This window comes from Mesorhizobium sp. M1182 (genome assembly GCF_040318335.1).
Classification (GTDB): Bacteria; Pseudomonadota; Alphaproteobacteria; order Rhizobiales; family Rhizobiaceae; genus Mesorhizobium.
In genome coordinates, this window is the sequence record NZ_JAMYMD010000006.1 from 114,832 (window position 1) to 228,892 (window position 114,061).

General features: G+C 63.3%; 101 protein-coding genes and 1 pseudogene (2 of these 102 running past the window's edge). 52 read left to right on the forward strand and 50 right to left on the reverse strand.

Features of this window, described 5'->3' with window-relative positions:
• The 8 genes from ntrB to NKH33_RS10310 form a co-directional block, all read left to right on the forward strand.
• Positions 1–435, forward strand: partial view of a nitrate ABC transporter permease gene (ntrB, locus tag NKH33_RS10275; RefSeq protein WP_352919265.1) — the 3' portion only. 462 nt of this gene lie to the left of the window's left edge; only the last 435 of its 897 coding nucleotides appear in the window; the start codon falls outside the window, past its left edge; its stop codon occupies positions 433–435.
• An 11-nt stretch (positions 436–446) separates the two neighbouring features.
• Entirely contained in the window at positions 447–1,244 is a 798-nt protein-coding gene (locus NKH33_RS10280; protein ID WP_352469908.1) for an ABC transporter ATP-binding protein, read from the forward strand.
• A gap of 391 nt (positions 1,245–1,635) precedes the next feature.
• Entirely contained in the window at positions 1,636–1,833 is a 198-nt protein-coding gene (locus NKH33_RS10285; protein WP_352919268.1) for a twin-arginine translocation signal domain-containing protein, read from the forward strand.
• A 58-nt stretch (positions 1,834–1,891) separates the two neighbouring features.
• Positions 1,892–3,193: an MFS transporter gene (locus NKH33_RS10290; RefSeq protein WP_352448438.1), complete on the forward strand. Its 1,302-nt coding sequence runs from the start codon at positions 1,892–1,894 to the stop codon at positions 3,191–3,193.
• Between the two features lie 19 nt (positions 3,194–3,212).
• Positions 3,213–5,663, forward strand: coding sequence for a nitrite reductase large subunit NirB (gene nirB / locus NKH33_RS10295; protein WP_023676296.1), 2,451 nt, complete (start codon positions 3,213–3,215; stop codon positions 5,661–5,663).
• 66 nt (positions 5,664–5,729) lie between these two features.
• Positions 5,730–6,059 carry a nitrite reductase small subunit NirD gene (nirD, locus tag NKH33_RS10300; RefSeq protein ID WP_023676297.1) on the forward strand — a complete coding sequence of 110 codons (330 nt, stop codon included), beginning with the start codon at positions 5,730–5,732 and terminating at the stop codon, positions 6,057–6,059.
• A 3-nt stretch (positions 6,060–6,062) separates the two neighbouring features.
• Positions 6,063–8,894: a nitrate reductase gene (locus NKH33_RS10305; RefSeq protein WP_352919271.1), complete on the forward strand. Its 2,832-nt coding sequence runs from the start codon at positions 6,063–6,065 to the stop codon at positions 8,892–8,894.
• Between the two features lie 104 nt (positions 8,895–8,998).
• Positions 8,999–9,484 carry a hypothetical protein gene (locus NKH33_RS10310; protein WP_352767260.1) on the forward strand — a complete coding sequence of 162 codons (486 nt, stop codon included), beginning with the start codon at positions 8,999–9,001 and terminating at the stop codon, positions 9,482–9,484.
• 27 nt (positions 9,485–9,511) lie between these two features.
• On the opposite strand, the gene NKH33_RS10315 is transcribed toward NKH33_RS10310, so the two are convergent.
• Positions 9,512–10,543 (reverse strand): hydroxyacid dehydrogenase, encoded by a 1,032-nt coding sequence (locus tag NKH33_RS10315; protein ID WP_352767258.1) that lies wholly within the window; start codon positions 10,541–10,543, stop codon positions 9,512–9,514.
• Positions 10,544–10,718: 175 nt separating this feature from the next.
• Here NKH33_RS10315 and NKH33_RS10320 point away from each other — a divergent pair, with 175 nt between their 5' ends.
• Both NKH33_RS10320 and NKH33_RS10325 read left to right on the forward strand, forming a co-directional pair.
• The gene (locus NKH33_RS10320; protein ID WP_352919385.1) at positions 10,719–12,155 is read left to right on the forward strand and encodes an aldehyde dehydrogenase family protein; all 1,437 of its coding nucleotides are present in this window, start codon (positions 10,719–10,721) and stop codon (positions 12,153–12,155) included.
• Between the two features lie 37 nt (positions 12,156–12,192).
• Positions 12,193–12,774, forward strand: a complete 582-nt coding sequence (locus tag NKH33_RS10325; protein WP_352540401.1) for a DUF1349 domain-containing protein — start codon at positions 12,193–12,195, stop codon at positions 12,772–12,774.
• A gap of 40 nt (positions 12,775–12,814) precedes the next feature.
• On the opposite strand, the gene NKH33_RS10330 is transcribed toward NKH33_RS10325, so the two are convergent.
• Positions 12,815–13,567, reverse strand: a complete 753-nt coding sequence (locus NKH33_RS10330) for an SDR family NAD(P)-dependent oxidoreductase (RefSeq protein WP_352919275.1) — start codon at positions 13,565–13,567, stop codon at positions 12,815–12,817.
• A gap of 341 nt (positions 13,568–13,908) precedes the next feature.
• Here NKH33_RS10330 and NKH33_RS10335 point away from each other — a divergent pair, with 341 nt between their 5' ends.
• Positions 13,909–15,180 carry an O-antigen ligase family protein gene (locus NKH33_RS10335; protein ID WP_352919277.1) on the forward strand — a complete coding sequence of 424 codons (1,272 nt, stop codon included), beginning with the start codon at positions 13,909–13,911 and terminating at the stop codon, positions 15,178–15,180.
• Between the two features lie 125 nt (positions 15,181–15,305).
• On the opposite strand, the gene NKH33_RS10340 is transcribed toward NKH33_RS10335, so the two are convergent.
• Both NKH33_RS10340 and NKH33_RS10345 read right to left on the reverse strand, forming a co-directional pair.
• The gene (locus NKH33_RS10340; protein WP_352540403.1) at positions 15,306–16,517 is read right to left on the reverse strand and encodes a polysaccharide biosynthesis/export family protein; all 1,212 of its coding nucleotides are present in this window, start codon (positions 16,515–16,517) and stop codon (positions 15,306–15,308) included.
• 207 nt (positions 16,518–16,724) lie between these two features.
• Entirely contained in the window at positions 16,725–17,402 is a 678-nt protein-coding gene (locus tag NKH33_RS10345; protein WP_023676307.1) for a sugar transferase, read from the reverse strand.
• 558 nt (positions 17,403–17,960) lie between these two features.
• On the opposite strand from NKH33_RS10345, the gene NKH33_RS10350 reads away from it, so the two are divergent.
• The 8 genes from NKH33_RS10350 (at position 17,961) to NKH33_RS10385 (ending at position 26,775) form a co-directional block, all read left to right on the forward strand.
• Positions 17,961–18,281 (forward strand): exopolysaccharide production repressor protein, encoded by a 321-nt coding sequence (locus NKH33_RS10350; RefSeq protein WP_352469919.1) that lies wholly within the window; start codon positions 17,961–17,963, stop codon positions 18,279–18,281.
• 455 nt (positions 18,282–18,736) lie between these two features.
• Complete coding sequence (locus NKH33_RS10355; protein WP_352469920.1) at positions 18,737–19,759, forward strand: glycosyltransferase family 2 protein; 1,023 nt, start codon at positions 18,737–18,739, stop codon at positions 19,757–19,759.
• 269 nt (positions 19,760–20,028) lie between these two features.
• A complete protein-coding gene (locus NKH33_RS10360; protein WP_352469921.1) occupies positions 20,029–20,430 on the forward strand; it encodes a hypothetical protein in 402 nt (133 codons plus the stop codon).
• 131 nt (positions 20,431–20,561) lie between these two features.
• The gene (exoK, locus tag NKH33_RS10365) at positions 20,562–21,428 is read left to right on the forward strand and encodes an endo-1,3-1,4-beta-glycanase ExoK (protein WP_352767249.1); all 867 of its coding nucleotides are present in this window, start codon (positions 20,562–20,564) and stop codon (positions 21,426–21,428) included.
• Positions 21,429–21,513: 85 nt separating this feature from the next.
• Complete coding sequence (locus NKH33_RS10370) at positions 21,514–22,845, forward strand: UDP-glucose dehydrogenase family protein (RefSeq protein WP_352469923.1); 1,332 nt, start codon at positions 21,514–21,516, stop codon at positions 22,843–22,845.
• Between the two features lie 31 nt (positions 22,846–22,876).
• The gene (locus NKH33_RS10375) at positions 22,877–23,956 is read left to right on the forward strand and encodes a glycosyltransferase (RefSeq protein WP_352872239.1); all 1,080 of its coding nucleotides are present in this window, start codon (positions 22,877–22,879) and stop codon (positions 23,954–23,956) included.
• Between the two features lie 72 nt (positions 23,957–24,028).
• On the forward strand, positions 24,029–25,315 hold the full coding sequence (locus NKH33_RS10380; RefSeq protein WP_352469925.1) for a glycosyltransferase: 1,287 nt from the start codon (positions 24,029–24,031) through the stop codon (positions 25,313–25,315).
• On the forward strand, positions 25,312–26,775 hold the full coding sequence (locus NKH33_RS10385) for a lipopolysaccharide biosynthesis protein (protein ID WP_352813834.1): 1,464 nt from the start codon (positions 25,312–25,314) through the stop codon (positions 26,773–26,775). Before NKH33_RS10380 ends, NKH33_RS10385 begins: the two co-directional genes overlap by 4 nt.
• Positions 26,776–26,997: 222 nt before the next feature.
• On the opposite strand, the pseudogene NKH33_RS10390 reads toward NKH33_RS10385, so the two are convergent.
• A pseudogene (locus NKH33_RS10390) lies at positions 26,998–28,050 on the reverse strand (polysaccharide pyruvyl transferase family protein); the annotation flags it as partial.
• Positions 28,051–28,352: 302 nt separating this feature from the next.
• On the opposite strand from NKH33_RS10390, the gene NKH33_RS10395 reads away from it, so the two are divergent.
• The 6 genes from NKH33_RS10395 (at position 28,353) to NKH33_RS10420 (ending at position 35,963) form a co-directional block, all read left to right on the forward strand.
• Positions 28,353–29,525 (forward strand): glycosyltransferase family protein, encoded by a 1,173-nt coding sequence (locus NKH33_RS10395; protein WP_352540408.1) that lies wholly within the window; start codon positions 28,353–28,355, stop codon positions 29,523–29,525.
• Between the two features lie 11 nt (positions 29,526–29,536).
• Positions 29,537–30,529 (forward strand): glycosyltransferase family 2 protein, encoded by a 993-nt coding sequence (locus tag NKH33_RS10400; protein WP_352540409.1) that lies wholly within the window; start codon positions 29,537–29,539, stop codon positions 30,527–30,529.
• A complete protein-coding gene (locus NKH33_RS10405; protein WP_352540410.1) occupies positions 30,529–31,479 on the forward strand; it encodes a glycosyltransferase family 2 protein in 951 nt (316 codons plus the stop codon). Before NKH33_RS10400 ends, NKH33_RS10405 begins: the two co-directional genes overlap by 1 nt.
• On the forward strand, positions 31,469–32,419 hold the full coding sequence (locus tag NKH33_RS10410) for a glycosyltransferase family 2 protein (protein WP_352681431.1): 951 nt from the start codon (positions 31,469–31,471) through the stop codon (positions 32,417–32,419). Before NKH33_RS10405 ends, NKH33_RS10410 begins: the two co-directional genes overlap by 11 nt.
• Before the next feature lie 75 nt (positions 32,420–32,494).
• A complete protein-coding gene (locus tag NKH33_RS10415) occupies positions 32,495–33,391 on the forward strand; it encodes a UTP--glucose-1-phosphate uridylyltransferase (protein ID WP_352681429.1) in 897 nt (298 codons plus the stop codon).
• Between the two features lie 151 nt (positions 33,392–33,542).
• A complete protein-coding gene (locus tag NKH33_RS10420) occupies positions 33,543–35,963 on the forward strand; it encodes a polysaccharide biosynthesis tyrosine autokinase (protein WP_352469932.1) in 2,421 nt (806 codons plus the stop codon).
• Between the two features lie 15 nt (positions 35,964–35,978).
• On the opposite strand, the gene NKH33_RS10425 is transcribed toward NKH33_RS10420, so the two are convergent.
• Both NKH33_RS10425 and NKH33_RS10430 read right to left on the reverse strand, forming a co-directional pair.
• Entirely contained in the window at positions 35,979–36,680 is a 702-nt protein-coding gene (locus NKH33_RS10425) for a metallophosphoesterase family protein (RefSeq protein WP_352469933.1), read from the reverse strand.
• A 193-nt stretch (positions 36,681–36,873) separates the two neighbouring features.
• Entirely contained in the window at positions 36,874–38,781 is a 1,908-nt protein-coding gene (locus tag NKH33_RS10430; protein ID WP_352919282.1) for a propionyl-CoA synthetase, read from the reverse strand.
• A gap of 170 nt (positions 38,782–38,951) precedes the next feature.
• Between NKH33_RS10430 and NKH33_RS10435 the strand changes: the two genes are divergently transcribed.
• Positions 38,952–39,743, forward strand: a complete 792-nt coding sequence (locus NKH33_RS10435; protein ID WP_352454688.1) for a DUF2259 domain-containing protein — start codon at positions 38,952–38,954, stop codon at positions 39,741–39,743.
• Between the two features lie 284 nt (positions 39,744–40,027).
• Here NKH33_RS10435 and dhaK read toward each other — a convergent pair whose 3' ends face one another.
• The 14 genes from dhaK to NKH33_RS10505 all read right to left on the reverse strand — a co-directional run bounded on the left by dhaK (position 40,028) and on the right by NKH33_RS10505 (position 52,751).
• On the reverse strand, positions 40,028–41,014 hold the full coding sequence (dhaK, locus tag NKH33_RS10440; protein WP_352448464.1) for a dihydroxyacetone kinase subunit DhaK: 987 nt from the start codon (positions 41,012–41,014) through the stop codon (positions 40,028–40,030).
• A 26-nt stretch (positions 41,015–41,040) separates the two neighbouring features.
• Complete coding sequence (locus NKH33_RS10445; RefSeq protein WP_023676327.1) at positions 41,041–41,463, reverse strand: hypothetical protein; 423 nt, start codon at positions 41,461–41,463, stop codon at positions 41,041–41,043.
• Between the two features lie 8 nt (positions 41,464–41,471).
• Positions 41,472–43,088 (reverse strand): phosphoenolpyruvate--protein phosphotransferase, encoded by a 1,617-nt coding sequence (gene ptsP / locus NKH33_RS10450; protein WP_352919286.1) that lies wholly within the window; start codon positions 43,086–43,088, stop codon positions 41,472–41,474.
• Positions 43,072–43,374: an HPr family phosphocarrier protein gene (locus tag NKH33_RS10455; RefSeq protein WP_023676329.1), complete on the reverse strand. Its 303-nt coding sequence runs from the start codon at positions 43,372–43,374 to the stop codon at positions 43,072–43,074. The genes ptsP and NKH33_RS10455 overlap by 17 nt, the downstream gene beginning before the upstream one ends.
• A gap of 22 nt (positions 43,375–43,396) precedes the next feature.
• Positions 43,397–43,786, reverse strand: a complete 390-nt coding sequence (gene dhaM / locus NKH33_RS10460; protein WP_352469937.1) for a dihydroxyacetone kinase phosphoryl donor subunit DhaM — start codon at positions 43,784–43,786, stop codon at positions 43,397–43,399.
• Complete coding sequence (gene dhaL / locus NKH33_RS10465; protein WP_352767236.1) at positions 43,783–44,385, reverse strand: dihydroxyacetone kinase subunit DhaL; 603 nt, start codon at positions 44,383–44,385, stop codon at positions 43,783–43,785. Before dhaL ends, dhaM begins: the two co-directional genes overlap by 4 nt.
• Before the next feature lie 81 nt (positions 44,386–44,466).
• Entirely contained in the window at positions 44,467–46,110 is a 1,644-nt protein-coding gene (locus NKH33_RS10470) for a dihydroxyacetone kinase subunit DhaK (RefSeq protein WP_352769100.1), read from the reverse strand.
• Positions 46,111–46,177: 67 nt separating this feature from the next.
• Positions 46,178–47,191 carry an ABC transporter ATP-binding protein gene (locus tag NKH33_RS10475; protein WP_352769103.1) on the reverse strand — a complete coding sequence of 338 codons (1,014 nt, stop codon included), beginning with the start codon at positions 47,189–47,191 and terminating at the stop codon, positions 46,178–46,180.
• Positions 47,184–48,296 (reverse strand): ABC transporter ATP-binding protein, encoded by a 1,113-nt coding sequence (locus NKH33_RS10480; protein WP_023676333.1) that lies wholly within the window; start codon positions 48,294–48,296, stop codon positions 47,184–47,186. The genes NKH33_RS10475 and NKH33_RS10480 overlap by 8 nt, the downstream gene beginning before the upstream one ends.
• A gap of 3 nt (positions 48,297–48,299) precedes the next feature.
• On the reverse strand, positions 48,300–48,500 hold the full coding sequence (locus NKH33_RS10485) for a hypothetical protein (protein ID WP_352872212.1): 201 nt from the start codon (positions 48,498–48,500) through the stop codon (positions 48,300–48,302).
• On the reverse strand, positions 48,497–49,447 hold the full coding sequence (locus tag NKH33_RS10490) for a carbohydrate ABC transporter permease (RefSeq protein WP_352919290.1): 951 nt from the start codon (positions 49,445–49,447) through the stop codon (positions 48,497–48,499). The genes NKH33_RS10485 and NKH33_RS10490 overlap by 4 nt, the downstream gene beginning before the upstream one ends.
• Positions 49,444–50,391, reverse strand: coding sequence for a carbohydrate ABC transporter permease (locus tag NKH33_RS10495; protein WP_031211681.1), 948 nt, complete (start codon positions 50,389–50,391; stop codon positions 49,444–49,446). Before NKH33_RS10495 ends, NKH33_RS10490 begins: the two co-directional genes overlap by 4 nt.
• 126 nt (positions 50,392–50,517) lie before the next feature.
• The gene (locus tag NKH33_RS10500) at positions 50,518–51,849 is read right to left on the reverse strand and encodes an ABC transporter substrate-binding protein (RefSeq protein ID WP_352448472.1); all 1,332 of its coding nucleotides are present in this window, start codon (positions 51,847–51,849) and stop codon (positions 50,518–50,520) included.
• A 212-nt stretch (positions 51,850–52,061) separates the two neighbouring features.
• Positions 52,062–52,751 (reverse strand): PIG-L deacetylase family protein, encoded by a 690-nt coding sequence (locus tag NKH33_RS10505; protein WP_352919293.1) that lies wholly within the window; start codon positions 52,749–52,751, stop codon positions 52,062–52,064.
• Positions 52,752–52,778: 27 nt separating this feature from the next.
• Here NKH33_RS10505 and NKH33_RS10510 point away from each other — a divergent pair, with 27 nt between their 5' ends.
• From NKH33_RS10510 to nhaA, 5 genes are all read left to right on the forward strand, one after another.
• On the forward strand, positions 52,779–53,669 hold the full coding sequence (locus NKH33_RS10510) for a DMT family transporter (protein WP_352448474.1): 891 nt from the start codon (positions 52,779–52,781) through the stop codon (positions 53,667–53,669).
• 75 nt (positions 53,670–53,744) lie between these two features.
• Positions 53,745–56,363: an ATP-dependent helicase HrpB gene (gene hrpB / locus NKH33_RS10515; protein WP_352919297.1), complete on the forward strand. Its 2,619-nt coding sequence runs from the start codon at positions 53,745–53,747 to the stop codon at positions 56,361–56,363.
• An 89-nt stretch (positions 56,364–56,452) separates the two neighbouring features.
• Positions 56,453–57,778, forward strand: coding sequence for an ActS/PrrB/RegB family redox-sensitive histidine kinase (locus NKH33_RS10520; RefSeq protein WP_352681411.1), 1,326 nt, complete (start codon positions 56,453–56,455; stop codon positions 57,776–57,778).
• Between the two features lie 63 nt (positions 57,779–57,841).
• The gene (locus NKH33_RS10525) at positions 57,842–58,405 is read left to right on the forward strand and encodes an ActR/PrrA/RegA family redox response regulator transcription factor (RefSeq protein WP_023676342.1); all 564 of its coding nucleotides are present in this window, start codon (positions 57,842–57,844) and stop codon (positions 58,403–58,405) included.
• 91 nt (positions 58,406–58,496) lie between these two features.
• Positions 58,497–59,690 (forward strand): Na+/H+ antiporter NhaA, encoded by a 1,194-nt coding sequence (gene nhaA, locus NKH33_RS10530; protein ID WP_352506957.1) that lies wholly within the window; start codon positions 58,497–58,499, stop codon positions 59,688–59,690.
• A gap of 17 nt (positions 59,691–59,707) precedes the next feature.
• On the opposite strand, the gene NKH33_RS10535 is transcribed toward nhaA, so the two are convergent.
• From NKH33_RS10535 to NKH33_RS10565, 7 genes are all read right to left on the reverse strand, one after another.
• Complete coding sequence (locus NKH33_RS10535; protein WP_352919301.1) at positions 59,708–61,135, reverse strand: gamma-aminobutyraldehyde dehydrogenase; 1,428 nt, start codon at positions 61,133–61,135, stop codon at positions 59,708–59,710.
• Between the two features lie 25 nt (positions 61,136–61,160).
• Positions 61,161–61,976, reverse strand: coding sequence for an ABC transporter permease (locus NKH33_RS10540; protein ID WP_352469946.1), 816 nt, complete (start codon positions 61,974–61,976; stop codon positions 61,161–61,163).
• A complete protein-coding gene (locus NKH33_RS10545; protein WP_352470182.1) occupies positions 61,966–62,916 on the reverse strand; it encodes an ABC transporter permease in 951 nt (316 codons plus the stop codon). The genes NKH33_RS10540 and NKH33_RS10545 overlap by 11 nt, the downstream gene beginning before the upstream one ends.
• Positions 62,917–62,930: 14 nt before the next feature.
• Positions 62,931–63,926 carry an ABC transporter ATP-binding protein gene (locus NKH33_RS10550; protein ID WP_352769116.1) on the reverse strand — a complete coding sequence of 332 codons (996 nt, stop codon included), beginning with the start codon at positions 63,924–63,926 and terminating at the stop codon, positions 62,931–62,933.
• A 190-nt stretch (positions 63,927–64,116) separates the two neighbouring features.
• A complete protein-coding gene (locus tag NKH33_RS10555; protein WP_352540421.1) occupies positions 64,117–65,271 on the reverse strand; it encodes an ABC transporter substrate-binding protein in 1,155 nt (384 codons plus the stop codon).
• A 304-nt stretch (positions 65,272–65,575) separates the two neighbouring features.
• Complete coding sequence (locus tag NKH33_RS10560; RefSeq protein ID WP_023676350.1) at positions 65,576–66,502, reverse strand: LysR family transcriptional regulator; 927 nt, start codon at positions 66,500–66,502, stop codon at positions 65,576–65,578.
• 78 nt (positions 66,503–66,580) lie between these two features.
• Positions 66,581–67,357 carry a DeoR/GlpR family DNA-binding transcription regulator gene (locus NKH33_RS10565; protein ID WP_352919306.1) on the reverse strand — a complete coding sequence of 259 codons (777 nt, stop codon included), beginning with the start codon at positions 67,355–67,357 and terminating at the stop codon, positions 66,581–66,583.
• Positions 67,358–67,792: 435 nt separating this feature from the next.
• Here NKH33_RS10565 and NKH33_RS10570 point away from each other — a divergent pair, with 435 nt between their 5' ends.
• Together NKH33_RS10570 and NKH33_RS10575 are read left to right on the forward strand one after the other, a co-directional pair.
• A complete protein-coding gene (locus NKH33_RS10570; RefSeq protein WP_023676353.1) occupies positions 67,793–68,677 on the forward strand; it encodes a phosphotransferase family protein in 885 nt (294 codons plus the stop codon).
• Positions 68,674–71,127 (forward strand): GcvT family protein, encoded by a 2,454-nt coding sequence (locus NKH33_RS10575; protein WP_352919309.1) that lies wholly within the window; start codon positions 68,674–68,676, stop codon positions 71,125–71,127. Before NKH33_RS10570 ends, NKH33_RS10575 begins: the two co-directional genes overlap by 4 nt.
• 18 nt (positions 71,128–71,145) lie before the next feature.
• On the opposite strand, the gene NKH33_RS10580 is transcribed toward NKH33_RS10575, so the two are convergent.
• On the reverse strand, positions 71,146–71,778 hold the full coding sequence (locus NKH33_RS10580; protein ID WP_352919312.1) for a class I SAM-dependent DNA methyltransferase: 633 nt from the start codon (positions 71,776–71,778) through the stop codon (positions 71,146–71,148).
• 103 nt (positions 71,779–71,881) lie between these two features.
• Between NKH33_RS10580 and NKH33_RS10585 the strand changes: the two genes are divergently transcribed.
• Positions 71,882–72,784: a phosphotransferase gene (locus NKH33_RS10585; RefSeq protein WP_352919315.1), complete on the forward strand. Its 903-nt coding sequence runs from the start codon at positions 71,882–71,884 to the stop codon at positions 72,782–72,784.
• Here the strand turns inward: NKH33_RS10585 and NKH33_RS10590 are convergent.
• From NKH33_RS10590 to ilvD, 3 genes are all read right to left on the reverse strand, one after another.
• Positions 72,781–73,701 carry a DMT family transporter gene (locus tag NKH33_RS10590; RefSeq protein ID WP_352681397.1) on the reverse strand — a complete coding sequence of 307 codons (921 nt, stop codon included), beginning with the start codon at positions 73,699–73,701 and terminating at the stop codon, positions 72,781–72,783. The two genes, NKH33_RS10585 and NKH33_RS10590, sit on opposite strands and share 4 nt — an antisense overlap.
• Before the next feature lie 218 nt (positions 73,702–73,919).
• Positions 73,920–75,194, reverse strand: coding sequence for an amidohydrolase family protein (locus tag NKH33_RS10595; RefSeq protein WP_352681394.1), 1,275 nt, complete (start codon positions 75,192–75,194; stop codon positions 73,920–73,922).
• Positions 75,195–75,425: 231 nt separating this feature from the next.
• Positions 75,426–77,270 carry a dihydroxy-acid dehydratase gene (gene ilvD, locus NKH33_RS10600; protein WP_352767211.1) on the reverse strand — a complete coding sequence of 615 codons (1,845 nt, stop codon included), beginning with the start codon at positions 77,268–77,270 and terminating at the stop codon, positions 75,426–75,428.
• A gap of 286 nt (positions 77,271–77,556) precedes the next feature.
• Here ilvD and NKH33_RS10605 point away from each other — a divergent pair, with 286 nt between their 5' ends.
• Entirely contained in the window at positions 77,557–78,030 is a 474-nt protein-coding gene (locus NKH33_RS10605) for a VOC family protein (RefSeq protein ID WP_352919320.1), read from the forward strand.
• Positions 78,031–78,196: 166 nt separating this feature from the next.
• Here the strand turns inward: NKH33_RS10605 and NKH33_RS10610 are convergent, their stop codons facing one another.
• The 4 genes from NKH33_RS10610 to NKH33_RS10625 all read right to left on the reverse strand — a co-directional run bounded on the left by NKH33_RS10610 (position 78,197) and on the right by NKH33_RS10625 (position 82,044).
• On the reverse strand, positions 78,197–79,795 hold the full coding sequence (locus NKH33_RS10610; RefSeq protein ID WP_502898805.1) for a peptide chain release factor 3: 1,599 nt from the start codon (positions 79,793–79,795) through the stop codon (positions 78,197–78,199).
• 110 nt (positions 79,796–79,905) lie between these two features.
• The gene (locus NKH33_RS10615; protein ID WP_352919323.1) at positions 79,906–80,268 is read right to left on the reverse strand and encodes a hypothetical protein; all 363 of its coding nucleotides are present in this window, start codon (positions 80,266–80,268) and stop codon (positions 79,906–79,908) included.
• A 260-nt stretch (positions 80,269–80,528) separates the two neighbouring features.
• Positions 80,529–81,446, reverse strand: coding sequence for a haloalkane dehalogenase (locus tag NKH33_RS10620; RefSeq protein ID WP_352919326.1), 918 nt, complete (start codon positions 81,444–81,446; stop codon positions 80,529–80,531).
• 4 nt (positions 81,447–81,450) lie between these two features.
• Positions 81,451–82,044 carry a TetR/AcrR family transcriptional regulator gene (locus tag NKH33_RS10625; protein WP_352919329.1) on the reverse strand — a complete coding sequence of 198 codons (594 nt, stop codon included), beginning with the start codon at positions 82,042–82,044 and terminating at the stop codon, positions 81,451–81,453.
• A gap of 116 nt (positions 82,045–82,160) precedes the next feature.
• On the opposite strand from NKH33_RS10625, the gene NKH33_RS10630 reads away from it, so the two are divergent.
• The gene (locus NKH33_RS10630; protein WP_352919332.1) at positions 82,161–83,237 is read left to right on the forward strand and encodes an NAD(P)/FAD-dependent oxidoreductase; all 1,077 of its coding nucleotides are present in this window, start codon (positions 82,161–82,163) and stop codon (positions 83,235–83,237) included.
• Here the strand turns inward: NKH33_RS10630 and NKH33_RS10635 are convergent.
• Together NKH33_RS10635 and NKH33_RS10640 are read right to left on the reverse strand one after the other, a co-directional pair.
• Positions 83,231–84,604 carry an amidase gene (locus NKH33_RS10635; RefSeq protein WP_352919334.1) on the reverse strand — a complete coding sequence of 458 codons (1,374 nt, stop codon included), beginning with the start codon at positions 84,602–84,604 and terminating at the stop codon, positions 83,231–83,233. The genes NKH33_RS10630 and NKH33_RS10635 overlap by 7 nt on opposite strands.
• Positions 84,605–84,774: 170 nt before the next feature.
• Positions 84,775–84,990 carry a DUF6356 family protein gene (locus NKH33_RS10640; protein WP_352469961.1) on the reverse strand — a complete coding sequence of 72 codons (216 nt, stop codon included), beginning with the start codon at positions 84,988–84,990 and terminating at the stop codon, positions 84,775–84,777.
• A 115-nt stretch (positions 84,991–85,105) separates the two neighbouring features.
• On the opposite strand from NKH33_RS10640, the gene NKH33_RS10645 reads away from it, so the two are divergent.
• The 3 genes from NKH33_RS10645 to NKH33_RS10655 all read left to right on the forward strand — a co-directional run bounded on the left by NKH33_RS10645 (position 85,106) and on the right by NKH33_RS10655 (position 86,802).
• A complete protein-coding gene (locus NKH33_RS10645; RefSeq protein WP_023676368.1) occupies positions 85,106–85,576 on the forward strand; it encodes an Lrp/AsnC family transcriptional regulator in 471 nt (156 codons plus the stop codon).
• An 84-nt stretch (positions 85,577–85,660) separates the two neighbouring features.
• Positions 85,661–86,146, forward strand: coding sequence for a dUTP diphosphatase (gene dut / locus NKH33_RS10650; RefSeq protein WP_023717930.1), 486 nt, complete (start codon positions 85,661–85,663; stop codon positions 86,144–86,146).
• The gene (locus tag NKH33_RS10655) at positions 86,146–86,802 is read left to right on the forward strand and encodes an HAD family hydrolase (protein ID WP_352479875.1); all 657 of its coding nucleotides are present in this window, start codon (positions 86,146–86,148) and stop codon (positions 86,800–86,802) included. Before dut ends, NKH33_RS10655 begins: the two co-directional genes overlap by 1 nt.
• 35 nt (positions 86,803–86,837) lie before the next feature.
• On the opposite strand, the gene NKH33_RS10660 is transcribed toward NKH33_RS10655, so the two are convergent.
• A complete protein-coding gene (locus tag NKH33_RS10660) occupies positions 86,838–87,422 on the reverse strand; it encodes a TetR/AcrR family transcriptional regulator (protein WP_352919337.1) in 585 nt (194 codons plus the stop codon).
• Between the two features lie 80 nt (positions 87,423–87,502).
• Between NKH33_RS10660 and NKH33_RS10665 the strand changes: the two genes are divergently transcribed.
• The 4 genes from NKH33_RS10665 (at position 87,503) to NKH33_RS10680 (ending at position 90,742) form a co-directional block, all read left to right on the forward strand.
• Entirely contained in the window at positions 87,503–87,913 is a 411-nt protein-coding gene (locus NKH33_RS10665) for an SRPBCC family protein (protein WP_352540438.1), read from the forward strand.
• A gap of 77 nt (positions 87,914–87,990) precedes the next feature.
• Positions 87,991–88,848 carry a hypothetical protein gene (locus tag NKH33_RS10670; RefSeq protein ID WP_352919339.1) on the forward strand — a complete coding sequence of 286 codons (858 nt, stop codon included), beginning with the start codon at positions 87,991–87,993 and terminating at the stop codon, positions 88,846–88,848.
• 77 nt (positions 88,849–88,925) lie between these two features.
• The gene (locus tag NKH33_RS10675; RefSeq protein ID WP_352919341.1) at positions 88,926–89,729 is read left to right on the forward strand and encodes an isocitrate lyase/PEP mutase family protein; all 804 of its coding nucleotides are present in this window, start codon (positions 88,926–88,928) and stop codon (positions 89,727–89,729) included.
• Positions 89,730–89,743: 14 nt separating this feature from the next.
• Positions 89,744–90,742: a proline racemase family protein gene (locus NKH33_RS10680; protein ID WP_352919344.1), complete on the forward strand. Its 999-nt coding sequence runs from the start codon at positions 89,744–89,746 to the stop codon at positions 90,740–90,742.
• Here the strand turns inward: NKH33_RS10680 and NKH33_RS10685 are convergent.
• Positions 90,739–91,434 carry a sulfate transporter family protein gene (locus NKH33_RS10685; protein ID WP_352919347.1) on the reverse strand — a complete coding sequence of 232 codons (696 nt, stop codon included), beginning with the start codon at positions 91,432–91,434 and terminating at the stop codon, positions 90,739–90,741. The genes NKH33_RS10680 and NKH33_RS10685 overlap by 4 nt on opposite strands.
• A gap of 214 nt (positions 91,435–91,648) precedes the next feature.
• Between NKH33_RS10685 and NKH33_RS10690 the strand changes: the two genes are divergently transcribed.
• On the forward strand, positions 91,649–92,641 hold the full coding sequence (locus NKH33_RS10690) for an adenosine kinase (protein ID WP_352469968.1): 993 nt from the start codon (positions 91,649–91,651) through the stop codon (positions 92,639–92,641).
• A 184-nt stretch (positions 92,642–92,825) separates the two neighbouring features.
• Here NKH33_RS10690 and NKH33_RS10695 read toward each other — a convergent pair whose 3' ends face one another.
• Positions 92,826–95,105, reverse strand: a complete 2,280-nt coding sequence (locus tag NKH33_RS10695) for an NADP-dependent malic enzyme (protein ID WP_352919351.1) — start codon at positions 95,103–95,105, stop codon at positions 92,826–92,828.
• Between the two features lie 204 nt (positions 95,106–95,309).
• On the opposite strand from NKH33_RS10695, the gene mutS reads away from it, so the two are divergent.
• Positions 95,310–98,000, forward strand: coding sequence for a DNA mismatch repair protein MutS (gene mutS, locus NKH33_RS10700; RefSeq protein WP_352919390.1), 2,691 nt, complete (start codon positions 95,310–95,312; stop codon positions 97,998–98,000).
• A 111-nt stretch (positions 98,001–98,111) separates the two neighbouring features.
• On the opposite strand, the gene NKH33_RS10705 is transcribed toward mutS, so the two are convergent.
• The 3 genes from NKH33_RS10705 to NKH33_RS10715 all read right to left on the reverse strand — a co-directional run bounded on the left by NKH33_RS10705 (position 98,112) and on the right by NKH33_RS10715 (position 102,000).
• Positions 98,112–98,957, reverse strand: a complete 846-nt coding sequence (locus NKH33_RS10705) for an aldo/keto reductase (protein WP_352919354.1) — start codon at positions 98,955–98,957, stop codon at positions 98,112–98,114.
• Positions 98,958–99,065: 108 nt separating this feature from the next.
• Entirely contained in the window at positions 99,066–99,452 is a 387-nt protein-coding gene (gene copM / locus NKH33_RS10710; protein WP_023676379.1) for a CopM family metallochaperone, read from the reverse strand.
• Between the two features lie 43 nt (positions 99,453–99,495).
• The gene (locus NKH33_RS10715) at positions 99,496–102,000 is read right to left on the reverse strand and encodes a heavy metal translocating P-type ATPase (protein ID WP_352613824.1); all 2,505 of its coding nucleotides are present in this window, start codon (positions 101,998–102,000) and stop codon (positions 99,496–99,498) included.
• Positions 102,001–102,226: 226 nt separating this feature from the next.
• Here NKH33_RS10715 and NKH33_RS10720 point away from each other — a divergent pair, with 226 nt between their 5' ends.
• Positions 102,227–105,025: a [protein-PII] uridylyltransferase gene (locus NKH33_RS10720; protein WP_352613825.1), complete on the forward strand. Its 2,799-nt coding sequence runs from the start codon at positions 102,227–102,229 to the stop codon at positions 105,023–105,025.
• 46 nt (positions 105,026–105,071) lie between these two features.
• Positions 105,072–106,670: a murein biosynthesis integral membrane protein MurJ gene (murJ, locus tag NKH33_RS10725; protein ID WP_352919357.1), complete on the forward strand. Its 1,599-nt coding sequence runs from the start codon at positions 105,072–105,074 to the stop codon at positions 106,668–106,670.
• Here the strand turns inward: murJ and NKH33_RS10730 are convergent.
• Positions 106,645–107,049: a type II toxin-antitoxin system VapC family toxin gene (locus tag NKH33_RS10730; RefSeq protein WP_352919360.1), complete on the reverse strand. Its 405-nt coding sequence runs from the start codon at positions 107,047–107,049 to the stop codon at positions 106,645–106,647. The genes murJ and NKH33_RS10730 overlap by 26 nt on opposite strands.
• Positions 107,049–107,294 carry a type II toxin-antitoxin system VapB family antitoxin gene (locus tag NKH33_RS10735; protein WP_023676383.1) on the reverse strand — a complete coding sequence of 82 codons (246 nt, stop codon included), beginning with the start codon at positions 107,292–107,294 and terminating at the stop codon, positions 107,049–107,051. Before NKH33_RS10735 ends, NKH33_RS10730 begins: the two co-directional genes overlap by 1 nt.
• Positions 107,295–107,658: 364 nt before the next feature.
• Between NKH33_RS10735 and trpS the strand changes: the two genes are divergently transcribed.
• The 3 genes from trpS (at position 107,659) to NKH33_RS10750 (ending at position 110,260) form a co-directional block, all read left to right on the forward strand.
• Positions 107,659–108,735: a tryptophan--tRNA ligase gene (gene trpS / locus NKH33_RS10740; protein ID WP_352919363.1), complete on the forward strand. Its 1,077-nt coding sequence runs from the start codon at positions 107,659–107,661 to the stop codon at positions 108,733–108,735.
• Positions 108,736–108,920: 185 nt separating this feature from the next.
• Entirely contained in the window at positions 108,921–109,412 is a 492-nt protein-coding gene (locus tag NKH33_RS10745; RefSeq protein ID WP_023717912.1) for a universal stress protein, read from the forward strand.
• 278 nt (positions 109,413–109,690) lie between these two features.
• Positions 109,691–110,260 carry a NifU family protein gene (locus NKH33_RS10750; RefSeq protein WP_023676386.1) on the forward strand — a complete coding sequence of 190 codons (570 nt, stop codon included), beginning with the start codon at positions 109,691–109,693 and terminating at the stop codon, positions 110,258–110,260.
• Between the two features lie 110 nt (positions 110,261–110,370).
• Here NKH33_RS10750 and NKH33_RS10755 read toward each other — a convergent pair whose 3' ends face one another.
• The 3 genes from NKH33_RS10755 to NKH33_RS10765 form a co-directional block, all read right to left on the reverse strand.
• Positions 110,371–110,988 (reverse strand): L,D-transpeptidase, encoded by a 618-nt coding sequence (locus tag NKH33_RS10755; RefSeq protein WP_352448678.1) that lies wholly within the window; start codon positions 110,986–110,988, stop codon positions 110,371–110,373.
• Positions 110,989–111,169: 181 nt separating this feature from the next.
• Complete coding sequence (locus NKH33_RS10760; protein WP_352919366.1) at positions 111,170–111,451, reverse strand: hypothetical protein; 282 nt, start codon at positions 111,449–111,451, stop codon at positions 111,170–111,172.
• Between the two features lie 241 nt (positions 111,452–111,692).
• Positions 111,693–112,019, reverse strand: coding sequence for a GYD domain-containing protein (locus NKH33_RS10765; RefSeq protein ID WP_023717906.1), 327 nt, complete (start codon positions 112,017–112,019; stop codon positions 111,693–111,695).
• Between the two features lie 153 nt (positions 112,020–112,172).
• Between NKH33_RS10765 and NKH33_RS10770 the strand changes: the two genes are divergently transcribed.
• Entirely contained in the window at positions 112,173–112,472 is a 300-nt protein-coding gene (locus NKH33_RS10770; protein ID WP_023717905.1) for a DUF1330 domain-containing protein, read from the forward strand.
• A gap of 715 nt (positions 112,473–113,187) precedes the next feature.
• Here the strand turns inward: NKH33_RS10770 and NKH33_RS10775 are convergent.
• Entirely contained in the window at positions 113,188–113,511 is a 324-nt protein-coding gene (locus NKH33_RS10775; RefSeq protein WP_352748939.1) for a hypothetical protein, read from the reverse strand.
• A gap of 214 nt (positions 113,512–113,725) precedes the next feature.
• On the opposite strand from NKH33_RS10775, the gene NKH33_RS10780 reads away from it, so the two are divergent.
• Positions 113,726–114,061 carry the 5' portion of an MmcB family DNA repair protein gene (locus tag NKH33_RS10780; protein WP_352748936.1) on the forward strand. 165 nt of this gene lie beyond the right edge of the window, so only the first 336 of its 501 coding nucleotides appear in the window; its start codon is at positions 113,726–113,728; its stop codon lies off the right edge, out of view.

Below are 114,061 nucleotides of genomic sequence, written 5' to 3' on the forward strand. Positions count from 1 at the left end.
CTGCCGCTGTCGCTGGCGGCGTTCCGCGATTCCAGCCCGTCGGCGATCTTCGTCATCTTCATCACCTCGATCTGGCCCATAATCATCAACACCGCGGTCGGTGTCCGCAACATCCCCGAGGACTACCGCAACGTCGCCCGTATCCTCCGGCTCAACCAGTTCGAGTTCTTTGTGAAGATCATGGTGCCGGCGGCCGCGCCCTATATCTTCACCGGCTTGCGGATCGGCATCGGCCTGTCCTGGCTCGCCATCGTCGCCGCCGAAATGCTGACCGGCGGCGTCGGCATCGGCTTCTTCATCTGGGACGCGTGGAACTCGTCGCGCCTGCCCGACATCATTGTCGCGCTCGCCTATATCGGCGTCACCGGCTTTTGCCTCGACCGCCTGGTCGCGGCGGTCGGCGTCTTCGTCACCCGCGGCACAACAGCAAAGTGAGGAGAGGGACGATGACGGCCTATCTGAAACTCGACCACATCGACAAATCCTTCGCCCGCGGCAGCCAGGTCAGCGACGTGCTGAAGGACATCCGGCTGACCATCGACAAGGGCGAATTCGTCTCGATCATCGGCCATTCCGGCTGCGGCAAGTCGACCTTGCTCAACCTGATCGCCGGCCTGACCAAGGTCTCGGCCGGCGCCGTCCTGCTCGAAGACAAGGAGGTCGACAGCCCCGGCCCGGAACGCGCCGTGGTGTTCCAGAACCACAGCCTGCTGCCATGGCTCACCGTCTACGAAAACATCAGCCTCGCGGTATCCAAGGTCTTCGGCGGCAAAAAGAGCCGGGCCGAGCGGCATGAATGGATCATGCGCAATCTCGATCTCGTGCAGATGGCGCATGCCAAGGACAAACGTCCGGCCGAGATTTCGGGCGGCATGAAGCAGCGCGTCGGCATCGCCCGGGCGCTGGCCATGGAGCCGAAGATCCTGCTGCTCGACGAGCCCTTCGGCGCGCTCGACGCGCTGACCCGCGCGCATCTTCAGGACGCGGTGATGGATATCCATTCGAGGCTCGGCTCGACGACGATCATGATAACTCACGATGTCGACGAGGCGGTGCTGCTGTCCGACCGCATCGTGATGATGACCAACGGGCCGGCGGCCACCATCGGCGAGGTTCTTCCCGTGCCGCTGGCCCGGCCGCGTCGGCGCATTGAGCTTTCCTCCGACCGCACCTTCCTGCGCTGCCGCGAGGCGGTGCTGAAATTCCTCTACGAACGCCACCGCTTCGTCGAAGCGGCGGAGTAAGGCCATAATTGGAAACTCGTCATCATCATTGGCAAATCTGCATCGGCAATGGGCAATCTACCGCATTGCACAAATATTATGCTGCTGTGCAAGGCATTTTGACTAATCTTTGATCCGCTGCCGAGCTTGGTCAAAAGTCGCGCGGCTGCGGTTCATGTTGATTTCATTCTATAATTAAGAGCGCTATCGAATTGGCACGCTTCCTGCTTTCCAAAATGTAGGGTCCGCAAGGGCCAAGTGACACGGCGTCCAATGGCGGGCGCCACAGGCAAAGCTGCCGCTCAGGTCCACACGCGCTCCCGAAATCCCGGACGCGAAGACCTGGCCGGCGGCTTTTTTGTTTTGACGCAATCGACGCGCTGGTCCCAAGCGGCGCCAACCGGAGACGACGATGACGAAACGGATCGGAACTGGCGCGTCCCTCGCGGACTTCACGCGCCGCGATTTTCTGGCCGCCAGCGCGCTGACGGCGGCGCTGTTCACCGCCGCGCTCCTCGTCTTTCCCGCCGGCGCCAAGACTGACGGCAAGGGTCTCGAAGTGACCGCGCAAAGGTCGGTTTCAACCAGTTCGCCGATGCTGCGCCGCTGACAGTCGCGAACGAACAGACAAGGGCGGTGCCTCCCACGCCGCAAACCGGAGCCAGAAAATGACCGCAAATCTCCCAGCCGCGCCCAGCCAGGACAGCGCTCCCCGGCAGGCGCTTGCCATGTCCACCATCGCCTTCACCGTCTGCTTCGCGGTGTGGACGATCTTTTCAATCATCGGCGTGCGCATAAAGCAAGAGCTGGGGCTGAACGAGACGGAGTTCGGCCTGCTCGTCGGCACGCCGATCCTCACCGGCTCGCTCGTGCGTATGGTGCTCGGTGTCTGGACCGACCGTTTTGGCGGACGGCTGGTATACACCGCGACCATGCTTGCGGCGGCGGTCGCGACCTTTCTGCTCGCTTTTGCGCACACCTACGGGCAGATGCTGGTCGCCGCATTAGGCGTTGGGCTCGCCGGCGGTTCCTTCGCCGTCGGTGTCGCCTATGTCTCGCGCTTCTTCCCGGCCGGCAAGCAGGGTACGGCGCTTGGCATTTTCGGTGTCGGCAATGTCGGCGCCGCGGTCACCAAGTTCCTGGCACCGTTCGTGCTTCTTTCCTGGGGCTGGCAGTCGGTCGCGCTGATCTGGGCGGCAGCACTAGTCGTCATGGCCGCCGTCTTCTGGTTCACGACTGGCGACGATCCGGTCATCCGCGAGCGCCGCGCCGGCAAGGCAGCGCCCAAGAGAAGCTTCTTGCAGGAATTCGCGCCGCTCAAGAACCTGCAGGTCTGGCGCTTCGCCTTCTATTATTTCTTCGCCTTCGGTGCATTCGTGGCGCTCTCGCTGTGGCTGCCCCGCTACCTGATCGGCGTCTACGGCTTCGGGCTTGCGACCGCCGGCATGATTGGCGCGGCCTATTCAATTCCGGCAAGTATTTTCCGCGCCTATGGCGGCGTGCTTTCCGACCGGATCGGCGCCCGCACCGTGCTCTACTGCACCTTCGCTGTCAGTGCCGTCGCGACTCTCGTTCTGTCTCTCCCCTCGGCAGACTACGTCGTGCGCGGTATCAGCGGGCCGATCGCCTTCCATTTCGAGATCGGCCCGCTTGCCTTCATAGCCGTTGCCTGTGTGCTCGGCTTCTTCATGAGCCTTGGCAAGGCCGCCGTCTACAAGCACATCCCGGCTTACTATCCGCAGAGTGTCGGCGCGGTCGGCGGCGTTGTCGGCATGATTGGCGGGCTCGGCGGCTTTATCCTGCCAATCGCCTTCGGCGTGCTCAACGACCTCACCGGCGTCTGGTCGAGCTGCTTCATGCTGCTCTTCGTCATTGTCGCCACCTGCTTTGCCTGGATGCATTTTTCCATCCGGCGGATGGAGCGCACGGCGTCTGACGAAGCTTCAGGCCTTTCCTACGCGGCTGAGTGAGAGCGGAGTGGATCAGGACATGACCGAGAAACTCGTCATCATCGGCAACGGCATGGCCCCCGGGCGCATGCTGGAGCATCTCCTGGAAAAGGCGCCTGGGCGCTACCAGGTCACCATCTTCAACGCCGAGCCGCGCGTGAACTACGACCGCATCATGCTGTCGCCGGTTCTGTCGGGCGAAAAGGCCTATGAGGAGATCATCATCCATGGCGACGGCTGGTACATCAAGCACGGCATCACCCTCTACAAGGGCCACAAGATCGTCGCCATCGACCGGCAGGCAAAGACCGTCACCTCCGATCATGGCGTGACCGAGCCCTACGACAAGCTCGTCATCGCCACCGGCTCGGTGCCGTTTATCATTCCGGTGCCAGGCCATGACCTGCCGGGCGTGCTCACCTATCGCGATCTCGACGACGTCCGGGCGATGATGCTTGCCGCCCAGTCGCGGGCCAAGGCTGTCGTCATCGGCGGCGGCCTGCTCGGTCTGGAAGCGGCTGCGGGTCTGAACGCGCAGGGCATGGACGTCACCGTGCTGCACGTCATGCCGACGCTGATGGAGCGTCAGCTCGATCCGGCCGCCGGATATCTCCTGCAGCGCGCCGTCGAGCAGCGCGGCATCAAGGTCATCACCAAAGCCAACACCCAGGCGATCACCGGCAACGGCAAGGTCGAGCGGGTGGAGCTTGCCGACGGCACAGTCATTCCCGCAACGCTCGTCGTCATGGCGGTGGGCATCAGGCCGAATGCGGCGCTGGCGAAGGAAGCCGGCATTGCGGTCAATCGCGGCATCGTCGTCGACGCCGGCATGCGCAGCAACGATCCCGATATCTACGCAATCGGCGAATGCGCCGAGGTCAACGGCCAGGTCTACGGGCTGGTCGCGCCGCTCTACGAGATGGCGCGCGTCGCCGCCAGCCATCTGGCCGGCAATGAGGCGGCGGCTTTCGTCCACATGGACACGCCGACTAAGCTCAAGGTCACCGGCATCGAGCTGTTCTCTCTCGGCGACTTCGCCGAGGGCGATGACCGTCAGGAGATCGTGCTGCGCGATGCCGCGGCCGGCGTCTACAAGCGCCTCGTACTCAAGGACGACCGCATCATCGGCACTGTGCTCTATGGCGAGACGGCGGACGGCGCCTGGTTCAACGACCTCAAGAAGAAGCAGACCGACATATCCGAGATGCGCGATACGCTCATCTTCGGCCAGTCCTACCAGGGAGGCGCCCCCCTGGACCCTATGGCGGCCGTTGCAGCCTTGCCGGATGATGCGGAAATCTGCGGTTGCAACGGCGTATGCAAGGGAAAGATCACCGGCGCGATCACGGCCAGGGGCTTGACCTCGCTCGACGATGTGCGCGCCCACACCAAGGCGTCGGCCTCCTGCGGCTCCTGCACCGGGCTGGTCGAAAAGCTGATGGTGCTGACCATCGGCGACAAATACAACCCCGCGGCGGTCCAGCCGATGTGCAGCTGCACCGCGCTTGGCCATGACGAGGTCCGCCGGCTGATCAAGGCCAAGGGCCTGAAGACCATTCCCGCCGTCATGCAGGAACTGGAGTGGAAGACCTCCTGCGGCTGCGCCAAATGCCGGCCGGCGCTCAACTATTATCTCGTCTGCGACTGGCCCGACGAATACGCCGACGATTACCAGTCGCGCTTCATCAACGAGCGCGTCCACGCCAACATCCAAAAGGACGGCACCTATTCGGTAGTGCCGCGCATGTGGGGCGGCGTCACCAACGCGGCCGAATTGCGCGCCATCGCCGACGTCGTCGACAAGTTCGAGATCCCGATGGTCAAGGTCACCGGCGGCCAGCGCATTGACATGCTCGGCATCCGCAAGGAAGACCTGCCGGCGGTATGGGCCGATCTCGGCCAGGCCGGCTTCGTCTCCGGCCACGCCTATGCCAAAGGACTGCGCACGGTGAAGACCTGTGTCGGCTCGGACTGGTGCCGCTTCGGCACGCAGGATTCGACCGGCTTGGGCATCCGTATCGAAAAATTCATGTGGGGCTCGTGGACCCCGGCCAAGGTCAAGATGGCGGTGTCGGGCTGTCCGCGAAACTGTGCCGAGGCGACCTGCAAGGATGTCGGCGTGATCTGCGTCGATAGCGGCTACGAGATCCATTTCGCCGGCGCCGCCGGTCTCGACATCAAGGGCACCGAAGTGCTCGGCCTGGTCAAGACCGAGGACGAGGCGCTGGAGCATATCGTGGCATTGACGCAGATGTATCGCGAGCAGGGTCGCTATCTTGAGCGTATCTACAAATGGGCCAAGCGCGTCGGCATAGCTGAGATCAAGCGTCAGATCATGGACGATGGCGAGAAGCGCAAAGCCTATTTCGACCGCTTCGTCTTTTCGCAGAAATTCGCCCAGGTCGACCCATGGTCGGAACGTGCTTCCGGCAAGGACAAGCATGAATTCCGGCCGATGGCTTCGGTCGGCTTTGCCCAGGCGGCGGAGTAGGCGCGTGTTCCCGAAAAGTGGAATGCGGTTTTCGGACAAGAACACGCGCAAAAGAGGAATGGCCACATGAATTGGGTATCGATCGGCACGCTCTCGGACATTCCGCGTCGCGGCGCGCGCTGCGTCGCCACGCCGGAAGGAAAGATCGCCGTCTTTCGCACGGCCGACGATCAGGTCTTTGCCATCGACGACCATTGCCCGCACAAAGGTGGGCCGCTCAGCCAGGGCATCGTCCATGGCACGGCGGTGACCTGTCCCTTGCACAATTGGGTGATCTCGCTGGAGACAGGCAAGGCGCTCGGCGCGGACGAGGGCGCGGTGCGCACCATTGCGGTGCGGATCGACGGCGAGCGGCTGTTCATTGCGCTGGAAGCGCTGGCCAGCCGCGCGGCGTGAACCATGCAGATTGATGAAGCGCGCGAGGTGAGGACCACCTGCCCCTATTGCGGGGTGGGTTGCGGCGTGCTGGCGAAGGTCGCCGCGGACGGTGAAATAACCGTTCGCGGCGACCCGGACCACCCGGCGAATTTCGGCCGGCTCTGCTCCAAAGGCTCGGCGCTGGCTGAGACCATCGATCTCGACGGCAGGTTGCTATACCCGGAGATCCACGGTCGCCGCACCGACTGGGACGAAGCGCTCGACCTTGTCGCTTCGACCTTCTCGCAAACCATTGCCGAACACGGCCCTGGTTCGGTCGCCTTTTATGTTTCCGGCCAGTTGCTGACCGAGGACTATTACGTCGCCAACAAGCTGATGAAAGGCTTTATCGGCTCGGCCAATATCGACACCAATTCGCGCCTGTGCATGGCCTCGTCGGTCGCCGGCCACCGCCGCGCCTTTGGCTCGGACACCGTTCCGGGAAATTACGAGGATCTGGAACTTGCCGACCTGATCGTGCTGGTCGGCTCCAATCTCGCCTGGTGCCATCCTGTACTCTACCAGCGCATTGCCGCCGCCCGGGAAAAGCGGCCCGAGATGAAGGTGGTGCTGATCGATCCTCGCCGCACCATGACCTCAGACATCGCCGACATGCATCTGGCGATCGCGCCCGATGGTGACGTCGCTTTGTTCACCGGCCTGCTCGCCTATCTCGGCCAGCACAACGCGCTGGACCGCACCTATATCACGGCGCACACGACCGGCTTCGGGCAAGCGCTTTTCGCCGCCTCGGCGCTCGATCTTGCCGGCATCGCGGCTGCCACGGGTCTCAGTGAGGACGAACTGGCCCGCTTCTACAGCCTGTTCGCCGCGACGGCGAAGACGGTGACCGTCTACAGCCAAGGCGTGAACCAGTCGTCTTCGGGCACCGACAAGGTCAACGCCATCATCAACTGCCATCTGGCCACCGGCCGCATAGGCCAGCCCGGCGCCGGGCCGTTCTCGGTGACCGGCCAGCCCAACGCCATGGGCGGCCGTGAGGTCGGCGGCATGGCCAACATGCTGGCCGCCCACATGGAGATCGAAAACCCCGAGCACCGCGAACGCGTGCAGCGCTTCTGGAATGCCCCAACCGCCGCCGAAAAACCCGGCCTGAAAGCGGTCGAGATGTTCCAAGCGGTGGCCGACGGACGCATCAAGGCGCTGTGGATCATGGCCACCAACCCCGTCGATTCGATGCCGGACGCCGATGCCGTCGAGGCGGCGATCAAGGCCTGCCCGTTTGTCGTGGTGTCGGACGTGCTGGCCAAGACCGACACGGTCCGCCACGCCCATGTCCGGCTGCCGGCCACCGCATGGGGCGAAAAGGATGGCACCGTCACCAATTCGGAGCGCCGCATCTCGCGCCAGCGAGCCTTTTTGGCCACGCCTGGTGAGGCAAGGCCAGATTGGTGGATCATCGCTGAAGTCGCCAAGCGGATGGGCTTCGGCGAGGCTTTTTCGCATGTGTCGCCGGCCGACATCTTCGCCGAGCATGCCGCGTTGTCGACATTCGAGAATGACGGGGCACGCGATTTCGACATCGGCGCCTACGCCGGGATCGATGCAGGGACGTATGAGGAGTTGGCGCCATTCCAATGGCCAGCGCCGAGCCAGGGAACCCCCCTCTGGCCTGGCGGCCATCTCCCTCTCAAGGGGGGAGATTGGATGTCGCCACCGGTTTCGCCAATCGTTGCCATTGCTGAAAAGGCGGTGCCGGCAAAACTGTCAATCTCCCCCCTTGAGGGGGAGGTGGCCGGCAGGCCAGAGGGGCGCGCGCGGCGCCAGCTGGAGGACAAAAGCACCCGCTTCTTCGCCAACGGCAATTTCTACACACCCGACGGCAAGGCACGCTTCATTGCCATCCGCCCAGCCGCACAAACCCGCACCAGCCCGGACTTCCCGCTGGTGCTCAACACCGGGCGCGTGCGCGACCATTGGCACACCATGACGCGGACCGGCAAGAGCCCGCGCTTGTCGCAGCACATGGCCGAACCGTTCGTCGAAATCCACCCGTCGGATGCGCAGCACTTCGGCATCGGCGATGCCGAGATCGTCCGCGTCTCGACTGCCCATGGCGAGGTGCTGGTCCGCGCCTTGGTGACGGTGCGCCAACGCCAAGGCTCTGTATTCGTTCCGATGCACTGGACCGATCAGTTCTCCGGCCGCGCGCGCGTCGATGCACTGGTCGCGCCGACGACCGATGCGATTTCAGGCCAACCGGCCTCGAAGAATGTTGCCGCCCGCATCGAGCGGTTCGCCGCCACAGCCTTCGGCTTCGCCGTGCTTGCCGAACGGCCCGCATCGATCGACGCCGATTACTGGAGCCTCGCCCGCGGCCCCGCCGGCTGGCGGCTTGAAATTGCGCTGCAGGACAGCCGCGACTGGACCGGGTTTGCCGCCGCGCTATTAGGCATGGAAGGCGAGACGCTCGCCTATCACGACATCGCCGGCGGGCACCATCGCTTCGCCCGTTTCGCAGGCAATAGGCTGGTCGGCGCGCTCTATCTTGCGCCAACCCCGGTGGCGGTGTCGCGCGGCTGGGCAGTCGAACAACTTGGCGCTGACCATGCCAATCGGCAGGCGCGGCTGGCGATTGTCGCCGGGCGGCCGGGCGGCAACAGCGTCGACCGCGGTGCCATCGTCTGCGCCTGTTTCGGGGTTGGTGCCAACCAGATCGCGGAAGCGGTACGCGGCGGCTGTACCAGCGTCGCGGCAATCGGCGCCGCCCTTCACGCCGGCACCAATTGCGGCTCTTGCCGCGCCGAGATCAAGACCATTATCGACGGGCGGCGTCTGCAAGCTGCGGAGTGAATGCGCCGAGAAACTCTGCCGTGCCGCTGCATGATGCTTACTAGCAATTTACAAACCATGGGCTACCAACGTTCTGACTTCGATTCGCTCGCAACGGGAGCCTCATGAGCAAAGCCCTGACCTCATTCGCGCTTGCCGCCGCGCTGACGGCCTTGCTGATGGCGCTCAGCCTGATGGTGGCCAGGCATGGCTATCCCTATGGCGCGATCGGTGCCAAGCGCTTGAGCGACATCGCCGATGCGGGGACGTTCATTCCGCTCGCGGCGATGTATTTTTTCAGCGCACTGCTGATGATGGTTCTGCCGATCAGGCTCGCTGGCATCGTCCTGACACATGCCGCCGATGCGATCTTCTGGACGGTCATCTTGTTGTTTGCGGTCATCGTTGGATGTCTCGCCGCGAGATTTGCTTTCGGTCAGCGCGATGTGCTCCCGGCACTGCTGAACTGGCGGTTCCTGTTTGTCGCAGCCGTCGTCGGATGCCATCTCTTCATCAACGAGCTGCGCCGGAACATCCTGTTGCGAAGCCTGTTCTTCGTCGTCTTCGCCGCAGCGACACTGGCCTGCCTGTTTTGGTCCTTCACCATCTGAGCATGTGCGACCCGTCGGGCAGACGGCCTAATTCTTGTCGACCGGCTTCGAACGCATTCGCGAAACGGTCTCACGCTCGGCCCGCTTCGAACGCATCGGCGGCAGGCCGCGGTCGACCAGGTCCATGTCTTCCAGCACCATGTCGCCCATCCGCTTGAAAGCGATGTCGAGCGCACCGGCCCGGTGGGCGGAGCGCAGGAACCCCGGCAATGTGCGGACCGGGTGATCCTGGGCAAGCGGCTCCTCAGGAAAAACATCGCTGGCGGCGACGATATGGCCGCTGCGGACGACGTCAATCAGTGCCGGGAAATCGACCACGCCGGCTCGGCTGAGCAGGATGAAAGCGGCTCCCTTGCGCATCCTGGCAAACGCCTCGGCGCCGAGGAAGCCCTGGTTTTCGCTAGTCACCGAAGCGACAACGAAGACGAAATCGCTGTTCGACAGAACGTCGTCGAGAGAGGCGGGCTCGACGCCGTTTTCGATCAGGATCGACGGCGGCAGCCACGGGTCGAAGACTTTTGTCCGCGTGCGAAAGCCTGACAGCAACCGGTTGAGCGCACGGCCAAGATCGCCGAAGCCGATAATGCCGACATCCGCGCCGGAAAGAAGCCGCGCCGCCCGGTTGCCGTCGCCGCCCCACAGCTCCTTGCCCTGTCGAAAGGCGAGGTCGGCGTCGACGATGCCGCGGGCGAGGTTGAGCGCCATGGCAAGGCCGAGCTCGGCCACCGGTTCGGCAAACACCAGCCCGGTGGTGACGACATGGATGCCGCGCGAAAACAGCGTCTCGTAGGGCATGTTGTTGATGAGGTTGCTCTCGACATTGAAGATGCAGCGCAGCGCCTTCATTCTTTCCAGCGTCTCCGGCACGATAGGTGGCTGGCCGACGATGTAGCGCGCCTCGGCAAGGATATCGGCCGGCAGCGCCGCCACCGCTTCGGGCGATATTTCGACGATGCGGTATTTCGATCGAAATTTCGCCAGCGCAGCCGGCGTGAAGATCAGGTCGAGCGTGCGCGGTTCGGGTGCGCTGATCACCAGCGGTAAGGCGCTGTCGGACATGATGATTTCCTCCCGTGCGATCCGCGTCGCACCACACTAGAATCGTCTTCCCCGCCCTGACACCTATCACATGCCTGTCGAGGAGGAGAAGTTTGCCTGCCTTCGGCCTTGCGGTGCGGCGGTCGGTGGTCCAGATAGACGGCGATCGAAGGACGACAAGGAAGACAGCGACATGATCCCGTTTCGAAAGAACCTCATCGATGGAGAGTGGGTAGGCGATGCCGGCTCCCGTAACATCAACCCGTCCAATCTCGACGACGTGGTCGGCGAATATGCATCGGGAGGCGCCGAGCACGCCCGGCAGGCCATCGCGGCGGCGAACGCGGCATTTCCGGCGTGGTCCCGATCGGGCCTGCTGGCCCGCCATGCGGTGCTGAGGAAGGCGTCGGACGAGATCACCGCGCGGAAAGATGAAATCGGCCGGGCGTTGGCGCGCGAGGAAGGCAAGACGCTGGTCGAGGGCATCGGCGAGACTGTTCGCGCCGCCCAGATATTCGACTTCTTCGCCGGCGAGACGCTGCGCCTGTCGGGCGAGCTGGTGCCGAGCGTGCGGCCCGGCGTCGGCGTCGAGATCACCCGTGAAGCGGTCGGCGTCGTCGGCATCATCACGCCGTGGAATTTTCCGATCGCCATTCCGGCTTGGAAAATCGCTCCGGCGCTGGCCTACGGCAACACCATCGTCTTCAAGCCGGCGGAACTCGTTCCGGAGAGCGCCTGGACTATTGTCGACATCCTGCACCGCGCCGGGCTGCCCAAGGGTGTGCTCAACCTGGTGATGGGCAAAGGTTCGGTGGTCGGCCAGGCCATGCTCGACAGTCCTGACCTCAACGCGATCACCTTCACCGGATCGGTCGGCACCGGCAAGCGCGTCGCCGCCGCCAGCGTCGAGCACATGCGCAAGTTTCAGCTCGAAATGGGCGGCAAGAACCCGCTTGTCGTGCTCGACGATGCCGACCTTGCCGTCGCTGTCGACTGCGCCATCAACGGTGCCTACTTCTCGACCGGCCAGCGCTGCACGGCGTCGTCCCGGCTGGTGGTGACGGACGGCATTCACGACCGCTTCGTCGAGGCGCTCAAGGACCGCATGGCCAAGTTGGTCGTCGGCGACGCTCTCGATGCCAAGACCCAGATCGGGCCGGTTGTCGACCAGAGCCAGTTGAAACAGGACGAGGACTATATCGCCATCGGACGTCAGGAAGGTGCCGATCTCGCCTTCGGCGGCGAGCGGCTCGATCGTAAAACCCGCGGCTTCTATTTGCAGCCGGCGCTGTTCACCGAAACCACCAACGCCATGCGCATCTCGCGCGAGGAGATTTTCGGACCGGTCGCCAACGTCATCCGCGTCAAGGATTATGACGAGGCGCTGGCGGTGGCCAACGACACGCCGTTCGGCCTGACCTCCGGCATCTGCACCTCGAGCCTCAAGCATGCCACGCACTTCAAGCGCAATTCGGAAGCCGGCATGGTCATGGTCAATCTGCCGACGGCGGGCGTCGACTTCCACGTGCCTTTCGGCGGGCGCAAGGGATCGAGCTACGGCCCGCGCGAGCAGGGCCGCTATGCCGCAGAGTTCTACACCACGGTGAAGACCGCTTACACGTTTGCCGGCTAAGAAAAGGCGGCAGACCAGCCAGGCAGCGAGCAAGTCGATGGCATCTGAGAATACGGACCTGACCTGGCTCAATCCGCCGCCGCACCACGCCTTCGGCAACAATACGGTGCATGTACGGACCGGCGAGGAGACCGACTTCTGGCGCGAGACGTTCTACGGCTTCTGGCGCGACAATGGCCATTTCCTCTATCGTGAGGTCGAGGGCGATTTCAGCGCCGAAGTCACGGTCAAGGGGCACTATGAGGTGCTTTACGATCAGGCCGGGCTTATGGTCCGCCTGAGCGAGACGCACTGGATCAAGGCCGGCATCGAATACACCGACGGGCTGATGTATTTTTCCGTCGTCGTCACCAACGATGCCTCCGACTGGTCGCTGGCCAGCATACCGGCCGATCCGGACGGGGTCAGGATCCGCCTGACCCGCCATGCCGAGACGGTCCGCGTCCAGTATCGCGACGCATTCGACAAGCACTGGAAACCGGTGCGGCTTGCCTATTTCCCCCCGTCGAAAACGGTCGATGTCGGCATGATGTGCTGTTCGCCGCAGCGCGAGGGCTTCGAGGTGACATTCAGCGATTTTTCGATCGGCCCGCCGATCTCGCGAGAGCTTCACGACTAAGGCGCCGCGATCCGGTCGGGCGGTTTGCGTCCGGCCTGCCTCAGTAGGTCGCCCGGCCGCCGGAGACGTCGAAGACGGCAGCCGTCGTGAACGAGCATTCCTCGGACGCGATCCAGCAAATCAGCGCCGCCACCTCATCGACCTCGCCGAACCGCGCCATCGGTATTTTGGACAGCATGAAGTCGATGTGCTGCTGGCTCATCTGCTGGAAGATCGCGGTGCGCACGGCCGCCGGCGTGACGCAGTTCACCGTTACTTTGGTCTTGGCCAGTTCCTTGCCGAGCGATTTGGTCATGCCGATCACCGCCGCCTTGGAGGTGCTGTAGGCCGAGGCGTTCGGGTTACCTTCCTTGCCGGCAATCGAGGCGATGTTGATGATTCTGCCGTAATTGCGTTCGAGCATATGCGGGACCAGCGCCTTGTTGCAGAAGAAGACGCCGTTGATGTTGATGTCGATGACCCGGCGCCAATCCTCTACGGAATACTCCCAGGTCGTCATGTTCGGTCCGGTGATGGCAGCACTGGTGACAAGGACATCGACTGCGCCAAGCGCTTCGATCGTCTCTCCGGCGGCGGCTTCGACGGCTAGGGGGTCGGCAACATCGAGGGTCACGCTGTGCAGGCCTGGAACAATGGCCTTGGCCTGCTCGATCTGGGCGGCATCGCGATCCCATACCGAAACACGCCCGCCTTCGTCAGTGATCCTTTGCGCGACGGCCAGGCCGATGCCTGAGGCGCCGCCGGTGATAACGGCAGATCGTCCGGCAAATCGTCCCGCGAAACTCATCGGCATGTGGTCTTCCTCCCAATTGGCGGCGAATGTGAAGTCAACGGCGGACAAGTTCAAGCGCGGACTTGCAACCTCAGAACAGCTTATGATGGGCCAGCACCGGTCAATTGTACGGCACTGCTTCTGGCCAAATCGTCTCGCCCGGTATGGAGAGCCCGATACGGAGAGAACGGCTGGAACGACGCGCCCGGTTGGCATCCGGGTGACAGGCGGCGCCGGATGGGTTATATTGCACTGCACAATGCGAGCGCCTGCAGGCGAGGCTCCCATCGATCCGACGGATCGGCCCACGAGCGGCCCATGAAATCGGCATTGAGCTGCAAGGACGGAAAACCGCTATCGAGATGAAGATTCCAAAATCTCTGTTGATCGATCCGGACAAGAACACGGTCTATGGCAGCTTTGCCGTTGCCGTCTCGATCTGGGCGTTTTCCTACTCGACCATTTTCGGCCAGGCCATGATCCTGGCCTACTATGCAGTCTGGCTACCGCTCATCCTGGTCGACTACCGCAAGATATTAAGGCACGGCTCCAGCGCCTGGCTTCCGCTGGCCTTTGCAACCTATGTCTGCTTCTCGGTGTTCTGGTCGGCGGCTCCCGGCACCACGGCAAGAACGGCCGTCCAATATTGCTCCCATATCGCCTGCGCCTACATTGCCGCGCGCACCGTCAGCGTCCGGACCTTGACCATAGGCGCCCTGATCGGGATTTTCGTCGTCCTGCTCTACTCGCTCAAGGTCGCGAGCTATTCCTACGATGTTCTCGATGGGACGTATAATTTCGTCGGCGCGTTCAGCTCCAAGAACCAGATCGGCTTTGTCGCATCGCTTGGCATCTATTTCTGCGTTGTCTACCTGGCCTTTCTCAGGCGCGGCCGGATAAGCTGTTTGTTGATCGTACCGATTGTCCTTCTATCGGGCTATCTGCTGGTGGTGTCGCATTCCGCCACTTCGATGGCATCTACCCCCGCGGTTCTCGCTCTTGTCGCCCTGCTTTCCATCGGCAAGCTGCTTTCGCTCCGCCATCGCCGGGTAATTTTCATAATCGGTGCGGGCGGGCTGGTCTCCTGCACCGTGATTGCGCTGAATCTCGGGCTGATGGACTTTGTCCTTGGCCTTTTCGGCAAGGATTCGACGCTCACCGGACGAACCTACCTCTGGCAACAGGGCTGGAATGCCGCGCAGCAATCGCCCATCCTCGGCGTCGGCTACGCGGCTTATTGGGTGCAGGGCTTCTCCGAGGCCGAGCGGCTGTGGAACGAATTCTATATCGCCGCGCGAAGCGGCTTCCACTTCCACAACACCTACATCGAGACCCTGGTGGAACTCGGCTTCGTCGGCGCGACACTGCTTTCGCTGATCATCCTGCGCACGCTCTGGGGTCACGTCTCGGCGCTGATATTCAGGACATGGCAAGCCGACTCCGTGATTCTTGCCGGCGTCATGGTGCTTCTGTTCATCCGATCCTTCGTCGAGGTCGAGACCCTCAATCCCTACATCATGGGATCGTTCCTGCTGTACTACAGCTACTTCAAGCTGGTGAGGGTGCCGGCCGTCGCTCCTTCCCGGTGGAGCGCCGTGAACCATCTTGAGGAACCGGACGCCGTGCGAGGCTAGAGCGGGCGGATCCAGGCGGTTCGTTGCCCGAAGGCCGCCTTGTTTTCTGACCCATAAGATCCCAAACGCAAAAACCCCGCAGACCGCTGCCTGCGGGGTTGGTGCTTTGCTCCGGTGGAAAGAAGCTACTGGATGGCCAGGGGCGCCGGTTTGACCTTGATCACGTCCCCTGGCAGCACCGGCGTGTCTTCATCGGCGGTGATTTCGCTGGTCTTGCCGTCGACCACCCGCACCAGGGAAAATGATAAGGCCGCTGGTTCGTTGTTGCCGTAGAATTGCGGCATGGGGCTGCCCGACAAGGCTTCGGACATCAAGGCCTTTTCCATATTCAGCTTCAGCGTCACCTCGTTGAGATCGGCTTCCGTCTGTTGCCGGTCGGTCGCGAGGCTGGAGTTCTGGGTATTCTCGAGATCGATGGCGTCCTGGGTGGCCTTGCTGATCGACTGCTTGGCCGTGAGAATCGCCGTTTCGTAATCCAGGATCTGGCCCTCGAGATCGGCGATGGTTTGCTGCGAGTTCAAAACCCGCGTGTTGACGACCAGGCCCTTTTGCGCCAGCGAGCCGATGCCGTTGAGCTGCTCCTTCGCCAGATCAACCTGCTTCTGCTGGTTGACGATCTTTTTCTGCAGCGAATCGATCTCGCTCTGCAGCAGCGCCTTCAAATCGTCGAGCGCCTGCAAGCGCAGCTTGAGTTTCTTCTGGTCGGCCGCCAGGATCGCCGTCTCATCGGCAACGATGCTGGGCAGCTTCGGATCGTCGGCCACCTCTTTCGGCACCGCGAATGCCGGCTTGTCCGCCAGTTCCGCTTCGATGCGGGCGCGCTTGACGGTCAGCCTGACCAATTGGTCTTGTAATACGTCGAAATTGCCCTTCGCATTGATCAGGTCGCGGTCGTAGCGCTGCCCGCTCTCCGGGTTCCGCCGGGCTCCGCCGGCAATGCTCATCGCTTTCAGCACGGACAACCCAGGCACACAAGGATACTGGCCGGGCGATTGCACCTCGCCGGAGATGTAGAATGGCCGGTACTGTGCCATTTCGACGGAAGCCTCCGGCTTGTCGGCCAGAGCGAGCTTGCGCTGCAGCGCCTCGCCGAGCGATGCGGCGATCTCCGAAGTCGTCTTGCCGGATGCGGGCATCTCGCCGACGAAGGGAACCGACAAGGTTCCAGCGGGCCCGACCGTGTATTCTCCATTGATGGCCGACCAGTCACGGAACGTGCCTTCGACGGTCTGCCATTCCGCCACGCGAATGGTCAGCTTGTCCTGTGCTCCTAGGCGATAGTCGTCGGCGAAGGCAAACTGTGGCAAGGCGAGCGACAGCGTCAGGCCGGTCGCCATTGTAAGGCAAGTCGTCAAAAGCCGTACTCGCCGCATGCGTCTGGAGAGAATACCGGTGCAAAAAATATCGATTGTATCTGCTTTCAACTGAGCGTTTCCGATCTGGTTTGCCCCGCCCGATGAGCTGCCGATGCCTGAGTTAGGGGCCTGAGTTCCAGGCCCGAATTCTGGACAGTCGCTCCTCGATGCACGGCCAGCAAGCGGCCGTCAGTAGCAGCCTCGCGACATCCAGACCGCGGGTACGGTCTTGATGATGATGCGGATGTCTTCGAACATCGACCAGTTCTCGACATAGTGCCTGTCGAATGCGACGCGGCTGTCATACGAAACATCGTTGCGTCCGCTGACCTGCCACAGCCCTGTCAGGCCGGGGCGCGATTTAAGATAATAGACGGCCGAATTGCCATAAATCTCCAGCTCATCGCGCACCACGGGACGAGGCCCGACCAGGCTCATATCCCCCTGCAGGATGTTGATGATCTGCGGCAACTCATCGAGGCTGAGCTTCCTCAGCACCGCTCCGACGCGCGTGATCCGCGGGTCGTTCTTCAACTTGCGGGTCGCTATCCATTCGGCGTTGGCCTCCGGATTCGCGGCGAGATAGGCAGCAAGCACCCGCTCGCCGTCTGGAACCATGGTGCGGAACTTGAGGCACGGAAAAATCCGTCCTCCGCGGCCGATCCGGCTGTGACCATAGAAAATCGGCCCGCCATCGGAAAACCTGACAAGCAGCGCTATCATCACGAACAGCGGGCTGAGAGCGACCAGGCCGATCAGCGAACCGACAATATCGAAGCTGCGTTTGAGCAGGCCGCCAATCGGTGGCGGAAAATCGACGCCGGCCTGCGAAAAATCCGCATCGGCCGGCTTGGCTACGTCCCTCATGCGTAAACTCCATACGTTGAACGGATGGTTTACCGCACGATACCAAAAAAATGTTGCAGCGCAACACACAATTTCCCAGACGGCTGTAATAGTCGCGTCATGAACTGACTAAATAATAAACTCGTCCTGCACAAAATTTCGCCTTTATGTCGCAAAAGAGACAGATTATGGGCAATTTTGGAAAAACTAGTCCTATTTTGGGGCTGATTTTAGGCGAATCGCTCTTTATACCCTCCTGTGGAGCTTTGCCGTCATTTAGAATTTCAAGATAATGACTGATGTTATGCTGAAATACTATTCAATATTATAAATCTTACTGGAGTGAGTCGATATCCGGCAATCAGTGGTGATGCCGACGTGTGCGTTGCACCATGGCAGAGTCGATCCCGAGGATTCGTTTAAAATTTATTGCGCAGCTGCCCTTGCCGCCTATTGCGCGGCTCAATAGAGTTGCAAATTGTTTCTGTCGGACTATGGACAGATTGGGCTAGGCCGGAAGCAACCGGCCAGAAGCGGGCAACCTAAATAAGCTCGCAGAGTTTAAGGGAGGTGCTCGGGGTGGGCTTGTCGACATTTTTTCCCGAGCCGGTTGATGGGCTATCGGGTATGTCACTGCCAAAGTTCATTATCGGAATGTGTTTTGCGCTGGCGATCGTGATCGTCTGGTCCTATTTAGGCGGCGCCTCGCTCGGTACGACGCTGTTTCGTGTCATCGGCTGCGCTATAGTCATCCAACTGGGTTATTTTCTGCTGGTCTTTGCCATGGTTGCCAGAAATGCCCCGACCCCGGCCGACAAAATCCGCGACGCTGAACGAAAGCTGAGTTCGAACGAAGCGGCCGAAGCCGAGAAACTCAGCGCCAGGAGAGGCCTTCACTGATTTCGGGCCTGGCCGCGGTCTGCGATGTCCATGTGACCTGTGGTCAAGCTCGCCGGTCCCCTGACGAATTGCTCACCTCAACGACACGGGCAGTCGGCATTCCTGTTCTTTCAATTCCTTGACACTGCGGGCCTCGACGCGCTCGCTCCGCCCCGCCGCCGTCCGGTCGGCGAGGATCAGCAACTGGTTTCTGCCAGTTGAGCGCTCTGATGGAGCGTGTAGGAACGGCTCTGCCAAGCGGCGCATTTCTGGAGCCATCCCGATTGAGGCTCGCCGCCTGCCCAACCGGGCCATGACACCCAGCAAAATGAAAAACTGGACGGCGCCGATGATTTTGGCGATGCTTGCTTCGCACTTGCAGCATAGGCGTTTGGGCCGATGCATTTCAGGATGGGCGGTGGGGCATTGAGCGGACGGGGCGAGGAAATCCGCAACGGCTTCTGCAACCGAGAGGCATGTCTATGACATCATTCCAGGTCTGCGTGATCATCGCCGCCCGCAATGCGGCGCGGACAATCCCGGCTGCCATTGCATCGGCATTACGCGAGCCTGAGGTTGCGGAGGTTGTCGTCGTCGACGACGCGTCCACCGACGATACCGCGAAAGTCGCCCACGCGGCCGGCGACGGCACGGGCCGTCTTTCCGTCATCCGCTTCGACGCCAATCGCGGCCCATCCTTTGCACGCAACGCCGCGATTGCCGGTTCCAGGTCGCCGTTCATCAGCATTCTGGACGCTGATGATTTCTTTTTCGAAGGCAGGTTTCACAGACTGTTCGCCAGCACCGATTGGGATTTCGCCGCAGACAACATCATGCTTGTCAGGGATGACGCGGCAACCGACGTTTCGAAAATCGTGGCTCCACCGTTCTCGCCCGAGCCGGAATTCCTCGATTTCGAGGGTTTCATCGACGCCAACATCTCCAGGCGCCGTGTGCAACGAGGGGAACTGGGGTTCCTCAAACCCGTGATCAGCCGCGCCTTCCTCGATCGGCATGGGCTGCGCTACGACGAGAAGCTGCGCCTGGGTGAAGACTATGAACTCTATGCGCGCGCGGTTGCCCTTGGCGCGCGCTTCAAGGTCATCAAATCCTGTGGCTACGGCGCGATCGTGCGCGCCGATTCGCTGAGCGGACGGCACAAGACCCAGGACCTGAAGCATCTGGCCGATGCCGACCTGGCACTGCTTGCGATCGACAGTTTGCCGGAGGCATCGAAGGCTGCGCTGAGAAGGCACGAGCGGCACATCCGCGACAAATACCGGTTGCGGAAGTTTTTAGACGTGAAGGCTGAGCGCGGGTTGGCACCGGCCGCGGCCTACGCCTTGGCCGGCTCGTCCAACCTCACAGCCGTCGTCCGCGGCGTTGCCTCCGACAAGCTGGATGCGCTGTTTCGCCGCGCTGGTCTCGCTGCGAAGCGTCAGCATGTGCCGCCGCTGCGCTTCCTCATGGCCGGAACCAGCACGGCCAACGAAAGCTAGGCACGTCAACGTGCGATGGCGGTAGCCACTCCCTTACCCTTCGGTCGGCTCGCACCATTTCAACGAGATTCATGAGTTTACGATCTAGGTGGTTGCCTATGCGCGCAGGGAATGGCAATCTATGTTGCGGTGCAGCAATTTTGGACGGCCAACCGAACTGGCCCGAGACATACCCTGTCGGAGGAGCTGGACGATGCAAGAAATGTCTTTTGAATGTGGACGGGCACTAAGGCCGTTCACCAGCTCGACGATGATGGGGCGCTGACTGCATGGCCTCGATCTTTCGCTTCCGGTCGAGAGATCCGGCGCGCGACACGCAGACCGACACCTCGCGCCTTGATCGGTTGGCAAAGCTGCTGGACCAGATCTCGGCCGAAGTCGAGGCGGAGAAGAGCGGCCTTGAGAACCGCTACAGGACAACGGCTACCAATGCCGCCTTTCTGGTTGAGGCGATGGAGAACGGAACGGTCTCCTCTCGCAGGTCTTCCGAAGTCGGCGAACTGACCAGGTCGATCCTGAATTGCGAGCGGCGCATCGCAGCGCTGTCGCGCCAGATGCAGAAGATGAAGGATCTCCGTCATTCGCTGGATGAAATCTTCGAAGAGAAGCGGCAGAACGGTCCCGACATAAGGACCGATTTTGTGAAGCCCGCCGATTCCGGCACAGGCTGAGCGAACACCCGGGTCGGCGCAATGGTTTTAGGCACAACACGGAGCTTGGGAGCGACAGAGGTCAAGATCAGGTTGTTTCGTCACGGTTCGAACGATCGCTTTGGGGGCGCACAGCACAAGGTGAGTTTGATATGAACGCAGATCTTAAAAGCACGCCCGCCCCGGCAACCCGAGGCACCCCGTTCACGCGCCCGATCCCAGGCAAGCTGCGGCGGCTCCGTTCAGACGGCGCGTTTCTGCTGGTCGTTCTCGGCAGTCTGGTTGCGGGCCTGGTGCCCGCCGGCGCGCAGGATCTCCCAACCGCGCCGTCCTTTGTCGATGATTTCACCAGCCTCAGTCGCGCGCGCTGGTACATTTCCGACGGCTGGACGAACGGCAAGCATCAGAACTGCACCTGGTCCAAAAGCCTGATCGGGCTTTCCGACGGCATGCTGACGCTCGGTTTCGAGAAGCGCAAGCTGAAGGATCGCGAATTCGCCTGCGCCGAGATCCAGACCAAGCAGCGCTTCGGCTACGGCACCTACGAGGCGCGGATGAAGACCGACACGGGCTCTGGCGTCAACGCGGCATTCTTCAGCTTCGTCGGCGATGCCGACAAGCAGCCGCATGATGAAATCGACTTCGAGGTGCTGACCAAGGACACGTCCAAGGTCCAGGTCAATGCCTACATAGCCGGCAAAGGCAAGAACGAGAAACTGGTCGACGTCGCCGGCGGCACCGACAAGGCCTTCAACGACTACGCCTTCGTCTGGGAAAAGGACCGGCTGCGCTGGTACGTCAACGGCAAGCTTGTCCACGAGATCACCGATCCGGCGAAGCTGCCCACCCATTCGCAAAGGATCTATTTCAGCCTGTGGGGCAGCGATACGATGAAGGGCTGGATGGGGCCGTTCTCGGATCCGGGCCGCAAGCTCACCATGCAGGTGGATCGTGTTGCATTCACCGCACTTGGCCAGCCCTGCCAATTCCCCGAATCGCTGGCATGCAACACAAACTAGAAGCGCATCTGAACCGGCCGGGCCGAAGGTGGTCGGAAAACCGAAGCTCGAACAGGCCCGAAGCCTTGAAAAGGGATGAAACCGAATGAATTTGACTGTCTTTGGAATCGGCTATGTCGGTCTTGTACAGGCGGCGGTGCTTGCCGAAGTCGGCCATCAGGTGGTCTGCGTCGACATCGATGCAAAAAAGGTCGAGCGGCTCAACCAGGGTCATGTCCCGATCTTCGAGCCTGGGCTCGAAAACATCGTCAAGGAGAACCATGCCGCCGGCCGCATCAAGTTCACCACCGACGCCGCCGCGGCGATCAAGCATGGCCAGATCCAGATGATCGCCGTCGGCACGCCGCCGGGCGAGGATGGTTCGGCCGACCTCAAATATGTGCTGGCCGTCGCCGAGGCCATCGGTCGTGAGATGGACGAGCCCAAGATCGTCGTCGGCAAGTCGACCGTGCCCGTCGGCACCTGCGAAAGGATAAAGGCCAGGATCGCCGCAACGCTGAAGGCGCGCGGGCGCGAGGATCTGGCTTTCGACGTCGCCTCCAATCCGGAATTCCTCAAGGAAGGGTCCGCTGTGAGCGACTGTATGAAGCCCGACCGCATCATCGTCGGCACCAGCAACGAGGACACCGAGGCGGTGATGCGCGAACTCTACGCGCCGTTCAACCGCAACCACGAAAAGATGATCGTCATGGATGTGCGCAGTGCCGAGTTCACCAAATACGCGGCCAATTGCATGCTGGCGACCAAGATCAGCTTCATGAATGAAATGGCCAACCTGGCCGAGCAACTGGGCGCCGACATCGAGGAAGTCCGCAAGGGCATCGGCAGCGACCCGCGGATCGGCTACCACTTCATCTATCCGGGCCTCGGCTATGGCGGCTCGTGTTTCCCGAAGGATGTGCGTGCCCTGATCAAGACCGCCGAGGCCGTCAAGTTCGACGCCAAGCTGCTGCGTGCCGTCGAGGAGCGCAACAACCAGCAGAAGTCGGTCCTGTTCGAGAAGGTGGACCGCTATTTCAAGGGCAATCTCAAAGGCAAGACATTTGCGCTGTGGGGCTTGGCCTTCAAACCCAATACCGACGACATGCGCGAGGCCCCGGCCCGCACGCTGATGGAAGCGCTCTGGGCCGCCGGTGCCAATGTCCAGGCCTACGATCCCGAGGCGATGCAGGAATGCCAGGCGATCTACGGGCTGCGCGACGACCTGCAACTGTGCGGCACCAAGGAGGCCGCGCTGCGAGGCGCCGATGCGCTCTTGATCGTGACCGAGTGGAAAAGCTTCAGCGCGCCGTCTTTCGATGCGCTGAAGAACGCGCTGACCACGCCCGTTATCTTCGACGGACGCAATCTCTACGACCCCAAGGTCATCGCCCGCCACGGCATCGAATACCACAGCATCGGCAGAATGGCGGCGTGACGCTAGGGCGGTCCAGCAAGGAGCCAGGTCCATGAAAGTTCTGTTTGCGGGCGGCAACGGCTACACGCCGCAGTTCAGCGGTGGCGTTCAGTCGAGCACGCATCATCTGGTCGAGCAGCTGCGCGAGCACGGTCATGACGCCTCGGTTCTGGCGGCGCTGTTCGGTGACGGCATGTTCGGCTTCAAGGCGCGCGCCAAGATGAAGCTGCTTCGCCAGCGAGCGGTCATCGACAGCTATCCCGGCTATCCGGTCGTGCGGGCATGGTTTCCCTGGGAGGCGGCGCGCTTCGCGGTCGAACGGCTCGATCCCGATGTCGCCGTCGTGCAGTGCCACAAATCGGTGCCGATCGGAAAGGCGCTGCAGGCGCTCGGAATACCGCTGGTGGTCTATCTGCGGAACGTCGAATTCCACGAATTGGCCGGCGACCTGCGCGAATTGCATTCGGCGCTTTATATCGCCAATTCCGAATTCACTGCGCGCACCTATAAGGAAAGGTTCGGCATCGACTCGACCGTGATCCCGCCGACCATCAATCCCGGGCTCTACAGCACGCCGACCACCGGTGAATTCGTCACGCTGATCAATCCTTACAACGAAAAAGGGTTCGAACTCGCCGTGCGCATCGCCGGCCAATGCCCCGAAATTCCGTTCCTGTTCGTCGAAAGCTGGAAGCTCGACGACGACCATCGGGCGCAGATCGAACAGATCATCGCCCCGCTGCGCAACGTCAGGCTGGAAAGCCGCACCAGCGACATGAAGACCGTCTATGGCCGCACCAAGATCCTGCTGGCGCCCAGCAAATGGGAAGAGGCCTGGGGGCGGGTGGCATCCGAGGCCCATTGCAGCGGCATTCCAGTCGTCGGGTCCCGTCGCGGCGGCCTGCCGGAGGCGATTGGCGCCGGCGGCGTGGTGCTCGACTATGACGCACCGCTCGACGACTGGGTCGCCGCGGTCAGGCGACTATGGAGCGACAAGGCCGAGTACGATCGGCTGTCGGCGGCGGCGCAGCTGTTTTCGGAGCGGCCGCAAATGAACCCCGACGGCCAGTTCGCGACTTTTCTCGGCGTTCTCGACCGCGCCAGGCAAGGCGCGCTGGAGCGTGCCGCCTGATGCAATTCGTCCAAAACCATCCACGTCGTTCAAAAGCCTGCCTTTGCGCCTGACCCAGGGGTGGGAGCTGCTTTGGGACAACGACACGCACAACACCGGACGCTTGAGGCGCCTCGCACGGCGGCGACGGGCGTCATCCCTCATCCGCGCGAGCAGATCGCCGACCGGCCTCGAAAGATCGTCCATTCGATGAAGATTTGCTTCGTAGTTGATAAGTTCCCCTCTTTGTCGGAGACCTTCGTCCTCGACCAGATAGAAGGGTGCCTCGAGCGCGGCATGCAAGTCGGCGTCGTCTGCAACGAGACGTCCTTCGGCAAGGACAGCAACATCGACGATCGCCGCTGGCAGGCTCTCCCTGGCAAGGTCGTCTGCTGGTGGGGCGGGCTGGGGCGCTTTCGGCCGACGCTCAGGAGATGGTCGGGCAGGTTCTGGGATAAGCTCTCGACCGCTGTCGACATCGCTTTTGCGCGCAAGTTGCAGAACGCCGATGTGATCGTCGCGCATTTCGGCAATAACGGCATGCGCGTCGCCCGCGCCATGAAACGAGGCCGGATTTCCGCTCCGCTGGTGACCATATTCCACGGCCGCGATGTCGGCGAACCGCTGCATGACAACACGCTCACGCGCTACAAGGTTGTCTTCGACAAGGGCGTTCTCCAGCTCCCGGTGAACGCGTTTTTCCGCGACGCCCTGATCGGCGTCGGCGCACCCCCGGCGCAAGTCATGGTTCACCATATGGGCGTGCGGCCCGGTGAGATCGGCTACCATTGGCGTTCCTGGGACCGGGACACGCTGTCCTTCATCTCGGTCTGCCGGCTGACCGAAAAGAAGGGCATCGAATTCGCCCTTCGGGCGCTCGCCAGCCTGCCGCGGCGCGACTGGGTCTATTCGGTGATTGGCGGCGGCGAATTGCTGGAAGAGTTGAAGAAGCTCGCCGCAAATCTCGGCATTGCCGACCGGGTGACTTTCCTCGGGCCGCGTCCGCATGCCGAGGTCAAGCAGCGCCTGCGCAATGCCCACGTATTCCTGCTGCCTAGCGTAGCCGCGCGAGACGGCGATCTCGAGGGTATTCCGGTGGCGCTGATGGAAGCTATGGCCGCCGGGCTGATCGTCGTCAGCACCTATCACTCGGGCATCCCCGAACTGATCGAGGATCAGGAGACAGGCTTCCTCGCACCGGAGCGAGACGTTGCGGCGTTGGCCCGCAAGCTTGTCTGGGTGGCAGAGAACCCGGACAAATGCGAGCGCATCGCATATGCGGCGCGCCGCAAGATCGAGCAGGATTTCAACGCGGACGTACTCAACGAACGTTTTGCGCAGATCGTTGCTCAACTGGCCGAAGCCAGGCAGCCGGCATGAACGCCAACCCGCCCCCCCAGTTCGGTCGCGTCGCCCTGCGCGGCGGCATGGTGACGATCGGCGCGCAAGGCTTCAAGATGGCGATCCAGTTTCTCTCGGTCATCGTGCTTGCCCGTCTGCTCGTGCCCGAGGATTTCGGCCTGGTGGCTTCCGTCGGGCCGATCGTGGCCTTTGTCGGGCTGCTTCAAAATCTTGGCCTGCAACAGGCTGTGGTCCAGCGCAAGGATATCAGCACCGAGCAGCTCAACCAGGTATTCTGGATCAGTGCGCTGGTGGGGATGGGCAGTGCCGTGGTGGTTGCATGCCTGGCACCCGCCATCGCTGCCTTCTATGGCGATCAACGCATGGTCGGGATCACCATCGGCTCTGCCTTGCCGCTGCTGCTTGGCAGCCTCGCCGCGGTGCCGCTGGCGCTGATGAACCGTCACTTGCGCTTTGGCCAACTCGCGCTGAACGATGTGATTACCGCCGCTGCCGGACTTGCGACTACCGCAATCGCCGCCTATGCGGGGCTGGGCTACTGGTCGCTGGTCATTGGCCCGGCGGTTTCGGCTGTTGTCGCGCTGGTCGCGGCATGGCAGGTGGCGCGCTGGACGCCGTCGCGGCCGGACCTGAAGGTCGATACCGACATATTGTCCTTCGGCGCCAATCTGACCGGCTTCAATCTGGCCAACTTCTTCTCGCGCAATCTCGACAACATCCTGATCGGAAAATATTCGGGCGCGATCGAGCTCGGCTATTATGACCGCGCCTACAAGCTCCTGCTGTTTCCGCTGCAGAACATCAACCAGCCGCTGACACGCGTGATGGTGCCGCTGCTGAGCCGCATCCATGAGGACAAGGCGCGGTTTCGCGACATCTACGTGCGAACCAATTGGATGCTGGCGGCCATCACTATGCCCGGCATCGCGGCGCTGACGCTGACGTCGGACCAGGTCGTCGGGCTCCTCTTCGGCGAGCGCTGGACGGCGGTGGCGCCGATCTTCGCCTGGCTGGGCATCGCCAGCCTGATCCAGTCCGTCTCGAGCACCACCGGATGGATCTTCATCTGCCAGGGCAAGACCAAGACCATGTTCCACTGGGGCATCTACTCGTCGCTGACGACGGTCGCCGCCTTCATCATCGGCCTGCACTGGGGCGCCGTCGGTGTCGCGGCGGCCTACGCGATCAGCGGTTATGTGCTGCGCGTCCCGGTACTTGCCGTTCTTGTCCACCGGGTCGGCCCGGTGACCGCAGCCGACTTCCTGGTCATGCAGGGACTATTCATCGCGTCGTCGCTGCTTGCCTGGTCCGTGTACCGCGAGTTGCCGGCATCGCTGACCAGCCAGTCAGACCTGCTCGCGGTGGTCCTGGCGGGTGCCCTCAATTATTCGATCGGCCTGGTCCTCATGCTCGCCCTTCGCCAGTCGCGCAGCGCCCTGTTCACCACGCTTTCCAGCGCCATGCGCAACGCCCGCTAGGCCGGCAATCACCGGCCTCAAAAGCTCACCTGCCGACATCGCCGACGCATGCTCCTCAAGCACTGCCTGAAGGCTCGTCCTGCGATAGAGGTCGAGATTGGCGGTAAGTCTGCCGAGCTTCGCGCTCGCTTCCTCGGGCGTCACCGTGTCGATGTCGAGCAGCAGGTCGGCGACGCCGATCCGCTTGGCAAGTTCCTTGGTCTTGAATTCATAGGCAATCGGCAGCACCGGCGTGCCGACGCAGAGCGACATGATCATCATGTGCATGCGCGTTGCGACGACGAAGTCGAAGCCTTTCACCAGTGCCATCAGTTGCTCCGGCGTGTGGAACGAAGCGTCCACGCTGACATGCTTGGCGATCTCCGGATCGAGTTCGGCAACGATAGCCCGCGCCGTCTTGGAATCATCATGGGCGTATTCCGGCACGCCCTGGCAGGTGGAGACGAAGGTGACCTCCTTGGCGTGGTCCCTGACCAGGATGGTCGCGATCGCGCGGATCGAGTCGATGTAGCGGCGCATGCCACCCTCGCCGTCGCTGACATAGTTCCAGTGACGGACGGAAATGGCGACGCGGCCGGTGACGGTCGCCGACTGGCAGGAGGCCAGAATTTTTCCGATCCTGTCAGTATCGGCCAGGGCAAAGACGGCGTCGGCCACGACGTGGCATTTGCCGGGGTCTTTCACTATGTCCACAATGTGGCCTCGCGAACGTTCGTCGCGCAGCAGGATGAGCGGGCTCCGGTCGAAGATCGGGCTCAACTCCTGGCGATTGTAAATTTTGTTGAACGGGCCGAGCGATTGCGTGAAGAAGACGGGGTCCTTGCCCAGAATCGCGTCGATCCGGAATTGATTAAGTCGCCGTTCCAGATTGTAAGTCTCGACAAGATAGGTTCCGCCTGTCGTGACCACGAGGTCGGCGTCTTTGTAGATATCGAGACCACGGCGATTGCTTGAACTGAACAAACGCCCGAGAACGCCGCGGAAGCCGAACCGCCGCAGGGCATTGAGGACGAGCCGATTGTAGATCGGCTTGAACAGGTTCTTCAGCCCGCTGCCGTATTTGTAGCGGAACAGCGATTCCGACAGCAGCTTGTGGAATTCGAGATCAGGATACTCTTTCTTCGTGTAGAGCCTCGCCGCCACCTCCGGCTGGCTGTCGAAGACGTAGAACTGGATATCGTCTAGCACGATCGTCTTGAAAACATGGCGGATCGCCAGGAGAATCGCTGCATCCCCGGTATTCAGGCAGACGGTGTTTTCAACCGCGATCTTCATGGAATGACCTCATTTCGTGAGTAGTCCCGTGCTTCCATCGACGGGTGCGAAGGGGCGGATTGCAGGCGGGTTGGCCGAAAATGCTGCACGCCAAGGATGGTCCTCGCGTCGTGATTATTGGCGCGCAGCCCGATGGCAGGCCAACGCGCGGTCCATGTGGCCCAAGCAGAGCGAGATTAACCCATCGATTTTGCAGTGCAACAAAAAACGGGGATCTTTGCTACGCTGCAACCAAAAATGTTGCGATGCAGCAAGAGCTGTACTAGCATTGTCGCGGGCGGGCCAACAGCGGTCGAGTTTTCATGCTGCATGTCTTGTACTTGGTACACGACGTCTCCGACCCGGCAGTGCGCCGGCGGATCATAATGCTCAAGGCAGGCGGCGCCCAGGTTACGCTGGCGGGCTTTCGTCGTACGGCAAGCGCAGTTGCTGATGTCGAGGGCTTGCAGCCGATCGATCTCGGCCCGACTCGTGATGGCCGATTCGCCCAACGTCTGGCCGCGATCATGAAGGCAGTTGTCTCGACCGGCTCGAAGCTGGGCTCAATGCCACGGCCCGACCTCATTGTCGCGCGCAATCTGGAAATGCTGGCGCTTGCCCGCCGCGCCAGATCGGCTTTCCAGGCAACGGTGCCGATCGTCTACGAGTGCCTGGATATCCATCGCCTGCTGCTTCGCGACGATCCACTGGGATGGGCGATGCGCGGCGCAGAACGCTTCCTGGCTAGGGATGTGAAGCTTCTGGTGACCAGCTCTCCGGCCTTCATCGCCAACTATTTCAAGCCGTTCGGGCAGATTGCCGCCCCAGTCGAACTGCTCGAAAACAAGTATTTCGAGCCAGCCGCGGCCTCGCTGGATGACCGCGCGGCGCCGGAGAACCCCGTAGCGCCGCCTTGGCGGATCGGCTGGTTCGGGGCGCTCCGCTGCCGCCGTTCCCTGGAGCTTCTGGCCGAATTTTCGCGCCGCCTCGACGGCCGCTTTGAAATCGTCCTCAGGGGCCGCCCGGCGCTGTCCGAATTTCCCGATTTCCACGGTTTCGTCGAATCGGAACCCTGGCTCTCGTTTGGCGGGCCCTACCGCAATCCCGAGGATATGGCGGCGATCTACCGCGAGGTCCACTTTTCCTGGGCCATCGACTTTTTTGAGCAGGGCCTGAACTCCGAATGGCTGCTGCCCAACCGGCTCTATGAGGGCTGCCGCTTCGGAGCCGTGCCGATTTCGATGGGAGCCACCGAAACCGGCCGGTTCCTCGACCGGCAAGGCATAGGGGTTCTTTTGCCAGAAGCCACGCCCGAGGCGCTCGAAGTCGCCGTCGGCACGATGGAGCAGCATCGGTTCGGGACATTGAGGGCGCGTGTTCTCGCCCGCAATCCGCGCACCTGGAGCTACGACCGCGCCGATTGTCGGGCGCTCGTCGAAAAGCTCCGCGGGCTGACTGCGGCTCCCGGTCCATATGCTGCCGAAGCATTGGCATAGAAGGACTGCCGATGACGCAAACCGAAATTCCATCCTGCACGATCGTGGTTCCGTGCCTGAACGAAGCGGCCCATATCGGCGCGTTGCTTCGAGAGCTCCGCCCTGCGGCCGAGAGGCTGGGCGCCGTGATCATCGTTGCCGATGGCGGCAGCACGGACGGCACCAGGACGATCGTCGCGGACATCGCCGCAAAAGATCAGCGGGTGATCCTACTGCACAATGAAAAGCGCTTGCAGAGCGCGGCAATCAATCTCGCCGTCGCCAGGTTCGGGGAAGGCGTCGACTATCTCATTCGCATCGACGCGCATGGCGGCTATCCTGCGGATTATTGCGACCGGCTGGTCGAAGAAGCGCAGGCCACCGGTGCGGATTCGGTCGTCGTCTCGATGCTGACCAGTGGCAGCGGCATGGTTCAGAAAGCAGCGGCAGCGGCGCAGAACTCCAGGCTCGGCACCGGCGGCTCCAAGCACCGGCATCTTTCGGCGGGAGAATGGGTCGATCATGGCCACCACGCACTGATACGGATATCGGCCTTCACCGCGGTCGGCGGCTATGACGAAACGTTCAGCCACAATGAGGATGCCGAACTCGACTATCGGCTCCGCCAGGCCGGTTACCGCATCTGGATGACCGGCAAGACGCAAATGGTCTACTACCCGCGTTCCTCGCTGAAGGGCCTCTATTTTCAGTATCTCGGCTATGGCCGTGGCCGGGCGAAGAACGTTCTCAAGCACCGCATGATCCCGAAGATCCGGCAGATGATGCCGCTTCTAGTGTTCCCCGTGGTTCTTCTCGCCGCCTTTTCCTTCGTCCACTGGCTGGCGGCCGTGCCGCTTTTGCTATGGGCGTCGGTCTGCCTCGGCTACGGCTTTTGGACCGCTCTCAGCCAGCGCAAAGCCGACATTGCCCTTGCCGGCGTCTCGGCAATGGTCATGCATTTCGGCTGGTCGGTCGGTTTCTGGCTGCAACTGCTCGCACCGCGACCGCAGCGCAGGGTAGCGTGATGGACCCGGTCAGGAAAAATCGAAGCATCGATATCTGCGTCTGCACATTTCGCCGGCCGGAGCTTGCCGACACGCTTCGCTCCATAGCGGCCATGGATATGCCCGCGGGATTCGACGTCGGTGTTATCATCGCGGACAACGACGATACGCCGACGGCCGAACAGATGGTGACGACGCTGGCTGCGGAGTTGAAGCTGCCGGTGACCTACCGGCACGCCCCGGCCCGAAACATCTCGATCGCGCGCAACGCTTGCCTCGATACCAGTGCGGCGGATTTCGTCGCCTTTATCGACGATGACGAGACGGCCACCGCTGGCTGGCTTGCCGAACTGGTGGCGACGGCGGAAGCAACAGGTGCTGCGACGGTGCTTGGGCCGGTGCAAGCCCGTTACCTGCCGGATGCGCCCGCCTGGATGCGCAAAGGCGATTTCCACTCGACCTTGCCGGTCTGGGTGAGCGGCGAAATCCGCACCGGCTACACCTGCAACGTCCTGCTCAGGATTGGCGCTGAGAGCCTGCGCGGCCGGCGCTTCAGCCTGGCACGTGGCCAGACCGGCGGCGAAGATACGGAATTCTTCGACCAGATGGTCAAGGCCGGCGGCCGCATCGCCTTTTCGCCGGAGGCTTGGGTCGACGAAGCGGTGCCACCTGCCAGGGCGGCATTCGACTGGCTCGGCCGCCGCCGGTTCCGCGTTGGGCAGACGCATGGTCATCTTCTGGGGCGCAACGCACACGGCCTTGCCCGGCTCAAGCAGGTCGGCATTGCCGCGGCAAAGGCCGCCTACAGTTTCCTGTCGGCAATTCCGGTCGCCATCGACCCCGTACGTCGGAACCGCAGCGTGCTTCGCGGCATTATGCATGTCGGCGTCGTCAGCGGCCTCGTCGGGGTTCGTGAAATCCGCCAATACGGCCTGTCTTCGCCGCAGCAAGGGGGCAAGCGTGCAGCCTGATGTGAGCTTCGTGATTGCCGCCTACAATGCCGAGGCGACCATCGATCGGGCGATTGCCAGCGCCGTCGCCCAGCGCAATATCAGCGTCGAGGTCATCGTCGTCGACGACAAGTCGCGCGACCGGACGCTCGACCTGGCGAGATCCTACCCCGAAGACATCGTACGCGTTGTCGCGCTTGAGCAAAACCGTGGCCCCGGCGGCGCCAGGAATGCCGGCCTTGAGCTTGCCCGCGGCAGGTGGGTCGCGGTCCTAGATTCGGACGACGCGGTCTATCCCGGGCGAATCTGCACCATGATCGAGCGCGCGGAGAAAGCGGGCGCCGAGATCGCGGTCGATAATCTGCAGGTCGTTCGCGAGGATGGCGTTGCCGAAGAGACGATGTTCCCGGCCGACTATCTGGAAGGCCTCGGTTCAATCTCGCTGGCGGATTTCATCGGCGGTAACGTCCTCTTCGAATCGAGGTTCAATCTCGGCTACCTCAAGCCGATCTTCCAGCGCCGGTTCCTGAACGAGAACGGGCTTCGTTACGATGAAAGCCTGATCATTGGCGAAGACTATATCCTCCTGGCCAGTGCTCTGGCTAAAGGCGGCAAATGCGTCGTCGAGCCGACGACGGGCTATATCTACCACATTCGCACCGGTTCCATCTCCCGGGTGCTCGAACTTCATCACGTCGAGGCGATGCGCAGGGCCGATGCCACCTTCGCCGCGACCCATTCCATGGATGCTGCGGCCGAGGCGGCGTTCGCCAGGCGCGCTCGCAGCCTGCGCCGGGCGGCATCATTCCTGTCGCTGGTCCAGCACATCAAGGCGCGGTCCCCGCTCAAGGCGATATGGACGGCGCTCAGCGATCCGGCGGCGGTTCGGCATATGAGCATGCCGATCGCCGTCCGGCTGCGAAGGGTAGCGGCACAGTTTGCCGTGGTGGCGGGGAGGTGAAGGGCTGCAGGTGAATGAAGACAGTTTCGCCGCCTGCGACAGGGTTGAAATCGATCTCCTCAGAAGGAACATGCAATGAAAAAAGTCAGGAAGGCAGTCATACCGGTGGCGGGGCTCGGAACGCGGTTCCTGCCGGCGACCAAGTCCATGCCGAAGGAAATGCTGCCGGTGGTCGACAGGCCTGTCGTGCAATATGCGGTTGACGAGGCGTTCGAGGCCGGCATCGAGCACATCGTCTTCGTCACCGGCCGCAACAAGGCGGTGATCGAGGACTATTTCGACCTGCATCCTGAACTGATCGGAACCCTGGAGCAGAGCGGCAAGAAGGCGCAACTCGAATCGCTTGAAAGCCTGCTTCCCGTCGCCGGCGCGACGAGCTTCATCCGCCAGCAGTCGCCGCAAGGCCTCGGCCATGCCGTCTGGTGCGCGCGCGAAGTCATCGGTGACGAGCCCTTCGCGTTGCTGTTGCCGGACATGGTATCCTTTGGCGGGCGCGGCTGTCTCGCCGAAGTCGCCGATCTTTATGCGCAGACTGGCGCAAACGTTATTGCCGTCGAGCGTTGCGACCCGACCGAGACCAGCAAATACGGCATTGTCGGGCGCGGCGCGGATGTCGGCACGGGCTTCGAGGTGACGGCCATGGTCGAAAAGCCGGCTCCTGCCAATGCGCCGTCGAACTTCTACATCAACGGCCGCTACATCCTGCAGCCCGAGATATTCTCGTTGCTTGCCAGCCAGCAACGCGGCGCCGGAAACGAGATCCAGCTGACCGACGCAATGGTGCGTCTCGCACAGACCCAGGCCTTCTTCGCCCAGCCTTTCGACGGCCGCATGTTCGACTGCGGTTCGAAGGAGGGTTTCATCCAGGCCAATATCGCTTTCGCGCTGGCGCGGGAGGACATGAAGGGCCCGATCTTCGAGATGCTGCAGGAATTCGTCCGGTCGCATCAGCGTCGGGAAGAAGCCGCATAATGTCCATTTTTTCGAGGCATTGTGGGTGCGGCTGATGACGCAGGACAGGCCGTTGCGCCGCGCGTAACGCGCACTGTGTCCGGCGCAAGGTTTGCACCCTATGTCCCGACCTTCGAGGCGGTAGCGCCTGCAAACTAGAATTGGACCGAAGATGAACTATGCCAATTTTCCTGTCGACAAGAGGACGCCATTGCCGGCTTCTAATGCGGCAAACGCCGAAGACTTCATCGACATCGAGCGCCTGCTTGGCATGGCCGCGCGGCAGGCGAAAGTGGTTGCCGCCTGCGCCGTCATCGGTCTCTTTCTCGGCGTGCTCTATTTGCAGACGACGCCTCCTACCTATGTGGCGACGAGCAGCGTGCTGATCGACGAAGGATTGAACAAGGTCGTCGACGACATTTCGGCGGCGTCGGTCAGCATGCAGACCGACTCCGCCGTTCTGAGCCAGATCGAAATACTACAGTCGGCCAGGCTGGCTGGGGTGGTCGTCGACAAGCTGAAGCTCGATCAGAACGACGCTTTCATGAACCCTCCGACGTCGGCCCTGTCGAAGGTTGCTGGCTTTGTGCGCGGTATCGTCCAGTCTGTCCGCCCCAAGCGCGCCGCTAGCACAACCGATGTCACTCAGCTTGATGCTGCGACGCGTGACGCGATCACCGCATCCTCATCGCCCCGTGACTACGCAATCTTCAAACTGCAGACCCAACTCGATGCCGAGCGGATCGGCCGGAGCTTTGTCATCAGCATCTCCTTCCAGGCGACGGATCCGGCGCTTGCGACCGCCATCACCAAGGCCTATGCCGATGCCTATCTAGCCGATCAACTCGATGCCAGCTTCGACGCGACCGAGCGGGCGGCGGTCTGGCTGCAAGGCAGGCTGACCGAGCTTCGTGAGAGCTCCCAGGCGGCTGCACTGGCGGTCGAAAAGTTCAGGGCCGAACACGGATTGGCCGTCAATGACGGCCAGCTGATCAGCGACAAGCAATTGTCCGATCTCAACACCCAGCTGATCGTCGCGCAGGCCGATACAGCACGTGCCGGCGCCCGCTATCAGCAGTACAAGTCGATCGTCGAAAGCGGCTCGGACAACGCGTTCAAGGATGCTGCGATATCGAACGACCAGCCGAGCAGCTCGGTCATCACGACGCTGAAGAACCGCTATCTCACCGTATCCAAGCGACAGCAGGATGTCGAAGCCAATTTCGGCCCGCAACATCCGCAGGCCGTCGCGCTCGCCAAGGAGAAGGCCGACATATCGGCGCAGATTTTCGGCGAGCTGAAGCAACTGACCGAAAGCTACCGCAACGAATACGAGGTCGCTCTGGCGCGCGAAACCGCGCTCCGCGCAAATGTCGCCTTGGCGGCTGGCAAGAGCTCCATCGACAACCAGTCGCAGGTCAAGCTGCGTGAGCTGGACCAAAAGGCGACGGCGCTGTCGACGCTCTACCAGACGTTCCTGAACCGCTATGAGGAGGCCGCCCAGCAGCAATCCTTCCCGGTCGGCAAGATCCGGGTCATCTCGGACGCGACGATGCCGCAGTCGGCCGCAACCCCCCGCACAGCCATCGTGCTGGGGCTTTCGCTGGCGCTTGGCATGATGCTGGGGGCAGGGGTTGGTGGCCTGAATGAATTCAGGGAACGCTTCTTCAGGACCGGCGAGGATGTGCGCGACCGGGTCGGCCTCAAATTCCTCGGCTACCTGCCGGTCATCGGCAAGGCTGGCAAGGATGACCAGCGCAATGGCGGTCAGCCTGACGTCAAAGTCGTTGAATCCAAGACCGCCAAGTCCTCCAAGTCCCAGCCCTCCAAAACATTGTCGGCAGCCGAAAAACGTGCGCGGATGCGGGTAACCGTCGATGCCCCGGCATCGATGTTCTCCGAGACGCTGCGCAACGCCAAGATCGCCTTCGATGTCGTCATGGAAGGCCAGGGCAGCCGGGTCATCGGCGTGGTCTCGGTGCTTCCCGGCGAGGGCAAGTCGACGGTGGCGGCCAATCTTGCCGGGCTGCTTGCCGTCAACGGATCGAAAACGCTGCTGATCGACGGCGACCTGCGCAATCCCGGCCTCAGCCGCAGCCTCGGTATGGAGGCCGAGCAGGGCCTGATGGAAGCTGTGGTGAGCGGGCAGACATGGCAGTCGGTCGGCAAGATCGACCGGCAGACCAAGCTGGCTATCATCCCGGCCGTCCTGCGTGGCCAGTTTTCGCATACCAGCGAGCTTCTGTCTTCAGCCGGCATGCGGCGTTTCATCGATAACGCCAAGGAAACCTTCGAATACATCATCGTCGATCTGCCGCCGCTCGGGCCGGTCGTCGACGCCAAGGCCTTCGCTCCGCTTGTCGACGGCTTCGTGCTGGTCACCGAATGGGGACGCACGCCGCGTGCGATGGTGCAATCCATGCTCAGCTCGGAGCCCTACATCGCCAAGAAGATCATTGGCGCGGTGCTGAACAAGGTCGAACTGAAGAAGCTGGCCAAATATGGCGCGATCGGCGGCTCGGAAAAATTCTTCGACAAATATTCGAGCTACTATCTGGAAAAATCGGAAGCGCGCACCAAGGCAGCCGCCTGAGCGACGACATCGCGCTCAGGAAAATATCAACCTGGCGCGGTTGTCGACGATCCTGAGGGCGGTCAGCTGGCCGGTTTGGAAGGCGCCGGTGTCTATGCCAAGCCGGCGTCCCTCGAGCTTCGGAGTGTCGACCGGCGTATGTCCGTGCACGACATAGCGGTCGAGAAGATGCGCAGCGTCGAAGAAGTCCGAACGGATATTCAGCAGGTCGTCCTCGTCCTGCGCGGCGAGGTCGATGCCGGGCCTGATGCCGGCATGGACGAACACGAATTTCGCCGAACAGACCATGACCGGCAGCGCGCGCATGAAGCTAATGTGGTCGGCTGGAATGACTTCCCGAATGCGCTTGTCGACCTCCTCGCTTGACCCATAGAGATCGGCCATGCGCGACGGGTCGACGCCGTAGGAAAACAGCGTTTGCAGGCCGCCTATCGCCAGCCACGACTCTCTCGAAATGATCCCGTCGACGTAGTTCAGCATCACGACTTCGTGGTTGCCGGCAAGGCAGATGCGCTGGAAATCACGGAGCGGTGGCGCCAGCAGATGATCGAGCACACGCGCCGACTGGGGTCCACGATCGACGTAGTCGCCAAGCATGATTATGAGCTTGCGCCCTTCGAAGGGCGCCGAATCGAGCACGATCTTCTGCTCCAGGGCGCGGAGTTCCTTGTAGCAGCCATGCACGTCGCCGATCGCATAGACGACTGCGCCCCGCATATCGATCTCCAGCCGCTGGCGTGCCGCGGCCTGGGGCTTTCTCGATCGCTGGAACAGGGTCACGTATGGCGTCTCGCATGGCTGTGGGTGCGTCTCGATTCCGAAACAACATGACGACACCGCGCGTGGATACCACGTCCGGCGCCGGTCGTTCCATACCGGAGCTTCGGACGCAACTCGGCTTCGGCGCCCATTACAGGCCGATGCCGCGGCGGTTCAGCGCGGCGGTGATCTCGTCGAGGATGGCCGGGTCGTCGATCGTTGCCGGCATGGCCCATTCCTCCTTGTCGGCGATCTTCTGCATGGTGCCGCGCAGGATCTTGCCGGAGCGCGTCTTCGGCAGGCGCTTGATCGTCACCACCGTCTTGAAGGCAGCGACCGGGCCGATCCGTTCGCGCACTAGGGTGACAACCTCGTTTTCGATGATGCCGGCGTCGCGGTCGACGCCGGCATTCAGCACGACGAAGCCGAGTGGAACCTGGCCTTTCATAGCATCGGCAATACCGACGACGGCGCATTCGGCGACGTCGGGATGCGCGGCCAGAATCTCCTCCATGGCGCCGGTCGATAGCCGGTGGCCGGCGACATTGATGATGTCGTCGGTGCGAGCCATGACATAGAGATAGCCGTCCTCGTCCATCATGCCGGCATCCGCGGTTTTGTAGAAGCCGGGGAACTCGTCGAGATAGGCTTGGCGAAACCGCTCGTCGGCATTCCACAGCGTCGGCAGGCAGCCGGGGGGCAACGGCAACCTCACCACGACATTGCCAAGCGTACCACGCTTGACCTCATGCCCGGCATCGTCGAGCACGCGGATGTCATAACCGGGCATCGGCACGCCGGGCGAGCCGTATTTGACCGGCAACAGGCCCAGTCCGGCGGGGTTGATGGTCATCGGCGAGCCGGTCTCGGTCTGCCACCAATGGTCGATCACCGGCAAGGTCAATTTCTGCTCCGCCCATTTGATGGTTTCCGGATCGGCGCGCTCGCCGGCGAGGAACAGCGTCCGGAATTTGGACAGGTCGTATTTCGGGACGAATTCGCCCTTCGGGTCCTGTCCTTTGATGGCGCGAAAGGCGGTTGGCGCGGTGAACAGCGCGACGACGCCATGCTCGGCGATCACACGCCAATAGGTGCCGGCATCGGGCGTGCCGACCGGCTTGCCCTCGAACAGGATCGTTGTGCAGCCATGCAGCAGCGGGCCGTAGACGATATAGGAATGGCCTACCACCCAGCCGACATCGGAAGCCGCCCAGAACACTTCGCCCGGTTTGACGCCGAACTCGTTTTCCATCGACCATTTCAGCGCGACCATATGGCCGCCATTGTCACGCACGATTCCCTTCGGCTGGCCGGTCGTGCCCGACGTGTAGATGATGTAGAGCGGATCGGTGGCAAGCACCGGAACACAGTCGACATTGGCACCCGCGGCCCGCTCCCGCGCCACGGCGTCGGCATAGTCGATATCGTGGTTTTCCCTGAGTTCGCAGCGCAGTTGGTCGCGCTGCAGGATAAGGCAGCTTTCCGGCTTGTGCCGCGACATCTCGATCGCCTTGTCGAGCAGCGGCTTATAGGCAACCACGCGCCCTGGCTCCAGGCCGCAGGAAGCGGAGATGATCAGCTTCGGCTTGGCGTCGTCGACGCGGGTGGCGAGCTCATGCGAGGCAAAGCCGCCGAAGACCACCGAATGCACGGCGCCGATCCGCGCACAGGCAAGCATGGCGAAGGCTGCTTCCGGCACCATCGGCATGTAGATGATGACGCGATCGCCTTTTTGGATGCCACGATTCTTGAGCACCGAGGTCAGCGCGATCACCTCGCGCTTCAACTCGGTATAGGTGAACTTCCTGATTGTGCCGGAAATCGCGCTGTCATGGATCAACGCGATCTGGTCGGCACGGCCGCCCGCCACATGACGATCGACGGCATTGAAGCAGGTGTTGCACGAGGCGCCAATGAACCACCTGCCATAGACGCCGGCATTGGCGTCGAACACCGTCTCAAAGGGCGAGAACCAGTCGATTTCGCCCGCGGCATCGGCCCAGAATTTTTCCGAGTCGCGTTTCCAGTCGTCATAGACCTCGTGGTAGCGTGACGCCATCCAGCTTCCTCCCCAGGAATGTTTGCTGTCCTTGAAATAGCGTATGCTGGTTTGTGTAACCATGTATTTGTGCGTTTCGTTTGCCGTCGTTCTAACTTGGCCGCAAGTGCGGGTCATGGTGGTCTGGGGGCCGGTATCGTTCGAATTTTCGGCATTAGGGGCAGGGCGCGATGAAATTGCGATATGAGCTTGGGTTTGCCGCGGTTGCGACGCTGGCGGTGGTGCTCGCTTCAGCTGCTCAGGCAGGCGATGCGGCGGCTCGGCGCGTCATCGGCTTTTCGCCAGACGGCAACTACTTCGCCTTCGAACAGTACGGCACGCTCGATGCCGGTGCTTCGGATTCGGGCTGGTCGGAGATCGACATCATCGACACGCGGACCGATGAGTTCGTCGGCGGCAAGCCGATCGTCATCGCCGACGAGACGGAGGATTCGACATTGACGCTTGCGCAGGCGAGGGCACAGGCCGCCGAACTGGCGGCGCCCTTGCTGGCCAAATATGCCATCGCGCCGCGCGGCGAGCGGACTGCCTTGGACAGGTTCACCTTTCCCGACGACATGGTCGCCTACAATGACATTGCGCGCCTCGAGCAGGTTTCGCAAAAATGGCTTTCGCCGGCCTATGACGAGCTTGGCACCATCCAGCTCGAGCAGATCCGTGCCGACAGCACGGCGGATTGTTCAGCGAGTTTCGACGCGACGCTGCAAGGCGAAACGACCGGCAAGGCGCTCGGCTTTCGCCTGACGCTGCAGGGTCAGGACGGCAAGCCGATCAAGCTGCTGCACGAGGACAAGGCGGTGCCCGGTTCGAGGAATTGCCCGACTTCCTACAGCCTGTCGGAATCCTACGCATTCACCCCGGATGGAAAACCGGGCGTGCTTGCGGTGCTCGTGCAGCGCTTCAGCCAGGGATTTGAAGGGCGCGACCGCCGTTTCATCGCCGTGACTGGCCAGGCGCACTGAGGCAACGCGCTGAGACGTAGTCCGCTACCCGAGTTTGTTGTCCCTAAAGCGGGAGGGCAGCGAGCATAAGTCCGACCCCGCCGACGATCAGCAAGGCGGCTGCCAGCACCTTTCCATGGCGCTCGAAACCCGTCGGCGCCCGATCCCAATTGTAACGCATGCTCGAACTCCCCAAACCCGCAGATTCTTTATCTTACGCAGGGTGAGGAGGGCAACTGTCTGGCGATGCGCGGCGTTGCCGATACCGGTCTTGTCACCGACTATTTCTGGGGCATTCTCCGCCGCTACATGCCCCAGCGCAGCGCGGCCGTATGTACCGGTGCATCCCACCAAACAGCCGCCTCGTCGTCGAGCATGCTCAGCGTGATCGAACAGCCGGCCATGTCGAGCGAGGTCACATAGGACCCGACCAGCGACCGGATCACCGTCACGCCGTGCTTCTCGAAGATTTTGCGGGCGCTGTTGTACATCAGATAAAGCTCCATCAACGGTGTGCCGCCAAAGCCGTTGACGAAGAGTAGCGCCTGGCCTCTGGCACCGTCGCCCAGGTCACCCAGGATTGCGGTACAGATCTCCTCGGCGATAGCATCGGCGCTTTTCAATGTGTCGCGCCGCCTCCCAGGCTCGCCGTGGATGCCGACCCCGAACTCCATCTCGCCGTCGCCGATATCGAAGGTCGGCTTGCCCGCCGCCGGCACGGTGCAACTGGTCAGCGCCACGCCCATCGAGCGCGTCGCGCCGTTGACGCGCTCGCCGAGCGCCTTCAACGGCTCCAGTGCCATGCCTTGTTCGGCCGCCGCGCCGACGATTTTCTCGACCACCAGCGTGCCGGCGACGCCGCGCCGGCCGGTGGTGTAGGACGAGTTTTCGACCGCAACGTCGTCATTGGTCACGATTTGCATCACGCCTTCCGACATTTCAGCGGCCATGTCGAAATTCATCACGTCGCCCTCGTAGTTCTTGACGATGAACAGGCAGCCGGCGCCCGTATTGACGACTTCGGCCGCCGCCATCATCTGGTCAGGCGTTGGCGAGGTGAATACCTGGCCGGGGCAGGCCGCATCCAGCATGCCGTGCCCGACGAACCCGCCATGTAGCGGCTCGTGACCCGAGCCACCGCCGGAGATCAGCGCCACCTTGCCCGGTGTGAGCAGCTTGCGGCGGACAAATCTGTGTTCCGCGCCAAGCGCCAGGATATCGGCATGCGCGGCAACGAAGCCGTCGAGGCTCTCGGTCAGCACCGTATCGACCGAATTCAAAAATTTCTTCATGGCCGTCCTCCCGAAATAGCCCAGCGTCAGCTGCCCTTGCCGGCGATGCTGGTGATCTTCTGGATGAAATCGTTGACCGCCCGGTCGAGCGCCGCGTTCTGCTTGTCGTCGCCGAAATCGGGAACGATCAGCGAGACATGGCGTGTCTTGCGCAAGCCTGCGGCCAGCGACATCTTTCCCGGATGCGCCCGATGGTAGGCCTCAAGGAAATGATCGCGTTCGGCCGGGCTGAAATGGCAGACGGAGAAGATAGCCGGCAAATGCTTCGACGGGATCGGCGTCGAATAGGCCGGGCTGGAAATCTGCGTGACGAAGCTGCGATGCTTGCCCAGCGCATCGGCGAGGCGCTGGCGCATGCCGGACGGGCGCTGGTCGATCACCTGCGACAGGATCGTCTTGTAGGCGCGGATCGCCTCTTCGGGGCCGGATTGCGACGCCTTGTCTGCCATACCGGGGCCTAGATCGAAACGTCCGCGATGGCCGCCTTGGCCATCGCGAGTTGGGCGGGAGCGACGGAGAGGTCACGCAGGCCGGTTTCGAGCAGCGCCGGGATCGAGGCGGGGTCGCCGCCGGCATCGCCACACAGGCTGACCGGGATATTATGCTCGCGGCCGAAGGCGGCAACCGAGGCGATCAGCCGGAGCACGGCCGGATGCCTGACGGAATTCAAATGTGCGACCGACGCATTGTCGCGCGCGGCGGCCATCACGTATTGGGTCAAATCATTCGAACCGATCGAGAAGAAAGCGGCCTTGGCGAATGCCTCCGGTGCGATGGCCACCGACGGCACCTCGACCATGATGCCAAGCGGCGGCATTTTGTGCGCGATGCCGCGCGCCAAAAGGTCAGCCTGCTCCTCAGCGAACAGCGCGGTGGCGTGTTCATACTCTTCCGGAACGGCGATCATCGGGAACATCACCTTCAGATTGCCGTGCATGGCGGCACGTAGCAAGGCGCGGATCTGCACACCAAAGACCTCCGGACGCATCAGCGACAGCCTGATCCCGCGCAGGCCAAGGAATGGATTACCTTCCTCGACGGTCAGGCCCGGCACAGGTTTATCGCCGCCCGCATCGACAGTACGGATCGTCACCGGCCTGTCGCCTGCCCATTCCAGCACTCTACGGTAGGCGCGATATTGCGTCTCCTCGTCCGGCAGCGTCTTGCCGAACAGGAATTCGGTCCGCATCAGCCCGACACCGTCGCACGCCGCAGCATCGATGCGGTCGACATCGGACGGATCGGCAATATTCACCTGCACGTGGACCGCTATGCCGGTCTTCGTTGCTGCCGGCCTTGTCAAATAGGCTGCCGCTTTGTCGCGATGCGCCGCGAAAGACGATGACGATCGCCGGAATGCATCGATCTCCGCTTTCGAAGGCGCCAACACGATGTCGCCATGTTCGGCATCGAGCAGTGCGATTCCGGCAAGGTGAGCCGGCGAAGCACCGGGCCCGGCTACCCCACGCGCTACGAGCCCCAACCCCACCACCATTGGCACGCCGCGTGAGCGTGCCAGCATTGCGACATGACTTGCGGCACTTCCGGCCGTAAGTGCTATGCCGCCGCCGGCACTCCAGTCGGTTTCGAGGAAGCGCGTCGGTGCGATATCCTCGCCGTAGAAGATCGCACCTGCCGGCGCGGCAATGTCGCCGCCCGCGGCAAGCGCGCGTAGCACCTGGTCGCGTATGTCGCGCATGTCGGCCGCGCGCGCCCGGAAATAGTCCTGCTCGGATGTTTCATAGCCGGCTATCTCGGCGTCGAGCGCTTTTCGCCAAGCCACATCAGCAGCCATGCCCTCGGCAATTCGCGCAAAGGCCGGGCCGGTCAGCGCGTCGTCCTCCAGCATGGCGAGCTGGAATTCGAGGATCCCGGCCGCCTCGCTGTCGCTGGTTTCGATCAACGTCGCGAGCCGGCCTGCGGCAATGGAAATGGCGGCCTCAAGCGCCGCCTTCTCGTCCGCGGCAGTCGCCTTGCGGACATAACGCACAGCAGCCTGGTCCAGATTGAACAGCGGCCCCTCGGCATAGCCGGCCGATGCCGAAATGCCCTGCAGCCTAAGCGGTTCGGGCATGGTCCTTGCCTTCGTCGAAATCGCGCCGCACCAGCTCGACCAGTGCGCCGACCGCCTCGCCGGCGCCGTCCCCTTTGGCTCTGATATGCAGGACAGTGCCTTTCGGCGCTTTCGCCGCCATCACCTTGACGATGCTCTTGGCGTCGAACCATGGCCCGTTGGCGGCGAGCGCAATCTCGACGTCGGCCGAAAACGTCTTGGCAAGCTTGGTGAACTTCACCGAAGGACGCGCATGCAGTCCCACCTCATGGGTGATCAGGACGCTGGCTTCGGCTGCTGCGGACATGCTTGTCAAAATTCCCGTTCGTTCACGACGGCGACAATTCGTGCGCCGTCGCCACCACTTCCCTGAGCGAGGCGCCGCCGGAAGCCTCGGTCGCCGCCATCACCGCGCCTTCGACGATCGGCGCATTGCAGACGATGATCTTCTGGGCGCGTGGTTCGCCGATCATCTCGACCGCCATCTCGCTATTGGTCTCGGCACCGCCGAGATCGACGAGGATCGCGACCCCCGCCTCCGACCAGGCCTTGTCGATGGCGTCCATGATCGCCTCGACATTGGTTCCCAGCCCGCCATGGCCGTTTCCCCCGCACCATGCAAGCGGCACTTCGTTGCCGACCATCTGCCGCACCATGTCGGCGGTGCCTTCGGCGACCAGCGGCGAATGCGATACGATGACGATGCCGACATTGCTCATGCGCGCCTCTCGATTGCCTCGGCTACGGCTCGCACCAGAAGCGCAGTCGAGCGTGCGCCGGCATCCATATGACCGATCGAACGGTCGCCAAGGAACGAGGCGCGCCCACGCAGCGCCTTCATCGGCACGGTCGCGTCGGCCGCGTTGTCGGCGATCTCGACGATGTCCGCTGCCGTCTTTCCCTGCAGCAGGGCCTCATGCACCGGCTGCAGCACGTCGAGCATGGTTTTTTGCCCGGCCTGCGACTTGCCTCTGGCTGCAACCGCTTCGATCGCCTTGCCGAAGGCCGCCGCCAGGTCGGCGCGACCCGGCGCGGCGGAAATCTCCTTGCCGAGCGCCATGAACAGCGTGCCGAACAAGGGACCGGAGGCTCCGCCGACGGTCATCACCAGTTTGGTGCCGATCGCCTTCAGCGCCTCGGGCAACGGCTTTGTCGCAAACGCGCCGGCCTCGGCCCGCACTGCCTCGAAGCCGCGTTTCATGTTGAGCCCATGGTCGCCGTCGCCGATGGCCTGGTCGAGACTGGTCAGCTCGTCGGCATGTGCGGCGATCGTGTTTGCCGCCGCCTCGATCAGCCTGGAAATATCCGCTGCCGCCATGTCACCCATGCTCCTGGCCCCTGCGCTGCCGGCAGTACGAGAAAATTGCATATCCGGCAATTGAAGCATTCTTTTCCCCAGTCAAGCGGGTTCGAGCAACGCAGCGAGGGCAGTGAAGACCTCGGCGACGGCAAAGGCGCCGGGGTCGACCACGCCGTCGAGCTGGCTACCAATATAGGCGGACCGCCCGGCCTTGGCCTTGCGCATGGCAGCGGTGGCCTCGGCTCCGCGTTGCGCCGCGACCGCCGCATCTTCCAGACTCCCCCTATCCAGCGCCCTCAAGGCGGGTTCCAGGGCATCGATCATCGTGCGATCGCCGACCCTCGCTCCACCATAGAAGGACATCCGATCGAGGCCGGCGAGAAGCGCCTTGGGAAGCGTTTCGCCAGACTCCAGCGCCTGCGCGGCGGCGGTGAAGAAGATCGACAACAGCACGCCGCTAGAGCCGCCCATGCTGGCGCTCAGGATGTCGCCGACGACGGCGAGCGCTGCGGCAGGCTCAGCGAGCGGCAGTGTCGCAATGCGGCCAAGCACGCTGCGCGCACCGGCCGCCACAGTCGATCCGGTGTCACCGTCTCCCGCCTTGGCATCCAGTCCGTTCAACGCGCCTTCAAGCGAGATCAGCCGTTCGCAGACCGCGACAACCAACCGGTCGGTGCGTGCGTCCTGGCTGGCTTTCGACGCGTTGTTCGGGCCGGCGGCTTTGGCCATCGGCACGACGCTGGCTTGGCGAACGGCTCTTGCCGGCAGCCAGGCGTGAGGGCCTACCGGCGCCCGCAACGCCGCTTCGCGCGACGCATCGAGCCGGATCAGCGACAGGGAAAAGCCGTTCATGTTGAGCGCGGTCACAAGCTGCCCGGGCCCGATTGTCAGCGTCACCTTTTGTGCCAGCGGTGAAGCCAATACCGCATTGGCGACAAGCAACATTTCCAGCGGTGGCACCGAACCGAGATTATTGATCAGCAAGGCGTAGTCGCTGACCGGATCGAGCCGCGCGGCAAGGCGCTCCGACATGATCGCAACCAGCCTTTCGGCACTTTGCACCGCAATCCGCTCAACGCCCGGTTCGCCATGGATGCCGAGGCCGAGTTCAGCGTCGTCGGCGCCAAATCTTTCGTCATGGCTCTGACCGGGGATCGAGCAGGATGACAGCGATATGCCGAGCGAAACGATATCCGCCGCCGCGGCCCGCGCCGCAGCGGCAACCGTCGCCAGGTCAATGCCGGCTTCCGACAGGTGGCCGGCGATCTTGTGCACGAACAAGGTGCCGGCCACGCCACGCGGCTGGGCAATGTCCGGCAGGGCGATATCGTCGGCGACAATCACCATCTCGACCCGAAAACCTTCGGCGCGCGCCTTCTCGGCTGCCAGGCCGAAGTTGAGGCGATCGCCGGTATAGTTCTTGACGATCAGCAGGCACCCGGCGGGACCGGTCACCGCGCGGATGGCGGCCAATACCGCTTCCACGCTAGGCGAAGCAAAGATCTCGCCCGAAACCGCCGCCGTCAGCATGCCAATGCCGACAAAGCCGGCATGGGCAGGTTCGTGCCCGGCCCCGCCGCCGGAAATGACCGCGACCTTCGTCTTATCCCAGTCCGCGCGGAGAATGACCTTGATCTCGGGATAGCCGTCGAGGCGAGCGAGATCGCCGGCGCCGGTCGTACCGAGGAAGCCGTCCAGGGCCTCAGTTACGATCGTATCCCTGCGATTGAAAAAATGCTTCATCGAATTGGTCCAGTCCGGTGCCCGAAATTGCCGGTTGAAAGGTGCCAGGAAAACACTCGCGCAGCGCTCACATCAGCCGTCGCCCATCGGGGCCGAAATACAGCGGCGAGCGATAGCGGATCATGATCTTGTCGCCCTGCGCCAGGTCGGTGTCGGGGTCGGTTAGCGTCACCAGCTTCCTGGTCCCCACCGTCACATGCAGATGGTTCTGGTCGCCGAGATGCTCGACCCAATCGACGACGCCGTCGGCATGGCCGTTCGCCGCCTTCTCGATCGAAAGATGTTCGGTACGGGCACCGATCGTCTTTGTTCCCGCCGGCACGCCGCCATCCGGCAGCAGTCCGACCGGCAACAAATTGATTGCCGGTTGGCCGAGCCTTGCGGCGACGTGAAGGTTTGCCGGCTCAGAATAGATCGTGCGCGGGGAACCGATCTGCACCAGCACGCCGTCGGCGAGAATGCCGATGCGGTCGGCCATGGTCATCGCTTCGATCTGGTCGTGCGTGACGTAGAGCATTGTGGCGCCGAGTTCCGCCTGGATGCGCTTCAGCTCGAGCCTGAGATCGGCGCGCAGCTTGGCGTCGAGCGACGACAGCGGCTCGTCCATCAGGTAGATCGACGGCTTGCGCACCAAAGCGCGGCCGATGGCGACGCGCTGCATCTCGCCGCCAGAGAGTTTGGTCGAGCGATTATTCAGCTTGTGGTGGATGCGCACCATCTTGGCCACGTCCTCGACGCGGCGGCGGATCTGATCCTCCGGCATTTTCCGTGCTGGCGAGCGCAGCGGAAAGGCGAGGTTGTCGTAAACCGACAGATGCGGATAGAGCGAATATTGCTGGAACACGAAAGCGGTGTCGCGCTCGGCCGGCGACAGCGTCGTCGTGTCGTGGCCGGCAATATGGATCGAGCCCGCTTCCGGACGCTCCAACCCGGCGATCAGCCTGAGCGTCGTCGTCTTGCCGGCGCCGGTCGGCCCGAGCAGCACGACGAATTCCCCGTCGGCGATATGCAGGTCGAGATTGTCGACGGCGACATGCTCGCCAAAAGCCTTGGTCACGCTTTTGATGTGAACGTCAGCCATGATGTGCTCTCCCCTGGGAGGCCGAGTCATGGATTTCGGTGCGCACCGCACGCCCGGATCCTTTTGCGAACAGCGACAGCCGCGCGCTGCTCAGCGCCAGGCCCACATGATCGCCCGGATTGAGCCGGATTTCGGCCGGCACCCTGGCCTTGATGATGCCGTCCGCTGTCTCCACCGCGACGATCTGAGTGGTGCCGAGATATTCCGTGCCGTAAATAGCACCGCGCAGCTTCGAAGCGTCATCGAAGCGGATGTGCTCCGGTCGGATGCCAAGCGCCATCTCGGCCGGCGCGACGTCCTCGCGGATCTCCGGCACGGCCACCTTCGCGCCTTGCACAACAATTTCCCTGGCGCCCTTTGAAAGCCCGCCGCCGAAGCCGAGGAAATTCATCGGCGGCGAGCCGATGAAGTCGGCGACGAACATCGTCGCCGGCCGGTCGTAGATCTCGCGCGGCGTGCCGAACTGCTCGATGACGCCGTGGTTCATCACCGCGATCTTGTCGGCCATCGACATCGCTTCCATCTGGTCATGCGTGACATAGACGGTGGTGGCGTGGATGCGGTTGTGCAGTTCTCGCAATTCATGGACCATCAGGTCGCGGAATTCGGTGTCGAGCGTGCCGAGCGGCTCATCCATCAGGAAGCATTTTGGCCGCCGTACGATGGCGCGGCCGAGCGCCACGCGCTGGCGATCGCCGCCGGCAAGCCCGGAGACCGATTTGTTGAGCAGATGGTCGATCCGCAAAAGCTTCGCCGTCTCCTCCACTCGGCTCCGGATTTCAGCGCCTGGCATGCCTTGCGCCAGCAGTGGAAAGCCGATGTTCTTCCGCACATTCATGTGCGGATAGAGCGCGAACAGCTGGAAGACGAAGGCGATGTCGCGCTCGCGGGCACGCCGCATGGTGACGTCCTCGCCGCCAAGCAGGATCTTGCCGCCAGTCGGCAGTTCGAGCCCGGCGATCATGCGCAATGTCGTCGTCTTGCCGCAGCCGGACGGCCCCAGCATGACGAAGAATTCGCCGTCCTCGACGACGAAGTTGGAATCCTGCACGGCGACGAAATCGCCGAATGCCTTCCTCAGATGTTCGACCCTGATCTCGGCCATCGTCTACTCCGGAAATTTCGAGACGATGATGAACATCGCCGTGCCCGCAAGCATGGTGATGAAGGAATAGGTGTAGAGCACCAGTGCGAAGGGCTGGAACAGCATCAGGAAGCCGATGGCGATGACCGCGGTGGCGACGTTTTCCATCAGCCCGCGCCTGGCCCAGACGGGCCAGCGCGATTTGCGTTTTGCGGTGATGCTCATTTGCGCACCGCGCCAAAGGTGATGCCGCGCAGCAATTGCTTGCGAAGCAGGATGGTGAAGACCAGGATCGGCACCAGGAAGATCGTCGTGCCGGCCGCGACCGCCGGCCAGTCCTGACCGCCTTCGCCGATGATGGTCGGAATGAAGGGCGGCGCGGTCTGCGCCGTGCCCGAGGTCAGCAGCGCAGCGAAGGCATATTCGTTCCAGGCAAAGATCAGGCAGAAGATGGCGGTTGCGGCAATACCGGTGGTCGCCTGCGGCAGCACCGTGCGCCAGAACGCCTGCAGCCTGGTGTAGCCGTCGATCATCGCCGCTTCTTCATATTCGCGCGGGATCTCGTCGATGAAGCCTTTCAGCAGCCACACCGCCAAGGACACGTTGACCGCCGTATAAAGCAGGATCATGCCGAGAGCCGTGTCCGACAGGCCAAGCTCCCGGTACATCAGGTAGATGGGAATCGCGACCGCGATCGGCGGCATCATCCGCGTCGACAGGATGAAGAACAGAAGGTCGTCGGCGAGCGGCACCTTGAAGCGCGAAAAACCATAGGCCGACAGCGTGCCGAGGAACACCGCGCAAAACGTCGAGCCGAACGCGATGATCAGCGAATTGACAAAGCGCGGCATGAAGTTGGACGGGCCGGCGATCACCATGTTGCGCTTGCGCACCGTCTCGTCGCATAGGCCCGTCGCCGGTCCCAGCGAGTTGATGTATTCCGGTGTTTGCCTGGTCCGCGTCGTGAACAGGTTGCAGTAGCCCTCAACGCTGGGCTGGAACAGAATCTTCGGCGGATAGGCGATCGAATCCGGCGGCGTCTTGAAGCTGGTGGCGAATATCCACAGCAGCGGCACGATCGAGATCAGCGCGTAGGCGACGATGATGGCGCCGGCGACGCGCTTCGACGTGGCCGACGGCGCGACAACGGAATGGGCTGACGTCAGGCTCATCTCTGCTTCACCTTGTTGAGCGCCTTGACGTAGATGTTTGCGAGGCCAAACACTGCGACGAACAGGATGATGGCGAAAGCCGAGGAATAGCCCGTCCGCCAGCTTTCGAAGGCCTGCCGCTTGAGAGTGATCGAGGCCACTTCGGTGGTCGATCCCGGCCCGCCGCCGGTGAGCAAATTGACCATGTCGAACATCTTGAAGTTCTCGATGCCGCGAAACAGCACCGCCAGCATGATGAAGGGCAGCGCCATCGGCAGCGTGATCGACCAGAACTGCCGCCAGTTGGAGGCGCGGTCGACCTCGGCCGCTTCGTAGATGTATTCGGGGATCGAGCGCAGGCCTGCGAGGCAGATCAGCATTACGTAAGGCGTCCACATCCAGGTGTCGACGATGATGATCGACCATGGCGCCAGTGACACGTTGGAGAGCATGCTGATCTCGGTTGCCGGAATGCCGGTGACGAACGAAACGGCGTAGGCGAACAGCCCGATCTGCGGCTCGTAGAGAAAGCGCCAGAAATTGCCGACCACCGCCGGCGATAGCATCATCGGCACCAGGATGATCGTCGTCCAGAAGGCGTGGCCGCGGAACTTGCGGTCGATCAGCCAGGCCAGAGTGAAGCCGATCAGCGTCTGCAGCAGGATGGTCCAGAAGACGAAATGCGCCGTCGTCTGCATGGCGATCCAGATGTCCTGGTCGGCGAGGATGCGCTTGTAGTTGGCCAGCCCGAGGTTCTTCACAACCTCGTTGGGCCGATTGGCGCGAAAATTGGTGAAGGACAGATAGATTGCCCAGAACAGCGGAAAGATGTTGATAGCTAACAGCAACAGGATCGTCGGCGAGATGAACAGCCAGGCGAGGCCCTTGTCGCTGATGCCCCGGACCTTGCGGGCCAACGGCTCGGGCGTAGCCCGGGCAACGCTGTCCGCCGTCCGATTGAGCATGGTCAGTCCTGCTTCGGTCACTTGGCTCGTCTCGACAATGGAATTTATCTGAACTGTGTCCCGTGCCAAGTGGCACGGGACGGTTCGGTCATGGGCTCGGGAGGAGCCGTTTACATCTTGCCCCGGCTACATCTTGCCATCGTCCTGGAAGACCTCGGTCCAGTCCTTGACGAGGCCGTCAAGCGCATCCTTGGCGGAGCCTTGCCCGGCAACGACATAGTCGTGGAAGCGCTTCTGCGATGCCTGCAACAGCGGGGCATAGCTCGGCTCGGCCCAGAAGTCCTTCACGATGGCCATCGAGTCGAGGAAGGTCTGCGCATAGGGCTGGCTGGCCGGGAAGGCGGGGTCCTTGACGACCGCGTTGAGGCAGGAATAGCCGCCGAGCGACCACCATTTGGACTGCACGTCCTTGTTGGCGAACCATTTGATGTATTTGAGCGCGGCTTCCTGCTTGTCGGAATAGGAGACCACCGAGATGCCCTGGCCGCCGAGCTGGGCGAACTGGTCCCCGTCCGGACCTTTGGGATTGACGAAATAGCCGATCTTGTCGCCGCCGACATTCTCGTCCTTCTGCAGGCCTGGCCAGGTGAAGGCGAAGTTCATGTGCATCGCCACCTGGCCGGATTTGAAGGCATCAACGCCTTCGCCCATGTAGCTGTTCGAGGCGCCGGGAGGGGTGCAGCAATCGTAGAGGGCTTTGTAGAACTCCAGGCCCTTCACCGATTTATCGGAGTTGACGAAGCCTTCCATCTCGTAGGGTTTTTTCGGGTTTTCGTACTGGAAGCCAAAGCTGTAGAGCACGTCCATGGCGCCCATGGTGATGCCTTCCGAGCCGCGCTCGGTGTAGATCGACGCGCCATAGACGGTCTTGCCGTCGATGTCGCGCTTCTGGAAGAATTCGGCGATCTGCTTCAATTGGTCGAAGGTCGTCGGCGGGCCGAGATCCCAGCCGTACTTTTCCTTGAATTCCTTCCGCAGCTCCGGCTTGGAGAACCAGTCCTTGCGGTAAGTCCAACCGACGACGTCACCCATGGCCGGCAGCGCCCAGTAATTCGGCGAGTTCTTCGGCCATTCCGAATAGCCGACGACGGTCGCAGGCACGAAATCATCCATGCTGATCTTCTCCTTGTCGAAGAAGTCGTTCAGCTTGACGTAATGGCCGTTCTCGGCGGCACCGCCGATCCACTGGCTGTCGCCGATGATGAGGTCGCACAGCTTGCCGTGCGAATTCAGCTCGTTGAGAAAGCGATCGGCATAGTTGGTCCACGGCACGAATTCGAATTTCATGCCGATGCCGGTTTCCTTGGTGAAGTCCTTGGACAATTCCACAAGCGCGTTGGCCGGGTCCCAGGCTGCCCAGCAAAGCGTCAGATCTTCTGCCTGCGCGACATTCGAAACGGCTGTCGACGCAAAGAGTGTCGATGCCAGTCCCAACGCCAATTTCAAGGTCGATTTCATGCCTTCCTCCCATTTGCGAAACGCGTCCGGATGACGGTTTCAAGAGCCCGCTAAACCCCTCCTCGGGGGCCCAAACACAACGACGCGGCGGCGCACCGGATGTTTAGTAATTTGTTTAGTGATGCAATTTTTACTAAACAAGGCAAGCGAATTCGTTGCTGCACCGCAGCATGCTGGACAGGAAAGCAACGTGAGAAGTTGCGGCGACCTGTCTAGGTCACCGTCTTGTTGCTGACGGCCACCGGACGGATAACTGGGGCCGGCGGCAAAAGCGCGCGGATATCGGCGAAGGGGAAGACTGGCTCGAAGCGGAACGCCTCGGCAAACGATCCGGCTGGGCCGTTGCACTGGCCGGCGCGAAAGGCGTTCTGCGTGCGCGCCGCGTCGACGAAACGCTCGGGATCCTGCGACTGGTGCGCCCGGATCGCCTCCGCCTTGAGATCGAAATGCCTGGAGGTGTCGACGTAGTGCGTTGGCGCAAACCCGGTGCCGCCGAACGTGTCGGCATGTAGCACCGGCACCGAGAATGACGCTGCGATGCGCACGCCATCCGACAGCGCGCGGTGGTCGCCATGATAGTCGTTCGGCGCATGCGTTATCACCAGATCCGGCCCTATCTCGCCGATCAGTGCTTTGAGCGCCCCGATCAGCGTGGCATCCGCGACCAGCCCGCCATCGGGAAAGTCGAGGAAGCGCGGCGTCACGCCAAGCAGGCCGGCCGCCGCCGTCGCCTCCTTGCGGCGCGTGCGGGCCAGCGCTGAGGGATCGCCGTAGCCGCCCCTGGTGCCATCCGTGGCTATGGCAAAAAAGAGTTCTGCGCCTTGCGCGGCATAGGCCGCCATCGTACCGAACATGAAGATCTCGATGTCGTCCGAATGCGCGCCAAGCGCCAATATCTTCACTCTCATCTCTCCCGGAAATGGAAAAACGTGCCCAACGGAATTCTGCTCGCACTCATCGCCTATGCAAGCTATTCGTGCAGCGACGCCGTTGTCAAAAGCCTGGGCGGGCAGTTCAACGTCTTCGAGATCGGCTTCTTCTCGACATTGTTTGCCGGCTGCTTTCTGCTCTTTGCCAGGCCGGCAGGCGAGCGCTGGCTCGATTTCTGGCGCACCAACCGGCCCTGGGCGGTACAGGCCCGGGCCTGGGCCGGCATCGCCTCGGGCGTGCTCAGCGTCTATGCCTTCACCACCATCCCGCTGGCGGAAGTCTATGCGCTCATCTTTCTGGCGCCGCTGTTCGTCACCATCCTAGCCACGCTGGTCCTCAAGGAGAAGGTCGGCCCGTGGCGGTGGCTGGCGGTGGTCGCCGGCTTTGCCGGGGTCATGCTGGTCGTCAGGCCGGGGTTTCGCGAATTGCATCTTGGTCATCTGGCGGCGTTCATCATCGCCTTCCTGGCCGCCACCAATGTGATCCTGATGCGTTCGCTCGCCGCGCAGGAAAAGCGCACGACGATGCTCGGCGTGCTGATCGGCTACGGCCTGCTCTTCAACGGCGCCGGTGCGGCGGCTACCTCGTTCTCGCTGCCGGATGGCAGGCAATGGGCCTGGCTGGTGTTGGCCGGCGCCTTTACCGCCGGCGGCCAGCTGTTGCATCTGCTGGCGGTCAAATACGCACCGGCCAACCGCATCGCGCCGACGCATTACTCGCAGATCGTCTGGGCGGTGGTTCTGGGTGCGCTGTTCTTCAGGGAATATCCGGATTTTCTGTCGCTGGTCGGCTTGGCCGTGGTCGGCGGTTCCGGCCTGCTGACCATGGTGCGCGAGGAGGTGCGGCTCGGCACGGTGCGCTGGAACCCGTTTTCGCGGACCAGGCTTTGAGTCGGCGCCGAGGTTGCGCCGCGACCGCCACCGCTGATATGCGGTTGCTGCCAACTGGCTGCACAGCATAGCACAATGACGACAAAACCCTTGCCGGACCTGCCGGTCTCCGTTGTCTTGCCGGCGCTCAATGAAACGCTGAGCCATGGTAACAGCGCCGTGCTGGTGGCGCCGCCCGGTGCCGGCAAGACGACGCTGGTTCCACTGGCGCTGCTCGACGCTGAATGGCTCGGCGCCGGAAAGATCATCCTGCTCGAGCCGCGCCGCCTCGCCGCCCGCGCTGCCGCCCGCCGCATGGCCGAATTGCTCGGCCAAGAGCCCGGCGAAACCGTCGGCTATGCCATGCGCATGGAAAACCGCAGTTCCGCAAAGACCAGGGTTCTCGTCGTCACCGAAGGTGTGCTGTCCCGCATGATCCTCGACGACCCGGAACTGCCTGGTGTCGCGGCGGTGCTATTCGACGAGTTCCACGAACGCTCGCTCGACGGCGATTTCGGGTTGGCGCTGGCGCTTGACGTGCAGGGTGCGCTGAGGCCCGAACTCAGATTGCTGGTGATGTCGGCAACGCTCGACGGCGCGCGTGTCGCAAAATTGCTGTCCGGCGCGCCGGTGATCGAGAGCGCAGGCCGCGCCTTCCCGGTCGACATCCGCTATGACGAGCGGCCGGCCGGCGTCACGATCGAGGACGCCATGGCCAAGGCGATCCGCTCGGCGCTTGCCGGGGAGGAGGGCAGCGTGCTCGCTTTCCTGCCCGGCCAGCGCGAGATCGAGCGCACCGCCGAGCGGCTGGCGGGCAAGGTCGGCGCCGATACCGACATCGTGCCGCTCTATGGTATGCTCGACAACAAGGCGCAGGACGCGGCGATCAAGCCGGCGCCGCTCGGCCGCCGCAAGGTCGTGCTGGCGACGTCGATCGCCGAAACCTCCATCACCATCGACGGCGTCCGCGTCGTCATCGATTCCGGCCTGTCGCGGCTGCCGCGCTATGAACCGGCGAGCGGCCTGACGCGGCTGGAGACGGTACGTGCTTCCCGCGCTTCCGCCGACCAGCGCGCCGGCCGTGCCGGACGCACGCAGCCGGGCGTCGCCATCCGGTTGTGGCGGGCCGAGCAGACGGCGGCCCTGCCGGCCTTCACGCCGCCGGAAATCCTCGAGGCCGATCTTTCCGGCCTGTTGCTCGATAGCGCAGCGTTCGGCGTCGCCGATCCGACCAGTCTATCCTTCCTCGACCCCCCACCGGCTCCGGCGCTCACCGAGGCGAGGGTACTGCTACGTGCGCTCGATGCTGTCGATGCGGCAGGACGCCTGACGGATGCCGGTGCCGCGATGCGCCGGCTGGCGCTGCCGGTCCGGCTCGCCCATATGGTCGCCGAGGCGGCAAGGACCGGAGAGGCGCTCGAGGCGGCGATGCTCGCCGTATTATTGACCGAATGTGGCCTTGGCGGCGATGGTGCCGATCTCGAACGGCGGCTGCTGCGCTTTCGCGCCGAAAGATCGCCGCGCGCCACCGCCGCCCGGCAGCTGGCTGAGAGGCTGGCAAAGCAGGCTTCACCCTTCCCCTCTAGGGGAGGGGCGGCAAGCGAGCCGAGCGCAGCGAGACGAGCGAGACGGGGCGGGGTCGTCGATGGCGTGCCCGAAGCGGCCCCACCCCTATCCGGTACGCGGATCGACGCGCCGGGGCGAGCCACGGGTCTCGCCCGTCCTTCCGACCCCCTCAAGGGGGAGGGCAGCACAGCCGGCGCTCTCCTCATCCATGCCTGGCCGGATCGGGTCGCCAAAGCGCGCGGCGAGCGTGGCCGCTTCGTGCTTGCCAACGGCTCGGGCGCCATGCTCGACGCCTCCGATCCGCTGGCCGGCGAGACCTGGCTCGTCGTCGCCGACCTGCAGGGCAAGGCGCAGAACGCCCGCATCACCGCAGCGGCAGCCATCGATGAGGCCGACATCCGCACGGCGCTGGCGGAAAAGATCGAGGCCCGCCGCGAGGTGAGCTTCGACCGCGACAGGCGCGCGGTGCGGGTGCGCGAAACGGTTCGCCTCGGCGCCATCACGCTGTCCGAACGCATGCTGCCGGCGCCGACCGGTGCCGACGCGGATCGCGCCATCCTCGACGCCTTGCGCGAACACGGCCTGTCCCTGTTGCCGTGGAACAGGGAGGCGGAGACGTTGCGGCAGCGGCTCGGCTGGCTGCATCGCGGCCTCGGCGTGCCATGGCCCGATGTCTCCGATGCCGCGCTCCTCGAGCGCCTCGACGACTGGCTGCTGCCGTTCCTTTCCGGCGCGGCATCCTTTGCGGCAATCGATCCCAGCGTGCTTTCGCAAGGCCTGATGACGCTGGTGCCGCACGAATTGCAGCGCAAGATCGCCACATTGGCGCCGACCCATTTCGACGCGCCGTCGGGTAGCCGGCTGCCGATCCGCTATGACGGCGAATGGCCGGTGCTGGCGATCCGCGTGCAGGAACTGTTCGGCCTCGACCGGCATCCGGCGATCGCCAACGGCACTGTGCCGCTGACGCTCGAATTGCTGTCGCCGGCGCACCGGCCGATCCAGACGACGCGCGACCTGCCCGGCTTCTGGCGCGGCTCCTGGGCCGATGTGCGGGCAGAGATGCGCGGCCGCTATCCCAGGCATGTCTGGCCGGAGAACCCGCTTCTCGCCGCCGCCACCAGCCGCGCCAAGCCGCGCGGTACCTGATGCTTCCAGACTGTCATCCCGAACCGAGGCCCAGCTTCGACGGTTTTCGGAAAAGACCTCCGGCTGTTTCCCCTCTATAATCACTGGCCATGATAAACATCCTGCACGCACCCGACTTCCAGCAAAGCCAGCGGCTGCGCCTCAACACGCTGATCAGGTTGCGCTGGCTTGCCATCGTCGGCCAGAGCCTGACCGTGCTTGTGGTCGCTTACGGGCTGAAATTTCCGCTACCGGTCGGCATGTGTTTTGCGCTGATCGCCTGTTCGGCCTGGATGAACCTTTTGCTGACTTTCCGCTATCCGGCGGCGCATCGGCTTACCCCGTTCTCGGCCTTCGCCATCCTGACCTTCGACAGCCTGCAGCTTGCCGGCCTGCTCTACATGACCGGCGGCCTTACGAATCCGTTTTCGCTGCTGATGACGGTGCCCGTCGTCGTCTCGGCGACGTCGCTGCCGCTGCGGCTGACCGCCATGCTCGGCGCGCTGGTGATCGTGGCGGCGACGCTGCTGGTCTTTTACCACCTGCCGCTGCCCTGGCATGAGGGGGCGCCATTGGCGATGCCGTTCATCTATGTCGCCGGCATGTGGATGGCCGTGTTCTGCTCCATCGCCTTTACCGCGATCTATGCCTTCCGGGTGGCCGAGGAGGCGCGGCTGCTTGCCAACGCGCTTGCCGCCACGGAATTGGTGCTGCAGCGAGAACAGCATCTCTCGGCCCTCGACGGCCTCGCCGCGGCCGCCGCGCACGAACTCGGCACGCCGCTCGCCACCATCACGCTTGTCGCCAAGGAGATGGAGAAGGCGCTTGGCGAAGATCCGAAATACGGCGAGGACGTGAAGCTGCTGCGTTCGCAGAGCGAGCGCTGCCGCGAAATCCTGAAGCGCCTGACCAGCCTGTCCTCCGAGAGCGAGGTGCACCTCTCGCGCCTGCCGCTGACCTCGCTGGTCGAGGAGGTGACGGCGCCGCACCGCGATTTCGGCATTTCGATCAAGCTTCGGCCGGGCGAGCGCATCGGCCCGGAACCGGTGGGCCGGCGCAATCCCGGCGTCATTTACGGCCTCGGCAATCTGGTCGAGAACGCGGTCGACTTCGCCCGCAACAGCGTGACAGTGCGCTGGAACTGGAATGAGGCCGCCGTCAGCTTCTCGATCATCGACGACGGGCCGGGCTTTCCACCGGAGATCATCGACCGTATCGGAGAACCCTATATGTCGACGCGACAAGGCACCGAAGCCGGCGGCGGCCTCGGCCTCGGCCTATTCATCGCCAAGACCTTGCTCGAACGCTCCGGCGCGACGCTCGATTTCCGCAATTCAAGCGAGCCCGGCGAGGGCGCTATCGTGCAGATATCGTGGCCGCGCAGCGTCTTCCTCAATCCCGAGCAGGCTTCGGCCACCATGTTCGACACGGCCTAAATTGGACAATAGCGTTGCGAAACTATATTTGCGTCAAAATCAGGCAGCAGGATTTTCAGCACGATGAGTACTGACGAAACGATTGGCGCAATGGTCGAAGGCGAGGATACCTCGCTGCTGATCGTGGACGACGACAAGCCGTTCCTGACGCGGCTTGCCCGCGCCATGGAAACCAGGGGTTTCGTGGTCGAGACGGCGGAGAGCGTCGAGGAGGCGGTTGCCAAGGCGCGCGCCAATCCGCCGGCCTATGCGGTGGTCGACATGCGGCTGGCCGACGGCAACGGCCTCGACGTCGTCGCCGCGATTCGCGAGAAGCGCGACGATGCCCGCGCCATCATCCTCACCGGCTACGGCAACATCGCCACCGCGGTGACAGCGGTAAAGCTCGGCGCCATCGACTATCTGTCGAAGCCGGCCGATGCCGACGATATTTTTGCCGCCCTGACCCGCACCGCGGGCGAACGCGCAGCGCCGCCAGAAAATCCAATGTCGGCCGATCGCGTGCGCTGGGAACACATCCAGCGCGTCTACGAAATGTGCGACCGCAACGTCTCGGAAACCGCACGCCGCCTGAACATGCATCGCCGCACGCTGCAACGCATCCTCGCCAAGCGCGCGCCGCGCTAAAGGGCTCTCATTACAGGCTTGCCCGGCCAGCGCTGTTTGCGCATCATCGCTCGGCGGTGTCGGACCTTGCCGCTGATACGACGGAGGCGACATGCAGGACGAAAAGCGGCTGGTCTCCATGCTGCGCGAATTCCTCGACAGCGAGGCGGCCGGCGGCCTCATCCTGATGGCTGCGGCGGCCTTGGCCCTGATCGTCGCCAATTCGCCGCTGGGCGAGGCTTATTTCTCCGCCCTCCATGCCTATCTCGGACCGCTCAGCGTCTCGCACTGGATCAATGACGGCCTGATGGCGGTGTTCTTCCTGCTGGTCGGTCTCGAGATCAAGCGCGAAATGCTTGACGGCCAGCTGTCGACCTGGCCGCGCCGCGTGCTGCCCGGCATCGCCGCCGCCGGCGGCATGGCAGCGCCGGCACTGGTCTACGTCGCCATCAACCGCAACAATCCAGCCGCTCTGTCCGGCTGGGCGATCCCAACCGCCACCGATATCGCCTTTGCGCTCGGCGTGCTGTCGCTGCTCGGCAGCCGCGTCCCGGGTTCGCTGAAGATATTCCTCACGGCGCTTGCCATCATCGACGATCTCGGCGCGGTGCTCATCATCGCGGTGTTCTATACCAGCGGCCTCTCGCTCGCCTATCTCGGCGCCGCCTTCGCCGTGATCGCGCTGCTGGTGGTGCTCAACCGCATGCGGGTGCTGACGCTGCTGCCGTACATCTTGCTCGGCATCGTTCTGTGGGTTTTGGTGCTCAAATCGGGCGTCCATGCGACGCTCGCCGGCGTCGCGCTGGCCCTCACCATACCGCTGAAGATATCGCCGGGCAGCGGCCATGATCTCGACCATTCGCCGCTGCACCGGCTCGAACACGGCCTGCACAAAGTCGTCGCCTTTTTCGTCATCCCGACTTTCGGCTTTGCCAACGCCGGCGTCTCGCTCGCCGGTCTCAGCGCTGCCGCCCTGGCCGAGCCGCTGACGCTCGGCGTCGCCGCCGGCCTCGTCTTGGGCAAGCTGGTCGGCGTGTTCGGGTCTTCCGCGCTTGCCATCCGGCTTGGCTTCGCCGATCTGCCGGTCAATGCCGGCTGGCTGCACATGGTCGGCATTTCGCTGCTCTGTGGCATCGGTTTCACCATGAGCCTGTTCATCGGCCTGCTCGCCTTCGCCAGCGACGCCGCCCTGCAGGACGCGGTCAAGGTCGGCATCCTCGCCGGCTCCTTCATCGCCGCGCTCCTAGGCGCCGCTGTGCTGCTGGTGGCGCCGGCCGCAGGCGAGGCGGAGGAGGCGGAAGAATAGGCGTCTCCTCGCGGGCGCTACCCGTGAGCGACCATGACGTGGCGGACGGCGGTATAGTCCTCCAGCGCGTAGAGCGACATGTCCTTGCCGTAGCCGGATTGTTTCAACCCGCCATGCGGCATCTCGTTGGTCAGCATGAAATGGGTATTGATCCAGGTGCAGCCATATTGCAGCCGGGCCGCTGTCGCCATGGCCCGCGAAACGTCCTTGGTCCACACCGACGACGCCAGGCCGTAGTCAGAATCATTGGCCCAGCTCACCGCTTCGTCAACTTCGGAAAAGCGGGTGACCGAGACCACCGGACCGAACACTTCGCGGCGCACGATCTCGTCCTCCTGCAGCGCGCCGGCGACGACGGTCGGCTGGTAGAAGAAGCCGGAGCCCTCGCCCGGCTTGCCGCCCGTGGTGATCTCGATGTGCTTGAGCTCAGAGGCGCGCTCGACGAAGCTCGAGACGCGGTCACGCTGGCGACGCGAGATCAGCGGGCCGATCTCGTTCTCGGTATCGTCGGGGCGATCATACTTGATGGTCGAGACCGCAGTGGAGAGGTCTGCGACGAGCTTGTCGTAAATCTTCTTGCCGGCGTAGATGCGGCAGGCCGCGGTGCAGTCCTGGCCGGCATTGTAATAGCCGAAGGCGCGCAGACCGTTGACCACCGCGCCGAGATCGGCGTCGTCGAAGACGATGACCGGCGCCTTGCCGCCGAGTTCGAGATGCGTGCGCTTGACCGATTTGGCGGCAGCCTGCAGCACCTTCTTGCCGGTGGCGACGTCGCCGGTGATCGAGATCATGTTGACTTTCGGGTGGTTGATCAGCGTGTTGCCGACGCTGTCGCCGCGACCGAGCACGACGTTGACGACGCCTTCCGGCAGGATCTCGGCAAGGATTTTCGCCAGCTTCAGCGCGGTCAGCGGCGTCTGTTCCGACGGCTTGAAGACGACGGTGTTGCCGCCGGCAATCGCCGGCGCCAGCTTCCAGGCCATCATCATCAGCGGATAGTTCCACGGCGCGATCGACGCGACAACGCCGATGGCGTCTCGGCGGACCATCGAGGTGTGGCCGGGAATGTATTCGCCGGCGACCTGGCCGGGCATCGAGCGGACCGCGCCGGCAAAGAAGCGGTAGCAGTCGACGATCGCCGGGATCTCGTCATTGAGCACGGCATTGATCGGCTTGCCACAGTTCAGCGCCTCGAGCGCCGCGAAATCCTGTGCAGCAGCCTCGATGCGATCGGCGATCTTCAGGAGATAGCCGGCGCGCTGCGCCGGTGTTGTGCGGGACCAGGTGACGAAGGCTTTTTCGGCAGCAAGCACGGCCGCCTCGATCTGCGCTGGGCTGGCCTCAGGCAGATTGAGGATGGTCGCCCCGGTCTTCGGGTTGAGGATCGGCTCCTCGGTCTCGGTGCCTTTTTCGAATTTCGAGCCGATCAGCATCTGTGTGTCCATGGAAGTCTCTCCCTTGTGAACGAGATCATTTGCCCGAACCGGCGATCTGGTCGCCGTCGCGGGTCAGGTAATAGGCAGCGAGGATGGGGAGCAGCGTCACCAGCACTACCACCATCGCCACGACATTGGTGACCGGACGCTGGCGCGGACGGATCAATTCTTCGAGCATCCAGATCGGCACCGTCTGCTGCTGGCCGGCGGTGAAGGTGGTGACGATGACCTCGTCGAAGGACAGCGCAAAGGCAAGCATGCCGCCGGCCAGCAGCGCGGTTGCGATGTTGGGCAGCACGACATGCCGAAAGGTCTGGAAACCATCGGCGCCGAGATCCATCGACGCCTCGATCATCGAGCCGGACGTGCGGCGGAAACGGGCGACCGCATTGTTGTAGACGACGACCACGCAGAAAGTGGCGTGGCCGAGCACGATCGTCCAGAACGAGAACGGGATTTCGGCCAGCGCGAAGGCCGAACGCAGCGCGATGCCGGTGATGATGCCGGGCAGCGCGATCGGCAGGATGACCAGCAGCGAGATGGTTTCGCGGCCGAAGAATTTTGTGCGGGACACGGCAGCGGCGCACAGCGTGCCCAGGACCAGCGCGATGGTAGTCGAGATCGCCGCGACCCGCACAGACAATGACAGCGCCTGCCAGACGTCGGGGCGGTTCCAGGTGACGGCGAACCATTGCGTGGTCAGGCCCGGCGGCGGCCAGACGAAGCTCTTCTCCTCGGTGGTGAAGGCATAGACGAAGATCAGCAGGATCGGCAAATGCAGGAAAAGCAGGCCGCCGGTGGCAGCGAGCTTCAGGCCGATCGGCGCGGATGGGCCACGGTCAGAGCGCATCGAAAGCCCCCATGCGCTTGGCGCCCCAGAGATAGAAGCCCATGATGACGATGGGCACCACGGTGAAGGCGGCGGCGAGCGGGATATTGCCGGCGGTGCCTTGCTGCGAATAGACGGCCTGGCCGATGAACAGCCGCGAGGTGCCGATGATCTGTGGGATGATGTAGTCGCCGAGCGTCAGCGAGAAGGTGAAGATCGAGCCGGCGACGATGCCGGGCAGCGCCAGCGGGAACAGCACGTTGCCGAAGGTCTGCCCGGGCGAGGCGCCGAGATCGGACGAAGCCTCGACCAAATTGCCCGGCACGCGCTCGAGTGCGGCCTGCACCGGCAGGATCATGAACGGCAGCCAGACATAGACGAAGACGATGAAGGTACCGGTTGAGGAGACCGACAGCGAGTTGCCGCCGACGACCGGCAGCGACAGCCAGGCATCAAGCAGCCAGAGAAGATGCAATTTGGCCAGCAGCCAGGTCAGGATGCCTTCCTTGGCGAGAATCAGCTTCCAGGCATAGATCTTGACCAGGTAGCTCGACCACAGCGGCAGCATGACGCCGAGATAAAACAGCGCCTTCCAACGGCCGCGCGCATAGCGCGCCGCATAATAGGCGATGGGAAAGGCGATGACCGCCGCCGCCAGCGTCACCAGCGCCGCCATTGTCACCGTGCGCAGGATAATGTCGAGATTGGCGGCCTGCAGCAGGTCGCCATAGGTCTTCAGCGTGAATTGCCGGTTGATCAGGCCGGAGAACTCGTCGATCGAAAAGAAGCTCTGCAAAAGCAATGCGAAGAGCGAGCCGATATAGACGATGCCGAGCCACAAAACCGGCGGCAGCAGCATGAGGAGCAACAGCAGCTTCGGCTGTCGCCAAAAAGTATCCGACACCGCGCCACGCAGGCCGCCGCTTCGCGGCAGGATGGCGGGCGGCGTGGCGCGCGGCATGACGGTGTCGAGGCTCATCCGAGCTCGTCCATCAAATGCAAATGCTCGCGCTTGAAGGTGAGCACCACCGCCTCGCCTTCCCCCGGCAGCACAGCACCCGCCGGCACGATGGCATGCAGTCGCAAGCCCTCTGCATCGAGCGCCAGTCTTGTCGTGGCGCCGAGATAGTTGGTCGAGACCAGGCGGGCGGCAACCCCTTCGCCGTTGGCCCGGCCAATACGGATGGATTCGGGCCGCAGGCTGCCCCAGCGATACTGGCCGGCATAGCGCTGGACGAAATCCGGCGGCAGCACGTTGGACGAGCCGACGAAATCGGCGACGAAGCGGGTCTTGGGGCGCTGGTAGATGTCTTCCGGCGTGCCGATCTGCATGATCTTGCCGTCATTGAAGACGGCCACGCGGTCGGCCATCGACAGCGCTTCGCCCTGGTCGTGGGTGACGAACACGAAGGTGATGCCGAGCGCCTTCTGCAGCGATTTCAACTCCTCCTGCATGTTTTCGCGAAGCTTGAGGTCGAGGGCGCCGAGCGGCTCGTCGAGCAACAGCACCTTGGGCTGGTTGACCAGCGCACGGGCGAGCGCGACGCGCTGGCGCTGGCCGCCGGAAAGCTGGCCAGGGCGACGGGCGCCGTAGCCGGGAAGCCGCACCAGCGCCAGCGCTTCTTCCGCCGCCTTTTGCCGCTCCGGTCTGCCGACGCCCTTGACCATCAGCCCATAGGCGACGTTGTCGAGCACGTTGAAATGCGGGAACAGCGCATAATCCTGGAACACGGTGTTGACGTTGCGGCGATAGGGCGGCACGCCCTCGGCGCGTTCGCCGAAGATCGAGATCGAACCCGCCGTCGGCTGCTCGAAACCGGCGATGAGGCGCAGGCACGTCGTCTTGCCCGAGCCGGAAGGCCCGAGCATGGCGAAGAACTCGCCCGGCACGATGTCGAGATCGACCGCGTCGACGGCACGCACGCTGCCGAAATGGCGAGAGACGTTTTGGAAGGAAACGGCGGAGGTCATGGGGCTGTCCTGATCTGTCAGGCTCATCAAATTTCAGGCGGTAGCGCTGCCTCTCATCCGCCTGCCGGCACCTTCTCCTCGTATAGTGGACGCGGAGAAGGGAGGCGCTCCAACGCTGGCGACCCCCCGTTTCTTCACCGGGAGAGGGTAAGGGTGAGGGGCAGCGCCGAGCTTCGTAGGTGAGGCGAACTCACCGCCCGCCGATGACGCCGATATAGTCCGACACCCAGCGGTAATAGGGCACGCACTGGTCGTTCTGGGTGGCGCATTTCGAGACCGGCGTCTTCCAGAACTTGATCTTGTCGAAATTGTCGTAACCGTTGGTCTTGCAGCCTTCCTCGCCGAGCAGTTCGTTGCCCTTGCAGGCGGCGGGCACCACCGGCAGCGAGCCGAACCAGGCGGAGACGTCGCCCTGCACTTTTGGCGACAGCGAATGCTCCATCCACATGTAGGCGCAGTTCGGGTGGGCAGCATCGGCCTCCATCATCGTGGTATCGGCCCAGCCGGTGACGCCCTCCTCGGGGATAGTCGAGGCGACCGGCTTCTTGGCCGCGATCAGCGTGTTGACCTGATAGGGCCAGGAACCGGAGGCGACGACGCCTTCGTTCTGGAAATCGTCGACCTGGATGGCGGCGTCGTGCCAATAGCGTCCGACCAGCGTACGCTGGACCCGCAGCAGGTCGAGCGCCGCCTTGTACTGATCCTCGGTCAGTTCGTACGGATCCTTGATGCCGAGCTCCGGCTTGTGAGCCATCAGGTAATTGGCGGCGTCGGCGATGTGGATCGGCCCGTCATAGGCCTGGACGCGGCCCTTGTTCGACTTGCCGTCGGGAAGCTTCATTTCCTCGAAGACCACGTTCCAGCTCTTCGGCGCCTCCTTGAACACTTCGGTGTTGTACATCAGCACGTTCGGCCCCCACTGATAGGGGACGCCGTAATGGACTCCGCCGACGGTGAACCAGGGCGCATCCTTCAGCCGGTTGTCGACCGTCTTCCAGCTCGGTATGAGGTCGGTGTTGATCGGCTGGACGCGCTTGCCGGCGACAAGGCGCAGCGAAGCGTCGCCCGAGGCGGTGACGAGATCGAAGCCGCCCTCGTTCATCAGCGAGACCATCTCATCGGAGGTGTTGGCGGTCTTGACGTTGACCTTGCAGCCGGTTTCCTTCTCGAACGAAGTGACCCAATCATAGGCCTTGTCGGTTTCGCCGCGCTCGATATAGCCCGGCCAGGCGACGATATTGACCTCGCCTTCGCCTTTGCCGAGCTCCTTGACCTGGGCGATGGCCTGGCCGGAGAAGCTCAGCGCGACCGTCAAGGCAGTGCATGATTTCAGCAATGAATTCATCGTCGATCTCCCATTTTTGCATGACCTCGAAACCGGTTTCGGGTTTCGGAAGAAGATCATGCGCCCGTTCAAAAACGTTGGATGCGCGGCTCTGAAGGGCCGTGCTCCTCGCATCGACCCGAAAATCGGAATCGATTTTCGGAAAGCCCGATGCGAAAACTAAAAGTCTTAGAGCGTACTATGTGCGTCCAATTGGACGCACGTCGCTCTAACGGCAGCTTTGTTCCCTGACCGAAAAGTGCTGCGAAATTTCCGGTTTCGCAAATTCATTTATCAGAAAGCCGATATCGATTTTTCCGATACGTCAGCGGCCAATCTTCTCGGGCCGTTGGCGCACCATGCGCTGCGACTGGGCAAGTCCGATGAAGTCGCGCGCCGCCTGCGGCAGACCGGAGCCGCGCCGCCAGACCATGCCGACCTGGACGACCGGCAACGACCCCGAAATATCGCGCGATTCGATGCGGTCGCCTTCCAGCGACCATGGCCGGTAGACGAGGTCGGGCAGCAGCGCCACGCCGGCGCCGGTAGCGACGAGGCTGCGCACCGCTTCGACCGAGCGGGTGCGGAAGGCGACATGCGGCTTGGCGCCGATTGCCGTCAGCAGCTTTCCGGTATTCTCCTCGATCTCGTCGACGGTCAGCATGATCAGCGGTTCCGAGGCGATGTCGCCGATGCCGATGATGTCGGCACCGGCCAAGGGGTGGCCGAGCGGCAGCCACAGCCGGTAGGCCGAGACTTCGAGGATTTCGGACTGCAGTGCCGTGCGGTCGCGCAGGTTCGAGGTGACCATGACGGCAATGTCGAGCTTGCCGCCAATTAACAGGTGCTCGAGATAGTCGCCATTGTCCTCGATCGCCGAGACCTCGACACCCGGATAGGCGCGGCGGTAGCGGGCAAGAAGATCGGAAAGCACATAGCCGGCGACCAGCGAGGTGACGCCAAGTTGCAGCCGCCCGCTTGCCGCGGCCTGTTCGCCGAAGAAGGCGCGGCGCGCATCGGAAACGTCGGCCAGGATCTTTCTCGCATGGCGCAGGAACTGGTGGCCTTTGTGGGTGATGTTCAAGCCGCGCGGGTGGCGCTCGAACAGCTCGACGCCGAGATCGTGCTCCAGCTCCTTGATCGCCTCGGTGACCGACGATTGCGAGATCGACAGGTTCTGGGCGGCGCCCGACACCGTGCCCTGCTCGGCGACGGCGATGAAGAACTGCAATTGGCGGATGGTGAAAGCCATGGCCGGACTAAACACGGCAGACGCGGCGCTGGGAAGTGGGTGCTGGAGCAGATCTCCCGACAGAGCTCACGATAGAGCTCAGCCCTCGCTTCCGCCATCGGCAATGCTGAGCCGTGCGCCGGCCTGGGCGAGGGCGGCGCCGATGTCGTGCGGCGGCGGACGGTCGGTCGCGAGTTCGGAAAAGCCGCCGAAGCCGCAGACCTGAACAAGGCCCTGGCGGCCGAATTTGCTATGGTCGGTGACGACAAGCGAACGCTGGCCGCGCGACAGAACCATGCGGGCGAATTCGGCCTCTTCCAGATCATAGTCCATGACGCCGGTAACGGCATCGACCGCACCGGTCGATATCACTGCATGGCTGACGGAAAAGCGGCTGACGAATTCGATGGCCGAGACGCCGAAGGCAGCACCGGAATCGCTGCGCAGCTCGCCGCCGGCCATGTAGACCTTATTGCCGTTGACGGTGGCCAGTGTGCGGGCGATGTCGGAGGAGTTGGTGACGACCGTCAGCCGCCGGTGGCCGAGCAGTTCCCGGGCCAGGAAAGAGGTAGTGGTGCCGGTGTCGAGCATGATCGATTCGCCGTCGCGGATGGTGGCGGCGACCATGCGCGCTATTGCCCGCTTGGCATCGGCGTTCTCGCGCATGCGCCGCTCGAACGGCGCTTCGCCGGCAATCGACGGCAGGCCGACGGCGCCGTGCATCTTGAGGATGGAACCGTCGCTGGTCAGTGGCTTGACGTCGCGGCGTACTGTCTCCAGCGAGACGCCCAGCCGGTCGGCCAGGCTCGCAATGGTCACGGTGCCTTCCTCCTTGAGGAGGCGCAGGATTTCGCCATGCCGCTTCGAGTGGACCATCGGTTCCATCCGGTCGAATTGTTGCACCGCTGACCGCTTCTACGGCATAAATGCCACTAACTCCAAGGAATTTAGCAAAATTCGGGCAAAAAACCAGAAAATACCACAATTTCGCGTTGACAACGCCTCCAGTGTGGCGCGACATTATCGCTGTGACAGGCTCGGAACGGAGGACGACGGCTGAGCCGCACGAAAAATCGCTTGCCCGAACGCCCGGGAGATCGTCGGGTGCAAGGGTACCGAAATTCAGGATCCGCGGGGGCGGATGCCGGCGTCGAAGAACCCGGCACAAAGGGGCTCGTCGGTGCGGTGCGGGATACCGATCCCGAGATCTGCACCGACGAGATCTTCGCGTTGCCTCCATTCCTCCGTCCGATTGTCATCGCTGGCCAGCCGTGACATGCGTGGAAAATTGACCCAATGTTGGACGAGATCGTGACTGTCGAAGACCGCATCCGTGCGCTGCCTTGCTGGACCGGCAGCATCGACATCGCGCCGCTGCCGGGCGGGCTGAGCAATGCCAATTATCTGGTCAAGGACGCGGCCGGGCGGCACGTCGTGCGGCTCGGCCAGGACTATCCGTTCCACCATGTCTTTCGCGAGCGCGAGATGATGACGGCGCGGGCAGCGCACGCGGCAGGCTTCGCTCCGGCCGTCCATTACACTGGACCCGGCGTCATGGTGACGGAGTATCTCGGCGCCAAGGCCTATGTCGCGCAGGACGTGCGCGCCGATCTCGGCCGCGTTGCCGCGTTGCTGCGCGGTTTCCACCGGGAGATGCCCGGTCATGTCTCCGGCGCCGGCTTCATGTTCTGGGTATTCCATGTCATTCGCGACTATGCGCGCACGCTGGAGGAAGGCCGCAGCCGCAAGCTGGGCGAACTGCCGCGCCTGCTGACGCTGGCGGACGAGCTCGAGCGCGCGCAAAAGCTGCTGCCGATCGTCTTCGGCCATAATGACCTCTTGCCGGCTAACATAATCGACGACGGTCACAGGCTGTGGCTCATCGATTTCGAATATGCAGGCTTCAACACCGCGATGTTCGACCTTGCCGGCGCGGCGTCGAATGCAGGCATGAGCGACGAGGAGTCCTTCGCCTTCCTGACCGCCTATTTCATGAAGGAGCCGGACCCGGCGATACGGCGCTCGCACGCCGCCATGCAATGCGCGTCGCTGCTGCGTGAGGCGATGTGGGGCATGGTTTCCGAGCTTTACCTCGACGCGCCCGGTGTCGACTACGCCGCCTACGCCGACGAAAACCTGGCGCGGCTCGAAGCCGCCCTGGAAAACTACAGGACAAAATACGGGACGCGGACATGACCTTGCCCGCCCAGGCCGGGATCGTCGTCATCGGCGGTGGCATCATCGGCTGTTCGACGGCATATCATCTGGCGCGCGACCACAAGGCCGAAATCGTGCTGCTCGAACAGGGCAAACTGACCTCGGGTTCGACCTGGCATGCTGCCGGGCTGGTCGGCCAGCTACGCTCGTCGGCGTCGATCACGCGCGTGCTCAAATATTCGGTCGATCTCTACAAGGGGCTGGAAGCCGAAACCGGCCTCGCCACCGGTTGGAAGATGACTGGCTGCCTGCGCCTCGCCACCAATGGCGACCGCTGGATCGAGTATAAGCGGCTGGCAACGACGGCTAAGAGCTTCGGCATGGACATGCATCTGCTGTCGCCGGCCGAGGTCAAGGAAATGTGGCCGCTGCTGGAAACCGGCGACCTCGTCGGCGCGTCCTGGCTGCCGACCGACGGTCAGGCAAGCCCTTCCGACATCACCCAGTCGCTGGCCAAGGGTGCGCGCATGCAAGGCGCAAAATTGTTCGAGGAGGTGCGGGTCACCGGCTTCGAAATGAGAGACGGCCGCATCACCGCGGTGAAGACCAGCAAGGGCGATATTGCTTGCGACAAGGTGGTGAACTGCGCCGGGCAATGGGCGCGGCAGGTGGGTGCGCTCGCCGGCATAAACGTGCCGCTGCAGCCGGTGAAGCACCAGTACATCATCACCGAAAAGATTGATGGCCTGCCGACCGACGCGCCGACAATTCGCGACCCCGATCGCCGCACCTATTTCAAGGAGGAGGTCGGCGGGTTGGTGATGGGCGGCTACGAGCCGAACCCGCAGGCGTGGACGACCGGTCTGCCGGGCGGCGATGTGCCGGACGATTGGGAGTTCCGGCTGTTCGACGATGATTACGATCATTTCGAGCAGCATATGAGCCAGGCGATCGAGCGTGTCCCGGCGCTCGCCAATGCCAGCGTCAGGCAGATGATCAACGGGCCGGAGAGCTTTACGCCGGATGGCAATTTCATCCTCGGTGTGGCGCCGGAATGCGCCAATATGTTCGTCGGCGCCGGCTTCAACGCCTTTGGCATCGCGTCCGGCGGCGGCGCCGGCTGGGTGCTGGCGCAATGGGTCGTCGACGGCGAGGCGCCGCTCGATCTGTGGGTGGTCGACATCCGCCGCTTCTCCGATCTCCACCGCGACCGGCAATGGGTCCGCGACCGCACGCTGGAAGCCTATGGCAAGCACTACACGATCGGCTTCCCGTATGAGGAATATGTCAGCGGCCGGCCGCGCATCGTCTCGCCTTTGTACGAGCGGCTGCAAAAACATCGCGCCGTGTTCGGCTCGAAACTTGGCTGGGAGCGGCCGAACTGGTTCGCGCCGGAAGGCATCGAGCCGAAGGACGTCTATTCGATGGGCCGGCAGAACTGGTTCCCGGCGGTTGGCGACGAGCACCGCCACGTGCGCGAAAAGATCGGTATTTTCGACCAGTCGTCTTTCGCCAAATACGAAATGACCGGAGCCGACGCGCTGAAGGCGCTGGACTGGATCTGCGCCAACGACGTCGCCAAGCCGGTCGGCCGGCTGACCTACACGCAGCTTCTCAACACGCGCGGCGGCATCGAGGCCGATTTGACCGTGGCGAGGCTCGGTGAGGAAAAATTCTACATCGTCACCGGCACCGGTTTCCGCACGCATGATTTCTCCTGGATTGCCGATCATACCGGCAGGGAGTTCGACGTGACGCTGACCGACGTCACGGAGGATTTCGGCACATTGTCGCTGATGGGGCCGCGCGCCCGTGACGTGCTGTCAGCGGTGACCGATGCCGACGTCTCGAATGCCGCCTTTCCATTCGGCCATGTTCGCGAGATCGCCATTGCCGGTCACGCCGTCCGGGCACTGCGCGTCACCTATGTCGGCGAACTCGGCTGGGAACTGCATGCGCCGATCGCGGCGACCGGCGAGGTTTTCGACGCGCTGATGACGGCGGGCGCTGTCCACGACATTCGCCCGGTCGGCTATCGGGCGCTGGAATCGCTGCGGCTGGAAAAGGGCTACCGCGCCTGGGGCGCCGACATTACACCCAACGACACGCCGCAGGAGGCCGGCCTCGGCTGGGCGGTGAAGCTCAGGAAGAACACCGATTTCCTCGGCCGGCGGGCGCTTGAAAAGCTCGATGGCTCGACGCTCAGCAAACGCTTTGCCGGCTTCACCGTCGATGATCCAGACGTCGTGCTGCTCGGGCGCGAGACCATCCTGCGCAACGGCGAGGCGGTCGGTTATCTCACCAGCGGCGGCTATGGCTACACCATCGGCAAGAACATCGGCTACGGCTATGTGCGCAATGCCGATGGCGTCAACGATGATTTCCTTACCTCCGGCAACTACGAGCTGGTGGTGGCAATGGAACGGACGCCGGCTAAGATACACCTCGAGCCGCTTTACGATCCGGCAGGAGCAAAGGTGAAGGCATAGAGCCTTCCGGTTTCAGCCTCAGTTCACGATGAGCACCAGCCCCCGGCTCGGCACGGTATCGGCCTCGCCTGGCATCGAAACATAGGGCGGCGTCTCTTCGGCGCGCGTGACGGTGCCTTGCGCCTCGAGCTCGGCGATCCGCGCGGCAAACCCGGCATCCCACAGCGTGTTCTTCACTGTCAGCACAATCACCCCGCCCGGCCGGCAGATGCGGATCAACTCGTCCAGACCCTCGGCCCCGACATGGCCGGACGTGAAGACGCCGGCTGAGATGATCCCGGCATAGGCGTCGTCCACGAAGGGCAGCGGTCCGCCAAGCGCCAGGCAGTGCAGCGCTGAATAGACGCCCTTGCGCGCGGCTTGCGCCAGCATGCCTTCCGAGATGTCGAGCGCCTCGACCTGCGGATAACCGGTAATGGCAAGCCATTCGCCGATGAGCCCGGTGCCGGCGCCGGCATCGAGCAGAGGAGCGGCGCCGCGCGCCAGATGGCGGGCCAGCAAGGCAAGGCAGATGGTCGGATGGCGATAGCCAGCCGCCGACATGTCGGCGTCATAGGTGCCTGCCCACCTGTCGTAAAGAGCCGCGACGTCTTCCGGCCGCTTCGCCGCATAGGCTGCGGCGAGCGCGCTCTGCTGTTTGCTGTCCGTCATCGCTTTCCGTCGCCTGGTATCGATCCGCAACGCGATCATAGCCAAACGGCGAAAACTGTGGAACCGTCGTCGTCCCAATAATACGGGGAAAGGAGCGAAATCCATGGCGGACGACCGGGCGCGCGCCGCACTTGCGGCCATTCCGATGCTGGCCGGCTATGACGGCCCTCTGGAACGGCTCGGCGGTCTCACCAACCTCGTCTTCAGCGGTAAGGATTTCTGCCTGCGTATCCCCGGCAAGGGTACCGAGGAATACATCAACCGCGCCAACGAGGCAGTGGCGGCGCGGGAAGCGGCGAAGGCCGGCGTCAGTCCCCATGTGCTGCATGTCGATGCCGAGACCGGCGTGTTGGTGACCCGCTTCGTTGCCGGTGCCGAGACGATGTCACCGGGAAAGTTCAAGACTCGGCCGGGCAGCCCGGCACGCGCCGGCAAGGCCTTTCGCAAACTGCACACATCCGGCGCGGTGTTCCCCTCCCGCTTCGAGCTGTTTGCGATGATCGACGACTATTTGAAAGTGCTGTCAACCAAGGACGTCGCCCTGCCTGGCGGCTACCACGATGTGGTCCGCGAGGCGGAGGCAGTGCGCTCAGCACTTGCGGCTCAACCTCTGCCGATCGTCGCCTGCCACTGCGACCCGCTCTGCGAAAACTTTCTCGATACGGGCGACAGGATGTGGATCGTCGACTGGGAATATTCCGGCATGAACGATCCGCTCTGGGATCTCGGCGACCTCTCGGTCGAAGGGCAATTCGACGAGGCCCAGGACGAAGAAATGATGCGCGCCTATTTCGGCGGCGAGCCGAGACCGGCGGAGCGCGCCCGCATCGTCATCTACAAGGCGATGTGCGACCTGTTGTGGACGCTCTGGGGCTTGATCCAGCTTGCCAACAAAAATCCGGCCGACGACTTTCGCGCCTATGCCGACGGCCGGTTTGCGCGCTGCAAGGCACTGATGGAGATGCCGGAATTTTCGCGGCATCTCGCGGCAGCGCGCCGGGGTTAATTCACGCCCTTTGGCACGTTTTCGGGCGGTACCGTGTCGACCACCTTCTGGCGGTGGAAGATGAACAGGCCGGCCAGCACGACGATGGCCGAGCCGATCAGGATGCGCTGCCCAGGCACATCGCCGAAGAAGGCCAGGCCGAAGACCACTGCCCACAACAGCAGGCTGTAATGCAGCGGCGCCAAGGTCGAGGCCGGCGCCAGCTTCAACGCCCGGGTGATCATCAGGTGCGCGCCGCAGGAGACGACGCCGAGAAGCAGCATGGCGCCGAAATCGAGCGATGACGGCGTCTTCCAACTGCCTATGGTCAACGCAGCGCCGACCAGCAGCGTGCCGATGGTTTGCCAGGTGACCAGCGAAGTGTCGCTGGTGCCGCGCAGCCGCCGGTTGAGGATGATGGCGAAGGCAAATGAAATGCTGCCGGCGAGCGCGAACATCGACGACAGGGAGAACGCGGCCGAGGATGGCTTCAGCATGATCAGCACGCCGCAGAAACCGACCAGGATAGCCGCCCAGCGGCGCCAGCCGACCCTTTCGCCGAGCAGGAAGTGCGACAGCGCCGCGACATAGATCGGCCCGGCCATGTAAAAACTCATCACATCGGCGAGCGGCAGATAGACGACCGCCGCGTAGAACAGCGCCGTGTCGAGCGTCGTCATCACCACGCGAAGCAGCTGCAGCTCCGGCCGCTCCATGCGAAACAGCTTGGCAGCACCCTGATGTGCAATCATCGGCCCGAGTATGAAAAACGCGCCGATCGAGCGGATCAGCACGACCTGGCCGACGGAAAAACTGGCGACCAGCCACTTGCCCATCGCGTCGTTCAGCGCAAACAGGAAGTCGCCGGCGAGCATCAGCAGGATGCCGGCCAGCAGCACGTTCATGATCGTTGAGTACTGGGCTGCGGGCTGCGCCATTCCGTTACCGGTTCTCGCCGTGGGGTACGGTGACCCGCGTCGTAGGCGCAAGCTGCGGCCATGACGAGGCGAAAATCGAGAATTCGGTAAGACCAGCGCCGGAAATCGGCTGGACTAATGCATGTCGCGCAAAAGTGTGCAGCGGTTTTGCGATAACGACACGCTTAAAAACAAGACCTTAAAGCGCGTCGCGTGGGTCCGTTCAAACGCGACGCGCTTTAAGCGTGGCGCCGGTTCACCGTGCCCGGCCTTCCGGCGATCGAAAGCCGCGTGTCCTGCCGGCTGCGCTCGGCCACCACCTTGCCCCTGGCGATGACGCAGAGGCGCTCTGGGCGCAGCCGCAGGGCCTCGACTGGGTTGCCGGCATCGAGAACGACCAGGCTGGCGCGCTTGCCGACCGCCAGGCCAAGGTGGTCGAGGCCCATGATGGCGGCATTGACGTTGGTGACCATATCGAAGCAGCGCGCCATCTCGGCCGGGCTCGACATCTGCGCGACATGCAGGCCCATGAAGGCGACGTCGAGCATGTCTGCGGTGCCCAGCGAATACCAGGGGTCGAGCACGCAATCCTGGCCCCAGCCGACGCGGATGCCTTGCGCCAGCATCTCCTTGACCCGCGTCAGTCCGCGGCGCTTGGGAAAGGTGTCGTGGCGGCCCTGCAGCATGATGTTGATCAGCGGATTGGGGATCGCCGAAACGCCGGCCTCGGCAATCAGCGGCAATAGCTTCGAAACGTAGTAATTATCCATCGAATGCATCGATGTCAGGTGCGAGCCGGCCACTCTGCCCTGCAACCCGAGCCGCTGCGTCTCATAGGCAAGCTGCTCGATGTGGCGCGACAGCGGATCGTCGGTCTCGTCGCAATGCAAGTCGACCATCAGGCCGCGCTTCGCCGCGATTTCGCAGAGCTCGGTGACGGAGCGCGTGCCGTCGGCCATTGTGCGCTCGAAATGCGGAATGCCGCCGACGACATCGACGCCTATGTCGAGCGCCCGGATGGTGTTGTCGCGCGCCGTCGGCGAGCGGTAAAACCCGTCCTGCGGGAAGGCGACCAGCTGCAGGTCGATATAGGGGCCAACCGTCTTCTTCACGTCGAGCAGCGCCTCGACCGCCAGCAGGCGGTCGTCGCAAACATCGACATGGGTGCGGATGGCGAGCAGGCCCATCGACACCGCCCAGTCGCAATAGGCGAGCGCACGGTCGCGCACCGCTTCGTGGGTCAGAAGCGGCTTCAACTCGCCCCAAAGCGAGATGCCTTCGAGCAGCGTGCCCGAGACATTGATGCGCGGAATGCCGAGCGAAAGCGTGGCGTCCATATGGAAATGCGGATCGACGAAGGGCGGCGAGACCAGATTGCCATGGGCATCGATCGCCGTGCCGGCGCTGACGTTCAGCTCGGGCTCTATCGCTGCGATCGTTTCGCCGACGATGCCGATATCCGCGATCCTGCCGTCGGGCAGCATCCCGCCGCGCACCACAAGGTCAAAATCCATCTAGCGCCACCTCGTTCAAAAAAGCCGTTTCTTTCCATGCAGCGTGCTGCCGCAAGGCGGAACCTTCAGGCGCGGCCCTTCCCTTCTTCCCTTGTGGAAGAAGGTGGCCGCGAAGCGGCCAGATGAGGGGTGTTCCAGCTTGGCGCCGGCGGCACTCCGTCCAGCACCCCTCAACCGTCTTGGCGCTGCGCGCCAATCCACCTTCTCCCACAAAGGGAGAAGGAAAAGCCTCTATTCCGGCACGTACCGCACCGCCCCCTTGGCGGCACTTGTCGCCATCGCCGCATAGGCGCGCAAGGCCGTCGTCACCTTGCGCTTGCGCTTTTCTTCGGGCTTCCAGGCAGCCGTTCCCCTGGCCTCCATCGCGGCGCGACGGGCGATGAGTTCGGCGTCGTCGACAGCAAGCCTGATGGTGCGGTTGGGGATATCGATCTCGATCGTGTCGCCTTCCCTGACCAGCCCGATCAGACCGCCTTCCGCGGCTTCCGGCGAGACATGGCCGATCGACAGGCCGGAGGTGCCGCCGGAAAAACGACCGTCGGTGATCAGTGCGCAGGCTTTGCCGAGGCCTTTCGACTTCAAATAGCTGGTCGGGTAGAGCATTTCCTGCATGCCGGGTCCGCCGCGTGGCCCTTCATAGCGGATGACGACGACATCGCCGGCCTTGATCTCGTTCGACAGGATCGCCTTGACGCTGGCGTCCTGACTTTCGAACACTCTTGCCGGACCGGTGAATTTCAGGATCGATTCATCGACGCCCGCCGTCTTCACGATGCAGCCATCGAGTGCCAGATTGCCTTTCAGCACGGCAAGGCCGCCATCCCTGGAGAAAGGATGTTCGGCCGAGCGGATGACGCCCTTCTCGCGGTCGAGATCGAGATCGTCCCAGCGGCGGTCCTGGCTGAACGCGACTTGCGTCGGCACGCCGCCGGGTGCCGCCAGGAAGAAATCGCGGACATTCTGGCTGGTGGTGCGCGAAATATCCCAATGATCGAGCGCTTCGCCGAGGCTTGCGGCGTGCACCGTCGGCAGGTCGCGGTTGATCAGCCCGGCGCTATCCAACTGGCCGAGGATGGCCATGATGCCGCCGGCGCGATGGACATCCTCCATGTGGACGTCAGCCTTGGCCGGAGCCACCTTGCACAGCACCGGCACCCGCCGCGACAGCCGGTCGATGTCCTCCATGGTGAAGTCGACCTCGCCCTCATGTGCTGCGGCGAGGATGTGCAGGACCGTGTTAGTCGAGCCGCCCATGGCGATGTCGAGCGTCATGGCGTTCTCGAAGGCGCCCTTCGAGGCGATGCTGCGCGGCAGCGCGGTGTCATCGTCCTGCTCGTAATAGCGCTGGGCGAGATCGACGATCAGATGACCGGCCTCAACAAACAGCCGCTTGCGGTCGGCATGCGTGGCCAACGTCGAGCCGTTGCCGGGCAGCGAGAGGCCGAGCGCCTCGGTCAAGCAGTTCATCGAATTGGCGGTGAACATGCCGGAGCAGGAGCCACAGGTCGGACAGGCCGAGCGCTCGATGATCCTGACGTCCTCGTCGGACACCTTGTCGTCGGCGGCTGCGACCATAGCGTCGACCAGGTCAAGCGCTTGGGTCTTGCCGGCGAGCACCACCTTGCCGGCCTCCATCGGCCCGCCGGAGACGAAGACGGTCGGGATGTTGAGGCGCAGCGACGCCATCAGCATGCCGGGCGTGATCTTGTCGCAATTCGAGATGCAGACCATCGCGTCGGCGCAGTGCGCGTTGACCATGTATTCGACCGAGTCGGCGATCAATTCGCGCGACGGCAGCGAATAGAGCATGCCGTCATGGCCCATGGCGATGCCGTCATCGACGGCAATGGTGTTGAACTCCTTGGCAACGCCGCCGGCTTTTTCGATCTCGCGGGCAACCAGCTGGCCGAGATCCTTCAAATGGACATGGCCCGGCACGAATTGGGTGAAGGAATTGACCACGGCAATGATCGGCTTGCCGAAATCCGAATCCTTCATGCCGGTAGCGCGCCACAGGCCGCGGGCGCCGGCCATGTTGCGGCCATGGGTGGTGGTGCGGGAACGGTAGGCGGGCATTGAACTGTCCTTGCTGTCTGCGTCGCGCCCAAAGGTGCGGAAAACCGGAATTGAGCCGCAGGCCTTATAGACGGCACACTCTGGTCTGGCCACAATTTTGCGCTGCGCCAGGGTGCGGAACGAGCGGCCAGCCAAAGACGCAGCCGGTCCAGGCCGTAAAAAAGTCAGAAGCGCTGTCGGATCGTGGTTTGCTCGAGCGTCCTTGAGCAGACGGCGGACCGGGCATCAATTGCCAGCCGGCCGTTTGCGAGCGAAACAAGCCAAAACCAGCCCGAGGAGCAAGCGAATGCAAAAGATCACCCCCTGCCTGTGGTTCGACGACCAGGCCGAGGAGGCCATGAACCATTACATCTCCATCTTCAAGAATTCGAAGGTGCTGAGCGTGATGCGCTGGCCCAAGGGCAGCGGCGATAATGAGGGCAAGGTGCTGATGGTCTCATTCGAGCTCGACGGCGTTCAGTTCCAGGCGCTCAACGGCGGCCCGCAATTCAAGTTCACCCAGGCAGTCTCGCTCTCCATCGACTGCAAGACGCAGGAAGAGGTCGACTATTTCTGGGACAGGCTCATCGCGGGCGGTGGCCAGCCCAGCCAGTGCAGCTGGCTGAAGGACAGATTCGGCCTCTCCTGGCAGGTCGTTCCCGAGCAGCTGCCCAGGCTGCTGCTGGACCCCGACAGGGAAAAGGCCGGCCGCGTGATGCAGGCGATGATGCAGATGAGCAAGATCGACATCGCCAAGATCGAAGAGGCAGCGAAAGGGTGAACGAACGCGATCTTTCCTTCGTGCCGGAGAAGGTGGATCGGCGCGCAGCGCCGAGACGGTTGAGGGGTGCTGGACGGAATGAGACGTTGGTGTTTCCTGGAACACCCCTCATCCGTCGCCTTCGGCGACACCTTCTCCCACAAGGGGAGAAGGGAAAACCAACAGCTCAAGCCGCCCTGTCGCGGACCTGATAATCCTTGACCGCGGTGAAGCGGATCGCCTTCCAGCGCTCGGCCTCGTAGTTGAGCGAGAAGGCGTGCTGGGCGAGGAACACCGGATCGTTGTCGAGATCGCGCGCAATGTCGCCGCGATGCGCCTCGATGAAGCGCTGGAGTTCGGCCTTGTCGTCGGCCGATATCCAGCGGCAGACGGAAAAGCGCGACATCTCGAAATCGACCGGCAGTGTGTATTCGAAGTTTAGCCGCTCCTTCAAGACGTCGAGCTGCAGGGCGCCGACGACGCCGACGATGGCTGGCGAGCCGTCCTCAGGCGAGAACAATTGCACGACGCCTTCCTCGGCCATCTGGTGCAGCGCTTCCTTGAGCTTCTTGGCTTTCATGGCATCGCCGAGGCGAACGCGGCGCAGGATTTCAGGCGCGAAATTCGGCACACCGCGAAACAGGATCTCCTCGCCTTCGGTCAGCGTGTCGCCGATGCGCAGCGTGCCGTGGTTGGGGATGCCGACGACATCGCCGGCGAACGCCTCGTCGGCCGTGACGCGGGTGCGGGCGAAGAAGAATTGCGGTGCCGACAGGCTCATCGGTTTTCCCGTGCGCACCAGCTTGGCCTTCATGCCGCGCTCGAGCTTGCCGGAGCAGACGCGGACGAAAGCGATGCGGTCGCGATGGTTGGGGTCCATATTGGCCTGGATCTTGAAGACGAAGGAGGTCATCTTGTCCTCGGTCGCCTCGACCTTGCGGCTGTCGGCCTCCTGCGCGCGCGGCGGCGGCCCATAGGCGCCGAGTGCCTCGATCAGGTCGCGCACGCCGTAATTGCGCAGCGCCGAACCGAAATAGACCGGGGTCAAATGGCCCTCGCGGAAGGCATCGAGGTCGAGCGGGCGACAGGCCGCGCGCGCCAGCTCCAGCTCCTCGATGAAGGCCTCGCGCTCGTTCTCCGGCAACAGGCCGGCGACGCGGTTGGAATCGGGTCCATTGACCGGCGTGCGCTCCTTTTCGGCGTCGCCCTTGCGTACCGCGTTCAGCGCCAGATGGTAGGTCCCGGAAAAGGTCTTGCCGCGGCCGATCGGCCAGGTGATCGGCGCTGTATCCAGTGCCAGCTTCTGCTCGATTTCATCGAGGATGTCGAACGGGTCTCGGCTTTCGCGGTCCATTTTGTTGACGAAGGTGATGATCGGGATGTCGCGCAGCCGGCAGACCTCGAACAGTTTCAGCGTGCGCGGCTCGATGCCCTTGGCGGCGTCGATCACCATGACCGCGCTGTCGACCGCCGACAGCGTGCGATAGGTGTCGTCGGCGAAATCCTCGTGGCCGGGCGTGTCGAGCAGGTTGAAGACGGTGTCCTCGTATTCGAAGGTCATCACCGAGGTGACCACCGAAATGCCGCGCTCGCGTTCGATCTTCATCCAGTCCGAGCGGGTCTGGATGCGGTCCTTCTTGGCCTTGACCTCGCCGGCAAGCTGGATGGCGCCGCCGAACAAAAGCAGTTTTTCGGTGAGCGTCGTCTTGCCGGCGTCGGGGTGGGCAATGATCGCGAAAGTGCGGCGGCGCGATACCGCTTGTTCGATGTCTTCAGCCAATTTCATGGAATCCTGTCTGTGGCGCGGGCTTCTAGCAGCGCTTTTCCGGCCTGTCGAACGGAAACACCCTTCGCACTCAATGCCAGATGATGCGAATATCACTGCGGGCCGCGAGTTCAGTCACGGATCACAGCCGCTTCAGTGACCGAACCGGCATCATCCGTGCGGATGGCGAGCCATTCATAGTCGATCGAAAGCAATCCCCTTTCCGGGCCAAGGACATAGACCAGGCTCCAATCGGAGAACTTGTCGGTCTCAGGCGGCGCGCCGAGCGCCGCAAGGACTTCTGCCCGCGATTTCCCAACCAACGCCCCGGTCAGCACCAAACCGTCAGCGATGCGATGGCGTTTATGCAAAGGATCCAGCCAGTTGTCGTCCTGCCACCAAGATCGAACGAACGGCAGCGGGCCAAAGAAGACGGCAGAGACAATGGCGGCTCCGGCTGCAGCAAAAACCAGCCCTTTTATCCAGCGGCGCAAATGACCCTCATGTGATTGAGCTGAACGTTTCCAGTGAGGCGATCGTCATCGAACCGCTTCGAGAGCGGTCCCGGCAACGCCCTTGGTAAGTCTGTAGCATGGTGGCAATGAGGGCAAGAAGTCCTGGGCGTTTGAAGGTACACGGCCGTGAGCAAGAACATCATCCTCATTGGATCCGGCATCATTGGCGCCTCCATCGCTTGGCACCGGCAGAGCTAAGCTGTCGACCTCTCCGGCTGCCGCCGGTTCACGTCCCGACGTCAGGCCGATTCGGTCGCTCGGCTCTCGAAGGCCACCTCCGGAATCCACTCGGCAATTGTGGCGCCGATCCTGTCGGCATGGTCCTCCTGTAGATAATGCGCGCCGGGTCCGAGATCGATCAACCGGCAGTTCTTCAGGCCGGCCGCGAATTCCCGTGCCGCATGCGGCGAGACGAGGGCCCCCGGATCGCCTGAGAAAAGCAGCTTCGGGTAGGAGGAGAGCCGGAGCGCCCGATGGTCGTGCTCGCTGATGGCAGCGACATCGGCGGGCTGGCCTTCGATCGGCAGGTCGCGCGGCAGCCGCAGGATCGGCTTGCGCGATTGCGGCGTCGGGAACGGCGCCCGGTAGGCGGCCATTTCCTCATCGCTCATCGTGCGCAGCACAGCAGCCGGCAGCACCTTTTCGACGAAGACGTTATCTTCCAGGACAAGCTTCTCACCGACGCCCGGCGTGCGCATTGCCTTGAATAATTCGCGCGCCTGCGGACGCTGGTGGAAATCGTCCCAGCTCTCGAAGGGGCGGATGAACTCCATGAAAGCGAGGCCGAGGATCCGCTGCGGCCGCCGTGCCGCGAGATGGAAGGCGAGTGCGGTGCCCCAATCCTGCGCGACGACCACCATGTCGGTGATGCCAAGCGTCTCGATGAAGGCGTCGAGATAGCGGATGTGGTCGAAGAAGCGATAGTCGATGTCCGGCTTGCCGGATTGGCCATAGCCGATCAGGTCGGGCGCTATGCAGCGGCCGCGCGGCGCCACATGCGGGATGATGTCGCGCCAGATGTAGGACGACGTCGGGTTGCCGTGCAGGAAGAGCACAGTCGGACCGGCAGTACCTGCCTCGACATAGGAGATGGTGGAATCGAGTACCGCGACTTGCGAGCGCGGCAACATTGTGCGCTTTTCGAGTTTCGGGTTCATCGGATCAGCTCCTTTTTTTTGCGAAGACTGTTTTGAAGACGATGTTCTTGAAACGCTCGAGCGGTTCGGGACTGCGCTCCACCTTCATGCGCAGCATCGCGCCTTGCCAGGAACTCAACAGGAAATCGGCGAGGTCCTCGGCATCGAACGCGTCGGTGATGTCGCCGGCCGCCTGGCCCTCGGCGATGCATTCGGCGAAGGGCTTGCGCCAGCGTTCGAAAATGGCGACGAGTTGCAGCCTCAGCGCCTCGCTGTGAGCCGCCGTCTCGAGGCTGAGATTGCCGATCATGCAGCCCCGTGCCCAATCATGCGCCTCCAGCTTCGACGTGATGATTTCGAGATAGCGGCGCAAGCGCCCGACCGGGGGCGTGCCGTCCCGGGCGAGGGCCTGCTCCACCAAACCGCTCACATAGGCGAAATAGCGGTCCAGCACCTCGCCGGTGAACGCCTCCTTGGAGGCAAAATGATTGGTGAAGGACCCCGGGCGGGCATCGGCCGCGGCGACGATGTCGCGTACGCCGGCGGACGAATAGCCGGAATTCCAGATGGTTTTGAAACCGGCGTCGAGAAGTTTTTCGCGAAGTGAATGTCTGGCCATATTGAGACAATACGTACGTACGTATTAAAGTCAAGAGAATATTTGATACCGTGCGCTCTTGGCAGAACCCACGGGCAATGGCATCGCAGTGGGGGCGTCGGAACGAGGAGTGAAGCATGACAGCGGCGAAACAAGTCATCGTCATCGGCGCCGGCATCATCGGCGCCTCCATCGCCTGGCACCTGGCCAGGGCCGGGGCAAAGGTGACGGTCATTGCCGGGAGCGGCGCCGGCGGCATCGCAACACCGAATTCCTTTGCCTGGATCAATGCCAGCTGGGGTAATCCGGAGGTCTATTTCCGGCTGCGCATTCGGTCGATGGCCGAATGGACGCGATTGGCGAACGAGGTGCCCGGCATCCCGTTGCAATGGTGCGGTGGCTTGTGCTGGGACCTGCCGCGTGCCGAACTTGAGGCCTATGCGGCCGAGCACGCCGCCTGGGGCTACGGCATCGAGCGTGTCGACCGTGCCGGAGCGGCGCGCATCGAGCCCAATCTGACCGAGCTTCCCGATTTCGCCCTTTATGTCGCCGAGGAAGGCGTTGCCGAGCCGGTCGCCGCCACGCAAGCACTGCTGGCCGACGCCGAACGGCGCGGCGCGCGAATTGTAGCCGGGACGACCGCGACCGCTCTGGTGCAAGCCAACGGCAGGCTTGCCGGCGTCGATACATCCGGCGGGCGGATTGCTGCCGACGAGGTGGTGATCGCGGCCGGAGCCGGCTCTCCGGCAATCGCTGCCACAGCCGGGATAGAACTGCCGATCGAAACGCCGCCCGGCCTGATCGTGCATTCGCGCCCCTACGAAAAGCTGCTCAACGGCCTGGTGATCGGCGACCGCCTGCATATGCGCCAGACGGCGGAAGGCCGCGTCATCGCCGGCTCGGATTTCGGCGGCGCCGATCCCGGCATGGATGCCCCGGCCACCGCCCGCGACCTGTTTGCGGCGATGAAGGCGATGCTGCGCGGCGCGGATGGGCTGGAACTCGATTTCCACACCATTGGCTACCGGCCGACCCCGGTCGATGGCTTTCCGATCATAGGCCGCGCCGAAGGCACGAGCGGCGTCTATGTTGCGGTCATGCATTCCGGCATCACGCTGGCGCCGGCCGTCGCCCTGTTCGCCGCCCGCGAAATCCTCGACGGCGAGCGCGATCCGCTGCTTGATCCCTACGGACTGGCGCGGTTTACTCAATAACCGGGCGGGCGGCGAAAGCCGCCGGCCAGCGGCTCGATTGCCCTGGCGATCCCGAGCAGGCGCCGCTCCGACCAGCGTTTGCCGACAAGCTGTAGTCCGATGGGCAGGCCGTCGCGATCTTGTCCGCAGGGCAGCGACAGTGCCGGATGGCCGCTGTAGTTGAACACCGCGCCATAGGCCGGCAGCATCCAGTAGCTTTGCGTCTTGCCGTCGACCCCGATCGGCGTTCCCGGCTCGCAATGCGGGAAGGCGGTGGCCATGGCGACCGGGCACAGCAAGGCGTCGCAGCCGTCGAAGAACCGTTCCCACGCCAGGATGGAGCGGTCGCGGCGGGCGAGCGCCTCGAACCAGCGCGAGACCGGCGTCGGCTTCTCCCGCGGTTCGGGCTGGGCCGCCTCCAGCATCATGCCGATCAGCGCACCGCCTTGCTCCAGATCGTCGTGCAGGTCGAGCTCCGGCAATTTGGCATCCTCGACGATGGCGCCTGCCGACTGAAGCTCCTTTGCCAGACTTTCGACCGCCGCGCTGATCTCGCCGGCCACCGGAAAGCCCAGAAAGGACGGCGCGACGGCAATCCGCAAATTTCTGAGATCCAGCTCCGGCATGGTTTCGACCGGTACCGGCGCAAGGTCGGTATCGCTTCCATCCGGCCCGGCAATGAGGCCGTAGATCAGTGCCAGGTCCTCGACGCTGCGCGCCAGCGGTCCGAGGCAGGACATCAGCCGCACGCTGCGCGGCACCCCGCCCGGGTCGGGGAAGGCGCCGGCGAGCGAGACGCGGTGCTCGGTCGGCTTGAGGCCGTAGACGCCACAAAAGGCGGCCGGCAGCCGGATCGAATCCTGCATGTCGGTGCCGACCTCGAACGGCGTCATACCAGTGCCGAGCGCCGCCGCCGCACCGCCGCTGGAGCCGCCGGCGGTGTGCTGGAGCTTCCAGGGGTTGCCGGTGCGGCCGAACAGTGGATTGTCAGACTGCCAGTCACCGAGCATCGTCGCCACGTTCGTCTTGCCCACCAGCACGCCGCCTGCCGCCTTCAGCCGGGCAACGACCGGACTGTCTGCCCTCGGAGCATAGTCGGCGAAGGCCGGGAAGCCGACGGTGGTTCTCATGCCGGCGGTTTCATGCGTGTCCTTCAGTGTGAACGGCACGCCATGCAGCGGCCCAAGGGCCTCGCCGCGCGCCTGCGCGTCGTCGGCCTTGACGGCGCGTTGCCGCGCGCCTTTCCGATCGAGGGTTACGACGGCATTGACCGCCTCATTGTGCCTGTCGATCTGCGCCAGATGCGCGTCCAGCACCTCTATTGCGGAAACCGTACGGTCGCGGATGGCCGCGGCCAGTTTGGTGGTCGAGGAAAAGACGATATCCATGGTGAATGCTCCGGGCTATCGCGCCGCGATCCTCAAAATGGCGGATTGGCGCGTGGATGCAAGCCTGGCTCGGCATTCGACGATGGCGGCGCTTGATCGGGATTGCGCTGCGGGGCCTGTTGAGGGGCGGCGCTGTCCAGCGGCCTCGCCGCGATCGGCACCTCTACGGCTTACCGTCCTCTGTTGTGCGTCCGCTCATAGAGCTCACGGATGATGCCGCTTGCCGTGGTCTCGAACAGAAACGGCAAGAAAGCATGAACGAGCGCGGCAAAGGCCGCCATGAACAATCGCGACGAGAACCATGCGGCGAAAGCCATATGGCCGAAATAACTCTCGCCGACCGCGGCCGGGTGAGAGGTGAAAAGTCTTGCGAGCCGTGCGGTCATGTCGATCCCTCCTGCCGGCATGAAGAGCCGGCGATCAGTATACTGGCATGGGTGTTCGGTTCATCGGTCTCAAATTGTCCTTGTGAAAGGCTGAATTTTGGGACAAACATCCCACATGGCGCCGGAAATCGACGAAATAGACCGGAGATTGCTGGCCGAGCTGCAACGCGACGGCACGCTGTCCGTCGACCAGCTCTCGGCAAGAATATCGCTGTCGCGCAATGCCTGCTGGCGCCGGGTCAAGCGGCTGGAGGAGGACGGCGTCATCACCGGCCGGGTGGCGCTGGTCGATGCCGACAAGCTTGGGCTCGGCCTTTCGGTGTTCATCCTGATCCGCACCTCCAACCACGATCCCGACTGGCTGCAAAGATTCCGAGCGGCGGTGACCGGCTTTGCCGAGATCACCGGCGCTTACCGCATGTCCGGCGATCTCGACTATGTCCTGCGCGCCCGCGTCGCCGATGTGAAGGCGTATGACCGGCTCTATCAACGGCTGATCGCCAAGGTGGCACTGTCCGACGTTTCGGCCTCCTTCGTCATGGAGGAGATCAAGGAGACCACGGTCGTTCCGATGGAACTGCGCTGAGGCGGAACCGCACTGAAAGAAAGCCGTTGATAGCATTGCCGCCGAGTTGACTGAGCCGGCGTTCGCGACGATAGGATCAGCCTCATGCGCGCAGCACTTTATCCCACCTCCGTCATCGGTCCGGCTGTCGGCTTCGTCAGGCTGCCGCATGGCGAGGGCTTGCCGCTTCCGGCCTATGAAAGCTCGGGCGCCGCCGGCATGGACCTGCGCGCCGCCGTCCCGGACGACAGGCCGCTTTTGATCCTGCCGGGAAAGCGCGCGCTGGTGCCGACCGGGCTGGTCCTGGAAATTCCGGAGGGCGTCGAGGGCCAGGTCCGGCCGCGTTCCGGCCTCGCCTTCAAGCACGGGCTCACCTGCCTCAACACGCCGGGCACCATCGACAGCGACTATCGCGGCGAGGTCAAGGTGCTGCTGATCAATCTCGGCGACGAGGATTTCGCGGTGACGCGCGGCATGCGGATCGCCCAGATCGTCTTCGCCCCGGTGACGCAGGCGACCGTCGAGGAGCGCACATTGGCTGGCGGCACAACGCGCGGCTCGGGCGGCTTCGGATCGACCGGCACGGCCTGATGAAAATACCCAAGCTCGTCATCTTCGATTGCGACGGGGTTCTGGTCGATACCGAGAACCTGGCCAATCGGCGCCTCGCCGAGTGGCTGACCGCGGCCGGCTTTCCGGCCAGCTTCGAATATTGCCGCAAGAATTTCTCCGGCCGCAGCATGGTCTCGGTGCAGAAGGAAGTCGAGGCGACCGGCGTCAGCCTCGGCGCCGATTTCGTCGAGCGCTGGAACGCCGGCCTGCCCGACCTGTTCGCGCATGGCGTCGAGGCCATCCCCTACGTTCGCGAGTTCATCGAAACCGTGCACGCCGCCGGCATCGCCACCTGTGTCGCCTCGTCGGCACGGGTGTCCAAAATGCACATCACGCTCGGCCAGACCGGACTGCTGCCGCTGTTCGAGCATGCGCTGTTCAGCTCGACCATGGTCTCGCGTGGCAAGCCGTTCCCCGACCTCTTCCTGCATGCGGCAGCGACGATGGGCTTCGCGCCCGCCGACTGTATCGTCATCGAGGACAGCGTCGCCGGGACGACAGCCGGCATCGCCGCCGGCATGCGCGTCTATTCCTACCATGGCGACCCGCTTTCCGACCGCGACGGGCTGATCGAAGCCGGCGGCATCCTGTTCGACGACATGCGTGAACTGGCCGGGCTGGTGCCGATCCACTGATCGCCTATGCGTAGGCTGCACGCGCGCCCGGTCTCTCAGACCGGGCGCGGGCCTCCAAGTACTCGGTCGACCGTGTCGCGTATGAGACTGCGCAGATTGGCCGGCCTGTCGAGATGACTGACGACAAGGAGACCGTCGGCCGCCACCGTTAGCGCGTCCGCGGTGCGGTCCGGATCGGGATTTGCGTCCGCGATCAGCAAGTCCCTGAGGGTGCCCCACTTCCAGTGACGATGCTGATCGATCGCCTGGCGAACCGGGCTGCTGGGGTCCGGATATTCAGCAGCGGCGTTCTGAAACGGGCAGCCGCGGTAGCCCGGCTGATCCGCCGCGTCGGCGATGAGATCGAATATGGCAAGGATCATCTGGCGAGGTGGCCGCCGGCCAAGGCTCGCGATTGCCGCCCGTCCTCCCTTGCTGAGCTCCTCGATATAGGCGCGGACGAGGTCGTCCTTGGCCGCGAAGTGATGATAGAACGTCGCCTTGGCAACGCCGGCCTCGGCGATGATGCGGTCGATCCCGACTGCACGGACCCCCTCCAGAGAAAACAGTGCGGTCGCCGTATCGAGGATTCGACGACGCGCAAGGCTTTCGGGACGATCGTTGATTCGGGCTGTGGACATGCCTTGACTATAGCAGACAGGTCTGTATACATCCACATGTAGACAGACAGGTCTACCTACTAACAGAAGGACCAGCGAACATGGTTTCAATAGTCAGGGAAATCATCGTAGATGCTTCACCGGAAAGCGTATGGGCGACGGTGGGCGACTTCGCCGGCGGCGCCCAACGGATAGCCCCAGGCGTTTTCGTCGACTGTCGGGTGGATGAGGGCGACGTACGGGCCCTTACCTTCGCCGACGGCAAGATTGTGCGAGAGCGGCTCATCGCCCGCGACGAGCAGAGCCGGCGGATCGTGTGGGGATGGCTCGGCGACGAGGTCACCCACGATAATACCTCCATGCAGGTCTTTGCCGAGGGCGAGGGCCGGAGCCGCCTGGTCTGGATTCACGACACTCTGCCCGACGAACTCGGCGCGTGGCTCGCAGCCGCCATGGATCAGCTGGTGCCGGTTTTCCAGCAGACCCTGGCGAGCCAAGCCAAGCCAACATAGTGAGGCAACGCCAGGTGTTTCCTCTTGGTCGCAAAATGCTCTAGCTTGCGCGCGCCCGAGATAACGAGCGCGCGCGCATGACCTTCTCCCTGCTTCGTTTCATCTTTGCCTGCCTGCTGCTGCCCTGTCTTTGGACGACTGCCAGCGCGGAGGCCGTCAGTTTCCCGGAGCTCGGCAGCGCCGTCCCCGGCCACGGCGATGTCACCTATCTCGATCTCGCCAGGATGGTCATTCCCGATCTGACCGCGGACAAGGACGGTTTTTTCCGAGGTTCGAGGCCGATCGAGATGCGCCACGTCGCTGGACCGGACTACGGCGGCTCGCCGCCGGCGACGTCGGGTCTTTCCAGCGGCGACGTGCTCGGCATCAAGGCCGGCGGCAAGGACCGGCTGGCGATGCTGCTCGACCTCGGCGACTCGCCTGACAGCGCCGAGGGCTATGCCGTGCTGGCACTCTACGACATCACCGGCAAGCCGGCCTTGCTCGACGCGGTCAATGTCGCCGTCGACCGCAGCACCTACTTTCGCGATCCGGGCAAGCTGTCGATCGGGCCCGGCGATGACGCCATCATCAGCATGAGCATGCATTTCAATTCGAGCCAGGGCTATGGGATCACGCCGCTGATCATGGTCCGCAACGACAGGTTCGAGCTGATCGACATGATCTATACGTTCGACGAAAACCTCTGCACTCATAGGAGGACACAGAATGCGGCGTTCCAGGTGATCGCCGACGGCCAGCCCTATGCAGCCATCAAGGTCACGGTGACCGACGCGACGCTGCCGGGAGAAGAAAGCTGCGACGGCCAGCCGCCGCCAGAGGCGTCTTCGCGCGACATCTCCGTCACCTATCATTGGGACAAAAATGCTTCGCGCTACGTCAAGGATTCCGACGCGCTGGATCGATTGGCAGATGACAACGCCAAACGCTTCTGAGCCAACCGCATTTGTTTGCCCGGCGCCTGCCGCCGGGCTAGAATTTGCCTCACATTCTGCACTGGAGGGGAGCATCCATGGACAAGGGCAAGATTTTTCGCGACCTGCATGCCTCGATCTTCGTCATGGCCAATTCCTGGGACGTCGGCACGACCAAGCTTTTGGCGTCGTTCGGCTTCAAGGCGCTGGCGACGACCAGCGCCGGCTTTGCCTTTTCGCGCGGCCTGCCCGATGGCGCGGTGACGTTCGAGGCGATGATCCATCATTGCCGTGAAGTGTCGGCGGCGACCGGGCTGCCGGTTTCGGCCGATCTCGAAAAGGGCAAGGGCGACAGCGCAACAAGTGCCGGCGAGACCATCTTCGCCGCCGAGGCGGCTGGCCTCGCCGGCTGCTCGATCGAGGACCATACCGGTGAGCCCGACAAGCCGATCTATGATTTTGCGCATGCCGTCGAGCGCGTCGCGGCGGCGGCGGAAGCGGCACGGGCACTGAAACGCGATTTCGTCTTCACCGCGCGGGCCGAGAATTTCCTGTGGGGCAAGCCCGATCTTGACGATACGATCAAGCGGCTGCAGGCCTTCGAGAAGGCCGGCGCCGACGTGCTCTATGCACCGGGGCTGGGCGACATCGAGATGGTGCGAACCGTCTGCTCGGCACTGACCAAGCCGGTCAACGTCATGGCCAGGCCCGGCTTCACCATCGCCGACCTGGCCATGGCGGGGGTAAAGCGCGTCTCGCTCGGCCCATGGCTGACCAATTTCGCCTTCGGCATGCTGGAGACCGCGGCGCGCGAGATCCAGCAGGATGGCACCTTCGGCTTCACCCGCGCCGCCATGCCGTTCGGCAAGCTGCAGGCGCTGTTTGCCAAACCTTCGGCCTAGACGGGGTCCGGCAAATGACCCTCACGGTCGTGGACATGCACACCGGCGGCGAGCCGCTGCGGATCGTCACCGGCGGCTACCCCGATATTCCCAAGGGCACGATCCTCGAAAAGCGTGCGTATGTGCGCGACCATCTCGATCATCTCAGAAAGATCCTGATGTTCGAGCCGCGCGGCCATTACGACATGTATGGCGCGCTGCTGGTGGAGCCCGACCTGCCAGGCGCCGACCTCGCGGTGCTGTTCATGCACAATGAGGGCTATTCGACGATGTGCGGCCACGCCATCGTCGCGCTCGGCCGCTACGCCGTCGACGAGCGGCTGGTGGCGCCACGCGAGCCGCTGACGACCGTCAATATCGAGGCGCCATGCGGGCTGATTTCGACTGCAGTCGAGGTAAGGGATGGCAAGGCCGGCGCGGTGTCCTTCGAAAGCGTGCCGGCGTTTCTGTTCGTCGGCGACCAGCGGATCGAGCTGCCGGGCTATGGTCCGGTCGGCTTCGACATCGCCTATGGCGGCGCCTTCTATGCAGTGGCCGACTGCCGCCAGTTCGGGCTGGAATTTGGCAGGAACCGCGTGCGCGATTTCGTCGATGCGGCGACCGCGCTGACTGATAGGCTGAAGGCCGAATTGCCGCTGTTGCATCCCGACCATGCCGATCTCGCCTTTCTCTACGGCACCATCCTGACCGACGGACAGGATGCGTTCTCCGATACGCCGACCAAAAACATCTGCGTTTTCGCCGAGGCCGAGGTCGACCGTTCGCCGACCGGCTCCGGCGTCACCGCGCGGCTGGCGGCCATGCACGCCAAGGGGCAAATCGAGATTGGCCGGACGCGGCTGTTCGAGAGCATCGCCGGCTCGCGCTTTTCCGGCGCCGTCGTACGCACGGCCACGGCCGGGCCGCATGACGCCATCATCGCCCGCGTCGGCGGCCGCGCCTACTACTCAGGGCGGGCCGAATTTATCGTCGAGGACGACGACGAACTGGGGCGCGGCTTTCTGCTGCGCTAGCTCCCTTCCCGTGCCGAGATCGCCTTGTGCAGATGCACCATCATGGCGGCGGCGAACAGCGGCGTCAGAAGGTTGAGCAGCGGCACGGCAAGAAAAGCAGCAATGAGCAGCCCGGCGAGAAACACCGTGCCGGCATATTTCCTGCGCAGCGCCTTGGCCTCGGCCTCCGGGCGAAAGCGCATGGCGGCGAATTCGAAGAACTCGCGCCCGAGCAGATAGCCGTTGACGATGAAAAAGGCGGCGATGTTGATGCCCGGCACCAGCAGAAGCAGCAGGGCGACGATATTGCCGAGGATGACGACGCCGAAGAACCGGATCGCCAGCACCAGCGAGCGCAACGCCGGCACGGCGCGGCCGGGCGGATCGGTGGGATAATCCGTGCGCTCGACCACTTCGGCGACGTCGTCGAGGAACAGGCCGGCGATGATCGCCGTCACCGGCGCGATGAGCAGCGCCAAGCCCAGCGCAAGGCCGATGCCGGCGACGACGGCGCCCAGCCATCCGGCCCAGGAGGGTAGGGCGGGCAGCCATGCATCGATCCACGGCCAGGCCAGCCATTCGAACAGGCTCTTCATCCCGAACCAAAGCGCCGCCAGCGCCAGCAAGGTCAGCGCCAGCGTCTTCAGGAACACGGAACGGAATTCGGGCGAGAACAGCCGGCTCAAGGCGGCACGGGCGGCGTCGAGGATCACGGCGTTTCCAATTCCATGTCAAACGAGGCCTAGGGGCGATATTTTGGGATAGGCGGAGACAGGTCGCGATACAAGCGCAAACCGCGCGATACGAAGCATGCGTTCTGCCCGGATTTATAACTCGCGGCCTAGGCAAAGCCGCATCAAACCGCTAGACCCGCCCGCGCCCGGCGTGGCAGAAAGCCGGTGGGTTTTTTGGCGGAGACATGAATTGATGCCGGACTATGACGTGCTTTGTATCGGAAATGCCATCGTCGACATCATCGCCCAATGCGACGAGGCGTTCCTGGAGACCAACGGCATCATCAAGGGCGCGATGAATTTGATCGACACGAGGCGCGCCGAACTGCTCTACAGCCGCATGGGCCCGGCCATTGAAGCCTCGGGCGGCAGCGCCGGCAACACGGCGGCGGGCGTCGCCTCCTTCGGCGGTCGCGCCGCTTTCTTCGGCAAGGTCTCCAACGACGCGCTCGGCGAAATCTACGCGCATGACATCCATGCCCAGGGTGTCGCCTTCGACACCAGGCCGCTTAACGGCGAACCGCCGACAGCGCGCTCGATGATCTTCGTCACGCCGGACGGCGAGCGCTCGATGAACACCTATCTCGGCGCCTGCGTCGAGCTCGGCCCAGAGGACGTCGAGGCCGACAAGGCGTCGGGCGCGGCCGTCACCTATTTCGAGGGCTATCTGTGGGACCCGCCGCGCGCCAAGGAGGCGATCAGGCAGACGGCTAAGCTCGCCCACGCCGCCGGGCGCGAAGTGTCGATGACATTGTCGGACTCGTTCTGCGTCGATCGCTACCGCGACGAATTCCTCGATCTGATGCGCTCCGGCACCGTCGATATCGTCTTTGCCAACAGCCACGAGATCAAGTCGCTCTACCAGACCGCTTCATTCGACGAGGCGCTGGCGCGGATCCGCAGGGACTGCAAGATCGCCGCCGTCACCCGCTCGGAAAAGGGCTCGGTGATCGTGCGCGGCGACGAGACCGTGACCATCAATGCGACCAGGATCCGCGAGCTGGTCGACACGACAGGCGCCGGCGACCTCTATGCCGCCGGCTTCCTCTACGGCTACACGCAAGGCCGCAGCCTCAAGGATTGCGGCGATCTCGGCTCGCTAGCGGCCGGGCTGGTCATCCAGCAGATCGGCCCAAGGCCACGCCAGAATTTGCGCAGAGAGGCCGAGCAGGCGGGGCTGCTGTAGCGGCATCTCTTCCTTCTCCCCCTGTGGGAGAAGGTGGATCGGCGCGCAGCGCCGAGACGGTTGAGGGGTGCTGGACGGAGTGCTGCCGGTGCCAAGCTGGAACACCCCTCATCCGACCGAGCTTCGCTCGGCCACCTTCTCCCACAGGGGGAGAAGGGAGAGGCGCTGCTGCTGCCCCCGCTCGTCAAGCTCCTGCGCTATACGCCGCAATCGCTGCCATGTTGACGATGTCCGAATCCTTGGCATTGAGCGAGACGATCTGGACCGGCTTGTTCAGGCCGACCAGCAGCGGGCCGATGACGGTCGAGCCGCCGAGCTCCTGCAGCATCTTGGTCGAGATCGAGGCCGAGTGGAAGGCCGGCATGACCAGCACGTTGGCCGGGCCGGTCAGCCTGATGAACGGGTACTGCGCCATGGCGCGGGCGTTGAGCGCCACGTCAGCGGCCATCTCGCCGTCATACTCGAAATCGACGCGGCGCTTGTCGAGGATGCGCACCGCTTCCTGGACGCGCTCGGAGCGCTCGCCCTGCGGATGGCCGAAGGTTGAATAGGCGAGCATGGCGAGCCTCGGCTCGTAGCCCATGCGGCGGGCGAAACCGGCGGCCTCCTCGGCGATGTCGGCGATCTCGACGGCATCCGGCATGTCGTGCACCGCGGTGTCGGCAACGAGGACGGTGCGACCCCGCGCGAGCACGATCGACACGCCGATGACGCAATGGCCGGGCCTTGCGTCGATGACGCGGCGGATGTCGTCGAGCGCCGTCGAATAGTTACGGGTAACGCCGGTGACGATGCCGTCGGCATCGCCCAGCGCCACCATGCAGGCGGCGAAATGGTTGCGGTCGTTGTTGATCAGCCGCTGGCAGTCGCGGAACAGGAAGCCTTTGCGCTGCATGCGCTCGTAGAGATAGTCGGTGTAGACGGAGTTGCGCCGCGACAGCCGCGCATTGATGATCTCGATGCCTTGCTTGCCGAGGTCGATGCCGGCGTTCCTGGCGTTTTCCTTGATGATGTCGTCGCGGCCGAGCAGGATGGCGGTGCCGAGTCGCTGGTTCACATAGGAGACGGCGGCGCGCATCACCTGCTCCTCCTCACCCTCGGCAAAGACGATGCGCTTGGGCTGGCGGCGCACCCGGTCGTAGATGCGCTGCAGCGTCGATGCGATCGGGTCGCGGCGGGCGGAAAGCTCCTGCGCGTAGCGGTCGAGATCGAGGATCGGCTTGCGCGCGACGCCGGAGTCCATCGCCGCTTTGGCCACCGCAATCGGAATGGCCGAGATCAGGCGCGGGTCGAACGGCACCGGGATGATGTAGTTGGGGCCGAATTTCGGCCGGTTGCCCTGGTAGGCGGCGGCGACGTCGTCGGGCACGTCCTGGCGCGCCAGTTCGGCGAGCGCTTTGGCCGCGGCGATCTTCATGTCGTCGTTGATGGTGGTCGCCCGCACATCCAGCGCGCCGCGGAAGATGTAGGGGAAGCCAAGCACATTGTTGACCTGGTTGGGATAGTCGGACCGTCCCGTCGCCATGATGGCGTCGGTGCGGATCTCGGCGACTTCTTCCGGCGTGATCTCGGGGTCGGGATTGGCCATGGCGAAGATGATCGGGTTCTTGGCCATCGACTGCACCATCCTGGTGGTCAGCGTGCCCTTGGCCGAGAGGCCGAGGAACACGTCGGCGCCGTCCAGCGCCTCGGCCAGCGAGCGCGCACCGGTTCTCACGGCGTGCGCCGACTTCCACTGGTTCATGCCTTCGGTGCGGCCCTGGAAGACCACGCCCTTGGTGTCGCACAGGATGATATTTTCTGGCGCAAAGCCCATCGCCTTCATCAGTTCAATGCAGGCGATGCCGGCAGCGCCGGCGCCGTTGCAGACCAGTTTCGTGGTCTTCATGTCGCGGCCGGTGATTTCCAGCGCGTTGATCAGGCCGGCAGCCGAGATGATGGCGGTGCCGTGCTGGTCGTCATGGAAGACCGGTATGTCCATCAGCTCGCGCAGCCGCTGCTCGATGATGAAGCATTCCGGTGCCTTGATGTCCTCGAGGTTGATGCCGCCGAAGGAGGGTCCAAGGAAACGCACGCAGTTGATGAATTCGTCGGCATCCTCGGTGTCGACCTCGAGATCGATGGAATCGACATCGGCGAAGCGCTTGAACAGCACCGCCTTGCCTTCCATCACCGGCTTCGAGGCCAGCGCGCCGAGATTGCCGAGGCCGAGGATGGCGGTGCCGTTGGAGATGACGGCGACCATGTTGCCGCGAACCGTGTAGTCGAAGGCGCGGCTCGGGTCCTCGGCGATGGCGAGAACCGGAACCGCGACGCCCGGCGAATAGGCGAGGCTGAGATCGCGCTGCGTCGCCATCGGTTTTGTGGCGACGATCTCCAGCTTGCCCGGACGCCCCATGGCGTGGAATTCCAGCGCCTCCTGGGCGCTGACGGAGGGCCCGTTGCTTTCGGTTTTCTTGGCCATGGTACTTTTGGTTTCCTCGCCCGTACGGCACCGCTTGAGATGGGGTGCGCATGCTTTCTTTTGTGGAAGGTTCGGGATTAAGGCTACACTTCGCCGCTGTAAACCGCCAAGCATGGCTTGCAAAATTTTGGAAGCAGCTTCTTGAACGACGAGACGCCCATTCGAAGCGACAACGCCACGCCGGCCTTTGCGCCGGCGACGCCGATGATGGAGCAGTATATCGAGATCAAGGCGGCGAACCCGGATTCGCTGCTGTTCTACCGCATGGGCGATTTCTACGAGCTGTTCTTCAACGATGCCGAGAAGGCAAGCCGGGCGCTCGGCATCGTGCTGACCAAGCGCGGCAAGCATCAGGGGCTCGACATCCCGATGTGCGGCGTGCCGGTGCATGCCGCCGACGATTATCTGCAGAAGCTGATCGGTCAGGGGTTCCGCGTCGCCGTCTGCGAGCAGATCGAGGATCCGGCGGAGGCCAAGAAGCGCGGCGGCAAATCGGTGGTGCGCCGTGATGTGGTGCGGCTGGTGACACCCGGCACCATCACCGAAGACAGACTGCTGGCGCCGTCGGAATCGAGTTTCCTGATGGCGCTGGGACGGGTCAAGGGCGGCAGCGGCGATACAAGAGGCGGGGAGCGCGGCAGCGCGACAGGGAACCAAGGAAGTTTCGCCCTAGCCTGGATCGAGATCTCGACCGGTGTCTTCCGCGTCGCCGAGACCACCGCCGACCGGCTGCTCGCCGATGTCTTCCGCGTCGATCCGCGCGAGCTGATCGTCGCCGAGCCGGTGTTTTACGACCCGGAGCTGAAACCGGTCTTCGACGTGCTCGGCCGCGTCGCCAGCCCGCAGCCGCCGTCGCTGTTCGATTCGGCTTCGGCCGCCGGCCGCATCGCCCGCTTCTTCGAGGTGGCAACGCCGGACAGTTTCGGCACGTTTTCGCGCGCCGAGCTGTCGGCGATCTCAGGCGTCATCGCCTATGTCGAGAAGACGCAGAAAGCCGAGCGTCCGCCGCTGTCGCGGCCGGAGCGCGAGGAGCAGGGCTCGACGCTGTTCATCGACCCGGCGACGCGCGCCAATCTGGAACTGCTGCGCACGCTGTCCGGCAGCCGCGACGGATCGCTGTTCAAGGCGATCGACCGCACGGTGACCGGCGGCGGTGCAAGGCTGCTCGCCGACCGGCTGATGGCGCCGCTGACCGATCCGGCGGCAATCGCTGCAAGGCTAGACTCGGTGTCGTTCTTCCGCTCCGAGACGCGCCTTTGCCAGGCGGTGCGGGCAAGCCTGAAGAGCGTCGCCGACATGCCGCGCGCGCTGTCCAGGCTGGCGCTCAACCGCGGCGGCCCGCGCGACCTCGGCGCGTTGCGCGCCGGTTTCGAAGCGGCCGGCGCCATCGCCGAACTGTTCGGCCAAACCGCCTTGCCGGGCGAACTGACCACGGCGTTGGGAGCTATCAAGGCACTGCCTAATGAACTGGCGACGCATCTGGCACAGGCGCTCAGCGACGAGCTGCCGTTGCTCAAGCGCGACGGCGGCTTCGTCCGCGGCGGCTACCACGCCGAACTCGACGAGATGCGGGCACTGCGCGACGAGTCGCGAAAGGTGATCGCCGGGCTGGAGCGTTCGCTGATCGACGAGACCGGCATCCGCTCGCTGAAGATCAGGCACAACAATGTGCTCGGCTATTATATCGAAGTTACCGCTAACCACCATGCGCTGATGACCGGCAGCGACGGCGCCAGGGCGCGCTTCATCCATCGCCAGACCATGGCCAACGCCATGCGCTTCACCACCACGGAGCTCGCCGAGCTGGAAACCAAGATCGCCAACGCCGCCGACCGGGCTCTGGCGATCGAGCTTGCCGCTTTCGAGGCGCTGACGGCGGAAGTGGTCGGCCAGGCCGACACGATCCGTGCCGGCGCCGAAGCGCTCGCCGTGCTCGACGTTTCGGCCGCACTTGCCTTGCTTTCCGAGAGCGAGGCCTGGTGCCGGCCGCTGATCGATGCGAGCCTTGCCTTCGAGATTGCGGGTGGACGTCATCCGGTGGTCGAACAGGCGCTGCGGCGTTCCGGCGAAGGCCCGTTCGTCGCCAATGATTGCGATCTGTCGCCGCAAGGCGATGCCAAGGCCGGCGCGATCTGGCTGCTGACCGGCCCCAATATGGGCGGCAAATCGACCTTCCTCAGGCAAAACGCGCTGATCGCCATCCTCGCCCAGACCGGCTCCTTCGTGCCGGCGGCATCAGCCCATATCGGCGTCGTCGACCGGCTGTTTTCGCGGGTCGGCGCCTCCGACGACCTGGCGCGCGGCCGCTCCACCTTCATGGTCGAGATGGTCGAGACGGCGGCGATCCTCAACCAGGCAGGCGAACGCGCACTGGTCATCCTCGATGAGATCGGCCGCGGCACCGCCACTTTCGACGGCCTGTCGATCGCCTGGGCGGCGGTCGAATATCTGCACGAGAAAAACCGCTGCCGGGCGATCTTCGCCACGCATTTCCACGAGATGACGGCGCTGGCCGGAAAACTGCCGCGGCTCTCCAACGTCACCATGCGGGTCAAGGAATGGGAGGGCGACGTGGTCTTCCTGCACGAGGTCGGCAAGGGTGCGGCCGACCGTTCCTACGGCGTCCAGGTTGCGCGGCTGGCCGGCCTGCCAGAGGCCGTCGTCGGCCGGGCCAAGGAAGTGCTGCACCAGCTTGAAGCAGGCGAGGTCTCGGGCAAGGCCAACCGTCTGGTCGACGACCTGCCGCTGTTTTCCGTGGCGGCGCAGCGGGAAGCGTCGAAGCCGGCGAAGAGTGACGGGCTGGGCGCGGCGCTAGCGGAGATCAATCCCGACGAGATGACTCCAAGGGAGGCGCTGGAAGCGCTGTACCGGCTGAAGGGGCTGGCTGGGAAGTAGTGCTCGTCCGATAGCGCTCTACGGCACCCCCCCTCTGTCCTGCCGGACTGTCCGGCAGGACAGAGGGGGGTGTGACGGAACGCTGCTTTGGCTTGCCTTCCGCCCCACCCCTCAAATCATCGCCAAGCCGGACTTCCGCCTCGGTGGTGGGAAGGCGCGGTCAATTTCGGCGAAATCTTCGCTCGTGAGCTCGATCTCCAACGCCGCGACATTCTGCCGGATATGCTCCGGGCGGCTGGCCTTCGGAATGGCAATCACGCCCTCCTGCGCCATCACCCAGGTAAGCGCGATCTGCGCCGGCGTCGCACCGTGGCGGGCGGCGATGGCATCTAACCTGGCGTTGCGTGCCAATACCCCCTGATCGACCGGCGAATAGGCCATCAGCGGCATGCCGCGTTGCCGGCTCCACGGGGCGAGGTCGAACTCGACGCCGCGCTGCGACAGATTGTAGAGCACCTGGTTGGTCTGGACGTTGCCGCCGGCCGGCAACCGAACCAGCTCTTCCATCTCGTCGGTATCGAAATTGCTGACGCCCCAATGGCGGATCTTGCCGGCCGCCTTCAACGCTTCGAACGCCTCTACCGTTTCCATCAAAGGCACGCTGCCCGGCCAATGCAAGAGATAGAGATCGATGCGGTCGGTGGCGAGATGCCTAAGGCTGTTCTCGCATGCCCGTTTCACGCCGGCGCGCGAGGCATTGGACGGCAGCACCTTGGAGACCAGGAAAACCTCGTCGCGGCGACCGGCGGTGGCCTCCGCCACCACCTCCTCGGCGCCGCCGCTGGCATACATTTCGGCGGTGTCGATCAGCGTCATGCCGAGATCCAGCCCGAGCTTCAGGGCATTGGCCTCATCGCCGCGGCGGCGACCGTCCTCGCCCATCTTCCAGGTGCCCTGGCTGAGCACCGGCACGGCTTCGCCGCAGGGCAGGGTGGTCGTTCTTATCGTCGATGGCATGGCATGCTCCAGTCCGAGGCCCGGATAGCACCACAGTCGCCAAGGCAAATCCAGGTGAAGCAGAATCCAGGTGAGGCCTCTCGCCCGGATTTCCCGACAGCGTGACGCCTACTTCACCGGATGGGCGGCGAGCCAGTCCTGCATCTGCTTGATCTCGGCTTGCTGCGCGGCGATCACTGCTTCGGCCAGCTTGCGGATTTCCGGATCCTTGCCATTGGCGAGCTCAACCTTGGCCATGTCGATGGCCGCCTGGTGATGCGGGATCATGCCGCGAGCGAAATCGACGTCGGCATTGCCGGAATATTCGATTGCCATCATGTCGGTATGCATCTTGTCCATCGCCGCCTTGTAGCCCTCGGTCGAGGGGCTCTGCGCGCCCATTGCGCCCATGTCGTGCTTCATCTCCTCGGCTTGTGCCGGAACGCTTTCGAGGAAAACGGCAAGCAGCATTCCCGCCGCCATCATCAGCAGCACGATCTTCTTGGCCAGGGTCATTCATCGTCTCCTTTTTTGAACAGGGTCTATCTGGAAGTTTTAATCAGAGTTTCAACGTCCTGAGCCGCAATGCGTTGGCGATGACCGAAACCGAAGACAGGCTCATCGCCGCCGCCGCAATCATCGGCGACAGCAGCGTGCCGGTGAGCGGATAAAGCACGCCGGCAGCAACCGGCACGCCAAGCACATTGTAGAGGAAAGCGAAAAACAGGTTCTGGCGGATGTTGCGGATCGTCGCGCGGGCCAGCGTCCTCGCCCTGACGATGCCGTTGAGATCGCCCTTGACCAGCGTAATTCCCGCACTTTCGACCGCAACATCGGCGCCGGTGCCCATAGCGATGCCGACATCGGCAGCGGCCAGTGCTGGCGCATCGTTGACCCCGTCGCCGGCCATGGCGACGCCGGCGCCGTTTGCACGCAATTCCTCGACCAGCGCACCCTTCTGCTCGGGCAAAAGCCCAGCACGCACCGCGTCGATGCCGAGCTTGGCTGCGATGGCCTTGGCGGTGCGCTCGTTGTCGCCGGTCGCCATGACGATCCTCAGCCCGCTGTCATGCAGCGCCTTGATCGCCTCGGCGGTGGTCGCCTTGATCGGGTCGGCAACGGCGACGAGGCCGGCGAGCTTGCCTGCGACAGCGACGAACATCGCGGTCTTGCCGTCGGCCTGCAGCGCCTCGGCGCTGGCCAGGACCGACGCCGTGTCGATGCCGAGATCGGCCATCATCGCGGCATTGCCGAGCGCCACCTTCTGCCCCGAAACCGTGCCGGAAACGCCCTTGCCGGTGACGGCCTCGAAACCGCCGGAGTCGGGGACCTTCACGCCGCGTTCGCGGGCGCCTTCGACGATCGCCTCGGCCAGCGGATGCTCCGAGCCTTTTTCGAGACCGGCGGCGAGCGACAGCAGCTCGTCCTGCGCCATGCCTTCGACGGCAACGACATCGGTCAGTCGCGGCCGGCCTTCGGTCAGCGTTCCCGTCTTGTCGACGATCAGCGTATCGACCGAGGCGAAGCGTTCGAGCGCCGCCGCTTCCTTGATCAGCACGCCGGCATGCGCGCCGCGCCCGGTGGCGGTCATGATCGACATTGGCGTGGCAAGGCCGAGCGCACAGGGACAGGCGATGATCAGCACCGAGACCGCCGAGACGATGGCAAAGACCAGGCTGGGTTCCGGTCCGACGATCGCCCAGGCGACGAACGCAATGATCGCAACCAGAACGACGGCCGGGACGAAGTAGAACGAGACGCGGTCGGCCAACCCCTGGATCGGCGCGCGTGAACGCTGCGCCTTGGCGACCAGCTCGACGATGCGCGCCAGCGTCGTCTCGGCGCCGACTTTGTCGGCGCGCATGATCAGCGAGCCGTTCTTGTTGAGCGTACCGCCGGTGAGGTTGTCGCCGTCGGTCTTTTCGACCGGCAGCGGCTCGCCTGTGATCATCGATTCGTCGATGGAGGAGCGCCCTTCGAGCACAATGCCGTCGACCGGCACGGCGTCGCCTGGGCGGATGCGCAAGCGGTCGCCGGCCTTGACGGTTTCGAGCGGCACGTCGTCTTCGGAACCGTCCGCGCCGATCAGCCGCGCCGTCTTCGGCGCCAGGTCGAGCAGCGCACGGATCGCCGAACCGGTTTTCTCGCGGGCACGCAATTCCAGCACCTGGCCGAGGAACACCAGCGCGACGATTACCGCCGCCGCCTCGAAATAGACCGGTACGGTGCCGTCATGGCCGCGGAACTGGTGCGGAAAGAGGCCTGGAAACAGCGTGGCGATGACGCTGTAGAGGTAGGCGGCACCGACGCCGAGCGAAATCAGCGTCCACATATTGGGGCTGCGGTTGAGGATCGAATCCCAGCCGCGGTGGAAGAACGGGAATGCCGCCCACAGCACCACCGGGCTGGCCAGCGCCAGCTCCAGCCAGACCTTCGCGCGGTCGTCGATGAAGGCCTGAAACGTCAGGCCGAGCATCGGCGCCATGGCGATGAGCAGCAACGGCACGGACAGCACCGCGCTCACCCAAAAGCGCCTGGTGAAGTCGACCAGTTCCGGGTTAGGCCCCTCGTCGCCGGTCGGCACGCCCATCGGTTCCAGCGCCATGCCGCAGATCGGGCAGGAGCCGGGCTTGTCGCGGATGATTTCCGGATGCATCGGGCAGGTGTATTGCGTGCCCTTGGGCATCGGCTGCGGCGCCGGCCTGTCGCCGAGATATTTTGCCGGCTCGGCCTCGAACTTCGCCTGGCAAGCGGCCGAGCAGAAATAGAAGCCCCGGCCCTCGTGCCGCAAAAAGTGCTTGGCCGTGGCGCGATCGACGCTCATGCCGCAGACGGGATCGGTAGCGGTCAGGTATTTTTCCGGCTCGGCGACGAATTTCGCGCGGCAGCTCTCGCTGCAGAAATGATAGCGACGGCCGTCATGCTCGGCCGTCGGCTTGCCGGCAGCCGGATCGACGGTCATGCCGCAGACCGGATCGCGGATGACGGCGTCCGCAGCAGAGGGGGCGCCTTTTGCCGAGCAGCAGCTGCCATGGGCGTGATGATGGTGATCGGAATGCGTCATGCCGAAAGCCCCTGTATTTCGATGTTGCGGCGGAGGTAGTGCTTCCAGTAACTGGAAGGTCAAGGGCCGATTTCGATTTTTCGTGGCCAGGCGCTAACCGAACCGGCCGCGGGCGCGAGATGATCCTCCTGTCGGCGGCTGCGGAGAACGCGTCCGTCCGCCCCATACCCAGCGCCGCGAAAACGCGCTATAGACGCCGCCGAAACGGCGAGGCCGAACGGCATCTATGGCAAGAATATCCCTGAAGCTCGAGGAACTGATCGACGGCGAAGCCTTGCGCCGCGAGATGACCGAACTGACCGCGGCCACGGCAGGCGACGGCTCCGGCAAGGCCGCGCGCAGCGGCGTCCTCAAGCTTCTCAAAAGCCGGCTCGCCGACGGCCGCACGGTCGCCGAACGCATGCTGATGGACGATGGCAGCGGCACCGCCTGCGCCGCCCGGCTGTCGCATCTGATGGATGAGATCATCCGCGCGCTCTACGATTTCGCCGCCACCCATGTCTATCGCGTCAAAAACCCGTCTTCGGCCGAGCGCATGGCGGTCGTCGCCGTCGGCGGCTATGGCCGCGGCACGCTGGCGCCCGGGTCCGACATCGATCTGCTGTTCCTGCTGCCCTACAAGCAAACGCCCTGGGGCGAGCAGATCGTCGAATACATGCTCTACATGCTGTGGGACCTCGGGCTGAAGGTCGGCCACGCCACGCGCAACATCGACGAGTGCCTCAGGCTGTCGCGCACCGACATCACCATCCGCACCTCGATCCTGGAGGCGCGCTTCCTGTGGGGCGAGCAAAAGCTCTATGACGAGCTTTTGCAGCGCTTCGACCACGAGGTGGTGCGCACCACCGGCCCCGAATATGTCCAGGCCAAGCTCGCCGAACGCGACGAGCGCCACGCCAAGGCCGGCGAGAGCCGTTACCTGGTCGAACCTAACGTCAAGGACGGCAAGGGCGGCCTGCGCGACCTGCAGACGCTGTTCTGGATCGCCAAATATTTCTACCGCGTGCGCACCGGCGAGGAACTGGTCGACAAGGGCGTCTTCACCGACGCCGAATACAGGGAATTCCAGAAGGCCGAGGATTTTCTATGGGCGGTGCGCTGCCACATGCATTTCCTCACCGGCAAGGCCGAGGAGCGGCTGCATTTCGATATCCAGCGCGATATTGCCGAGCGGCTGGGCTACACCACCCATCCCGGCCTGTCGGCGGTCGAGCGATTCATGAAGCACTACTTCCTCGTCGCCAAGGATGTCGGCGACCTGACCCGCATTTTCTGCGCCGCGCTGGAAGAAGAGCAGGCCAAGCATGTGCCGGGCTTCAACCGCATCTTTCTCACCTTTTCGCGGCGCAAGCGCAAGCTCGCCGGCACGGCCGATTTCATCGTCGACAACCACCGCATCAACATTGCCGACGACGAGGTGTTCGAGCGCGATCCGGTTAACCTGCTCAGGCTGTTCTGGTTTGCCGACAAGCATGGCCTGGAATTCCACCCCGATGCGCTGAAGCTTTTGACCCGCTCTCTCGGCCTCGTCGGCAAGGCGCTCAGGCGCGACGAGGAGGCCAATCGGCTGTTCCTCGATGTGTTGACCTCGGACCGCAACGCCGAGCTCAATCTGCGGCGCATGAACGAGGCCGGACTGCTTGCCAAGCTGATCCCGGACTTCGGCAAGATCGTCGCCATGATGCAGTTCTCGATGTACCACCACTACACCGTGGACGAGCATTTGATCCGCTGCATCGGCGTGCTGGCCGAGATCGAGCGCGGCGACGGCGAAAAGGTCCATCCACTCGCCCACTCGCTGATGCCGGGGCTGAAGAAGAGCCGCGAGGCGCTCTATGTCGCCGTGCTGCTGCACGACATCGCCAAGGGCAGGCCGGAGGACCATTCGCAAGCCGGCGCCAGGATCGCCCGGCGCATCTGCCCGCATATGGGGCTGTCGCCGGCCGACACCGAAACGGTTGCCTGGCTGGTCGAGAACCACCTCGTCATGTCGATGACGGCGCAGACCCGCGATCTCAACGACCGCAAGACGATCGAGGATTTTGCCGCCATCGTGCAGTCGGTCGAACGGCTGAAGATGCTGCTTGTGCTTACCGTCTGCGATATCCGCGGCGTCGGGCCTGGGGTCTGGAACGGCTGGAAGGGCCAGTTGCTGCGTACGCTCTACTACGAGACCGAGCTTTTGTTGACCGGCGGGTTTTCGGAGGTGTCGCGCGCCAAACGGACGGCGGCGGCGCGCGAACAACTGGCCGAGGCGCTTGCCGACTGGCCGGAAAAGGCCCGCAAGCGTTATGTCGGCCAGCACTACGAGAACTATCTGCTGGCGGTCGATCTTCCCGACCAGCTCCGCCATGCCGAATTCATCCGCGAGGCCGATCACGCCGGCAAGAAGCTCGCCACCATGGTCAAAACCCACCAGTTCGAGGCGGTGACCGAGATCACCGTGCTGGCGCAGGACCATCCGCGCCTGCTCTCGGTGATTGCCGGCGCCTGTGCCGCGGCCGGCGGCAACATCGTCGACGCGCAGATCTTCACCACCTCGGACGGCCGCGCGCTCGACACCATCCTGATCTCGAGGGAGTTCGACCGCGACGAGGACGAGCGCCGCCGTGCCGAGCGCGTCGGCCGGCTGATCGAGGACGTGCTGTCGGGCAAGAGCTGGCTGCCCGAAATGATCGAGAAGCGCACCAAGCCGCGGCGCGGCGCCAAGGTTTTCCGTATTCCGCCACGCGCCGAGATCCGCAACACGCTGTCGAACCGTTTCTCGGTGATCGAGGTCGAGGGGCTGGACAGGCCGGGCCTTCTGTCGGAGATCACCGGCATGTTGTCGGACCTGTCGCTCGACATCGCCTCGGCCCACATCACCACCTTCGGCGAAAAAGTCATCGACACGTTCTACGTCACCGATCTCACCGGCCAGAAGATCGACAGCCCGTCGCGTACGGCGACCATCCGCAACAGGCTGATCGCGGTGCTCGAGGGCACGGCGTCCGAGCGCGGCAAGACCAAAACGGCCGCCGAGTGACGGTTACCTTCCATTTGCCCCAATCGCACAGGCAGTCTTCAAGCGCATGAGCCTTGTCAAGAAATTCGCCACGGTCGCTTCCGGCACGCTGATGAGCCGCGCCCTCGGTTTCGGCCGCGAGATGCTGATGGCTGCCGCACTCGGCACCGGGCCGATCGCCGACGCCTTCAACGCCGCCTTCCAGTTTCCCAACACCTTTCGTCGGCTGTTCGCCGAAGGCGCCTTCAATGCCGCCTTCGTACCGCTATTCGCCAAGGAGATCGAGACACACGGCACCGACGGCGCCAAGCGCTTTTCCGAAGACGTGTTCGGCGTCTTGTTCACGGCGCTTCTGGCGCTGACCATCGCCATGGAACTGGCGATGCCGCTGATCGTGCGCTATCTGGTGGCGCCGGGCTTTGCCGACACGCCGGGAAAATTCGAGACGACGGTGGCGCTGGCGACCGTCATGTTCCCCTACCTGATCTGCATGTCGCTCGGCGCCATGATGGCCGGCATGCTGAATTCGCTGCGCCGCTATTTCGCCGCTGCGGTGGCGCCGGTGTTCCTCAACGTCATCCTTATCGCCGTGCTTGCCTATGCCTGGTACAAGGGTTCGGACGCCCGCACCGTTGGTTTCGGCCTGGCTTGGGGCGTGCTGGCGGCCGGCCTGGTGCAGCTGGCGATCGTCTGGGCGGCGGTGCGCCATGCCGGCATTTCGATCGGCTTCCGGCGGCCGAAGATGACGCCGAACGTCAAGCGGCTGCTGATCCTGGCGCTGCCGGCGGCGATCACCGGCGGCATCACCCAGATCAACCAGCTGATCGGCACGGCGATCGCATCGGCGCAGGACAGTGCGGTGTCGTCGCTGGCCTATGCCGACCGCGTCTACCAGCTGCCGCTGGGCGTCGTCGGCGTCGCTGTCGCCATCGTGCTGTTGCCGGAACTGTCGCGGGCGCTGAAATCGGGCAATCTGGTCGAGGCCGCCAATCTGCAGAACCGCTCGGTCGAGTTTACCCTTTTCATGACCTTGCCTGCGGCGGCCGCGCTGCTGGTCATGTCCGAGCCGATCGTGCGGCTGGTCTATGAGCGCGGCGCCTTTGCCGCCAACAATTCGACGCCGACGGTCGCGGCAATCCTGGCGATCTTCGGGCTCGGCCTGCCGGCCTTCGTGCTGATCAAGGCGTTCACCCCAGGCTATTTCGCTCGCGAGGACACGCGCACGCCGATGATTTTCGCCGCCATCTCGGTGGCGGTTAACATTACGACGGCACTGACGCTGTTTCCGACGATGGGCGCGCCCGGCATTGCCGTTGCCTCCGCTGTCGCCGGCTGGGTCAATGCGGCGATGCTGCTCGCCGTGCTGATCCGGCGCGGCCATTGGGGCCGCGACGTGCCGCTCATGAAACGCATCCCGCGGCTGGTGCTGTCGGCGGCGGTGATGGCCGCGGCAATCTATTTTGCCGAACACTGGTTCGCCGCAAGTCTCGCCTCCGGCTCGCCGCTGGTGATCAAGGCGGTGACGCTGCTAGCGCTCGTCGCCGGCGGGGCGCTGCTTTACTTCGTCACCGCCTTCGCCATCGGCGGTGCCGATTTCGGCATGATCCGCCGCAATATCGGGCGCAAGGGCTCCCAGCCGGTCAAGCAACAGTCTCCAGATCCGTGAAACGGAATTCGTCCGCCGTCGAAAGCATCGGAACGGCGTAGTAGCGCGCACAGGCGTAGTGGAAACAGTCGGCCATGTTGAGACGGCCAGCGTTGTTGCGAAACCGCGATGCAGCCTCAACAGCCAGAGATGCCGCGTCAGAGGCAGGCGGAAGCTCCCGCAAGGTGATTCCACGCTCTTCGAGAAAACGGCTGACTATCTTGAAGCTTGTGGCGACCGGGACGGCCAGCTTTTCCGATCGCGAAAGCGCCATCGCGGCTTCCCAAACCGCGATAGCCGAGGTGAACGGAGCCGACGCCTTCATGACCGCCTGCGCGCAGCGCGGGGCTTCGGTCTCGTTGCTCAGTATTGCAACGATAGCGGCTGCATCGATGAACATCAGTCTTCGCCGGACAATTCGTCGTAGACAGAGCGCGGCAGCGGCTTGCGCGCCTGCTCGCTCAACTCAATACCGAACTCGGCCCGGAGCCGTGCCGCCGTCTCCAGCGGCGTCTCGCGATTGCGGCGGCGCTCCAGAGCTTCGCGCATGGCGATCACGATCGCCTCGGTGATCCCGACACCTTCAAGCCGGGCAAAAGCCCGCGTCAGGCTGTCAGCTTCCTTGTTGTTGATGTTGATCGTCATTGTTTTGCTTCCGCCATGTAGCAACTATTATGTAGCTATCTACATCAATGCGTCAATGCGGCCGGATCCAGATTGAACGCAATCGCCAAGGCGAGCTATTTTGTTCTTGCTTTGTGCCGGCAGCTATGCTACTAATTTAAATATGGTGCTGATTCGCACCGGGGACCCGCCGCAAGGCGGGTTTTGTTTGTGCTCGGCGGCATCTTTTCAAATAGCCTCCTGCGGCGGCTTGCTCGTCCGAGGCCAAAGCCCTGCGCCGCCCATCCGACACCCTCTTGATCGTCTCCTCGCTCTCGTCCATAAGCGCGCCGTCGCAAGACTTTCGCCGCGCGCGAAACGGCCCTCCACAAGCCAGGGAAACACCATGACCGATCAGCCCCCCTTCAAACCGCTCGTTTTTTCCGGCGTCCAGCCAACCGGCAATCTGCATCTCGGCAATTATCTCGGCGCCATCAAGAAATTCGTCGCCCTGCAGGACACCTCCGACTGTATCTATTGCGTCGTCGATCTGCATTCGCTGACCGCACAGCTCGTCCATGAGGATCTGCAGGACCAGACGCGGTCGATCACCGCGGCGTTTCTCGCCTCCGGCATCGACCCGACCAAGCACATCGTCTTCAACCAGTCGCGGGTGATGCAGCACGCCGAGCTTGCCTGGATCTTCAACTGCGTGGCGCGCATCGGTTGGATGAACCGCATGACGCAATTCAAGGACAAGGCGGGCAAGGACCGCGAGAACGCCTCGCTCGGCCTGCTCGCCTATCCCTCCCTGATGGCCGCCGACATCCTGGTCTACCGCGCCACCCACGTACCGGTCGGCGACGACCAGAAGCAGCATCTGGAGCTGACCCGCGACATTGCGCAGAAGTTCAACAACGACTTTTCGGACCGCATCGCAGCGCTTGGCGTCGGCGTCGAGATGCAGGTGGGCGAAGAGACGGTGAACGGCTATTTCCCGCTGACCGAGCCGGTCATCGGCGGCCCGGCGGCGCGCATCATGTCGCTGCGCGACGGTTCGAAGAAGATGTCGAAGTCCGACCCGTCGGACTTGTCGCGCATCAACCTGACCGACGATGCCGACGCCATCTCGAAGAAGATCCGCAAGGCCAAGACCGACCCGGAGGCTTTGCCCGGCGAACTGGACGGGCTTGCCGGCCGGCCGGAAGCGGAAAACCTCGTCGGCATTTATGCCGGCCTCGCCGAAATATCGAAAGAGGCCGTGCTGAAGGAATTCGGCGGCCAGCAGTTTTCGGTGTTCAAGCCGGCGCTGGCCGACCTTGCGGTGGAAAAACTGGCGCCGATCGCCGGCGAGATGCGCCGCATCTCCAGCGACCGCGCCTATGTCGACGCGGTGCTGCGGGATGGCGGCGAGCGTGCCCGCACATTGGCCGAAGCGACCATGAAGACCGTGCGCGACATTATCGGCCTGCTGCAAGGCTAATGCATGTCGCGCAAAAGTGTGCAGCGGTTTTGCGATAACGACATGCACAAAACAAGAACCTGAAGCGCGTCGCTGGTCGAACGCGACGCGCTTTAAGCTGCACCAGCATTGCCACAGCCGCCGGTCGCTTGCGGGCGGGCTGTGGCGGTGGCAGATTGCGACCGAAACCATCGAACAGGGTGAATATGGTCTCCAAACGCCTCAGCCGCGAAGCCGGTCATCGCCGCAAGTTCCTGGCGATCATCGACGACACGCCCGAATGCGAGCGCGCCGTCGCCTACGCCTCGAAGCGGGCGCAAAGCACGGGCGGCGTACTGGTGCTGCTCTATGTCATCGAGCCGGATGATTTTCAGCACTGGCTGGGCGTCGAGAAGATCATGCGCGAGGAGGCGACCGCCACGGCGCGTGCCGCACTGGACAGCTACGCAAACAAGGTGCGCCAGAAGCTCGGCATCGAGCCGGAACTGGTGGTGCGCGAAGGCAAGCCGACCGAAGAGATCCACAAGCTGATCGAGGAAGACCAGGACATCGCCATTCTGGTGCTGGCGGCAGGCGCCGGCAAGGAAGGCCCAGGGCCGCTGGTCGGCGCGGTCGCCGGCAAGGGCGCCGCCTTTCCGATTCCCGTCACGGTGGTGCCGCAGAACCTGTCGGACGAGGAGATCGACAGCCTCGCCTGAGATGTGCTGATATTCAGGTGAGGCCGGCCTGCAAATGGCGGCTTCCTGCGCTTCCGGTGCTCACGTACCAAAAGTACGCTCCGCTCCGGTTCTCGGAAACCACCATTTTCGGCTCGGCCTGACCTGAATCTCAACACATCTCCAATCGTTTCAGCGAACTAGCAAAACATTCCGCCAGCCAGCCGTTCTCCCCGATGCCTTTCGCTTGAATGTCGGGCGGATAAAGCCTAATTAGAATTATTCCAAACTAGCTGCCCGAAACGGGCACGGAGACGGCCATGTTCATCCAGACCGAGTCGACGCCAAACCCGGCGACGCTGAAATTCCTGCCCGGCAAGGAAGTGCTGCAAGAAGGCACCGCCGATTTCCGCGATGCCGATAGCGCCGCGACGGCTTCGCCGCTCGCCGGCCGGCTGTTCGAAATCCCCGGCGTCACCGGCGTCTTCTTCGGCTATGATTTCATCACCGTGACCAAGGACGGCCCCGACTGGCAGCATCTGAAGCCGGCTATCCTCGGCGCCATCATGGAGCATTTCATGTCCGGCGCGCCGGTGATGGCCAAGGCCGGCCCCGCCGCCGAGACCAGCCAGACCGGCGAATTCTACGACAAGGCCGACGAGGAGCTGGTCGTCACCATCAAGGAGCTGCTCGACACGCGGGTGCGCCCGGCGGTGGCCCAGGACGGCGGCGACATCACCTTCCGCGGCTTCGAGAACGGCACCGTGTTCCTGCACATGAAGGGCGCCTGCGCCGGCTGCCCGTCGTCGACCGCGACGCTGAAGCACGGCATCCAGAACCTACTCCGGCACTTTGTGCCGGAAGTGCAGCACGTCGAACAGGTCTCCTGACGCGACGTTCCATCGTCAACGTCGATAGACAACAAAAAACCGGGCCAAAGTGCCCGGTTTTCTGTTTGCGACGTCTGTGTTGTTGCCTAGACGGTCCGCGTATAAGGGTTTTATATGACAATGACCTTGGCGCCGACCGAGGTGCGGTCGTAGAGGTCGATAATGTCCTGGTTCATCAGCCGGATGCAGCCCGACGACATCGCCTTGCCGATCGAATTCCATTCCGGGCTGCCATGCAGGCGATAACCCATGTCGCCGCCCTTGTTGAACAGGTACATGGCGCGCGCGCCGAGCGGGTTCTTCAACCCCGGCTCCATGCCACCGGCAAACTTGGCCAGCTCCGGCTGGCGCTTGATCATCTGCGAAGGCGGTGTCCAGGTCGGCCATTCGCGCTTCAGCGCGATATGGGCGGTGCCGTGCCATTCGAAACCCTCACGGCCGACGCCGATGCCGTAGCGCATCGCTTCGCCGTCGCCCATGACGAAATAGAGGAACTTGTTCTGCGTATCGACGATAATGGTGCCCGGCTTTTCCCTGGTGTCGTAGTCGACGATCTGCCGGCGGTATTTGAACGGCACCTTTTCGATCGGAACGCGCGGCAGGTGATAGCCGGCGTCGGTCACCGCGCCGTAGTTGTTGGTGAAGATCTGCGAGCCGATGGTGCTGCAACCGGCGACAGCCGTCGACAGCGCCAGGGCCGCGACGATTGCAAGTGACTTCATGCGCATGAAAAGGTCCGATGCCTGCCCAAACAACAGCGGCTCGAGTCGGCCGCTTTTTTCATCTTCATTCATGCTGGCATTTGCTTTGCTTGCCAAGCGGGCGATGCCTATATCCTTGGGCTTGCGTGCTGGTAAACCTGCGACTATGGCATTTCGGCAACAGCCCCCGCAGGATTATGCTGCAAAATCAATGGGCCAGGAACAAGAACCCCGAGCCGAGGAAATCGCCATGAATGTCGGTGACGCTGCCCAGCGCGCTGGCCTGCGGCCAAGACCGTCTGTTGCTATGAGGAGATCGGCCTGAGACGCGGCCGCCGCAGGGGAAAGTCCAGACGGGCCGGGTGCAATAAAGGACGCCGCGAAGCACGGTCCAAGCCAGAAGCCCGAACGTGCCGATCACCACCAATGCACCAAGGACCGTGCCGATCTTTTCAGGCAATCCATCGGGGCGACCAGGATCGTTGGCCATTCAACTATCGATCATGACGTAGGCCGCACCAAACACGGCAACGACAATTGCCCCAAGCACCGCCCAGCCTCTGATGGCCGGGCGGATTTCCTCCGGCGTCGCCGATTTCCGGTCGTCATCTTCCGTCCTCTAATGCTCCTCCTAAAATCTGTGGCAGACATTGAAAACGCAAGCTGCAACGTGCGCCGTCCGAGAGCAAGCGTTCCCCAGCCTTCGACACTCCGCAAAGCGCGGGCGGCGGTCACGATCCCGGCGGGCGGTACCGGATCGACTTCGCTTTGCCAAGCGCGTCCATCGTCTCTTCGACACTTAACAGGACGGTGGTCTCGTACGAGCTGAGCGCGCCTCCCGCACCGATGGCCAGCATGACGGATGCCATCGACACGTTGTCCGGCGCCTCCCATAGGTTCCAGCCATCGTACTCTCCGAAGGCATACCAGAACCCGTGCAGCTTTCCGCCGACCGACTCGATGTAGGAACGGGCAGCCTCGCGTCTGTCCTCGGGATTATCCATCAAGCGCGCCCAGGTTTCGGGCCTGTAGCTGAATCGCGTGAGATACATCGGCATGGTTCGTCTCCTCCCAGAGCTGCCCCCACCAAGACAGTTAAGCGCCCCAATCCCGGAGAACGCGAGTCGTTTCCGAGGCGTAGTACCGCTGGCTTAGTTGCGGGGCCGCTAATAGACCTGTTTCAATTGCCTTTCCCAAGGGGAGTAAGGTCAATGGCCGCATATCTCATTGCTGATGTAGACATAACCGACGCCGCCGTTTTCGAGGAATACCGCCGGGACGTGCCGGCAACCGAAGCGCGCTACGGAGGAAGATACATCGCTCGTGGCGGAGCCACCAAAGTGCTGGAGGGCGACTGGGAGCCTCATCGCCTCGTCATTGTCGAATTCCCGGACATGGCGTCCCTCCTGGCATGGTACGACTCTCCGGAATACGGCCGCCTCAAGGCCATCCGCGAACGCTGTGCAAAGACGAGGATTATTGCTCTGGAGGGCATGATGCCGGTTAGCTGAGGGCCGGGTCGATGACAATGGCAAGTCTGAGTTGCCATATCTGGTGCGGCCCGGCGACGGGACAGGAGCATTCTGATATGAATCAGCAAGCTTTGAACTTGCGGGCGGGAAATGACAGTCAATGATGGGAGGATGGCGCCGGAAGCACTCATTGAGCGGGACCTACAAATTAATATGACCCAACACCAGATCGGCAGGCGGTGTTACAGCGTGACCTAGGGTTGTGTCATGGCGTTGAAAATGCCGGCGCCAACTATCGCACATAAGGCTGCGGCCCCAAGCCCTCCCACAATGATGCACCACCAGGCGCGGCCATTTCCCCGAAGCATGGGATTCATTTTTATCATCCGTCTCGCCAGAAACCCCTGGTAAAGCGCATAAGAAGACCCGAAACCGGCAAGCCAAACAACGGAAAATACGATGCCCCGCGTGAGCATCCTATTGAGCCTAGTCTGCTCGACCGTCAAACTTGCATTCTCAGTAACCATGCTTCGCCACCTTTTTGATTATGCTGCGACCACTATCGGGCCTGCAGCGGTGAATATTAGATCAACCGCGACGCCTCGCGAAAACATAGCTCCCCTCACCAGTAGGAAACGCATTCATAACGCGAGCGGCCCGCCTTGTGGAAGGGCGGGCCTTGTAGCGCCCGCTCCACAGTATTTTGCAGATTAGGTTTGTCAGCCAGATAATCGCCGCGAGGCGATTATGTACTTTACAAACAGGGAGGTCTGAAGACGCGGGTAGCCCCCTCTTCGGGGTCGATCACCAACACAACGTTTTCTGGGTTTTGCCAAGGCAGCGACATCACGTAGGCCGCAAAGTCGTCTTCGGAGAAATGGTTGAAGCCGCCGCCGGCTACAAACATTTGCGGGTGCTTGCTGCCGCCAAAGCTAGCCTCGACACTGTTAAGTTGTTGGAAGGGGCCGCGCTCCGCCAGCCATTCCTGTATGCGCTCAAAAAGAACGGGTTGACCGTTCGGGCTCGAACAGTCTTCGGCAGCGGATGTACAAAGCACCACACCGCTGACGACGCTCATTGTGACTCAGCCATTGCCTAACGGGCCTTCTTGCCCGTCTCCAGCCGTTCGAAAGCAGCTTCTTCGTTGTGGAAGTGTGGCTCGAAAAGGACACTCATAACCCGGATTCCTACTGTGGATTCAAGGTATCAGGCACATCGCCGTGTTTGTAAAGTGCGTAATCGCCCGCAAAAACCGGTTCAAACCGTGAACAAAATCTGCCATGGTATCCTCCATGCCGATCATCTCACCGATTCCCCTCAATCCGCTCATCGACGGCCGCCAGTCGGAGCGTGCCATGCTGGTCAGGCGTGGCGTGCAGCGGCTGCTCGGGCAGATGGGCGCGCATGTCTTGCCCGAACTGTCGCTGGCCACCGGCCGGCGCGCCGATCTCGTCGCGCTGACCCGCCACGGCGACATCTGGATCATCGAGATCAAGTCCTCGGTCGAGGATTTCAGGGTCGACCGCAAATGGCCGGACTACCGGCTGCATTCCGACCGGTTCTTCTTCGCCACCCATCCCGGCGTACCCCAGGAGATCTTTCCGGAGGAGTGCGGCTTCATTCTCTCC

Coding starts and splice junctions, on each gene's coding strand:
- NKH33_RS10680 (WP_352919344.1), top strand. CDS start 89,744: ATGACCCTCACGGTCGTGGACATGCACACCGGCGGCGAGCCGCTGCGG.
- NKH33_RS10395 (WP_352540408.1), top strand. CDS start 28,353: ATGCTGCATGTCTTGTACTTGGTACACGACGTCTCCGACCCGGCAGTG.
- dhaM (WP_352469937.1), bottom strand. CDS start 43,786: ATGAGCAATGTCGGCATCGTCATCGTATCGCATTCGCCGCTGGTCGCC.
- NKH33_RS10670 (WP_352919339.1), top strand. CDS start 87,991: ATGACCTTCTCCCTGCTTCGTTTCATCTTTGCCTGCCTGCTGCTGCCC.
- NKH33_RS10555 (WP_352540421.1), bottom strand. CDS start 65,271: ATGAATTCATTGCTGAAATCATGCACTGCCTTGACGGTCGCGCTGAGC.
- NKH33_RS10520 (WP_352681411.1), top strand. CDS start 56,453: ATGATAAACATCCTGCACGCACCCGACTTCCAGCAAAGCCAGCGGCTG.
- murJ (WP_352919357.1), top strand. CDS start 105,072: ATGAGCCTTGTCAAGAAATTCGCCACGGTCGCTTCCGGCACGCTGATG.
- NKH33_RS10580 (WP_352919312.1), bottom strand. CDS start 71,778: ATGACGGACAGCAAACAGCAGAGCGCGCTCGCCGCAGCCTATGCGGCG.
- NKH33_RS10375 (WP_352872239.1), top strand. CDS start 22,877: ATGAAAGTTCTGTTTGCGGGCGGCAACGGCTACACGCCGCAGTTCAGC.
- NKH33_RS10490 (WP_352919290.1), bottom strand. CDS start 49,447: ATGAGCCTGACGTCAGCCCATTCCGTTGTCGCGCCGTCGGCCACGTCG.
- NKH33_RS10550 (WP_352769116.1), bottom strand. CDS start 63,926: ATGACCTCCGCCGTTTCCTTCCAAAACGTCTCTCGCCATTTCGGCAGC.
- NKH33_RS10765 (WP_023717906.1), bottom strand. CDS start 112,019: ATGCCGATGTATCTCACGCGATTCAGCTACAGGCCCGAAACCTGGGCG.
- NKH33_RS10325 (WP_352540401.1), top strand. CDS start 12,193: ATGGCATCTGAGAATACGGACCTGACCTGGCTCAATCCGCCGCCGCAC.
- ptsP (WP_352919286.1), bottom strand. CDS start 43,088: ATGCCCGAACCGCTTAGGCTGCAGGGCATTTCGGCATCGGCCGGCTAT.
- NKH33_RS10635 (WP_352919334.1), bottom strand. CDS start 84,604: ATGGATATCGTCTTTTCCTCGACCACCAAACTGGCCGCGGCCATCCGC.
- NKH33_RS10340 (WP_352540403.1), bottom strand. CDS start 16,517: ATGGCGACCGGCCTGACGCTGTCGCTCGCCTTGCCACAGTTTGCCTTC.
- NKH33_RS10595 (WP_352681394.1), bottom strand. CDS start 75,194: ATGGATTTTGACCTTGTGGTGCGCGGCGGGATGCTGCCCGACGGCAGG.
- NKH33_RS10640 (WP_352469961.1), bottom strand. CDS start 84,990: ATGACCGCACGGCTCGCAAGACTTTTCACCTCTCACCCGGCCGCGGTC.
- NKH33_RS10775 (WP_352748939.1), bottom strand. CDS start 113,511: ATGAGCGTCGTCAGCGGTGTGGTGCTTTGTACATCCGCTGCCGAAGAC.
- NKH33_RS10610 (WP_502898805.1), bottom strand. CDS start 79,795: ATGAAATTGGCTGAAGACATCGAACAAGCGGTATCGCGCCGCCGCACT.
- NKH33_RS10345 (WP_023676307.1), bottom strand. CDS start 17,402: ATGAGGGACGTAGCCAAGCCGGCCGATGCGGATTTTTCGCAGGCCGGC.
- NKH33_RS10655 (WP_352479875.1), top strand. CDS start 86,146: ATGAAAATACCCAAGCTCGTCATCTTCGATTGCGACGGGGTTCTGGTC.
- trpS (WP_352919363.1), top strand. CDS start 107,659: ATGACCGATCAGCCCCCCTTCAAACCGCTCGTTTTTTCCGGCGTCCAG.
- NKH33_RS10335 (WP_352919277.1), top strand. CDS start 13,909: ATGAAGATTCCAAAATCTCTGTTGATCGATCCGGACAAGAACACGGTC.
- NKH33_RS10605 (WP_352919320.1), top strand. CDS start 77,557: ATGCAAAAGATCACCCCCTGCCTGTGGTTCGACGACCAGGCCGAGGAG.
- NKH33_RS10290 (WP_352448438.1), top strand. CDS start 1,892: ATGACCGCAAATCTCCCAGCCGCGCCCAGCCAGGACAGCGCTCCCCGG.
- NKH33_RS10540 (WP_352469946.1), bottom strand. CDS start 61,976: ATGCGCTCTGACCGTGGCCCATCCGCGCCGATCGGCCTGAAGCTCGCT.
- dut (WP_023717930.1), top strand. CDS start 85,661: ATGCGCGCAGCACTTTATCCCACCTCCGTCATCGGTCCGGCTGTCGGC.
- NKH33_RS10560 (WP_023676350.1), bottom strand. CDS start 66,502: ATGGCTTTCACCATCCGCCAATTGCAGTTCTTCATCGCCGTCGCCGAG.
- hrpB (WP_352919297.1), top strand. CDS start 53,745: ATGACGACAAAACCCTTGCCGGACCTGCCGGTCTCCGTTGTCTTGCCG.
- NKH33_RS10625 (WP_352919329.1), bottom strand. CDS start 82,044: ATGGCCAGACATTCACTTCGCGAAAAACTTCTCGACGCCGGTTTCAAA.
- NKH33_RS10705 (WP_352919354.1), bottom strand. CDS start 98,957: ATGCCATCGACGATAAGAACGACCACCCTGCCCTGCGGCGAAGCCGTG.
- NKH33_RS10730 (WP_352919360.1), bottom strand. CDS start 107,049: ATGTTCATCGATGCAGCCGCTATCGTTGCAATACTGAGCAACGAGACC.
- dhaK (WP_352448464.1), bottom strand. CDS start 41,014: ATGAAGAAATTTTTGAATTCGGTCGATACGGTGCTGACCGAGAGCCTC.
- NKH33_RS10315 (WP_352767258.1), bottom strand. CDS start 10,543: ATGTCCGACAGCGCCTTACCGCTGGTGATCAGCGCACCCGAACCGCGC.
- NKH33_RS10735 (WP_023676383.1), bottom strand. CDS start 107,294: ATGACGATCAACATCAACAACAAGGAAGCTGACAGCCTGACGCGGGCT.
- NKH33_RS10745 (WP_023717912.1), top strand. CDS start 108,921: ATGGTCTCCAAACGCCTCAGCCGCGAAGCCGGTCATCGCCGCAAGTTC.
- NKH33_RS10750 (WP_023676386.1), top strand. CDS start 109,691: ATGTTCATCCAGACCGAGTCGACGCCAAACCCGGCGACGCTGAAATTC.
- NKH33_RS10470 (WP_352769100.1), bottom strand. CDS start 46,110: ATGAAGCATTTTTTCAATCGCAGGGATACGATCGTAACTGAGGCCCTG.
- nirD (WP_023676297.1), top strand. CDS start 5,730: ATGAATTGGGTATCGATCGGCACGCTCTCGGACATTCCGCGTCGCGGC.
- NKH33_RS10480 (WP_023676333.1), bottom strand. CDS start 48,296: ATGGCCGAGATCAGGGTCGAACATCTGAGGAAGGCATTCGGCGATTTC.
- NKH33_RS10645 (WP_023676368.1), top strand. CDS start 85,106: ATGGCGCCGGAAATCGACGAAATAGACCGGAGATTGCTGGCCGAGCTG.
- copM (WP_023676379.1), bottom strand. CDS start 99,452: ATGACCCTGGCCAAGAAGATCGTGCTGCTGATGATGGCGGCGGGAATG.
- NKH33_RS10355 (WP_352469920.1), top strand. CDS start 18,737: ATGTCTATGACATCATTCCAGGTCTGCGTGATCATCGCCGCCCGCAAT.
- NKH33_RS10435 (WP_352454688.1), top strand. CDS start 38,952: ATGAAATTGCGATATGAGCTTGGGTTTGCCGCGGTTGCGACGCTGGCG.
- NKH33_RS10370 (WP_352469923.1), top strand. CDS start 21,514: ATGAATTTGACTGTCTTTGGAATCGGCTATGTCGGTCTTGTACAGGCG.
- NKH33_RS10330 (WP_352919275.1), bottom strand. CDS start 13,567: ATGCCGATGAGTTTCGCGGGACGATTTGCCGGACGATCTGCCGTTATC.
- NKH33_RS10445 (WP_023676327.1), bottom strand. CDS start 41,463: ATGGCAGACAAGGCGTCGCAATCCGGCCCCGAAGAGGCGATCCGCGCC.
- NKH33_RS10535 (WP_352919301.1), bottom strand. CDS start 61,135: ATGGACACACAGATGCTGATCGGCTCGAAATTCGAAAAAGGCACCGAG.
- NKH33_RS10525 (WP_023676342.1), top strand. CDS start 57,842: ATGAGTACTGACGAAACGATTGGCGCAATGGTCGAAGGCGAGGATACC.
- NKH33_RS10405 (WP_352540410.1), top strand. CDS start 30,529: ATGGACCCGGTCAGGAAAAATCGAAGCATCGATATCTGCGTCTGCACA.
- NKH33_RS10285 (WP_352919268.1), top strand. CDS start 1,636: ATGACGAAACGGATCGGAACTGGCGCGTCCCTCGCGGACTTCACGCGC.
- NKH33_RS10545 (WP_352470182.1), bottom strand. CDS start 62,916: ATGCCGCGCGCCACGCCGCCCGCCATCCTGCCGCGAAGCGGCGGCCTG.
- NKH33_RS10385 (WP_352813834.1), top strand. CDS start 25,312: ATGAACGCCAACCCGCCCCCCCAGTTCGGTCGCGTCGCCCTGCGCGGC.
- NKH33_RS10715 (WP_352613824.1), bottom strand. CDS start 102,000: ATGACGCATTCCGATCACCATCATCACGCCCATGGCAGCTGCTGCTCG.
- NKH33_RS10430 (WP_352919282.1), bottom strand. CDS start 38,781: ATGGCGTCACGCTACCACGAGGTCTATGACGACTGGAAACGCGACTCG.
- NKH33_RS10305 (WP_352919271.1), top strand. CDS start 6,063: ATGCAGATTGATGAAGCGCGCGAGGTGAGGACCACCTGCCCCTATTGC.
- NKH33_RS10760 (WP_352919366.1), bottom strand. CDS start 111,451: ATGGCCAACGATCCTGGTCGCCCCGATGGATTGCCTGAAAAGATCGGC.
- NKH33_RS10660 (WP_352919337.1), bottom strand. CDS start 87,422: ATGTCCACAGCCCGAATCAACGATCGTCCCGAAAGCCTTGCGCGTCGT.
- NKH33_RS10630 (WP_352919332.1), top strand. CDS start 82,161: ATGACAGCGGCGAAACAAGTCATCGTCATCGGCGCCGGCATCATCGGC.
- NKH33_RS10475 (WP_352769103.1), bottom strand. CDS start 47,191: ATGGCTGACGTTCACATCAAAAGCGTGACCAAGGCTTTTGGCGAGCAT.
- NKH33_RS10455 (WP_023676329.1), bottom strand. CDS start 43,374: ATGTCCGCAGCAGCCGAAGCCAGCGTCCTGATCACCCATGAGGTGGGA.
- NKH33_RS10585 (WP_352919315.1), top strand. CDS start 71,882: ATGGCGGACGACCGGGCGCGCGCCGCACTTGCGGCCATTCCGATGCTG.
- NKH33_RS10575 (WP_352919309.1), top strand. CDS start 68,674: ATGACCTTGCCCGCCCAGGCCGGGATCGTCGTCATCGGCGGTGGCATC.
- NKH33_RS10675 (WP_352919341.1), top strand. CDS start 88,926: ATGGACAAGGGCAAGATTTTTCGCGACCTGCATGCCTCGATCTTCGTC.
- NKH33_RS10665 (WP_352540438.1), top strand. CDS start 87,503: ATGGTTTCAATAGTCAGGGAAATCATCGTAGATGCTTCACCGGAAAGC.
- NKH33_RS10425 (WP_352469933.1), bottom strand. CDS start 36,680: ATGCGGGGCGCAGTCGTCTATGCGATCGGCGACGTGCATGGCTGCTAC.
- NKH33_RS10590 (WP_352681397.1), bottom strand. CDS start 73,701: ATGGCGCAGCCCGCAGCCCAGTACTCAACGATCATGAACGTGCTGCTG.
- NKH33_RS10485 (WP_352872212.1), bottom strand. CDS start 48,500: ATGAGCATCACCGCAAAACGCAAATCGCGCTGGCCCGTCTGGGCCAGG.
- NKH33_RS10310 (WP_352767260.1), top strand. CDS start 8,999: ATGAGCAAAGCCCTGACCTCATTCGCGCTTGCCGCCGCGCTGACGGCC.
- nirB (WP_023676296.1), top strand. CDS start 3,213: ATGACCGAGAAACTCGTCATCATCGGCAACGGCATGGCCCCCGGGCGC.
- dhaL (WP_352767236.1), bottom strand. CDS start 44,385: ATGGCGGCAGCGGATATTTCCAGGCTGATCGAGGCGGCGGCAAACACG.
- NKH33_RS10770 (WP_023717905.1), top strand. CDS start 112,173: ATGGCCGCATATCTCATTGCTGATGTAGACATAACCGACGCCGCCGTT.
- NKH33_RS10495 (WP_031211681.1), bottom strand. CDS start 50,391: ATGCTCAATCGGACGGCGGACAGCGTTGCCCGGGCTACGCCCGAGCCG.
- NKH33_RS10400 (WP_352540409.1), top strand. CDS start 29,537: ATGACGCAAACCGAAATTCCATCCTGCACGATCGTGGTTCCGTGCCTG.
- exoK (WP_352767249.1), top strand. CDS start 20,562: ATGAACGCAGATCTTAAAAGCACGCCCGCCCCGGCAACCCGAGGCACC.
- NKH33_RS10420 (WP_352469932.1), top strand. CDS start 33,543: ATGAACTATGCCAATTTTCCTGTCGACAAGAGGACGCCATTGCCGGCT.
- NKH33_RS10695 (WP_352919351.1), bottom strand. CDS start 95,105: ATGGCCAAGAAAACCGAAAGCAACGGGCCCTCCGTCAGCGCCCAGGAG.
- NKH33_RS10360 (WP_352469921.1), top strand. CDS start 20,029: ATGGCCTCGATCTTTCGCTTCCGGTCGAGAGATCCGGCGCGCGACACG.
- NKH33_RS10565 (WP_352919306.1), bottom strand. CDS start 67,357: ATGGTCCACTCGAAGCGGCATGGCGAAATCCTGCGCCTCCTCAAGGAG.
- mutS (WP_352919390.1), top strand. CDS start 95,310: ATGATGGAGCAGTATATCGAGATCAAGGCGGCGAACCCGGATTCGCTG.
- NKH33_RS10720 (WP_352613825.1), top strand. CDS start 102,227: ATGGCAAGAATATCCCTGAAGCTCGAGGAACTGATCGACGGCGAAGCC.
- NKH33_RS10690 (WP_352469968.1), top strand. CDS start 91,649: ATGCCGGACTATGACGTGCTTTGTATCGGAAATGCCATCGTCGACATC.
- ilvD (WP_352767211.1), bottom strand. CDS start 77,270: ATGCCCGCCTACCGTTCCCGCACCACCACCCATGGCCGCAACATGGCC.
- NKH33_RS10500 (WP_352448472.1), bottom strand. CDS start 51,849: ATGAAATCGACCTTGAAATTGGCGTTGGGACTGGCATCGACACTCTTT.
- NKH33_RS10755 (WP_352448678.1), bottom strand. CDS start 110,988: ATGCGCATGAAGTCACTTGCAATCGTCGCGGCCCTGGCGCTGTCGACG.
- nhaA (WP_352506957.1), top strand. CDS start 58,497: ATGCAGGACGAAAAGCGGCTGGTCTCCATGCTGCGCGAATTCCTCGAC.
- NKH33_RS10620 (WP_352919326.1), bottom strand. CDS start 81,446: ATGAACCCGAAACTCGAAAAGCGCACAATGTTGCCGCGCTCGCAAGTC.
- NKH33_RS10415 (WP_352681429.1), top strand. CDS start 32,495: ATGAAAAAAGTCAGGAAGGCAGTCATACCGGTGGCGGGGCTCGGAACG.
- NKH33_RS10280 (WP_352469908.1), top strand. CDS start 447: ATGACGGCCTATCTGAAACTCGACCACATCGACAAATCCTTCGCCCGC.